General features: G+C 59.6%; 102 protein-coding genes, 3 tRNA genes, 4 pseudogenes and 2 riboswitches (1 of these 111 only partly in view). Of the genes and pseudogenes, 50 read left to right on the forward strand and 59 right to left on the reverse strand.

What is annotated here, in order from left to right:
• Window positions 1-77, forward strand: partial view of an NEL-type E3 ubiquitin ligase domain-containing protein gene (locus CAF90_RS02370; RefSeq protein ID WP_085603235.1) — the end only. The gene continues 4,801 nt to the left of window position 1, outside the view; the window shows 77 of its 4,878 coding nt (coding positions 4,802-4,878); the start codon falls outside the window, past its left edge; it ends in the stop codon at window positions 75-77.
• Window positions 78-119: 42 nt separating this feature from the next.
• On the opposite strand, the gene CAF90_RS02375 is transcribed toward CAF90_RS02370, so the two are convergent.
• On the reverse strand, window positions 120-614 hold the full coding sequence (locus CAF90_RS02375) for a DUF934 domain-containing protein (protein ID WP_007959510.1): 495 nt from the start codon (window positions 612-614) through the stop codon (window positions 120-122).
• Window positions 598-2,256 carry a nitrite/sulfite reductase gene (locus CAF90_RS02380; protein WP_085603238.1) on the reverse strand — a complete coding sequence of 553 codons (1,659 nt, stop codon included), beginning with the start codon at window positions 2,254-2,256 and terminating at the stop codon, window positions 598-600. The genes CAF90_RS02375 and CAF90_RS02380 overlap by 17 nt, the downstream gene beginning before the upstream one ends.
• A 524-nt stretch (window positions 2,257-2,780) precedes the next feature.
• Here CAF90_RS02380 and CAF90_RS02385 point away from each other — a divergent pair.
• The gene (locus CAF90_RS02385; protein ID WP_085603240.1) at window positions 2,781-3,854 is read left to right on the forward strand and encodes an ABC transporter substrate-binding protein; all 1,074 of its coding nucleotides are present in this window, start codon (window positions 2,781-2,783) and stop codon (window positions 3,852-3,854) included.
• A 5-nt stretch (window positions 3,855-3,859) separates the two neighbouring features.
• Here CAF90_RS02385 and CAF90_RS02390 read toward each other — a convergent pair whose 3' ends face one another.
• Both CAF90_RS02390 and metH read right to left on the reverse strand, forming a co-directional pair.
• Complete coding sequence (locus tag CAF90_RS02390) at window positions 3,860-4,078, reverse strand: DUF2970 domain-containing protein (RefSeq protein ID WP_007959515.1); 219 nt, start codon at window positions 4,076-4,078, stop codon at window positions 3,860-3,862.
• 193 nt (window positions 4,079-4,271) lie between these two features.
• Window positions 4,272-7,982 (reverse strand): methionine synthase, encoded by a 3,711-nt coding sequence (gene metH / locus CAF90_RS02395; RefSeq protein WP_085603243.1) that lies wholly within the window; start codon window positions 7,980-7,982, stop codon window positions 4,272-4,274.
• 158 nt (window positions 7,983-8,140) lie between these two features.
• Here metH and CAF90_RS02400 point away from each other — a divergent pair, with 158 nt between their 5' ends.
• From CAF90_RS02400 to nfuA, 3 genes are all read left to right on the forward strand, one after another.
• The gene (locus tag CAF90_RS02400) at window positions 8,141-10,435 is read left to right on the forward strand and encodes a fatty acid cis/trans isomerase (protein WP_085603245.1); all 2,295 of its coding nucleotides are present in this window, start codon (window positions 8,141-8,143) and stop codon (window positions 10,433-10,435) included.
• 59 nt (window positions 10,436-10,494) lie between these two features.
• Entirely contained in the window at window positions 10,495-11,496 is a 1,002-nt protein-coding gene (locus tag CAF90_RS02405) for an acyltransferase (protein WP_085603247.1), read from the forward strand.
• Between the two features lie 91 nt (window positions 11,497-11,587).
• Window positions 11,588-12,172 (forward strand): Fe-S biogenesis protein NfuA, encoded by a 585-nt coding sequence (gene nfuA, locus CAF90_RS02410; protein WP_007959519.1) that lies wholly within the window; start codon window positions 11,588-11,590, stop codon window positions 12,170-12,172.
• 143 nt (window positions 12,173-12,315) lie between these two features.
• Here the strand turns inward: nfuA and cobM are convergent, their stop codons facing one another.
• The 4 genes from cobM to CAF90_RS02430 form a co-directional block, all read right to left on the reverse strand.
• Window positions 12,316-13,062 carry a precorrin-4 C(11)-methyltransferase gene (cobM, locus tag CAF90_RS02415; RefSeq protein WP_085603249.1) on the reverse strand — a complete coding sequence of 249 codons (747 nt, stop codon included), beginning with the start codon at window positions 13,060-13,062 and terminating at the stop codon, window positions 12,316-12,318.
• Between the two features lie 91 nt (window positions 13,063-13,153).
• Complete coding sequence (locus CAF90_RS02420; protein ID WP_007959522.1) at window positions 13,154-13,567, reverse strand: cobalamin biosynthesis protein; 414 nt, start codon at window positions 13,565-13,567, stop codon at window positions 13,154-13,156.
• A complete protein-coding gene (locus CAF90_RS02425; RefSeq protein ID WP_085603251.1) occupies window positions 13,564-14,265 on the reverse strand; it encodes a CbtA family protein in 702 nt (233 codons plus the stop codon). The genes CAF90_RS02420 and CAF90_RS02425 overlap by 4 nt, the downstream gene beginning before the upstream one ends.
• Before the next feature lie 11 nt (window positions 14,266-14,276).
• Window positions 14,277-14,474, reverse strand: coding sequence for a CbtB domain-containing protein (locus CAF90_RS02430; RefSeq protein WP_007959524.1), 198 nt, complete (start codon window positions 14,472-14,474; stop codon window positions 14,277-14,279).
• Window positions 14,475-14,595: 121 nt separating this feature from the next.
• Window positions 14,596-14,818: riboswitch (cobalamin riboswitch) on the reverse strand.
• Window positions 14,819-15,507: 689 nt separating this feature from the next.
• Window positions 15,508-15,718, forward strand: a riboswitch (cobalamin riboswitch).
• A 98-nt stretch (window positions 15,719-15,816) separates the two neighbouring features.
• On the opposite strand from CAF90_RS02430, the gene cobW reads away from it, so the two are divergent.
• From cobW to CAF90_RS02455, 5 genes are read left to right on the forward strand one after another with little or no spacing between them, the layout of a single operon-like run.
• On the forward strand, window positions 15,817-16,890 hold the full coding sequence (gene cobW / locus CAF90_RS02435; RefSeq protein WP_064381326.1) for a cobalamin biosynthesis protein CobW: 1,074 nt from the start codon (window positions 15,817-15,819) through the stop codon (window positions 16,888-16,890).
• Between the two features lie 3 nt (window positions 16,891-16,893).
• Window positions 16,894-20,742 (forward strand): cobaltochelatase subunit CobN, encoded by a 3,849-nt coding sequence (gene cobN / locus CAF90_RS02440; RefSeq protein WP_085603253.1) that lies wholly within the window; start codon window positions 16,894-16,896, stop codon window positions 20,740-20,742.
• Between the two features lie 8 nt (window positions 20,743-20,750).
• The gene (locus tag CAF90_RS02445) at window positions 20,751-21,752 is read left to right on the forward strand and encodes an ATP-binding protein (RefSeq protein WP_085603255.1); all 1,002 of its coding nucleotides are present in this window, start codon (window positions 20,751-20,753) and stop codon (window positions 21,750-21,752) included.
• Window positions 21,753-21,754: 2 nt separating this feature from the next.
• Entirely contained in the window at window positions 21,755-22,417 is a 663-nt protein-coding gene (locus CAF90_RS02450) for a VWA domain-containing protein (RefSeq protein ID WP_256578424.1), read from the forward strand.
• A gap of 40 nt (window positions 22,418-22,457) precedes the next feature.
• Complete coding sequence (locus tag CAF90_RS02455; protein ID WP_085603259.1) at window positions 22,458-24,104, forward strand: phospholipase D-like domain-containing protein; 1,647 nt, start codon at window positions 22,458-22,460, stop codon at window positions 24,102-24,104.
• Here CAF90_RS02455 and CAF90_RS02460 read toward each other — a convergent pair.
• Complete coding sequence (locus tag CAF90_RS02460; protein WP_085603261.1) at window positions 24,101-25,324, reverse strand: NADH:flavin oxidoreductase/NADH oxidase family protein; 1,224 nt, start codon at window positions 25,322-25,324, stop codon at window positions 24,101-24,103. The two genes, CAF90_RS02455 and CAF90_RS02460, sit on opposite strands and share 4 nt — an antisense overlap.
• A 79-nt stretch (window positions 25,325-25,403) precedes the next feature.
• Between CAF90_RS02460 and CAF90_RS02465 the strand changes: the two genes are divergently transcribed.
• Both CAF90_RS02465 and CAF90_RS02470 read left to right on the forward strand, forming a co-directional pair.
• A complete protein-coding gene (locus CAF90_RS02465) occupies window positions 25,404-25,808 on the forward strand; it encodes a MerR family transcriptional regulator (protein ID WP_007960263.1) in 405 nt (134 codons plus the stop codon).
• Between the two features lie 301 nt (window positions 25,809-26,109).
• Complete coding sequence (locus CAF90_RS02470) at window positions 26,110-27,666, forward strand: TerC family protein (protein ID WP_085603263.1); 1,557 nt, start codon at window positions 26,110-26,112, stop codon at window positions 27,664-27,666.
• A gap of 5 nt (window positions 27,667-27,671) precedes the next feature.
• Here CAF90_RS02470 and CAF90_RS02475 read toward each other — a convergent pair whose 3' ends face one another.
• The 6 genes from CAF90_RS02475 to CAF90_RS02500 all read right to left on the reverse strand — a co-directional run bounded on the left by CAF90_RS02475 (window position 27,672) and on the right by CAF90_RS02500 (window position 36,697).
• On the reverse strand, window positions 27,672-28,748 hold the full coding sequence (locus CAF90_RS02475; protein ID WP_085603265.1) for a diguanylate cyclase: 1,077 nt from the start codon (window positions 28,746-28,748) through the stop codon (window positions 27,672-27,674).
• Window positions 28,732-29,610, reverse strand: coding sequence for a DUF4434 family protein (locus CAF90_RS02480; RefSeq protein ID WP_085603267.1), 879 nt, complete (start codon window positions 29,608-29,610; stop codon window positions 28,732-28,734). Before CAF90_RS02480 ends, CAF90_RS02475 begins: the two co-directional genes overlap by 17 nt.
• Window positions 29,610-32,768 carry a hypothetical protein gene (locus CAF90_RS02485; RefSeq protein WP_085603269.1) on the reverse strand — a complete coding sequence of 1,053 codons (3,159 nt, stop codon included), beginning with the start codon at window positions 32,766-32,768 and terminating at the stop codon, window positions 29,610-29,612. Before CAF90_RS02485 ends, CAF90_RS02480 begins: the two co-directional genes overlap by 1 nt.
• Window positions 32,765-34,939 carry a cyclic di-3',5'-guanylate-activated glycosyltransferase NrfB gene (gene nrfB, locus CAF90_RS02490; protein WP_085603271.1) on the reverse strand — a complete coding sequence of 725 codons (2,175 nt, stop codon included), beginning with the start codon at window positions 34,937-34,939 and terminating at the stop codon, window positions 32,765-32,767. The genes CAF90_RS02485 and nrfB overlap by 4 nt, the downstream gene beginning before the upstream one ends.
• Entirely contained in the window at window positions 34,936-36,090 is a 1,155-nt protein-coding gene (wecB, locus tag CAF90_RS02495; protein WP_085603273.1) for a non-hydrolyzing UDP-N-acetylglucosamine 2-epimerase, read from the reverse strand. The genes nrfB and wecB overlap by 4 nt, the downstream gene beginning before the upstream one ends.
• Window positions 36,091-36,265: 175 nt before the next feature.
• Window positions 36,266-36,697, reverse strand: a complete 432-nt coding sequence (locus CAF90_RS02500) for a co-chaperone YbbN (protein ID WP_085603275.1) — start codon at window positions 36,695-36,697, stop codon at window positions 36,266-36,268.
• Window positions 36,698-37,035: 338 nt separating this feature from the next.
• Between CAF90_RS02500 and CAF90_RS02505 the strand changes: the two genes are divergently transcribed.
• From CAF90_RS02505 to CAF90_RS02540, 8 genes are all read left to right on the forward strand, one after another.
• Window positions 37,036-37,884: a transporter substrate-binding domain-containing protein gene (locus tag CAF90_RS02505; RefSeq protein WP_085603277.1), complete on the forward strand. Its 849-nt coding sequence runs from the start codon at window positions 37,036-37,038 to the stop codon at window positions 37,882-37,884.
• A 51-nt stretch (window positions 37,885-37,935) separates the two neighbouring features.
• On the forward strand, window positions 37,936-38,598 hold the full coding sequence (locus tag CAF90_RS02510; protein WP_007960243.1) for an amino acid ABC transporter permease: 663 nt from the start codon (window positions 37,936-37,938) through the stop codon (window positions 38,596-38,598).
• Window positions 38,599-38,607: 9 nt separating this feature from the next.
• Window positions 38,608-39,270 carry an amino acid ABC transporter permease gene (locus tag CAF90_RS02515; protein ID WP_007960241.1) on the forward strand — a complete coding sequence of 221 codons (663 nt, stop codon included), beginning with the start codon at window positions 38,608-38,610 and terminating at the stop codon, window positions 39,268-39,270.
• A complete protein-coding gene (locus CAF90_RS02520) occupies window positions 39,267-40,064 on the forward strand; it encodes an amino acid ABC transporter ATP-binding protein (RefSeq protein ID WP_007960239.1) in 798 nt (265 codons plus the stop codon). The genes CAF90_RS02515 and CAF90_RS02520 overlap by 4 nt, the downstream gene beginning before the upstream one ends.
• Window positions 40,065-40,095: 31 nt before the next feature.
• Window positions 40,096-40,485, forward strand: coding sequence for a RidA family protein (locus CAF90_RS02525; protein ID WP_039768794.1), 390 nt, complete (start codon window positions 40,096-40,098; stop codon window positions 40,483-40,485).
• Window positions 40,486-40,712: 227 nt separating this feature from the next.
• Window positions 40,713-41,477 carry an IclR family transcriptional regulator gene (locus CAF90_RS02530; protein ID WP_085603279.1) on the forward strand — a complete coding sequence of 255 codons (765 nt, stop codon included), beginning with the start codon at window positions 40,713-40,715 and terminating at the stop codon, window positions 41,475-41,477.
• Window positions 41,478-41,516: 39 nt separating this feature from the next.
• Window positions 41,517-42,737 (forward strand): amino acid deaminase, encoded by a 1,221-nt coding sequence (locus tag CAF90_RS02535; RefSeq protein ID WP_085603281.1) that lies wholly within the window; start codon window positions 41,517-41,519, stop codon window positions 42,735-42,737.
• Window positions 42,737-43,669, forward strand: a complete 933-nt coding sequence (locus CAF90_RS02540; RefSeq protein ID WP_085603283.1) for a sugar kinase — start codon at window positions 42,737-42,739, stop codon at window positions 43,667-43,669. Before CAF90_RS02535 ends, CAF90_RS02540 begins: the two co-directional genes overlap by 1 nt.
• A 142-nt stretch (window positions 43,670-43,811) precedes the next feature.
• On the opposite strand, the gene CAF90_RS02545 is transcribed toward CAF90_RS02540, so the two are convergent.
• The gene (locus CAF90_RS02545; RefSeq protein ID WP_007952044.1) at window positions 43,812-44,087 is read right to left on the reverse strand and encodes a peptidylprolyl isomerase; all 276 of its coding nucleotides are present in this window, start codon (window positions 44,085-44,087) and stop codon (window positions 43,812-43,814) included.
• 50 nt (window positions 44,088-44,137) lie between these two features.
• Complete coding sequence (locus tag CAF90_RS02550; protein WP_085603285.1) at window positions 44,138-46,675, reverse strand: PAS domain-containing protein; 2,538 nt, start codon at window positions 46,673-46,675, stop codon at window positions 44,138-44,140.
• Between the two features lie 127 nt (window positions 46,676-46,802).
• On the opposite strand from CAF90_RS02550, the gene CAF90_RS02555 reads away from it, so the two are divergent.
• The gene (locus tag CAF90_RS02555; protein WP_085603287.1) at window positions 46,803-47,912 is read left to right on the forward strand and encodes a PilT/PilU family type 4a pilus ATPase; all 1,110 of its coding nucleotides are present in this window, start codon (window positions 46,803-46,805) and stop codon (window positions 47,910-47,912) included.
• A 6-nt stretch (window positions 47,913-47,918) separates the two neighbouring features.
• On the opposite strand, the gene CAF90_RS02560 is transcribed toward CAF90_RS02555, so the two are convergent.
• From CAF90_RS02560 to CAF90_RS02605, 10 genes are all read right to left on the reverse strand, one after another.
• Window positions 47,919-49,874 (reverse strand): acetoacetate--CoA ligase, encoded by a 1,956-nt coding sequence (locus tag CAF90_RS02560; RefSeq protein WP_085603290.1) that lies wholly within the window; start codon window positions 49,872-49,874, stop codon window positions 47,919-47,921.
• A 63-nt stretch (window positions 49,875-49,937) separates the two neighbouring features.
• Complete coding sequence (gene hbdH / locus CAF90_RS02565; RefSeq protein WP_085603292.1) at window positions 49,938-50,711, reverse strand: 3-hydroxybutyrate dehydrogenase; 774 nt, start codon at window positions 50,709-50,711, stop codon at window positions 49,938-49,940.
• 7 nt (window positions 50,712-50,718) lie between these two features.
• Window positions 50,719-52,110: a GntP family permease gene (locus CAF90_RS02570; protein WP_085603294.1), complete on the reverse strand. Its 1,392-nt coding sequence runs from the start codon at window positions 52,108-52,110 to the stop codon at window positions 50,719-50,721.
• A 272-nt stretch (window positions 52,111-52,382) separates the two neighbouring features.
• Window positions 52,383-53,798 (reverse strand): sigma-54-dependent Fis family transcriptional regulator, encoded by a 1,416-nt coding sequence (locus tag CAF90_RS02575; protein WP_085603296.1) that lies wholly within the window; start codon window positions 53,796-53,798, stop codon window positions 52,383-52,385.
• Window positions 53,799-53,838: 40 nt separating this feature from the next.
• The gene (locus CAF90_RS02580; protein WP_085603298.1) at window positions 53,839-55,413 is read right to left on the reverse strand and encodes an ABC transporter ATP-binding protein; all 1,575 of its coding nucleotides are present in this window, start codon (window positions 55,411-55,413) and stop codon (window positions 53,839-53,841) included.
• A gap of 13 nt (window positions 55,414-55,426) precedes the next feature.
• The gene (locus CAF90_RS02585) at window positions 55,427-56,449 is read right to left on the reverse strand and encodes an ABC transporter permease (RefSeq protein WP_007952058.1); all 1,023 of its coding nucleotides are present in this window, start codon (window positions 56,447-56,449) and stop codon (window positions 55,427-55,429) included.
• Complete coding sequence (locus CAF90_RS02590) at window positions 56,449-57,510, reverse strand: microcin C ABC transporter permease YejB (RefSeq protein ID WP_085603299.1); 1,062 nt, start codon at window positions 57,508-57,510, stop codon at window positions 56,449-56,451. The genes CAF90_RS02585 and CAF90_RS02590 overlap by 1 nt, the downstream gene beginning before the upstream one ends.
• Window positions 57,510-59,378, reverse strand: a complete 1,869-nt coding sequence (locus CAF90_RS02595; RefSeq protein WP_085603301.1) for an extracellular solute-binding protein — start codon at window positions 59,376-59,378, stop codon at window positions 57,510-57,512. Before CAF90_RS02595 ends, CAF90_RS02590 begins: the two co-directional genes overlap by 1 nt.
• A 135-nt stretch (window positions 59,379-59,513) precedes the next feature.
• Window positions 59,514-59,795 carry a peptidylprolyl isomerase gene (locus CAF90_RS02600; RefSeq protein ID WP_007952068.1) on the reverse strand — a complete coding sequence of 94 codons (282 nt, stop codon included), beginning with the start codon at window positions 59,793-59,795 and terminating at the stop codon, window positions 59,514-59,516.
• 97 nt (window positions 59,796-59,892) lie between these two features.
• Window positions 59,893-60,762 carry a triacylglycerol lipase gene (locus CAF90_RS02605; RefSeq protein WP_085603303.1) on the reverse strand — a complete coding sequence of 290 codons (870 nt, stop codon included), beginning with the start codon at window positions 60,760-60,762 and terminating at the stop codon, window positions 59,893-59,895.
• Between the two features lie 334 nt (window positions 60,763-61,096).
• Here CAF90_RS02605 and CAF90_RS02610 point away from each other — a divergent pair, with 334 nt between their 5' ends.
• A complete protein-coding gene (locus CAF90_RS02610) occupies window positions 61,097-62,218 on the forward strand; it encodes a hypothetical protein (protein ID WP_085603305.1) in 1,122 nt (373 codons plus the stop codon).
• 68 nt (window positions 62,219-62,286) lie between these two features.
• Here CAF90_RS02610 and CAF90_RS02615 read toward each other — a convergent pair whose 3' ends face one another.
• On the reverse strand, window positions 62,287-63,357 hold the full coding sequence (locus CAF90_RS02615) for a 3-deoxy-7-phosphoheptulonate synthase (protein WP_085603308.1): 1,071 nt from the start codon (window positions 63,355-63,357) through the stop codon (window positions 62,287-62,289).
• Between the two features lie 649 nt (window positions 63,358-64,006).
• Between CAF90_RS02615 and CAF90_RS02620 the strand changes: the two genes are divergently transcribed.
• From CAF90_RS02620 to CAF90_RS02650, 7 genes are all read left to right on the forward strand, one after another.
• Window positions 64,007-64,450 carry an N-acetyltransferase gene (locus CAF90_RS02620; protein ID WP_085605134.1) on the forward strand — a complete coding sequence of 148 codons (444 nt, stop codon included), beginning with the start codon at window positions 64,007-64,009 and terminating at the stop codon, window positions 64,448-64,450.
• A 127-nt stretch (window positions 64,451-64,577) separates the two neighbouring features.
• Window positions 64,578-65,219 (forward strand): UvrY/SirA/GacA family response regulator transcription factor, encoded by a 642-nt coding sequence (uvrY, locus tag CAF90_RS02625; protein ID WP_032829778.1) that lies wholly within the window; start codon window positions 64,578-64,580, stop codon window positions 65,217-65,219.
• A 2-nt stretch (window positions 65,220-65,221) separates the two neighbouring features.
• Window positions 65,222-67,045, forward strand: a complete 1,824-nt coding sequence (gene uvrC / locus CAF90_RS02630; RefSeq protein WP_085603310.1) for an excinuclease ABC subunit UvrC — start codon at window positions 65,222-65,224, stop codon at window positions 67,043-67,045.
• A 32-nt stretch (window positions 67,046-67,077) separates the two neighbouring features.
• On the forward strand, window positions 67,078-67,638 hold the full coding sequence (pgsA, locus tag CAF90_RS02635; RefSeq protein WP_085603312.1) for a CDP-diacylglycerol--glycerol-3-phosphate 3-phosphatidyltransferase: 561 nt from the start codon (window positions 67,078-67,080) through the stop codon (window positions 67,636-67,638).
• Window positions 67,639-67,698: 60 nt separating this feature from the next.
• Window positions 67,699-67,774: transfer RNA gene (locus CAF90_RS02640), tRNA-Gly, on the forward strand.
• A gap of 47 nt (window positions 67,775-67,821) precedes the next feature.
• Window positions 67,822-67,895, forward strand: a tRNA-Cys gene (locus tag CAF90_RS02645).
• A gap of 238 nt (window positions 67,896-68,133) precedes the next feature.
• Window positions 68,134-68,952, forward strand: a complete 819-nt coding sequence (locus CAF90_RS02650) for a toll/interleukin-1 receptor domain-containing protein (protein ID WP_085603314.1) — start codon at window positions 68,134-68,136, stop codon at window positions 68,950-68,952.
• Window positions 68,953-68,997: 45 nt separating this feature from the next.
• Here the strand turns inward: CAF90_RS02650 and CAF90_RS02655 are convergent.
• Window positions 68,998-69,577 (reverse strand): annotated as a pseudogene (locus CAF90_RS02655) (tyrosine-type recombinase/integrase); the annotation flags it as partial.
• A gap of 376 nt (window positions 69,578-69,953) precedes the next feature.
• Between CAF90_RS02655 and CAF90_RS02660 the strand changes: the two are divergent.
• On the forward strand, window positions 69,954-70,676 hold the full coding sequence (locus tag CAF90_RS02660; RefSeq protein ID WP_085603316.1) for an acyltransferase: 723 nt from the start codon (window positions 69,954-69,956) through the stop codon (window positions 70,674-70,676).
• A gap of 126 nt (window positions 70,677-70,802) precedes the next feature.
• Here CAF90_RS02660 and CAF90_RS29650 read toward each other — a convergent pair whose 3' ends face one another.
• Entirely contained in the window at window positions 70,803-71,189 is a 387-nt protein-coding gene (locus CAF90_RS29650) for a hypothetical protein (RefSeq protein WP_256578426.1), read from the reverse strand.
• Here CAF90_RS29650 and CAF90_RS02665 point away from each other — a divergent pair.
• A pseudogene (locus CAF90_RS02665) lies at window positions 71,070-71,561 on the forward strand (glycoside hydrolase family 19 protein). The gene CAF90_RS29650 and the pseudogene CAF90_RS02665 sit on opposite strands and share 120 nt — an antisense overlap.
• On the opposite strand, the gene CAF90_RS02670 reads toward CAF90_RS02665, so the two are convergent.
• Window positions 71,562-71,864, reverse strand: coding sequence for a hypothetical protein (locus tag CAF90_RS02670; RefSeq protein WP_085603319.1), 303 nt, complete (start codon window positions 71,862-71,864; stop codon window positions 71,562-71,564).
• Window positions 71,865-71,931: 67 nt separating this feature from the next.
• On the opposite strand from CAF90_RS02670, the pseudogene CAF90_RS02675 reads away from it, so the two are divergent.
• From CAF90_RS02675 to CAF90_RS02690, 3 genes and pseudogenes are all read left to right on the forward strand, one after another.
• Window positions 71,932-72,480, forward strand: a pseudogene (locus tag CAF90_RS02675) (lysis system i-spanin subunit Rz).
• A 580-nt stretch (window positions 72,481-73,060) separates the two neighbouring features.
• Window positions 73,061-73,147 (forward strand) — tRNA-Leu (locus CAF90_RS02685).
• Window positions 73,148-73,338: 191 nt separating this feature from the next.
• A complete protein-coding gene (locus CAF90_RS02690; RefSeq protein WP_085605137.1) occupies window positions 73,339-73,632 on the forward strand; it encodes a hypothetical protein in 294 nt (97 codons plus the stop codon).
• Window positions 73,633-74,000: 368 nt separating this feature from the next.
• Here CAF90_RS02690 and CAF90_RS02695 read toward each other — a convergent pair.
• Window positions 74,001-74,144 (reverse strand): annotated as a pseudogene (locus tag CAF90_RS02695) (IS4 family transposase); the annotation flags it as partial.
• Between the two features lie 153 nt (window positions 74,145-74,297).
• Here CAF90_RS02695 and CAF90_RS02700 point away from each other — a divergent pair.
• The gene (locus CAF90_RS02700; RefSeq protein WP_139834455.1) at window positions 74,298-75,467 is read left to right on the forward strand and encodes an acyltransferase; all 1,170 of its coding nucleotides are present in this window, start codon (window positions 74,298-74,300) and stop codon (window positions 75,465-75,467) included.
• Window positions 75,468-75,857: 390 nt separating this feature from the next.
• Here CAF90_RS02700 and CAF90_RS02705 read toward each other — a convergent pair whose 3' ends face one another.
• From CAF90_RS02705 to CAF90_RS02755, 11 genes are all read right to left on the reverse strand, one after another.
• Window positions 75,858-77,027 (reverse strand): acyltransferase, encoded by a 1,170-nt coding sequence (locus tag CAF90_RS02705; protein WP_170929347.1) that lies wholly within the window; start codon window positions 77,025-77,027, stop codon window positions 75,858-75,860.
• Between the two features lie 162 nt (window positions 77,028-77,189).
• Window positions 77,190-78,320 (reverse strand): acyltransferase, encoded by a 1,131-nt coding sequence (locus CAF90_RS02710; RefSeq protein ID WP_170929348.1) that lies wholly within the window; start codon window positions 78,318-78,320, stop codon window positions 77,190-77,192.
• A 231-nt stretch (window positions 78,321-78,551) separates the two neighbouring features.
• Window positions 78,552-78,836 carry a hypothetical protein gene (locus tag CAF90_RS02715; protein WP_085603328.1) on the reverse strand — a complete coding sequence of 95 codons (285 nt, stop codon included), beginning with the start codon at window positions 78,834-78,836 and terminating at the stop codon, window positions 78,552-78,554.
• An 83-nt stretch (window positions 78,837-78,919) separates the two neighbouring features.
• Window positions 78,920-79,150: a hypothetical protein gene (locus CAF90_RS02720; protein WP_007958902.1), complete on the reverse strand. Its 231-nt coding sequence runs from the start codon at window positions 79,148-79,150 to the stop codon at window positions 78,920-78,922.
• Between the two features lie 120 nt (window positions 79,151-79,270).
• Window positions 79,271-79,501: a hypothetical protein gene (locus tag CAF90_RS02725; protein ID WP_007958903.1), complete on the reverse strand. Its 231-nt coding sequence runs from the start codon at window positions 79,499-79,501 to the stop codon at window positions 79,271-79,273.
• A gap of 71 nt (window positions 79,502-79,572) precedes the next feature.
• Window positions 79,573-81,198, reverse strand: coding sequence for an ABC-F family ATP-binding cassette domain-containing protein (locus CAF90_RS02730; RefSeq protein WP_085603330.1), 1,626 nt, complete (start codon window positions 81,196-81,198; stop codon window positions 79,573-79,575).
• Between the two features lie 143 nt (window positions 81,199-81,341).
• A complete protein-coding gene (locus CAF90_RS02735; protein ID WP_085603332.1) occupies window positions 81,342-82,379 on the reverse strand; it encodes a DNA topoisomerase IB in 1,038 nt (345 codons plus the stop codon).
• A gap of 73 nt (window positions 82,380-82,452) precedes the next feature.
• Window positions 82,453-83,532, reverse strand: a complete 1,080-nt coding sequence (gene modC / locus CAF90_RS02740) for a molybdenum ABC transporter ATP-binding protein (RefSeq protein WP_085603334.1) — start codon at window positions 83,530-83,532, stop codon at window positions 82,453-82,455.
• 3 nt (window positions 83,533-83,535) lie between these two features.
• Window positions 83,536-84,216, reverse strand: a complete 681-nt coding sequence (gene modB, locus CAF90_RS02745) for a molybdate ABC transporter permease subunit (protein ID WP_007958914.1) — start codon at window positions 84,214-84,216, stop codon at window positions 83,536-83,538.
• A complete protein-coding gene (gene modA, locus CAF90_RS02750) occupies window positions 84,217-84,972 on the reverse strand; it encodes a molybdate ABC transporter substrate-binding protein (protein ID WP_085603337.1) in 756 nt (251 codons plus the stop codon).
• Window positions 84,973-85,145: 173 nt separating this feature from the next.
• Entirely contained in the window at window positions 85,146-86,207 is a 1,062-nt protein-coding gene (locus CAF90_RS02755) for a nitronate monooxygenase family protein (RefSeq protein WP_085603340.1), read from the reverse strand.
• Between the two features lie 214 nt (window positions 86,208-86,421).
• On the opposite strand from CAF90_RS02755, the gene CAF90_RS02760 reads away from it, so the two are divergent.
• Together CAF90_RS02760 and CAF90_RS02765 are read left to right on the forward strand one after the other, a co-directional pair.
• Window positions 86,422-87,405 (forward strand): MDR family oxidoreductase, encoded by a 984-nt coding sequence (locus tag CAF90_RS02760; RefSeq protein WP_085603342.1) that lies wholly within the window; start codon window positions 86,422-86,424, stop codon window positions 87,403-87,405.
• Window positions 87,406-87,466: 61 nt separating this feature from the next.
• Entirely contained in the window at window positions 87,467-87,925 is a 459-nt protein-coding gene (locus CAF90_RS02765; protein WP_085603344.1) for a GyrI-like domain-containing protein, read from the forward strand.
• Here CAF90_RS02765 and ada read toward each other — a convergent pair.
• From ada to CAF90_RS02785, 5 genes are all read right to left on the reverse strand, one after another.
• Window positions 87,922-88,989, reverse strand: coding sequence for a bifunctional DNA-binding transcriptional regulator/O6-methylguanine-DNA methyltransferase Ada (gene ada / locus CAF90_RS02770; RefSeq protein WP_085603346.1), 1,068 nt, complete (start codon window positions 88,987-88,989; stop codon window positions 87,922-87,924). The two genes, CAF90_RS02765 and ada, sit on opposite strands and share 4 nt — an antisense overlap.
• A gap of 88 nt (window positions 88,990-89,077) precedes the next feature.
• Window positions 89,078-89,740, reverse strand: a complete 663-nt coding sequence (gene alkB / locus CAF90_RS02775) for a DNA oxidative demethylase AlkB (RefSeq protein ID WP_045121885.1) — start codon at window positions 89,738-89,740, stop codon at window positions 89,078-89,080.
• A gap of 5 nt (window positions 89,741-89,745) precedes the next feature.
• Window positions 89,746-90,459, reverse strand: a complete 714-nt coding sequence (locus tag CAF90_RS02780; RefSeq protein ID WP_085603348.1) for a 2OG-Fe(II) oxygenase — start codon at window positions 90,457-90,459, stop codon at window positions 89,746-89,748.
• 90 nt (window positions 90,460-90,549) lie between these two features.
• Window positions 90,550-90,720 (reverse strand): hypothetical protein, encoded by a 171-nt coding sequence (locus tag CAF90_RS29505; RefSeq protein ID WP_007958927.1) that lies wholly within the window; start codon window positions 90,718-90,720, stop codon window positions 90,550-90,552.
• 34 nt (window positions 90,721-90,754) lie between these two features.
• On the reverse strand, window positions 90,755-91,057 hold the full coding sequence (locus tag CAF90_RS02785; protein WP_085603351.1) for a DUF1883 domain-containing protein: 303 nt from the start codon (window positions 91,055-91,057) through the stop codon (window positions 90,755-90,757).
• Between the two features lie 211 nt (window positions 91,058-91,268).
• Here CAF90_RS02785 and CAF90_RS02790 point away from each other — a divergent pair, with 211 nt between their 5' ends.
• A complete protein-coding gene (locus tag CAF90_RS02790; protein WP_007958931.1) occupies window positions 91,269-91,625 on the forward strand; it encodes a hypothetical protein in 357 nt (118 codons plus the stop codon).
• 73 nt (window positions 91,626-91,698) lie between these two features.
• Window positions 91,699-91,929, forward strand: coding sequence for a hypothetical protein (locus CAF90_RS02795; RefSeq protein ID WP_011334337.1), 231 nt, complete (start codon window positions 91,699-91,701; stop codon window positions 91,927-91,929).
• Between the two features lie 2 nt (window positions 91,930-91,931).
• Here the strand turns inward: CAF90_RS02795 and CAF90_RS02800 are convergent, their stop codons facing one another.
• Together CAF90_RS02800 and CAF90_RS02805 are read right to left on the reverse strand one after the other, a co-directional pair.
• Window positions 91,932-92,228: a hypothetical protein gene (locus CAF90_RS02800; RefSeq protein WP_085603353.1), complete on the reverse strand. Its 297-nt coding sequence runs from the start codon at window positions 92,226-92,228 to the stop codon at window positions 91,932-91,934.
• A gap of 140 nt (window positions 92,229-92,368) precedes the next feature.
• Window positions 92,369-92,557: a hypothetical protein gene (locus CAF90_RS02805; protein ID WP_007958936.1), complete on the reverse strand. Its 189-nt coding sequence runs from the start codon at window positions 92,555-92,557 to the stop codon at window positions 92,369-92,371.
• Between the two features lie 247 nt (window positions 92,558-92,804).
• Between CAF90_RS02805 and galU the strand changes: the two genes are divergently transcribed.
• Together galU and gorA are read left to right on the forward strand one after the other, a co-directional pair.
• Window positions 92,805-93,644: a UTP--glucose-1-phosphate uridylyltransferase GalU gene (galU, locus tag CAF90_RS02810; protein ID WP_007958937.1), complete on the forward strand. Its 840-nt coding sequence runs from the start codon at window positions 92,805-92,807 to the stop codon at window positions 93,642-93,644.
• Window positions 93,645-93,773: 129 nt separating this feature from the next.
• Window positions 93,774-95,132, forward strand: a complete 1,359-nt coding sequence (gene gorA / locus CAF90_RS02815; protein ID WP_085603355.1) for a glutathione-disulfide reductase — start codon at window positions 93,774-93,776, stop codon at window positions 95,130-95,132.
• Here gorA and CAF90_RS02820 read toward each other — a convergent pair.
• The gene (locus CAF90_RS02820) at window positions 95,129-96,133 is read right to left on the reverse strand and encodes a DNA-binding protein (protein WP_085603357.1); all 1,005 of its coding nucleotides are present in this window, start codon (window positions 96,131-96,133) and stop codon (window positions 95,129-95,131) included. The two genes, gorA and CAF90_RS02820, sit on opposite strands and share 4 nt — an antisense overlap.
• 177 nt (window positions 96,134-96,310) lie before the next feature.
• On the opposite strand from CAF90_RS02820, the gene CAF90_RS02825 reads away from it, so the two are divergent.
• The 3 genes from CAF90_RS02825 (at window position 96,311) to ahpF (ending at window position 99,640) form a co-directional block, all read left to right on the forward strand.
• On the forward strand, window positions 96,311-97,249 hold the full coding sequence (locus CAF90_RS02825; protein ID WP_139834456.1) for a site-specific integrase: 939 nt from the start codon (window positions 96,311-96,313) through the stop codon (window positions 97,247-97,249).
• Window positions 97,250-97,385: 136 nt separating this feature from the next.
• Entirely contained in the window at window positions 97,386-97,949 is a 564-nt protein-coding gene (ahpC, locus tag CAF90_RS02830) for an alkyl hydroperoxide reductase subunit C (RefSeq protein WP_007958941.1), read from the forward strand.
• A 128-nt stretch (window positions 97,950-98,077) separates the two neighbouring features.
• Window positions 98,078-99,640, forward strand: a complete 1,563-nt coding sequence (gene ahpF / locus CAF90_RS02835; RefSeq protein WP_085603361.1) for an alkyl hydroperoxide reductase subunit F — start codon at window positions 98,078-98,080, stop codon at window positions 99,638-99,640.
• A gap of 82 nt (window positions 99,641-99,722) precedes the next feature.
• Here the strand turns inward: ahpF and gloA are convergent, their stop codons facing one another.
• Window positions 99,723-100,244, reverse strand: coding sequence for a lactoylglutathione lyase (gene gloA, locus CAF90_RS02840; RefSeq protein ID WP_065260490.1), 522 nt, complete (start codon window positions 100,242-100,244; stop codon window positions 99,723-99,725).
• Window positions 100,245-100,386: 142 nt separating this feature from the next.
• Here gloA and CAF90_RS02845 point away from each other — a divergent pair, with 142 nt between their 5' ends.
• A complete protein-coding gene (locus tag CAF90_RS02845) occupies window positions 100,387-100,905 on the forward strand; it encodes a DUF4946 domain-containing protein (protein WP_085603363.1) in 519 nt (172 codons plus the stop codon).
• 207 nt (window positions 100,906-101,112) lie between these two features.
• Here the strand turns inward: CAF90_RS02845 and CAF90_RS02850 are convergent, their stop codons facing one another.
• The 3 genes from CAF90_RS02850 to CAF90_RS02860 all read right to left on the reverse strand — a co-directional run bounded on the left by CAF90_RS02850 (window position 101,113) and on the right by CAF90_RS02860 (window position 104,227).
• Window positions 101,113-101,478 (reverse strand): histone-like nucleoid-structuring protein, MvaT/MvaU family, encoded by a 366-nt coding sequence (locus tag CAF90_RS02850; RefSeq protein ID WP_011334329.1) that lies wholly within the window; start codon window positions 101,476-101,478, stop codon window positions 101,113-101,115.
• A gap of 234 nt (window positions 101,479-101,712) precedes the next feature.
• Entirely contained in the window at window positions 101,713-103,248 is a 1,536-nt protein-coding gene (locus CAF90_RS02855) for an EAL domain-containing protein (RefSeq protein WP_085603365.1), read from the reverse strand.
• A 106-nt stretch (window positions 103,249-103,354) separates the two neighbouring features.
• Entirely contained in the window at window positions 103,355-104,227 is an 873-nt protein-coding gene (locus CAF90_RS02860; protein WP_085603367.1) for a LysR family transcriptional regulator, read from the reverse strand.
• Between the two features lie 77 nt (window positions 104,228-104,304).
• On the opposite strand from CAF90_RS02860, the gene CAF90_RS02865 reads away from it, so the two are divergent.
• Together CAF90_RS02865 and hppD are read left to right on the forward strand one after the other, a co-directional pair.
• Complete coding sequence (locus tag CAF90_RS02865) at window positions 104,305-105,252, forward strand: DMT family transporter (RefSeq protein WP_085603369.1); 948 nt, start codon at window positions 104,305-104,307, stop codon at window positions 105,250-105,252.
• A 246-nt stretch (window positions 105,253-105,498) separates the two neighbouring features.
• Entirely contained in the window at window positions 105,499-106,575 is a 1,077-nt protein-coding gene (hppD, locus tag CAF90_RS02870) for a 4-hydroxyphenylpyruvate dioxygenase (RefSeq protein WP_007958955.1), read from the forward strand.
• 63 nt (window positions 106,576-106,638) lie between these two features.
• Here the strand turns inward: hppD and rarD are convergent, their stop codons facing one another.
• The 3 genes from rarD to CAF90_RS02885 form a co-directional block, all read right to left on the reverse strand.
• Window positions 106,639-107,520 carry an EamA family transporter RarD gene (rarD, locus tag CAF90_RS02875; RefSeq protein ID WP_085603371.1) on the reverse strand — a complete coding sequence of 294 codons (882 nt, stop codon included), beginning with the start codon at window positions 107,518-107,520 and terminating at the stop codon, window positions 106,639-106,641.
• 302 nt (window positions 107,521-107,822) lie between these two features.
• On the reverse strand, window positions 107,823-108,836 hold the full coding sequence (locus CAF90_RS02880; protein ID WP_085603373.1) for an aldo/keto reductase: 1,014 nt from the start codon (window positions 108,834-108,836) through the stop codon (window positions 107,823-107,825).
• Between the two features lie 69 nt (window positions 108,837-108,905).
• The gene (locus CAF90_RS02885) at window positions 108,906-109,805 is read right to left on the reverse strand and encodes a LysR family transcriptional regulator (protein WP_085603375.1); all 900 of its coding nucleotides are present in this window, start codon (window positions 109,803-109,805) and stop codon (window positions 108,906-108,908) included.
• A gap of 97 nt (window positions 109,806-109,902) precedes the next feature.
• Here CAF90_RS02885 and CAF90_RS02890 point away from each other — a divergent pair, with 97 nt between their 5' ends.
• Both CAF90_RS02890 and CAF90_RS02895 read left to right on the forward strand, forming a co-directional pair.
• A complete protein-coding gene (locus CAF90_RS02890) occupies window positions 109,903-110,265 on the forward strand; it encodes a hypothetical protein (protein WP_085603376.1) in 363 nt (120 codons plus the stop codon).
• A gap of 478 nt (window positions 110,266-110,743) precedes the next feature.
• Window positions 110,744-111,115 carry a DUF6124 family protein gene (locus CAF90_RS02895; RefSeq protein ID WP_085603378.1) on the forward strand — a complete coding sequence of 124 codons (372 nt, stop codon included), beginning with the start codon at window positions 110,744-110,746 and terminating at the stop codon, window positions 111,113-111,115.
• A gap of 110 nt (window positions 111,116-111,225) precedes the next feature.
• Here the strand turns inward: CAF90_RS02895 and CAF90_RS02900 are convergent, their stop codons facing one another.
• Window positions 111,226-112,536: an MFS transporter gene (locus CAF90_RS02900; protein ID WP_085603380.1), complete on the reverse strand. Its 1,311-nt coding sequence runs from the start codon at window positions 112,534-112,536 to the stop codon at window positions 111,226-111,228.
• Window positions 112,537-112,707: 171 nt separating this feature from the next.
• Between CAF90_RS02900 and CAF90_RS02905 the strand changes: the two genes are divergently transcribed.
• Window positions 112,708-113,832, forward strand: a complete 1,125-nt coding sequence (locus tag CAF90_RS02905; protein WP_085603382.1) for a sugar diacid recognition domain-containing protein — start codon at window positions 112,708-112,710, stop codon at window positions 113,830-113,832.
• The last annotated feature ends 80 nt before the right edge of the window (window positions 113,833-113,912 follow it).

The following is a 113,912-nucleotide window of genomic DNA, read 5'->3' on the forward strand; positions in this document are numbered from 1 at the left end:
CGGCGCTGGCGAGGCATCCAGGGCTGAGCTTGCCGGTCACGCCGGGCCCGAACAGATTGGGAACAAGAGAGGGATAAACGGCAATACCCGAGCCTGCGAATGCAGGCTCGGGTACACGATCAGCGGCGACGGAACAGCGGCAGCGGTTCGTCAGTGGCGGCCTGATAGGTCACCGAGAAGTCCTTGAGGCTTTCCAGTGCGTCGTACGGGTCTTTGTCTGCGCGCAGGGCGAAGGCATCGAAACCGCAACGGCGCATGTAGAACAGCTGGTCGCGCAGCACGTCGCCAATCGCCCGCAATTCGCCTTTGAAACCGTAACGGTCACGCAGCAGGCGGGCGTTGGAGTAGTTGCGGCCATCGGTGAACGCCGGGAAGTTCAGGGCAATCACCTGGAACTCATTGACGTCGTCACCGATTTCTTCGGCTTCTTCATCGGCGTCCAGCCACACACCCAGACCGCCATCGCGCGCCTTGAGCATGCGCGCGTGTTCACGCCACAGCTGCAGCGGGACGATCAGGTCGTCGCAGTTGCTGATTTCGTCGATGTTGAAATCCTTGGGCAGCAGGTGCCAGGTTTCGTCGACGACCTCGTTGTTCTTAATGATTCGCTGCATAGACGCGTTCCTTGAAGAGGTCGATGCCAATACGCTGGTAGGTGTCGATAAAGCGCTCGTCTTCGGTGCGCTGTTCTACGTACACGTCGATCAGCTTGGAGATCACGTCCGGCATGTCGTCCTGGGCGAACGACGGGCCGAGGATCTTGCCCAGGCTGGCGTCACGGCTGGCGCTGCCGCCGAGCGAGACCTGGTAGAACTCTTCACCTTTCTTGTCCACACCCAGAATGCCGATGTGGCCGACGTGGTGGTGACCGCAGGCGTTCATGCAACCGGAGATGTTCAGGTCCAGTTCACCGATGTCGAACAGGTAGTCCAGGTCGTCGAAACGGCGCTGGATCGATTCGGCGATCGGGATCGACTTGGCGTTGGCCAGGGAGCAGAAATCACCGCCAGGGCAGCAGATGATGTCGGTCAACAGGCCGATGTTCGGCGTGGCGAAGCCACCTTCACGCAGTTCGCCCCAAAGGGTGAACAGCTGGCTCTGCTCTACGTCGGCCAGAATGATGTTCTGCTCGTGGGAGGTGCGCAGTTGACCGAAGCTGTAGCGGTCAGCCAGGTCGGCGACGGCGTCGAGCTGCTTGTCGGTAATGTCGCCCGGCGCAACGCCGGTCGGCTTCAGGGACAGGGTCACGGCCACATAACCCGGCTTCTTGTGCGCCAGGGTATTGCGGGTGCGCCAGCGGGCGAAGCCCGGATGCTCTTTGTCGAGGGCGGCCAGCTCAGCGTCCTGACTGCTCAGTGCCTTGTAGTCCGGATCGACGAAGTGTTTGGCGACGCGATGCACTTCGGCTTCGGTCAGCGTGGTCTGGCCGCCACGCAGGTGTTCCATTTCGGCATCGACTTTTTGGGCGAAGACTTCCGGGGTCAGCGCCTTGACGAGGATCTTGATCCGCGCCTTGTATTTGTTGTCACGACGGCCGTAGCGGTTGTAGACCCGCAGGATGGCATCGAGGTAGCTCAACAGGTCCTGCCATGGCAGGAATTCGTTGATGAACGCGCCGACCACCGGGGTACGGCCCAGACCACCGCCGACCAGCACGCGGAAACCGAGTTCGCCAGCAGCGTTGTGCACCGGCTCAAGGCCGATGTCGTGGACTTCGATGGCCGCGCGGTCGGAGGTCGAACCGTTGACGGCGATCTTGAACTTGCGCGGCAAGTAAGCGAATTCCGGGTGGAAGGTCGTCCACTGACGAACGATTTCGCACCAAGGACGCGGGTCGATCAGCTCATCGAACGCAACACCGGCGAACTGGTCGGTGGTGACGTTGCGCAGGCAGTTGCCGCTGGTCTGGATCGCGTGCATCTGCACGGTGGCCAGCTCGGCGAGAATCTCCGGGATGTCTTCCAGCGCCGGCCAGTTGAACTGCACGTTCTGCCGCGTGCTGATGTGGGCGTAGCCCTTGTCATAGTCGCGGGCGATTTTTGCCATCATGCGCGTCTGACGCGAAGTCAGCTGGCCGTAAGGCACCGCCACGCGCAACATCGGCGCGAAACGCTGGATGTACAGGCCATTTTGCAGGCGCAGAGGGCGGAATTCTTCTTCGCTCAGCTCACCTGCCAGATAGCGTCGGGTCTGATCACGGAACTGCTTGACGCGGTCCTCGATGATCCGCTGATCGTACTCGTCGTATACGTACATATAAGTCCTGTTCTCAGGCTTTGGCCACTCGGAAAACGCTGCGTTTTCGCTTGCTGGAGTCCGATGGTTCCTCTGCAATTCTGCGCGCACGGCCGCGCACTCCATGACGGAGCCGGGGCAATATACCCGTTTGCAGTTATGCGCAAAAGTGATGTTTGAGTATATGGAAAGAACCAAATCGCCTAACGAGAATCACTGTCAACTAACCCACATTTGTAGTGCGGACAATCATCGTCTTAACTGTGGTCGAGTCTTTCTGCAATCACCGATAAAACCGACAAGAGGCGATGCAATGAGCAACCCAACCAAGGCAAGGAAAAGCGATAGCAGCGTCGATGCATGGGCCATTCTGTTCCTGATCATTCTGGTCGTTGGAACGGCGGTGTTTTGGGTCAGCCATCAGTAAAACGACTCGTCCGGGCCCGCCTCCGACGATTGTCGGACAAAAAGCGGGATCAGGCGCTAATGGCCGGCGATTGAATGGCTATAATGCGCGGCCATTTTTCTCTGGGCCCGGATGTTTCATGTTCAAGTTTCTCCACATCAGTCTGCTTTTGCTGGGCATGGCCTTCGGGACCAGTGCGCGGGCAGAGTCGGTGTTGTTTCTGAATCCGGGCGCCACCGACGAAGCGTTCTGGGTCAGCTACTCGCAATTCATGCAGGCTGCCGCCCGGGATCTGGGCATCGATCTGCGCATCCTCTATTCCCAGCGCCAGCCCGAAATGACTCTGGCCCAGGCCCGGGTGGCCTTGCAGGGCCCTGATCGCCCCGACTATCTGATGTTCGCCAACGAGCAATACATCGCGCCGCAGATTCTGCGCATGGCCAATCAGAGCGGGGTGAAGCTGTTTATCGTCAACGCCGCACTGACCCCCAATCAGCAAGCGCTGGTCGGGGACCGGGCCGACCGGATCGGCAGCCTCGTGCCCAATGACGAGGAGGGCGGTTACCTGCTGATGAAGGAGTTGATCCGCCTGCATCCACCGGTGGCCCCCGGCGCCAGCATCGAATTGCTGGCGTTTTCTGGCCTGAAGATCACGCCGTCGTCGCAGTTGCGCGAGCAAGGCATGCAGCGGGCGCTGGCCGAACATCCTGAGGTCCGTTTGCGGCAACTGGTCTATGGCGGCTGGACACAGCAGCGTGCTTACGAGCAGGCCCGGCAGTTGCTGGTTCGTTACCCGAAGGTATCACTGGTGTGGGCGGCCAACGACGAAATGGCTTTTGGTGCGATGCGAGCGGTTTCAGAGATCGGGAAAGTGCCGGGCAAAGACGTGCTGTTCAGCGCGGTCAACACCTCGCCTGCGGCGTTGCAGGCCATGATCGACGGACGCTTGAGTGCATTGCTCGGCGGTCATTTCACCCTGGGGGGCTGGGCGCTGGTGGAAGTGCACGATCATGCGCAGGGCGTCGACTTGAACCGCTACGGTGGCCGCGACCGGCAGATTTCCTTGCTGCAATTGATCGACAAGGATCATGCCCGCCGAATGCTGGCCATGGGCACCTCACCGGACTACGGCGTGCACTTTCGCAAGCTCTCGGCGAAGGGCCGTCCGGTTTCGTATCGCTATCCGTTCAATCTGCAGACGTTGATGCGCTGAGCGGATCAGACGCCCGCCAGATGCACCACCAGTTGCACGATGCCGAACAGCGTCAGGGCGAACACCGCCGTGAACGCAATGCCCAAAAAGATGAAATGGCTGGGCTTGCCGTGGGTGAAGTCCCTTGCCCGGTTCTTGCCGCTCTGCACCCCGAACGCCGCCGCCATGACGCTGTGCAGCATCTGCCAGAAGGTCGGTGGCTTGTTGTCGACTGGATCGTCCATAAATCCCCCGTCTGTCGTGTGTGTCAGACAAGCATAGCCAACCATCTGGAGAACACCGCAAAACGAACTGTGGGAGCGACGGTGCGACGATCCGACTTGCTCGCGATGGCGGCGCGCCATTCAACATTAATGCTGAATGATCGACCGTTTTCGCGAGCAAGCTCGCTCCCACAGGGTATTTCGTGAAGCTGTATTAGTTGTCGTAACCCAGATTAGGCGCCAGCCAGCGTTCGGTCAGGCTCAGTTCCTGGCCTTTGCGCGAGGTGTAGCTCTGCACCTGATCCTTGTCGACCTTGCCCACGGCAAAATACTGCGCCTGCGGATGGGCGAAGTACCAGCCGCTGACCGCTGCCGCCGGGAACATCGCGTAGTGCTCGGTCAGGAACACGCCGCTGCGGCCGGCGCGCATTTCCTGGGCTTCAGGGTCGAGCAGGGCGAACAGGGTGGCCTTCTCGGTGTGATCCGGGCACGCCGGGTAGCCCGGGGCAGGGCGGATGCCGGAATACTGCTCTTTGATCAGCGCTTCGTTGTCGAGGGCTTCATCCTTGGCGTAACCCCAATGCTCTTTACGCACCTGCTGGTGCAGCCACTCGGCGCAGGCTTCGGCCAGACGGTCGGCCAGGGCCTTGACCATGATCGAGTTGTAATCGTCGCCAGCGTCCTGATAGGCCTTGGCCACTTCTTCGGCGCCGATGCCGGCGGTGGTGATGAAACCACCGACATAGTCGGTCACTTCACTGTCCTTCGGCGCGACGAAGTCGGCCAGGGAGAAGTTCGGTTTGCCGTCGGTCTTGATGATCTGCTGGCGCAGGTGATGCAGGCGGGCCATCGGCTTGCCGTCATCGCCGTACAGCTCGATATCGTCGTCATGGACCTGATTGGCCGGCCAGAAGCCGAACACCGCACGGGCGCTGATCAGCTTCTCGTCGATCAGCTTGGTCAGCATCTCGCGGGCGTCCTTGTACAGCGAGGTCGCCGCTTCACCGACCACTTCGTCTTCGAGGATGCGCGGGAATTTGCCGGCCAGGTCCCAGGAGATGAAGAACGGCGTCCAGTCGATGTACTCGGCCAGCACGTTGAGGTCGATGTTGTCCAGCACGCGGGTGCCGGTGAAGGTCGGTTTGACCGGGGTGTAGGAGGCCCAGTCGAACTGCGGTTTCTTGGCGATCGAGGCCGCGTAGCTCAGGCGTTCGGTACGGGCGCTGCGGTTGGCAGTGCGCTCACGGACGTCGATGTACTCTTCACGGGTCTTCTGAACGAAACCGGCTTTCAGTTCCTTGGACAGCAACTGTGTCGCCACGCCCACGGCGCGGGAGGCGTCGGTCACGTAGACCACCGCGTCGTTGCTGTACTTCGGCTCGATCTTCACCGCCGTGTGCGCCTTGGAGGTGGTCGCGCCGCCAATCATCAGCGGCAGGTGGAAGTCCTGGCGCTGCATCTCGCGGGCCACGTGGACCATTTCATCCAGCGACGGAGTGATCAGACCGGACAGGCCGATGATGTCGCACTTCTGCTCCTTGGCCACCTGCAGGATTTTCTCGGCCGGGACCATTACGCCGAGGTCGACGATGTCATAGCCGTTGCAACCCAGTACCACGCCGACGATGTTCTTGCCGATGTCGTGTACGTCGCCTTTCACGGTGGCCATGAGGATCTTGCCCTTGGCTTCCGGCTTGTCGCCTTTTTCCAGTTCGATGAACGGAATCAGGTGAGCCACAGCCTGCTTCATCACACGGGCGGATTTCACCACCTGCGGCAGGAACATTTTGCCGGCGCCAAACAGGTCACCGACGATGTTCATGCCGGACATCAGCGGGCCTTCGATCACTTCGATCGGGCGCGCAAAGGACTGACGCGATTCTTCGGTGTCTTCGACGATGTGAGTGGTGATGCCTTTGACCAGCGCATGCTCCAGACGCTTGTTGACGTCCCAGCTGCGCCATTCTTCGGTCTCGGCTTCCTTGACGCTGCCGTCGCCCTTGTACTTGTCGGCGATGGCGAGGAGGGCGTCGGTGCCTTCCGGGGTGCGGTTGAGGATCACGTCTTCAACGGCGTCGCGCAGTTCTTGCGGGATCTGGTCGTAGATCTCCAGCTGACCGGCGTTGACGATACCCATGGTCAGGCCGGCGCGGATCGCGTACAGCAGGAACACCGAGTGGATCGCCTCGCGCACCGGGTTGTTGCCGCGGAACGAGAACGACACGTTGGACACGCCGCCGGAGCTCAGGGCGTACGGCAGTTCGTCGCGGATGTAGGCACAGGCGTTGATGAAGTCCACAGCGTAGTTGTTGTGTTCTTCGATACCGGTGGCCACGGCGAAGATGTTCGGGTCGAAGATGATGTCTTCCGGCGGGAAGCCGACTTCGTTGACCAGAATGTCGTAGGAGCGTTTGCAGATTTCTTTCTTGCGCGCTTCGGTGTCGGCCTGACCGGCTTCGTCGAACGCCATCACTACCACGGCGGCGCCGTAGCGCTTGCACAGCTTGGCGTGGTGGATGAACTGCTCGACGCCTTCTTTCATGCTGATCGAGTTGACGATGCCCTTGCCCTGAATGCACTTGAGGCCGGCTTCGATCACTTCCCACTTCGAGGAGTCGATCATGATCGGTACGCGGGAGATGTCCGGCTCGCCAGCAATAAGATTGAGGAAGGTCACCATGGCCTTCTTCGAATCGAGCATCCCTTCGTCCATGTTGATGTCAATCACCTGGGCGCCGGCCTCGACCTGCTGCAGGGCGACTTCCAGGGCTTCGGTGTAGTTGTCTTCACGGATCAGGCGGGCGAATTTCGCGGAACCGGTGATGTTGGTCCGCTCGCCGACGTTGACGAACAGCGAGCTGCGATCAATGGTGAACGGCTCCAGGCCCGACAGGCGGCAGGCCTTTGGAATGTCCGGAATCTGCCGTGGCGCGTAACCAGCGACGGCTTTCGCGATGGCTTCGATGTGGCCCGGCGTGGTGCCGCAGCAACCGCCGACGATGTTGAGGAAACCGCTCTGGGCGAATTCTTCGATGACTTTGGCGGTGTCCACCGGCAGCTCGTCGTACTCGCCGAATTCGTTCGGCAGACCGGCGTTCGGGTGCGCCGATACGTGGGTGCTGGCCTTGTCCGACAGTTCTTCCAGGTACGGACGCAGTTCGCGGGCGCCGAGGGCGCAGTTCAGACCCACCGAAATCGGTTTGGCGTGGGCCACGGAGTTCCAGAACGCTTCGGTGGTCTGGCCCGACAGGGTACGGCCGGAGGCGTCGGTGATGGTGCCGGAAATCATGATCGGCAACTCGAAGCCCAGTTCTTCGAACACACCTTGCACGGCGAAGATCGCGGCTTTGGCGTTGAGGGTGTCGAAGATGGTTTCGATCAGGATCAGGTCGGCGCCGCCCTCGATCAGACCTTTGGTGGCTTCGGTGTAGTTCTCCACCAGCTCGTCAAAGGTGACGTTGCGATAGCCCGGGTTGTTGACGTCCGGCGACAGCGAGCAGGTGCGACTCGTAGGACCGAGCACGCCGGCGACGAAGCGCGGCTTGTCGGGGTTCTCGGCAGTCTTGGCATCAGCGACCTTGCGCGCCAGTCGTGCGCCTTCTACGTTGAGTTCGTAGGCCAGTTCTTCCATGCCGTAGTCGGCCATGGAAATCCGGGTGGCGTTGAAGGTGTTGGTTTCCAGGATGTCGGCACCGGCATCCAGATAAGCTTTTTCGATACCGCCGATAACATCAGGGCGGGTGATGACCAACAGGTCGTTGTTGCCCTTGACGTCGCTCGGCCAGTCGGCGAAGCGTTTGCCGCGATAATCCTGCTCTTCGAGCTTGTAGCTCTGGATCATCGTGCCCATGCCGCCGTCGAGAATCAGGATGCGCTCTTTGAGAGCTTGCTTGAGAGCTTGAAGGCGGACGCTGCGATCGGACATTGGGACTACTCGAAAAAGACCATGACGAAGGAGCGGGATCATAACAAACCTGTGCCGATTTAGAGCATGTGGCGCTTTTGCATGAATATCGCTCATGTTGGTACGGGCGTCATAACGGTAGAATCGCGGCGTTTTTCTTCAGGATCAGGATCAGGGATATGTCGTACCGCGTCATCAGCATTGCATTGCTGTTTTTAAGCTTTGGCGCGGCGGCGCAGAGTCCCGCTATTTCTTCTCCTATCTCCTACACCCGAGACATCCAGCCGATCTTCACCGAGAAGTGCGTGGCCTGCCATGCGTGTTACGACTCTGCCTGTCAGTTGAACCTTGGCAGCGGCGAAGGCGCGGCCCGTGGCGCGAGCAAGATGCCGGTCTACGATGGCGAACGCACCCAGGCGGCACCGACCACGCGGCTGTTCTATGACGCCTTCGGCAAACGTGCCTGGCAGCAGAAAGACTTCTATTCGGTGCTCGACGCCCAAGGCAGCCAGGCCGCGCTGATGGCGCGCATGCTGGAGCTGGGACACAAAACACCACTGACCCCCAACGCCAAGCTGCCGGAAGACATCGTGCTGGGCCTCAACCGCGAGAACCTGTGCGCGATGCCCGCCGAATTCGACGGCTATGCCGGCGCCCACCCGAAAGAGGGCATGCCGCTGGCGGTGACTGGCCTGACCGATCAGCAATATCAGACGCTGCAACGCTGGCTGGCGTCCGGCGCGCCGATCGATGAGCAAGGCCTGGCGCCGAGCACCAAGGAAGCGCTGCAAATCGTCCAGTGGGAAAACCTGCTCAACCAGCCCGGCGCGCGGGAAAGTCTGGTCGGGCGCTGGCTGTACGAGCACTGGTTCCTGGCGCACATCTATTTCAAGGACGGCGAGCCGGGGCATTACTTCCAGTGGGTGCGTTCGCGCACACCGACGGGGAAGCCGATCGATCTGATCGCCACGCGTCGCCCGAACGACGATCCGGGCACTCAGGTGTATTACCGCCTGTGGCCGGTGCAGGGCGTGATCGTGCACAAGACCCACATCACCTATCCGCTGAGCGCGGCGAAGATGGCGCGGGTCAAAAGCCTGTTCTACAACGGCAACTGGCAGGTCAACGCCTTGCCGGGCTACGGGCCGCAGAGCCGGGCCAACCCGTTCGCGACCTTCGAGGCGATCCCGGCGCAGGCGCGTTACCAGTTCATGCTTGATAACGCCGAATACTTCGTGCGCACCTTCATTCGCGGCCCGGTGTGCCGTGGGCAGATCGCGACCGACGTGATCCGCGACAACTTCTGGGCGCTGTTCCAGGCACCGGAACACGATCTGTACATCACCGACCCGAACTATCGCGGCCAGGCCACGCCATTGCTGGCCATGCCGGGGCAGAACGACGATGTCGGCAGTGTCCTGAGCCTGTGGCACAACTACCGCAACAAGCGAAACAAGTACGAAGCCCTGCGCCGTGACAGCTACGCCGACCTGCCGGCGCCGAGTTGGTCGACCCTGTGGGCAGGCAACGACAACGCCTTGCTCAGCATCTTCCGCCACTTCGACAGCGCTTCTGTGACCAAAGGCCTGATCGGCGAAGTGCCGCAGACCATGTGGCTGTTCGACTATCCGCTGCTGGAGCGCACCTATTACCAGTTGGCGGTGAATTTCGATGTGTTCGGCAACGTTTCCCATCAGGCGCAAACGCGCTTGTATTTCGACCTGATCCGCAACGGTGCCGAACAGAACTTCCTGCGCCTGATGCCCGCCGACTCCCGCGAGGGTTACCTCGACGATTGGTACCAGAGCAGCGGCCAGTTCAAGATGTGGCTCGATTACGAAGCCATCGATGACGATAAGCCAACCGCGCTGAAACTCGACGAGAAAGACCCGAAGCACGATTTCGCCATGCAATTGCTGGCGCGCTACGGCGATCTCAATGCGCGTCCGGATCCGATCAACCGCTGCGAAGACGCTTATTGCTCGCGCCCGAACATTGATCCGGCGTTGCAGAACGCCGAGCAGGCCCTCAGTCGCCTGACTTCGCGCCCGGCAGCCGGCCTGAAAGTGATCGATCAATTGCCGGAAGCGACCATGCTTCGGGTTGAAACCCGCAGCGGCAAGCGCGAGGTCTACAGCCTGCTGCGCAACCGTGCGCACAGCAACGTGGCGTTCCTGCTCGGTGAATCGCTGCGCTATCAACCGGGGCTGGACACGCTGACGATCTATCCGGGTGTGCTAAGCAGCTACCCGAATTTCATGTTCAACATCCCGGCGGATCAGGTGCCGGCGTTTGTCGATGCCATGGAGAGTGCGAAGGACGCCGCGCAGTTCGAGAAAATCGTCGAACGTTGGGGTATCCGCCGCAGCCATCCGCAGTTCTGGTTCTATTTCCATGATTTGAGCCAGTACATCCACGAAACCGACCCGGTGGAAGAGGGTGTGCTGGACATGAACCGGTACGAGAATCTTTGATCGTTTGAGCGATGGCGGTTGTCCCAATCCTGTGAAGTACGGGATCGGGAGCACCATCGATGTTGATTTCAGTGCAGGCCCTGCGAGCGCTCGCCGCGTGGGCGGTGGTCTGCCATCACTTCATGCAGATTTTCTTCGACTTCGAGGCGCGCGGGCCGATAGGCCAGCTGTTCATCGACAAGGGCGCCGTGGGCGTCGATATCTTTTTCGTGATCAGCGGGCTGGTGATTTTCCTGTCCACCGAAGGCAAGGCACTGCCGCCGGCGCGGTTTCTGTTGTATCGACTGTTTCGCATTGTCCCGGCGTATTGGCTCTACACGGTGCTGATGGCGTTGCTGGTGGTGTTCGCCCGGCCGTTGCTGCCGGATCAGACGGTGGACTGGAATCATTTGCTGCTGTCGTTGCTGTTTATCCCGACCGAAAACCCCGGCGGCTATGGGATCTATCCGACCCTGAATGTCGGCTGGACCCTGAATTACGAAATGTTGTTCTACGTGCTGTTCGCCTGGGCGCTGTTGTTCCGGCTGCAAGTCCGCTTGCTGGTGGTTGCGGCGCTGCTGTTTGCGGTGTGCCAGGCCTGGACCGGGTTTGGCTGGGTCAGCGAGTTTTATCGCTCGGACATCGTTTATGAGTTCCTGCTGGGGATCGGTATCGGCATGCTTTACCGTCGGGGATGGATCGGGCCGGCGCTCTGGCTGCCCTTATTGGGGATCGGCGCGGCGTTGCTGGCGATCTATCATCTGCCGCCGGAACCCCGATTGCTGACCTGGGGCGTGCCCAGTGCGGTGCTGGTCATGGCCAGCATGGCGCTGGAGCGGCATGTCGAGCGCAACAGGCTGCTCAAGCTGCTGGGTGACTGTTCTTACTCGGTGTATCTGATGCATGTGCTGGTGCTGTCGGCCGGCGGTTATCTGGCCCGACGCTACGGGATCAACCCGTATTTGATGTTTGTCGTCTGTGCGCTGGCCATCGCTATCGGTTCGTGGCTGAGCTACGAATGGGTCGAAAAACGCAGTTATCAATGGCTTAAAGCGCGGATTGACGGTGAACCTGGCGCTTAGCCGATTTGCGAACTATTCCTACGTAAATACTAGGACTTTGTGCCGCGCGCCGATTGGCGTAAACTCCGCCTCAAGCCTGCGAGGAGTCTCCATGACCGCTATTACCATTACCGACGCCGCCCATGATTACCTGGCCGATCTGCTCTCCAAGCAGAACACCCCGGGCATCGGCATCCGCGTTTTCATCACCCAGCCTGGCACCCAGTACGCCGAAACCTGCATTGCCTACTGCAAGCCGGGCGAAGAGAAACCTGAAGACACGGCGCTGGGGCTGAAAAGCTTCACCGCGTACATCGACTCGTTCAGCGAAGCGTTTCTCGATGATGCCGTCGTCGACTACGCCACCGACCGCATGGGCGGCCAACTGACCATCAAGGCGCCAAACGCCAAAGTCCCGATGGTCAACGCTGACAGCCCGATCAACGAGCGCATCAACTATTACCTGCAAACCGAAATCAACCCGGGGCTGGCCAGCCACGGCGGTCAGGTCAGCCTGATCGATGTGGTTGAAGACGGCATTGCCGTGCTGCAGTTCGGCGGCGGTTGCCAGGGCTGCGGCCAGGCGGACGTAACCCTGAAGGAAGGCATCGAGCGCACCCTGCTCGAACGCATTCCGGAGCTCAAGGGCGTTCGCGACGTGACCGACCACACGCAGAAAGAAAACGCCTACTACTAAGGTGTTCGCTGCGGCATGAAAAACGGCGCCCCGTGAGCGCCGTTTTTTTATGCGTGAGATTCAATGACGCCTTCGCGAGCAAGCCCGCTCTCACATTTGGAATGCGATCAAATGTGGGAGCGGGCTTGCTCGCGAAAGGGCTGTCATGGGCGGTAAAGATGTGCATGCCCGGCGCGATACAGCGACGACTCACTGAAATGATCGCTGCCCAACACCCGCCCGACCAGAATCAACGCCGTACGCCGAAACCCCTTGGCCGCCACCTTCCCGGCAATATCCTCCAGCGTCCCGACCACCCAGTCCTGATCCGGCCACGTCGCCCTATGAATCACCGCGATCGGGCAATCCGCGCCGTAATGCGGCAGCAGCTCAGCCAGGATCTTCTCCAGATGACTGACCCCCAGATGAATCGCCATGGTCGCCCCGTGCTGCGCCAGATTGCCGAGCTCTTCGCCAACCGGCATCGCGGTCTTGTCCGCATATCGGGTAAGAATCACGCTTTGCGAGATGTCCGGCAGGGTCAGTTCGGCGCCCAACAGCGCGGCGCACGCGGCGGTGGCGGTCACACCGGGAATGATCTCGAACGGAATACCCAGCTCGCGCAAATAACGAATCTGCTCGCCAATGGCGCCATACAGGCTCGGATCCCCCGAATGTACCCGCGCCACATCCTGGCCCTTGGCGTGGGCGGTCTTGATCAGGTCGATGATCTGCTCCAGGTGCAGCTCGGCGCTGTTGACCACGGTTTCAGCGCAATGACCTTCCAGCACCGCCGTCGGCACTAGCGAACCTGCGTAGATGATCACCGGGCAGCTGCGGATCAGCCGCTGGCCTTTGACAGTGATCAATTCCGGGTCGCCGGGGCCGGCGCCGATGAAGTAAACGGTCATCGTTGGATCCTGTAAAAAAGGGGCAGGGCAGTGCTTCACAAGCCCTTCAGATGAAGAATGCTCATGATCGAAAGCGGGGATTATCGGGAATTTACGCCGCGCCGGCCAATGCCAGAGTTGCCTGAGCGTACTTTTGCCGGGAAATCAGCAGTTTTGCAGGGCCGCTGATCAGCTGTTCGGCGAGCGCCAGCGCGGCACTTTCCGCCACACCGTAGCAACCGGTGCGTTCGAAGGCGATTTGCGAATGGTGACTCAAACGTTGCTGATAACTGGCCAGTTCCTCGCTGCTGAAGTACAGCAATGGCAGCGCCAGTTGGGTGGCGAGTTCCTGCAAACCGGGTTCGTCGCGCTTGAGGTCGATACTGGCGAGCGCCTTGACCTTCTCAAGATCAATTCGATGCGCCTGCAACGCCTGATCAAGTAATGCACGCAGCGTGCTGGCCGGGCAGCCGCGCTGGCAGCCCAGGCCGACCACGAAGGTCGGCGCTGCGCTGTCATCGGTCATGCGTGGTACTGACCTTCGCTTTTGCGGCGGAACAACCAGGCGCTGATCAGGCCCAGGGCCAGCCAGAACGCGACGTTGGTCAGCTGCGAAGCGATTTTGAACTGAGCTTCCAGGGCTTCCGGAGCGAGCATCGAATGCACTTCCGGTTGTGGCGCGCCGATCACGTGCGGCACGGCAAGGATCGCCACGCCGAGGATCTTCATCAGCCAGTTACGGCTGAACGCGATCAAGGACAGGCCGACAGCGGTGGAGGCCGCAGTGCCGATCCACCACATCTGCCGCGAGGCCAGATCCGCAGCGGCAGTGCCTGGCAGTTCAGGTGGCAGACCCATGGTCGGCGCGAGCACGAAGGTCGCATAACCGGCCAGCCCCCAGAGCAGGCCTTGCGAGGTTTTGGTCGGGGCGCGCAGGGTGTACAGACCCGCCAGCATCAGGGCGAAACCCACGGCAACCACCAGATTGCCGCCGGTGGTGGAGACCACGCGCTGCCAGCCATCTTCCGGCTCCCAGGCTTCGGCATCGTGGGTGTGGGCGGCGGTGCCGGCGGCGTGTTCGTGAACTTCGGCCACCGGCTCGGCTTTCTCGAAGGTTTCGGCCTGCAGAATCAGCGGCGAAACCCAGAAGCTTTGCAGCAACGTCAGGAGCAGGGCGGCCAGAAGGCCGGTGAAACCTGCGGTCTGCGCAATACGCTTGATCATGTCGTCAGGTCTCAGTGGCACGGGAACGCGGCGCTGTGGCGGGTATCGTGGGCGGCGTTGTGCACCGCTTCGATGTGCGAGAAACCGGCGAAATACACAAGGCACGCACCGAGGATCGACGCGCAGACGGCGGCGGTCAGGCGTTGGCTCAGGGTGGTGGTGCTGGAGATCTTGTCCGAATTGCTGCCGGTGCTGCTGATGATCGACATGGCGCTTCCCTCTGGAGTGTCAGCGGGTGAATAGAGCGCATGAAAACCCCTGCGGCCGGGCACGCAGAGGTTCGAACAGCGCCCGCCCACCGCGGGTTTGTTATGTTCAGTGACGCAAGGATGCGCACTGTGTGTTGCGGGCCGGTCTCCGGGCTCACGAGGGGTTGGCGTCTGGCCGACCTGCAAGCGTCACCTTCCCATGCCCGTGGGCACAGTGGATCTGACGCTTCGCTCGCTTACCGTTGCGGGGGCAGCACCGGACTGACATGGCTTTAGAGTAAAGCACATGATTCACCGGTTTCCCGTTTCACCCTGTGAGGGGCACCCGTAACAAGTTGTGTAGGAGACCATGGGCGGGGGATTTGAGTCAATTGGGATTGGGATTGGGGGCAGATCCGTTGCTGCGGTTATGGCTGCTTAGGGTTCCGCCCTTACGGCGGGTCACTTTTGGCAAACGCCCCAAAAGTAACCAAAAGGTCTCTAACCCTGACGTACGGCCCCTCGCTGAGGCTCGGGGTTCCTTCGCTCCGGGATCGATCCGGGGGCATCGCCTACGGTTTGCTTCGCTGCACCTCCTCTCGATGCATGCGGCTGCGCCGCACGGTCGCTGCGCTCCCACCCCCGGATCAATCCCTCCACTCAGCCTGCCGACGGGCCCTGCGATCAAAAGCGGTACTCGAGCTAACGCTCATCGTGTTGCGTGGTGAGGAGCGGGGGCTCTTGATCTGGCTTTTGCTTTGGCTTTTGATTTTGATTTTTTGCCCCTTCGGCAGGCCGTGCGGCGCAGCCGCATACATCGAGAGGAGGTGCAGCGAAGCAAACCGTAGGCGATGCCCCCTGATGGACACCGTAGCGAGGGAACACTGAGCCTAAGCGAAGTGCCGTACGCCGGGGCAAAAGCCTTTTGGTTCCTTTTTGGCGTTTGAAAAAGGGACTCGCTGTAAGAGCGAAACCATAAGAAGCCGTTACCGCAGCAACGGATATGCCCACAAAACCAAAAAGCACCAACCATTGACCCATCCCCACACCCTGCGTAGCCTTGCGCTTTCGAGGTTCTTCGGCCCACGCCGAAGCTAAGAAGGGAACGCGGTCCAAGCCGCGGCTGCCCCCGCAACTGTGAACGGTGCTGTTCGCTGCCACGCCACTGCCAACTCAATCCAGAGCCAGCGGGAAGGCGCAGCGAATACCGGGCCAAGGCCCGAACACCGTCAGCCAGGAGACCTGCCTCGGCACAGATTCTCACTTTCAACCGGGCGGGGTGATCCGGTGGCGAACTCTCCAGGCACGCACCCGCGTTGCCGGTCTCGTCCCGTATGCCCGCCACCTTGCCAAAGGGCATCCGATGAAAACACTGGCCAAACTCCCCGTCACCATCGTCACCGGCTTCCTCGGCTCGGGCAAAACCACCTTGCTGCGGCACATGCTCGACAACGCCCAGGGCCGCCGCATCGCGGTGATCGTCAACGAGTTCGGCGAGCTGGGTATCGACGGTGAAATCCTCAAGCAATGCACCATCGGTTGCACCGAAGAAGAAGCCACCGGCCGCGTCTACGAATTGGCCAACGGCTGCCTGTGCTGCACGGTTCAGGAAGAGTTCTTCCCGGTGATGCGCGAACTGGTGGCCCGTCGCGGCGACCTCGACCATATCCTGATCGAAACCTCGGGCCTGGCCCTGCCAAAACCGCTGGTGCAAGCCTTCCAGTGGCCGGAAATCCGCAGCGCCTGCACCGTTGACGCGGTCATTACTGTGGTCGACAGCCCGGCCGTGGCCGCCGGCACCTTCGCCGCGTTCCCGGATCAGGTTGATGCCCAGCGCAAACTCGATCCGAACCTGGACCACGAATCGCCGCTGCACGAACTGTTCGCCGACCAACTGGCCAGCGCCGACCTGGTGATCCTCAACAAGGCCGACCAGACCAGCCCTGAAGACCTCGCGCGCGTCCGTCTGGAAGTCGCCGAAGAACTGCCGCCAGCGGTAAAAATCATCGAAGCCAGCAACGGTCGCCTGCCGCTGGACGTGCTGATCGGCCTCGGTGCCGGTTCCGAAGAACACATCGACAGCCGCCACAGCCATCACGATCACCACCACGGTGAAGGCGATGACGATCACGATGACCACGATCACGACGCCTTCGACTCGATCTCCATCGAGCTGCCGCAAGCCGACGAAAGCCTGCTGCTCGACGCACTGACGCAACTGGTGGTCCAGCACGGCATCCTGCGGGTCAAAGGCTTCGCGGCGATCCCGAACAAGCCGATGCGTCTGCTGATTCAGGGCGTCGGTACGCGTTTCGACAAGCACTTCGACCGTCAGTGGGGCGCCGATGAGGTGCGCGTGACGCGTCTGGTGTTGATCGGTCAGGAGCTGGACGCAGCCCAGCTCGAAGCGCAACTGCGCGCCGCGCTCAGCGTTTAAGCCATGCACCTGCTCAGGACCCAGCCCGGCGGTTTCGTGTCGGATGACAACATTGCCGACCTTGGACAAACCCCCGCCGAGCTGGTGATCCTGTGCAGCGGTGATTCCAGCCTCGCGCTGCTCGCCGAAGCGGCGCAGCAACTGCCCGAGGATTACCCGAGCGTGCGGCTGGCCAACCCGATGCAGGTGCAGAACCATGCGTCGGTCGACCTGTACGTCGATGAAGTGCTGCGTCACGCCAAGGTCATTCTGATTTCGCTGCACGGCGGCATCGCGTATTGGCGTTATGGCGTCGAGCGGCTGGTCGAGCTGTCCGAGCGTGGCGTGCAGGTGATTCTGGTGCCGGGCGATGACCGGCCCGACCCGGAACTCAGTGACTTGAGCACCGTGGGCGTCGAGGATCGCGACCGGCTCTGGCAGTTCTTACGTCAGGGTGGCATGGGCAATGCGCTGGACTTTTTCCGTTGCCTGGCCAATCGCTGGCTGGCGCGGGATTACGTGTGGGGCGAGCCGCAGACGCTGCCGCGCACGGCGATTTACCACCCGAATAAAAACACCGCCGCACTGAGTGACTGGCAAGCCGACTGGCTGCCCGGTCAACCGGTCGCGGCGGTGTTGTTTTATCGCTCGCATTTGCAAGCGGCGAACACGGCGTTTATCGACGTGTTCTGCCAACGGCTTCAGGCTGCCGGACTCAATCCGCTGCCGATCGCCGTGGCCAGTTTGAAAGAGCCCGGCTGCCTGTCGGTGGTCGAGGACTGGCTGGATGAGGTCGAGGCCTCGGTGATTCTGAACACCACCGGTTTCGCCCAGTCCAGCCCCGAAGCGCCACATCTGCGGCCGTTCCGTCGCAATATTCCGGTGATCCAGGCGATCTGCGCCCAGGACAACGAACCCGGCTGGCGCGAGAGCGAGCAGGGCCTCGGTCCGCGGGATCTGGCGATGCACATCGCCTTGCCTGAGCTGGACGGACGAATCATCAGCCGGCCGATCAGCTTCAAGGATCTGGCCTGGCGCAGCGAGCGCAGTCAGTCCGACGTGGTGTGTTATCGGGCCCAGCCCGAGCGCATGGATTTCGTCGCCGAACTGGCGCGGCGCTGGGTCGATCTGGCGCGGGTGCCGAACGCTGAAAAGCGCATCGCGTTGATCCTCGCCAACTACCCCACCCGGGACGGGCGCATCGGCAACGGCGTCGGCCTCGACACGCCGGCTGCCGCGCTGAATATCCTGCGAGCGTTGCAGGCTGAAGGTTATCCGTTGCCGGCCGAACTGCCGGACAGCGGCACCGAACTGATCCAGCAATTGCTCGGCGGTGTCAGCAACGATCTCGATACGCTCGATCAGCGCCCGTGCCAGCAGAGCCTGGCGATGGACGATTACCTGACGATGTTCAATGCGCTGTCAGAAGCCAATCGCGCAGCGGTGCTGGAGCGCTGGGGTTCGCCGCAAAACGATCCGATGTGCCGTGACGGGCGAATGATGATCGCCGGCCTGCGGTTTGGCCTGACCTTCGTCGGGATTCAACCGGCGCGGGGTTATCAGGTCGATCCGAGCGCGGTGTATCACGACCCCGATCTGGTGCCGCCGCACGCGTACCTCGCGTTCTATTTCTGGCTGCGCCAGACCTACGGCGCCCACGGCGTGATCCACGTCGGCAAGCACGGCAATCTCGAATGGCTGCCGGGCAAAGGTGTGGGTCTGTCGGAGAACTGCTGGCCGGACGCGCTGCTCGGGCCGCTGCCGAACATCTACCCGTTTATCGTCAACGATCCGGGTGAGGGCGCTCAGGCCAAACGTCGCACCCAGGCGGTGATCATCGACCACCTGATGCCGCCGCTGACCCGCGCCGAGACCTATGGTCCGCTGCGCAATCTGGAACTGTTGGCGGACGAGTATTACGAAGCTCAGTTGCTCGATCCGCGCCGCGCCCGGGAGTTGCAGCGCGACATCCTCCAGTTAGTGCGTGACACGCAGATCGATCGCGAATTGCAGCTGGATGCCGCCCTCGACAGCGATGCCGATGCGGCGATCTGGTTGCCGCGTCTGGATACTTATCTGTGTGATCTGAAGGAATCGCAGATCCGCGATGGCCTGCACATCTTTGGAGAGTCGCCGAGTGGTCGGCTGCGCATCGACACCTTGCTGGCGTTGCTGCGGATTCCGCGTGGCGACGGCAAAGGTGCGCAGTCGAGTTTGTTGCGGGCGTTGGCGAAAGCGTTTCAGTTGGGATTCGATCCATTGGATTGCGCATTGGCTGATCCTTGGACTGGCCCGCGTCCCGAAGAGCTGCAGACGGTTAGCGGAGAAGTCTGGCGCACCGCAGGGGATACGCGTGAACGTCTGGAGCTGTTCGCCACCCAACTGATCTCCCAGTCACTGCCATCCCCCTGTGGGAGCGAGCCTGCTCGCGATAGCGGTGTGTCATTCAAAACGGAATGGCCTGACCTGACGCCATCGCGAGCAGGCTCGCTCCCACAGGAGCCGCGCTGGGTTGAAGTCAGTGCAATCCTCGACAACCTGCGAGAAGTAATCGCCCCACGCCTCGACGCCTGCGGCCCGGCCGAAATGCGCGGCTTGCTCGACGCGTTGGGCGGCCGTTTCGTACCGGCCGGCCCGAGCGGCGCTCCAAGTCGCGGCCGCCTCGACGTGCTACCCACCGGGCGCAATTTCTATTCGGTCGACGTGCGCAATCTGCCGACCACCACGGCATGGCGCATCGGCTTCCAGTCGGCAACCCTGATTCTCGAGCGACACCTGCAGGATCACGGCGATCACCTGCGCCAGCTCGGCCTGTCGGTCTGGGGCACCGCGACCATGCGCACCGGCGGCGATGACATCGCCCAGGCCATGGCGCTGATGGGCGTGCGTCCGGTGTGGGCCACCGGCAGTCAGCGGGTCGATGATTTCGAGATTCTGCCGCTGAGCCTGCTCGACCGGCCTCGGGTGGATGTCACGCTGCGGGTCTCCGGATTTTTCCGCGATGCGTTCGCCAATCTGATCCGCCTGTTCGACGCCGCCGTACAAGCCGTGGCGGAGCTCGACGAGCCGGACGATCTGAATCCACTGGCCGCCAAAGTGCGTGCCGAGCGTGAGGCGCTGCGCCAGTCCGGGCTGGATGAAGAGGCTGCCCGACGTCAGGCTGGCTGGCGGATTTTCGGCGCCAAGCCCGGTGCCTATGGCGCGGGCGTGCAGGGCGCCATCGATGGTCGCCTGTGGCAATCCCGAGAAGATCTGGCCGAGGTCTACCTGAACTGGGGCGCCTACGCTTACGGCGGTTCCGATGAGGGCACCGCCGCCCGCGAGCAATTCGTCCAGCGCCTGAGCCAGGTGCAGGCGGTGCTGCAAAACCAGGACAACCGCGAGCATGACCTGCTCGATTCCAACGATTATTACCAGTTCCAGGGCGGCATGCTCGCCGCCGTGGAAAGCCTGCGCGGCGAAGCAGCGGCCAGTTACCACGGCGATCACAGTCAGCCGGATTTGCCGAAAATCCGCACCTTGAAGGAAGAGCTGAACCGTGTCATCCGCTCAAGGGCGGCGAATCCGAAATGGATCGACGGGGTCAAGCGCCACGGCTATAAAGGCGCGTTCGAACTGGCGGCGACAGTCGATAACCTGTTTGCCTTCGACGCCACCACGCAACTGATCGACGATCACCAGTACGCCTTGCTGGCCGATGCGTATCTGCTGGACCCGGCGACCCGCGACTTTGTGCGCGAGCATAATCCCCACGCCTTGCGCGACATGACCGAACGCATGCTCGAAGCGCAGCAGCGCGGGATGTGGCAGGAACCGGGCGCCTACAAAGAAGCCCTGGAAAACCTGCTGCTGGACATAGAAGAAGAGAGCTGAGACTGAACATGACCGACACCCCGCATTTCCCGCTCTCCGCCGTGGTCGGCGCCGATGACCTGAAACTGGCGCTGTACCTGACGGCCATTGATCCGAAGATCGGCGGCGTGCTGATCGAGGGCCCGCGCGGTATGGCCAAGTCGACGCTGGCCCGGGGTCTGGCGGATCTGTTGGCCAGCGGTCAGTTCGTCACCTTGCCGTTGGGCGCGACTGAAGAACGGCTGGTCGGCACGCTGGATCTGGACGCGGCATTGAGCGATGGGCGCGCGCAGTTTTCTCCGGGTGTGCTGGCCAAGGCTGACGGCGGCGTGTTGTACGTCGATGAAGTGAATCTGTTGCCGGATCATCTGGTGGATCTGCTGCTGGATGTGGCTGCCAGTGGCACCAACCTGATCGAGCGTGACGGGATTTCCCATCGGCATTCGGCGAAGTTCGTATTGATCGGCACGATGAACCCGGAAGAGGGTGAGTTGCGTCCGCAATTGCTGGATCGGTTCGGCCTCAACGTCGCCCTGAGCGGTCATACGGCGCCGGCCGAGCGCGGGCAGATCATTCGTCGTCGGCTGGATTTCGACAGCGATCCGCAGGCGTTCTGTGCGCAGTGGGAGGCTGAGCAGCAAGCTCTGCGTCAGCGCTGCGAGAACGCCCGCAAGGTTTTACCGGGTATCCCGCTGGATGACGCGGCGTTGGCGCAGATCACCGAGCGCTGCTTCGCGGCAGGCGTCGACGGTTTGCGCGCCGATCTGGTCTGGCTGCGTGCGGCGCGGGCTCATGCGGCGTGGCGTGGCGCGGAAGCCATCGCCGAGCAGGACATCGATGCTGTGGCTGAGTTTGCACTGCGCCATCGTCGCCGCGAACAGTCTTCGACCAGCTCGCAGCCACCGGCGCAATCGCCGTCCGGCACTAACGCCGAACCGAGCGAAGGGCAGGGGCAGTGGGGTGAAATGCCGGCGCCGGCACTCGCCACCGGTGTCCGCCGCGAAGTGCCCGTCTGGCCAAAAAAGCCTTAGGCATTCGCCCCCGATCCGACGCGGGGGCGAATGCCAGACCCCGCGCCGGACGCCTCGATAACGGCCGCCAGGGCAAGCGTCACGCGGCTCGCAGTGGCTCGGTGAACTGGCCCGGAACCTTGCTCAATGGCCGTCCGAAAACCCGGGCGGATCTACTGTTTCAACTGCGTACCCGCACGCCCCATGAACTGTGGCTGGTGATCGTCGACGCCTCCGCTTCGACCCGTCGCCATCAGGCATTGAGCGATGCCAAGGGCGTGCTCGCGCAACTGTTCGACGACGCTTACCGGCAGCGCGCGCGCCTGGCGTTGTTGACTGCGAGCGGCGCGGCGCCGAAATGGCAGGTGCAAGGGTTGAAGGCCTCCAGCGGTTTGCGCGCGTGGCTCGATGGATTGGGCGCGGGGGGCGGCACGCCGCTGTTGGCAGCGCTGACGGAGGCCGGGCATTGGCTGGCGGTGCGGCGCAAGCGTTTCCCCGCCGAACAGCAACGGTTGCTGGTGATCACCGATGGCCGTTTGAAAGACAGTCCGGAACTGCCAGCGCTGGCGTGTCCCGGCCTGTTGATCGATATCGAGCGCGGGCCGATTCGCCTGGGCCGCGCGAAACAATTGGCGACAGCACTGGACGCCGATTACCGGCATATCGACGAGTTGTTGTCGGTCTGAGAGCTATGCTGCAGTAAGGCTAAATCACAGGGAGTGAATCATGCGCGTACTGGTCGCCAATCCGCAGGACGATTTTCGCGTCAAGGCCTACGCCGGCACCAACGGCGTGCTGCTCGCCATGGACCTCGCCGAATCCCGCCGCAAAGGCCTGCTGGGGTTTGCCATCGAAAAGCAGCAGGGCGACAAGCCGTGGCTGTTCCTGTTCAACAGCCTGACCTTTCCCGGCAAGGTGCACACCTTCCCGCAGTTCCACGCCACGCCGAGCGACAAGGCACCGCTGCAGAAATTTCGCTGGGCCGATTACGCGGTCAATCCGGGCATGACGATCCACTATCGCGTGCACCTGGCCTATGGCACGCCGGATGCGCCGCAACTCGGTGAAGCGCTGGAACTGACAATCCGCTCCGACGACGGTCATCCCGCCAATCAGGGCCTGATCTTCAACCGTGCCGTGGCCGCCAGTCAGGCGTTTCAGCGCAAATTTCCCGATCTCGACGCACAGATCAGCGCCAACAAAAACATGCCCATCGAAGCCTGGCCCGATGCAGCGCGTCAGTGGCTGGAGAACGGTCTGCTCGGGCGCCTGCAAGGGTTTATCGAGCGTGCAGTCGACAGCCAGTGGGCGCTGGACATCGCGATCTACGAATACCAGTTGCAAGCCATCATCGACACGGTGAACGCGGCGTTCGATCGAGGTGTTCAGGTGCGTGTGCTGTATCACGCCCGGCCCGACGACGAAGACACGACGATCAACGAAGCAAGCCTTGCGAAACTGCCCGCGACCAGCAAGCGCGGGCGGGTCACTCACAACATTTTCCATAACAAGTTCATCGTCCTGAGCCACCTCGACGGAGGCGGCGAGCGCCAGCCAGAAGCCGTACTGTGCGGCAGCACCAACTTCACCGCCAACGGCGTGTACCGCCAGGCCAACGTGGTGCATGTGCTGGACGATTCGGCGGTCAGCGCGAGTTACCTGAAAACCTTCGAGCAGATCTGGGCGGAGCCGGCGGACGTCGGCGCCACGCGCGACTGGATCACCCAACACAACCCGATTAACCCGGCGCAGGCCTTGTTCGCCGGGTTTTCACCGCGTACCGGCGGCGCCGATCTGCGGGAGTTCGTCGATATCATCGAGGGGGCGAAGAAAGACCTGCTGTTCGTCACCGCATTCGCCTTGCCCGACGCGATTCTCAACGCGTTGCTCGGCCAGCCCCACGACGACATCCTGCGTTACGGCCTGCAAAACACGGTCAGCCGCATCACCGGGTTTCACGCTGACCGAACTGCCGAATTCGCCGCCACCGCGTTGCTCAACACCGGGCTGGAAGGCTGGCTGCGGGAGAACATGAAGGGCCAGAAAGGCAACCTGCTGGTGCACACCAAAGCGGTGGTCACCGACTTCACCAGCGACAGCCCGACCCTCATCAGCGGCAGCCACAACCTCAGTACCTCGGCCAGCAACGGAAATGACGAGAACTACCTGATCATTCGCGGCGACACCGATCTGGCGGACCGTTATGGCCTGGAACTGCTGCGGTTCTACGAGCATTACCGTTTTCGCTACTTCGCGAAGAAACTGGCGTTGAAGCAGGTACAGCCGTTGGCGGCGGATGACAGCTGGACCAACGACTACTACGTCGAGGACGACCTGCGCCAGTTGTCTCGCCTGCGGTTTGCCGGGCGTTAGACTTCCATCGCCTGACGGTACTGACGGGTCCGGCGGCTGAGGTACAAGCGGTCGCGGATCAGCGCCCAGAGTGCCGACACCTCGGGTTTGGGCTGGCGGCCACGGCTCAGGCGGGCCATCTGGAAGCGCACCACGGCCATGTTCGCCAGCGCGGCCAGCGGTTTGCGTTTCCAGCGGATCGGCGGCAGTTGCGGCTCACTGTTGCGGCCTTCGCGCCAGTGTTTGACCAGGTTCGGCTCGATGGCCAGCGCTGTGGCGATGCCGGCCATGGCGATGCCGCTGTCCAGCACTTGTTCGACCACGGGCAAGCGGCGGATACCGCCGGTGACCATCACCGGCATGCGCGCGACGCTGGCCAGTTCCGTGGCCATTTCCAGAAAGAACGCCTCACGGGCAAGGGTGCGTCCGTCACGCGCTTCGCCTTGCATCGCTGGCGCTTCGTAGCTGCCGCCGGACAGTTCCAGCAGGTCGATGGGTTGCTCGTTGAGCCATTCGATCACCTGACGCGCGTCGTCGGTGTCGAAGCCGCCGCGCTGGAAGTCCGCCGAATTGAGCTTTACCGCCACGCAGAACTGCGGCGACACCGCCTGGCGGATGGCCTCGATCACCGACAGCAGCAGGCGCGCGCGGTTTTCCAGCGAACCACCCCAGCGGTCGGTGCGGCGATTGGTCAGCGGCGAGAGAAACTGGCTCAGCAGATAGCCGTGGGCAGCGTGAATCTGCACGCCGGTGAATCCGGCCTTTTCGGCGAGCGCGGCGCTTTTGGCGAAACGTTGAATGACTTCTTCGATATCGTCTTCGGTCATTGGCTTGGGCTCGGCGAACAGTTTCGAGAACGAGCCCATTTCCAGTGCCACCGCCGACGGCGCCAGCGCTTGCTGGCCCATGTTGGCGAAGGTCTGACGACCGGGGTGATTGAGTTGGACCCAGACCTGCGCGCCGCCGCTGCGGGCGATTTCGGCCCATTGGTGGAAACGCTCCAGATGCCGCTCGTCTTCGAGTACCACGCCACCGGGGCCGGTCATGGCGCGGCGGTCGATCATCACGTTACCGGTCAGCAGCAACCCGGCGCCGCCGTCGGCCCAGGCCTGATACAAACGGAACAGTTCGCGCGAAGGTGCCTGGTCACGGTCCGCGAGGTTTTCTTCCATGGCGGCTTTGGCGATACGGTTGCCGACGGTCTGACCGTTGGGCAGATTCAAAATCTGGAAGGGCGACATTGCTTGACTCCTCATCAGTGATGGAGAGAGGCTAAGCTTAAAGTTAACTTTAATGTCAAGCGGGCGAATCGAGGCTGAAATGAAAATCGGTGAATTGGCGCAGCAGAGCGGGTTGAGCGCTTCGAGTATTCGTTTTTATGAGGCCCAGGGTCTGATTCCCAAAGTGGAGCGCCAGGGCAATGGCTACCGACGTTACCCGCCACAAGTGTTGCAAACCCTGAATATCATCCGCAGCGCCCAGCAGGCCGGATTTTCCCTTGAAGAGCTCAAACAGTTGTTGCCGGCCGCCGGAACCGGTGAGTTCAAGCACGATGAACTGGTGGCAGGCCTGACGCGCAAGGTCGAGCAGATCGAAGTCATGCAGCAGCATCTGGCCCAGAGCAAGGCGCGGTTGCTGGAGGTGATCGACAACATTCAATCCAAGCCCGAAGGCATGAGCTGCGGTGCAAATGCCGACCGCGTGTTGTCGACGCTTTACCCGTAAAAGTCCGGAGATGTGTGCGGCGTACAGATTTTGAAATGATTTCCAGCTGTAGGAAAAGTCATCTGAGCCTGTACGCTTCAAGGCCTTTTTTCATTCAGGATTTGCATGAACACCCTCTCGGAGCCTCCCAGTTCTATTCCAGAAACCCCGTTCCCCTCGCGCCACGGCGCGGTCTTGACGCACTCGCAACATCCAGTCTTCCGACTACCGACTATCGTTGATGGCGCAGCCTTCGAGCTTTCGCGCCGCACTTTGCCGTGTCCGGCAGCTTGAATTCACTGACGAGAGATAGAGACAGATTATGGAATGGTTAGCGGATCCCACGGCATGGCTGGGCTTGTTGACACTGATCGTGCTGGAACTGGTACTGGGTATCGACAACCTGGTGTTCATCGCGATCCTGGCGGACAAACTGCCGCCGCATCAGCGCGACCGCGCACGCATCATCGGCTTGAGCCTGGCGCTGATCATGCGTCTTGGCCTGCTGGCGAGTATTTCCTGGCTGGTTACCCTCACGGCACCGTTGTTCGAAGTGTTCGGCAAGAGCTTCTCCGGCCGTGACCTGATCATGCTGTTCGGTGGTGTGTTCCTGTTGTTCAAGGCGACCATGGAGTTGCACGAACGGCTGGAAGGCCATATCGGCGAGCGCTCGACCAACACCGCTTATGCGCTGTTCTGGCCGATCGTGGCGCAGATCGTCGTGCTCGACGCGGTGTTCTCCCTGGACGCGGTGATTACGGCCGTGGGCATGGTCGATGAACTGGCGGTGATGATGATCGCGGTGGTCGTGTCCATCGGTGTGATGATCGTTGCCAGCAAGCCGCTGACCCGCTTCGTCAACGCCCACCCTACGGTGATCATGCTGTGTCTGGGCTTCCTGATGATGATCGGTTTTGCCCTGACGGCCGAAGGCCTGGGCTTCCACATTCCGAAAGGTTATCTGTACGCCGCCATTGGTTTCTCGATCCTGATCGAAATCTTCAACCAGATCGCCCGCGCTCGTCGCAAGCGCTCGATGCAGGGCTTGCGCCCGATGCGCGAGCGCACGGCCCATGCGGTGATGCGTCTGTTGGGTGGTCGCAAACTGGCGGTGGAAGAGGTCGGCGAGGAAATTTCCGACTTGCTGGATAACGGTGAAGCGCCGAGCGCGGAGCTGTTCGACCGTCGCGAACGGGTGATGATCAGCGGTGTGCTGCAATTGGCCGAGCGACCGATCCGCGCCTTGATGACGGTACGTGCCGATGTCGATCACATTGATCTGGCCGACGACGCCGAGGCTATTCGTACGCGATTGATGCATTCGTCCTACTCGCGCTTGCCGTTGATTCGTAACGGCGCGGTGGATGAGCCACTGGGCTTTGTGCACAAGAAGGAACTGCTCAAGGAATACCTGGCCGGCAACGAGCCGAACCTTGAACACCTGGCGCGCAAGACCGTCAATCTGCTGGACAGTTATTCGATTCTCAACGCACTAGAACAAATGCGTGCGGCCTCGACCCACATTGCCTTTGTGGTCAATGAATTCGGTGATTTTGTTGGTGTATTGACCATGACCGACATTCTCGAATCGATTGCGGGTGAACTGCCGGACGCCAGCGAAATCGCCGGCCCCGACGTGGTCGAGGAGCAGGGCGGGTTCATCGTCAACGGTGCATTGAACCTGACCCGCATCCGCGAGCACACCGGTTTTCGCGCCGAGCCGACCGAGGATTACCAGACCCTCGCCGGGCTGGTGATGAGCCTGCTGGATCGCCTGCCGATGAAGGGCGATCGACTGGAACATGAAGGTTGGGGCATGACCGTGATGGCGGTCGAAGAACGTCGCGTGACGCGGGTGCTGCTGGTGCGTGAGACCTGACGGCCTCACTGATGAAAAGTGTACCGGTCCTTGCCGGTATGCTTTGACTCGTACAACGCTTCATCGGCCTTGATCAGCGCCTGATTGAGGGTGTCGCCATCTTCGACCCGGGCCAGACCGATGCTGATGGTCACCGGGTGCCGGGTCGGTTGCTCACGCACCACCCGGCACAATTCCCCGGCCAGCGCCTCGACATCCTCGCGGCGCACACCAGCCAGGTAGATCGCAAACTCCTCACCGCCCAATCGTGCGTATTCGAAGCGTGACATCACGGTTTTGATGTCCGCCGCGATGCGCTTGAGCACCTCATCGCCGATGTCGTGGCCGTACACATCATTCACTTTCTTGAAGTTGTCGATGTCGATCATCGCCAGGTAATGGTCATGCACGCGCGGCACGGCTTGCAGGGTTTTTCCGGCGCGGGTCATGAACGAGCGGCGGTTGGGGATTTCAGTGAGGGTGTCGTTGTAGGCCTGGTCCAGCAACAGCTTGGACATGATGTAGTTGTAGAGCTTGGCCTCGCGCAGCTTCAAAAACGTATAGATCGTCAACCCGCAGAGAAACACGGCGTACGCGATGGTCATCACGCCTTTGAGTTCGAACAGCCCGACTTCGGTACCAAAAAACGGATTGAGCACCAGCCAGATTACCCCTTGCGAGGTGTAGAACGACCAGCGGCTGATGGGCAGAACCGAAATGCTGTAGAGCATGCTCGAGGCGCCCAGCACCAGCCACGCGGGTTGAAAGCTCGCGGGCAGGCCGTCGATCAGCAGTCGCACGCCAAGGGTCATGGCAACGACGAACAGGATGTTCAGGATATCGAAATGGGCGGCCTTTCGCGTGAACAGCAGAATGACCGCCTGAATCGAAAACACCGTCAGAAACACCATCGATCGCCAGGTAAAACCTTGCCCGCCCAGAAAACTGACGATCAGATCGAAGACAATCCAGACACTGATGCTTGCCAGATAAATCAGCAGGCAGAATGTGTGCAGCCGCTCGAATTCATGCTGGATGAACTCGCTCCACAGCTCGGCAGGCGCGGTCTTCTTCAGGACTTCGTCTTCAATGGTTTTGTACATTGCTGCCCGGATGCCTGCGTTGGTTATCGAGGATTACCGAGCCCCACGGCCGATAGCGCAGGGAAAACACCGCGTTCTGATGGCAGCCGGTCGAGGTCGCATCCGGGTTGGCCGGTTCGGCACGGAATGGCTCGCCCTCGCGGCTGACCTGCCGGAAGGCCTCGCGCACGATCCCCACGGAGCAGGGCAGTGCACTGGCGTAACCGTTGCGCACCAGTGGTGACAAACGACCGGTGCCTGCGCCGTCCTGCCACCAGACCTGCGCACCGGCCGCCGTCAATTCGCCCAGCCATTGACCGTTGACCGCCGGGGCTAGCTTGCCGGCACTGAAGGCGCTGACATGCAGCGGTGCATCCAGCTTCGCGGCGAAGTCCTTCAACTGACGCTCAAGCGTGGCCCGTCGATCTGCTGCCAGAAAGTGCAGGTCGTCCAGTTCCAGCGGCAGATACCAGCCGCTGACCGGCAGCTTCCAGTCCTGGCGCAGCTTCTGCTGCTGAGCCAGTGACTGACCCAGTTGTGCCTGCCAGTAAGCGCCGAGGCCGGCGCTGTCCAGTTCATCGATGCGCTTGTAGTAGGCCGGGTCCATCGCCAGGCCGAGCACCAGTTGCAGACCTTGTCGTTGAGCGAGTTTCAGGCTGTTGGCGAGCCAGCCATTGGCGCCGCCGAAGTCCGAGTCGCCATAGGCCGTCCACTGCACGATCACGGTTCGCGTGCCTTGTTTCGCGGTGTCTTGCCAGACTTTCTGCCACTGCGCCTGAGTCAGGCCGGCATCGACATTCAGCGGCTGATAGAAGACATGCTCATCGGCCTTGGCGACAGTGGCACTCATCAGTAGGCACAAACACAACATCCATCGAGCCATCAGAAATTCCACTCCACGCCCAGCAGTACACCGTTGCCGCCTTCATACAGATTGCCGCCCAGCGACTGTTGATATTCGGTGCGAACCGTCAGTTTCGAGCGGTAGGCGTTGTAGCGATCCTCGTCGTACCACCATTGCCAGCGCAGACCGACACCGGTGCGCAGGTCCTGGCGCCAGTCGTTGCTCGGGTCCTGGCTGGCAAACTCGAGGAAGCCGTAAGGCATGATCGTCTGGGCTCCGCTGAACGGCAGTTTCCAGGCGTGACCTTGCTGGAAGCGCGACAGCCACTGGTGATCGCCGGCCTTGGTCCACCATGCGGCGTCGAGGTAAAGGAAACGCTCGTCCCATTCGTTTTCGTCGACCCGCCAGTCATTGCGGTATTTGCCCTGATCAAGGAACGAAGCGGTGGCGCGCAGCAGGTAGTCGGTGCTGGTGCGACCGAAGCGATCGTAGTCGTGACCCTGATCCCAGACTTTCACCGGGCTGAACAACTGTCCCAGGCGCATGCCGCCGCTGCCATCGTCGCTGACACCGGTTTGCTTGTAGATTTCCGCATACAGGTTGACGTTGGCCGTGCCCCACGGTTTGTAGCGCAGGCCGACGCCGGTAGCGAAGGTTTCGCCATAGCTGGAGCGACCTTGGCCACCGAACAACAGCCGGCCGTAAACCGACAGCGTACTGCCGGCCCGACTCGGTTCTTCACCCAGCGCGTGATCCCACATCGCGACCTGAACGTTCTGCGAGCGGGTCACCCGTTTGCTGCCTTCGCTGTCATCCGGGCGCAGAAAGTCGTTGGTTGAGACCCCGGCCGGTGACCAGGTGCTGGCAACGGTAAAGCTGTCACGTCGGGACAAGGTTTCATGGGCGCGGCGCTGGCGATAACGGCGGGCCTCCATGCTGCCGTCTTCGTCATCGGCCGCCACCGGGTTCTGCTCCAGATCGATCACCCGGCGCAGTTCCTTGCGTGCGGAGGCGCTGTCTTCGGTTTCGTCGTAGCGCCAGGCCAGGGTTTCGCCGAGGCGGTAATCCTCGGGGAAATCCCGGGTCGCCTGTTGCAGATACGGAATCGCCGTGGCGCGCTCTTCGCGGGTTTCGGCGCCGGCCAGACGCATGCCGTAGTCGGCGCGATAACGCGGATTGTTCGGCTCGCGGCGTACCGCTTCGGCCAGCCACGCGGTGCTTTGTGGCAAGTCCCCGGCCTTTTGCGCAGTGACCGATGCGGCGTAGAAGTGCCCGGCATCCGGTGCCTGTTGCAGGGCCTGCCGCTGACGTTGCAGTGCCTGGGCGTGATCACCCCGCGCGTCGGCGATGGCTGCGCCGAGGGCCCACTCATTGGCGCCGCGAGTGGTGCTTTGTTGCCAGTAGGTTTCTGCGGTCTGGCTGTCACCAACATTCAGGGCGCTGCGACTGGCTGTCAGACGCGCGTTGTCGCTGAGTTCGGCGGTCGGGATGCTGCGCCAGATCGTCAGTGCACCGGCAGAATCACCGGCCGCTTCCAGGGCATAGGCCAGCGGCAGACGACTGCCGCGATCACCGAGTTTTTCAGCCTGCTGGTAATAGACGACGGCTTCACCCGGGCGATCAGGCATGGCGCAGCGACCAAGCGCGCGGAAATGGCCCGCCGCTTGCGGGTCGCTGCCGATGGCTTGCTGCACGGCGTCGCACTGGCCGGTCTCCGCGAGTTGCGCGAGCAGTTGGCCGCGCGTGGCGCCGTCCACCCGGTTGAGCAGCAGCGCCATGCGCCGCTGTTGCTCTGGTGTCGTTGATGACGCAGCGGCATACAAACCGGCGAGGCGCTGCAACGCCGTCGCTGGCAAACGCCCGTCATGGCGATCGAACGCAGATTCCAGCAACTGTTGAGCGTGCGCGTGATCGCCGGCATTTACCGCCAGGTAAGTGGCCTGATTCAGCGAGGAAAGATTGCCTGTTTGCCGGTAATGCAGTTCCCACAGGGTTTGCGCTTCAATCATCCGTCCCATGCGCTGCGTCAGCTCCGCCCGGCGCTTGACGATATCGGGCGTCTGCTTCTGACCGGCCAGCCAGGCGTTGACCTCGGCGCTGCGACCTTGCTTTTGCCAGATGTCGAGCACCTGCGTTTGCCGACGGCTATCCCAAGGCTCCGGTAGACGGGTGCTTTGCAATAGATCCGTGGCTTGCAGGCGCTGGGCGAGTACCAGCCAGGTCTGAGGATCGTCCGTCGGTGTACAGTTGCGCAGTTGCTTGAGCGCCGCTTCCGGATCCTGGCGTGATAGCCATTCGGCGGTTTCCAGGCACGGACGTTGCAGGTCGTTGCTCAGACGCTGCACGGTGGGCACGTCTTCGGTCTTGCGTGCCAGTTCCCACAGCCGCTGACGCTGCGCCGGATCGGCGAGATCGCTGGCCGGCAGCGACTGCATCCAGCGTTGGGCCTGCTGCTCGTGGCCCATGGCGATGGCGCGATCGACCATCGCCAGGCGAATGTTGCGCGCGGCCTCGGGACTCGGCGCCTGTTGCAGCAGTTGCTGCAGCGGCTTTTCATCGAGGCGTTGCACATACGCGTTGGCCAGCCGTTGCCAGCCTTCGGCGTCCAGTTGTTTGCGTGCGGCCAGCGGCGCCAGTTGGTCGATGCTGCCGCTCCAGTCGCGCAGTTGCTCCGACCAGTTGGCGCGGGCCAGGCGCAGGATATTGTCGTCACCCTTGGGCGCCAGTTGTGCCAGCCAGTCATGGGCCTTGGCCGCGCCGCCGAACTTGGCCAGGCTCAGGCTGTAGGCCTGCCAAAGGCGCACGCGGTCATTCAGACTGCTGGTGGCCATCCAGCTTTCAACTTGTGTGCTGGTCGGCGGGTCCTGTTCGATCCAGGTCAGGCGCAGGTCGAGCAGGGCGTCGCTGTTGTCCGGCAACGCTTGCAGCGCTTCCTTGTAACGGCGTTGCTTGGCCAGGGACTCCACCAGCAATGCCCGGGCCTCGTCGTTCTTAGGAACCTTTTCCAGCAAGTGGCGCATCAGTCGTTCGACTTCCTTCCAGTTGCCCTTTTTCGCCTCGCGATAGCTGCGGTCCATGTAGGGATAGCTGCGGAACTGTTCAAAGTCGCTCAGCGGTGCCGCTTGCAGCGGATACGCGGTGCTCAGGCCCAGCAACAGGCTGCCCATCAGCAGGGTTTGACGATGCACAGGCTTCATGCGACCTCCCGGACGATGCGGTAGGCGGCTTGCTGTTCGCTGGCCTGATCGGCGAGCGCCTGTTCCAGTACTTCCTGGGTGATCATCCCCCGGGAAATCAAATGCTCGCCGAGTGACATGTTCTCGGCATCGAAGTCGATCAGCGCCTGATTGAACAGGGTTGGCGGCACCATGCCGCGCACCTGCAACAGATTGCCCAGCAGCACCTGATGGCGGCTGACCCGTTCCAGCAAGGCTTCATCGTCCTGATGGCGCTCAAGCACTTCGAGCATATGACGCACTTCCTCATTCTGGCGGGGGCTGGCGTACCAGTAACGAATCCCCAATGTGACGCGGCCCTGAGGTGCGAGACGGCTGCGCACCGGGCGTTTCAATTGACGGCTGATGGCGCCCAGCGAGACCTGGCTGACCGGGCCTTCGGAGGCCAGAATCAGGGTGTCGCCTTCTTCGGCCACCGGCAAAATGCCGTAGTGGGAGGCGACCCGGCGCGGTACGGCATCGATCAGGCGTTTGTCGAGCTTGAACGGATTGAGCGGCGCCCATTCCAGATCCAGTTGCTCGGCGAGGGTTTGAACCAGCTGAGTGCTGTCGATGTACTCACGCAGCAACAGTTCGCGGCCGAGTCGACGGCGCACGGGGCTGGTGATCGCCGCTTCCAGCTGTTCTTCGGTAAGCAGGCCTTTTTCCACCAGTCGATGGCCGAGCGGAGTACGTTGCGCCTTGGTCAGCGCCGGGAATTCGTGGGTAGTCTTGTCCCAGGCCACGCGTCGTGAATCGCCCATTTCCATGACCTGACGCAGGGCACGCAGGTTGGCGAAGAAGTTGACGAAGTTGCTCCACATCATGCGCGGCGCCGACAGTAGACCTTCAACCAATCCGTAGTAACGAGTGACGAACCAGCCGCGCTGGAACAGGCGATTGAGCAGCATCAGGCCGTTGAGCCACAGCAGCACCGAGAGCAGCGAGCTGTCGGCGAGGATCGAGGGATAGCGCCACGAGTCCGGGGAAATGATCGTCACCGCCCACATCGCCAGCAGCACCAGGAACAGCAGGTTCACCAGAAAGCTCAGCAGGTAGGCGATCAGCCCGCGACGGTCGCGCCACAGGAAGTAGTTGAGCAGACCCTTGCGGCTCCAGCCGAGGTTCTTGGTGCCCTGGAACACGATGCCGACAATCCACCGCGATTTCTGCCGAATTGCGTGTTGCAAGTCGCGGGGAAAGTGCTCGCGCACGCAGATCACCTGGGAGAATTCGCGGTTCATGCCGAACACCCAGGGTTGCTCCAGCGCCAGTTTCGGATCGCTGACCGAATAACGGGCGAAGATGCATTTCATGCCTTTCTGCTTGAGGCGGAAACCGATGTCGTAGTCCTCGGTGAGACTCTGCACATCGAAGGCAATGCCGTCGCCGTCTTCCAGCAGGGCGCTGATGGCTTTACGGCTGAAGCAAGTGCCAACGCCGGCGCTGGGCACCTGGCCGGTGAGGGCTTCGCGGACGATGACGTCCTTGCCGTGGTTCTCGGCGAACTCGTCGACGTAGTGCCCGGCGGTGAAGCCTTTCCACTCCGGCGCGTAGGGGTAGACCGGAATCTGGATCAGGTCCTTGTTGGGCAACAGGTAGTTGTAGAGGCGCAATTCCATCGGCGAAATCACGTCTTCGGCGTCGTGCAGGATGAACCCGGCGAACTGGATTTTCGCCTCGCTCTCGAAGCGCAGGATCGCGTCGATGATGTTGTTCAGGCAGTCGGCCTTGCTGGTCGGGCCAGGGCGGGCGCACACCACTTTGTGCACGTTGGGGTAGTGCTGGCAAACCGCGTCGACATCAGCTTGGGTTTCGGCGTCGTTGGGGTAGGTGCCGACGAAAATCTGATAGTTCTCGTAGTCGATGGTCGAGGCGGCCAGACGCGCCATTTCGCCAACCACGCCGACCTCGTTCCACGCCGGCACCATGATTGCCAGCGGCTTCTCGGGAATCGAATACAGACGCTCCTCGTCGGCACGCTTGAATTTCTCGTAGATCCGCCAGCGCCGGATGAACTTGCGGCTCCAGTAGACGAGGTCGATGAACAGGTCATCGAGCCCGAGGATGAACATCAGCAGGGCGAGGGCAATCGCCACATATTTGAGACCGAACAGCACATACGCGAAGAAATCGACCCAACCCAGACTCATACCCCTTTACCCGCCGCCGAGCGTGCGCTCAGCCAGGCGTGGAGGCGGGTGGCGATCAGTTCGCTGGCGTGACCGTCGCCATAGGGGAAGTGCACGCGGCTCATGCGCGCGTAGGTGTCCGGGTCGTCCAGCAGTTGGCGGGCTTCCTTGACGATGCGCGCCTTGTCGGTGCCCACCAGCAGCATGGTGCCGCTCTCGAGCACGGAAGGCCGTTCGGTGACGTCGCGCAGTACCAGCAGCGGTTTGCCGATCGCCGGGGCTTCCTCCTGGACGCCGCCGGAGTCAGTCAGGATGAAGTGCGCGCGGCCCATCAGCCAGACGAAATTCGGATAGTCCTGCGGTGGCACCAGATAGATGTTCGGTTTGTCGGCCAGCATGCCGTACACCACCTCCTGCACCAGCGGATTGAGGTGCACCGGATAAACGAATTGCACGTCCGGGTATTGCTCGGCAAGTTCGGCCAGGGCCTGGCAGATATTGCGGAAACCGTCGCCGAGGTTTTCCCGTCGATGGCTGGTGACCAGAATCATCCGGCGCTGGTCATCCAGCGCCGCGAGGGGCGAATCGGCAGGCGGATGCCAATCGATCTCCTGCTGGTGCTTGCGCATCCACAGCAAGGCATCGATCACGGTGTTGCCGGTGATTTCAATGTTGTCTTCGGGTACGCCTTCGCGCAGCAGATTGGCGGCGGACTTGGAGGTCGGCGGGAAATGCAGGTCGGTAATCACGCCGGTCAGGCGTCGATTTGCTTCCTCGGGCCAGGGCGCCCGCAGGTTGCCGGTACGCAAACCGGCTTCGACATGACCAATGGGCAACTGGCGATTGAAGGCGGCGAGGGCGGCGATGAAACTGGTGGTGGTATCGCCGTGAACCAGCACGATGTCCGGTTTGACCCGCTCGTAGGCCTGATCGAGCTGGGCGAGCAGATGCTGCGACAGACCGTTCAGGGTCTGGCCCTGGGTCATGACTTGCAGGTCTTCGTCGACCGTCAGTTCGAATGCATCCAGCACCTGGGTGAGCATCTCGCGATGCTGGCCGGTGGAGCAGATGTTGAGTGTGATGTCGGGCCACTGACGCAGAACCCGGGCCAGCGGGGCCATTTTGATGGCCTCCGGGCGAGTACCGAAAACCATCATGACATTAAAGGACATTGACCCCTCCTGGGACGAAGCAAGGCTGCGACCAGAGGGCCGGCAGCACTTGTCTCTTTCTGAGAAACAAAGAAAAGCAGCCGGATGGGAGCTTGTCCAATCCGGCCTCGAGGCTAGTTGTTACAGATCAATTGGAACGACGGTGCCATTACCTGATGGCTCTTAGGTGGCACTTTCAGGAAAAGTTCAATCGTTTTGCGCGGGGGATGGTGCAGAGGGTGCTGAGGGTGTGGCGAAGCCAGTTCAGGTCATGGGTCGGTTTGCGCGGTGCAACACAGTGTCTGGTTTTGCCAAGGAATTGGGTGAAGTCCTGCAGGAGGGATTCTTCCGAACCGATGCCTTTCAGTTTTTTAACCAGAACGCCTTCCTTGTAGAACAACACCGTCGGCGTGCCCGAGACCTCCGGATTCCGACAACACTGTGCTGTATCGAGCATGAAGATATCCATCCAGGGCCGAAAGGGCTTGGCTATCTCGAGAAAAACGGGGCTGGAAAACACGCAGGCACCGCAGTGCTCGTTGAAGAAATACAGGACGACAAGACGCCTGGCTTTCAAGACTTTCCGGTACGTCGGGGGCAACGCTGAATATCGAGTCGGTGTCGTCATTGGAGCCTCCTTTATTCGATGTGCGGGACAGTGCGACGTTAGGGGCGCTGCGACCGTTACCGCAACTGTCAGAGTTGACAGGTGCAGCCCGCGCCCAATCGTGCATCGCGCACCAGAATGTGGCCCGGCTACCCGCCATGTGTGGCGCAAAGTAGCGAGGCGCGGAATCACTTTTGGTTACACCGATCCGCGGGTTACCTCCATCTCTTTGATTCAAAACAAATTTCAATCCATTGCAGATTCCCCGCGAATCCTGTGGCACACTTTCTGCTGTCTATTCCGTAGTAACAAACCGTGTTCCGGTATAGCGGAATAAACAATCCTCTGGAGTGCTTGCCATGCATCGCCGACCTTCCTTGTTCAAAGCGTGTGTTTTTGTTCTCGCGGCTTCGTCCGCTGTCATGGGTATGGCCCAGGCGGCCGACAGCAAGCTCGACAGCGTCCTGGCTCGTGGAAAGCTGATTGTGGGCACCGGCAGCACCAATGCGCCGTGGCACTTCCAGGGCGCGGACGGCAAGTTGCAGGGCTTTGATATCGACATCGCGCGGATCGTGGCCAAAGGTCTGTTCAATGATCCGAGCAAGGTCGAGTTCGTGGTGCAGTCGTCCGATGCGCGGATTCCCAACCTGCTGACCGACAAGGTCGACATGAGCTGCCAGTTCATCACCGTCACCGCCAGCCGTGCACAGCAAGTGGCGTTCACCCTGCCGTACTACCGCGAAGGCGTCGGCCTGCTGCTGCCGAACAACAGCAAGTACAAGGAAATCGAAGACCTGCAGGCCGGTGGTGACGGCGTGACCGTCGCGGTGCTGCAGAACGTGTACGCCGAGGAGCTGGTGCATCAGGCGCTGCCCAAGGCCAAGGTCGATCAGTACGACAGCGTCGATCTGATGTATCAGGCCGTGAACTCGGGCCGTGCCGACGCCGCCGCCACCGACCAGTCTTCGGTCAAATACCTGATGGTGCAGAACCCTGGCCGCTATCGCAGCCCGACGTACGCCTGGAGCCCGCAGACCTACGCGTGCGCCGTCAAACGTGGCGATCAGGACTGGCTGAACTTCGTCAACACTGCGCTGCATGAGGCCATGACCGGCGTGGAGTTCCCGACCTACGCCGCGTCGTTCAAGCAATGGTTCGGTGTCGATCTGCCATCGCCCGCCATCGGTTTCCCTGTCGAATTCAAATGATCCCGTGAGAGTGGGGCGCCTTGATGCGCCCCGCTCAAGGTACTGCCGACCATGAACTATCAGTTGAACTTTGCCGCCGTGTGGCGCGATTTCGACACCTTGCTGGCGGGGCTCGGTCTGGGCCTCGAACTGGCGCTGGTGTCGATCGCCATCGGCTGCGTGATCGGCCTGCTGATGGCGTTTGCCTTGCTGTCCAGGCATCGCGCCTTGCGGGTGCTGGCATCGGTGTATGTGACGGTGATCCGTAACACGCCGATTCTGGTGTTGATTCTGTTGATCTACTTTGCGTTGCCGAGCCTGGGGATCCGGCTGGACAAGATCCCGTCGTTCATCATCACCCTGTCGCTGTATGCCGGGGCGTACCTGACCGAAGTGTTCCGCGGCGGCTTGTTGAGCATCCCCAAAGGCCAGCGTGAAGCGGGGCTGGCCATTGGTCTCGGCGAGTGGCAGGTGAAAGCCTACGTCACCGTGCCGGTGATGTTGCGCAACGTGCTGCCGGCGCTGTCGAACAACTTCATTTCGCTGTTCAAGGACACCTCGCTGGCCGCCGCGATCGCGGTGCCGGAGCTGACCTATTACGCGCGCAAGATCAACGTCGAAAGCTACCGGGTGATCGAAACCTGGCTGGTGACCACGGCGTTGTATGTCGCGGCCTGTTACCTCATTGCCATGCTGCTGCGTTACCTCGAGCAGCGTCTGGCGATCCGCCGATAGGAGGCTGCGATGTACGAATCCCCCAGTTGGTTGCATGAGTTGTGGATTGCCCGCGAAGCCTTGTGGCAAGGCTTTCTGACCAGCGTGCAGGTGTCGGCGCTGGCGATTCTGTTCGGCACGGTCATCGGCGTATTCGCCGGGCTGGTGCTGACCTACGGCAAGTTCTGGATGCGCGCGCCGTTCCGCTTTTATGTCGACCTGATTCGCGGCACGCCGGTGTTCGTGCTGGTGCTGGCGTGCTTCTACATGGCACCGGCGCTCGGTTGGCAGATCAGCGCGTTTCAGGCAGGCGCCTTGGGGCTGACGCTGTTTTGCGGCTCGCACGTGGCCGAGATCGTGCGCGGTGCGTTGCAGGCGTTGCCACGCGGACAGATGGAAGCGGGCAAGGCCATCGGCCTGACGTTCTATCAATCCCTCGGTTACGTGCTGTTGCCTCAGGCGCTGCGGCAGATCCTGCCGACCTGGGTCAATTCATCCACGGAAATCGTCAAGGCCTCGACCTTGCTGTCGGTGATCGGCGTGGCCGAGCTGTTGCTCAGCACCCAGCAGATCATCGCCCGGACGTTCATGACCCTGGAGTTTTACCTGTTCGCCGGTTTTCTGTTCTTCGTCATCAACTACGGCATCGAATTACTCGGCCGGCACATTGAAAAGCGGGTGGCCCTGCCATGACTCAAGCTCAAGTTTCCAACGTCCAGAACGGTCAGCCCCTGCTGGACATCCGTGGCCTGCACAAACAATACGGCGCGGTCGAAGTGCTCAAGGGCGTCGACCTGAGCATGCAGCGCGGCAACGTGGTGACCCTCATCGGCTCCAGCGGCTCGGGCAAGACCACGCTGCTGCGCTGCGTGAACATGCTGGAGGAATTCCAGGGCGGGCAGATCCTGCTCGACGGCGAATCCATCGGCTATGACGAACTCAACGGCAAGCGCGTGCGCCACCCGGAAAAAGTCATTGCACGGCATCGTGCGATGACCGGCATGGCGTTCCAGCAATTCAACCTGTTCCCGCACCTCACCGCATTGCAGAACGTCACGCTCGGCTTGCTGAAAGTCAAAAAGATGCACAAGGACGAAGCCGTGGTCCTGGCCGAGAAATGGCTGGAGCGAGTCGGCCTGCTGGAGCGGCGCAATCACTTTCCCGGTCAGTTGTCCGGCGGTCAGCAGCAGCGCGTGGCGATTGCCCGGGCGATTGCGATGAACCCGAGCCTGATGCTGTTCGACGAAGTCACCTCGGCCCTCGATCCGGAACTGGTTGGCGAAGTGCTGAACGTGATCAAGGGCCTGGCCGAGGATGGCATGACCATGTTGCTGGTGACCCACGAAATGCGTTTTGCGTTCGAGGTCTCGGACAAGATCGTTTTCATGAATCAGGGACGCATCGAAGAGCAGGGGCCTCCCAAGGAACTGTTCGAGCGTCCTCAATCGCCGCGGCTGGCGGAATTTCTCAAAAGCACGCGGTTCTGACTTTTCACTTTTTCAATCAGGAGAAACACCCATGAGCATTACTCGTTACGGCACCGGCAGCACCGCCGCTGGCGGCCAGCCTCGTCCATTCGCCCGCGCCGTTGAAGCCGATGGCTGGCTGCACGTTTCCGGGCAGGTGCCGGCGGTGGATGGCGAGATCATTGTGGGCGGCATCGTCGAGCAGACGCACCAGACCATGAAGAACCTGATCGCGATTCTCGAAGAGGCCGGTTATGGCCTGGAAGACGTGGTACGCGCTGGCGTGTGGCTGGACGATCCGCGGGATTTCACCAGTTTCAACAAGGTCTTCGGCGAGTACTTCAAGCCCGAACACGCACCGGCCCGGGCCTGTGTGCAGGCGAGCATGATGGTCGACTGCAAGGTCGAGATCGACTGCATTGCCTACAAGAAGAAGGCTTGAGAGATGTGGCGTCGCTGAGGCCGTAGCCCCCTCACCCTAGCCCTCTCCCCCAGGAGAGGGGACTGATCTCTATCGATGCAGAGTCCAGCGTTTGTCAGCTAGTCATGTATCGATACGGTCAGGCTCCCTCTCCCTCCGGGAGAGGGCGGGGGGTGAGGGCTGCGATCCAACTGACACAACGCCAAGGGCCAGTTACCATCCCGGCATCTTTTATGGGAACAACAGAAATGACCGAAGACACCATCAAGCGCCGGGCACGCGGTCTGGACCGGGCGTTCGATATCCTCGATTTCCTCAAGGAGATCGGCCAGCCACTGCGCCCGAACGACATCGCCAACGGCATCGGCAGCCCGAAATCAACGGTCTACGAACTGGTGGCCTCGTTGCTCGAACGGCGGATTCTGGAGCCGGTGGGCAAGGACGGTCACGTCTATCTCGGTCGTCAGTTGTACTTCCTCGGGCAGGCGCATTTGCGGCATTTCGACCTCAGTCGCGAGGCCGATCACGCCTTGCAGGAGATCGTCAGCCAGACCCGGGAAACCGCGCAGATGTGCCTGCTTAACGGGCGCAAATACACAGTGGCGCTGATGAAGGAGGGCGAGCGGCATTTCCGCATTTCTTCCGATATCGGAGAAAACGCGCCTATCCCGTGGACCGCCTCCGGTCGCCTGCTACTGGCGCACTTGAGCGATCAGCAGATCAGCGACCTGATCGACCCTGACGACTTCATCCTGCCGGGTGGCGAACGCCTGCCGATGGAGACGTTTCTGGCGGAAATCCGTCAGGCCGGCATCGACGGTTTCTTCTCCTTCGACAGTGTCGCCGACACCTTCACCCATTGCTTCGCCGCCCCGGTCAAAGACCCTCAAGGCGTTGCCATCTGCACCCTGTGCATCGTCGCCCCGCGCGCTGATGCCAAAAACAATTACAACGACTATCGCCGGGTCTTGATCGAGAGCGCCAACAGCCTCGCCCGGCGAATCAACGAATAACCGCGCCCGCGAGCGGGCGCGACTGTGAGGAGTTCGACCATGACGACTGCCAACAACACTGCTGCCGTGGAAAAGGGCGATGCTGCCCTCGGCGCGCAACTGGTGCGTGACATCAGCCTGCCGGCGCTGGTGCTGCATCGCGAAGCGCTGGAACACAACATCCGCTGGATGCAGAAATTCGTCAGCGACAGCGGCGCCGAACTCGCGCCCCACGGCAAGACCAGCATGACCCCGGCGCTGTTTCGTCGTCAGCTCGACGCCGGCGCGTGGGGCATCACCCTGGCCAGCGCCACCCAGACCCGCGCCGCTTACGCCCACGGCGTGCGCCGAGTGTTGATGGCCAACCAACTGGTCGGCACGCCGAACATGGCGCTGATTGCCGATCTGCTGGCGGCCGATTCCGGCTTCGATTTCTATTGCATGGTCGATCACCCGGACAACGTCGCCGATCTGGGTGCTTACTTTGCGTCCCGTGGCGTGCGTCTGAATGTAATGATCGAATACGGCGTGGTCGGCGGCCGTTGCGGTTGCCGCAGCGAGCAGGAAGTCATCGAGCTGGCCAAGGCCATCGGCGCACAACCGGCGCTGGCCCTGACCGGCATCGAAGGTTACGAAGGCGTGATTCATGGCGATCACGCCGTCACCGGTATCCGTGAATTCGCCGCCTCGCTGGTGCGCCTGGCGGTGCAGTTGCAGGACAGTGGCGCGTTCGCCATTGCCAAGCCGATCATCACCGCGTCGGGTTCGGCCTGGTACGACCTGATCGCCGAATCGTTCGAGGCACAGAATGCGGGCGGGCGTTTCCTCAGCGTGCTGCGTCCCGGCAGTTACGTGGCTCACGACCATGGCATCTATAAAGAGGCGCAGTGCTGCGTACTCGACCGTCGCAGCGATCTGCACGAAGGCCTGCGTCCGGCACTGGAAGTCTGGGCCCACGTGCAGTCGATGCCGGAGCCGGGCTTTGCCGTGATTGCCCTGGGCAAGCGTGACGTGGCGTTCGATGCCGGGATGCCGGTGCCGCTGCTGCGTTACAAGGCCGGTGTTCTTCCGGCGGTGGGCGACGATGTCGGCGCCTGCAAGGTGACGGCGGTGATGGACCAGCACGCGTTCATGACCGTGGCGCCGGGCGTGGAATTGCGCGTTGGCGACATCATTTCCTTTGGCACTTCGCACCCGTGCCTGACCTTCGACAAGTGGCGCGTAGGGCTGCTGGTGGACGAGCAGCTGTCGGTGATCGAAACCATGGAAACCTGCTTCTGATGAACACGCTCAGTCCATTGGGTCCGAACACCCCGCGTATCGCCCTGATCGGCGAATGCATGATCGAACTCCAGCAACGTGCCGATGGCAGCCTGCAACAGAGCTTTGGCGGTGACACGCTGAATACGGCGGTCTATCTGTCCCGCGCCATGGGCGACAAGGCGCAGGTCGATTACGTCACGGCGCTGGGTGACGACAGCTTCAGTGACGCGATGTGCCGCATTTGGGCCGACGAAGGCATTGGTCTGGATCTGGTCCAGCGCTTGCCCGGTCGTTTGCCGGGCCTGTATTGCATCCAGACCGATGCTGCCGGGGAGCGCCGCTTCCTTTACTGGCGCAACGAAGCCGCAGTGCGCGACTGCTTCACTACGCCAGCCGCCGCACCGATTCTGGCGGCGTTGCCGGATTACGACGTGCTGTATTTCAGCGGTATCACGCTGGCGGTACTCGGCGCTCAGGGGCGGAAGAAACTGATTCAGACCTTGATTGAGGCCCGCCAGCGTGATGCGCGGATCGTCTTCGACAACAACTATCGGCCACGCCTGTGGGCTTCAGTGGAGGAGGCGCGGGCCGCTTATCGCAGCGTGTTGCCCCATGTCGATCTGGCGTTGCTGACGGTTGACGACGAGCAGGCGCTGTTCCATTTCGAAGACTGTGACGCGGTGTTTGAAGCGTACGCGCAGATCGGCACGCCGGAAGTGGTGCTCAAGCGCGGGGCGGAAGCGTGTCTGATCCGTTGCGACGGGGAAGCGTTCGAAGTGCCGGCGCAGAAGGTCGAGAAGGTGGTGGACACCACGGCGGCGGGGGATTCGTTCAGTGCGGCGTATCTGGCGAGTCGCTTGTCCGGCGCAAGCCCGACGGAAGCGGCGCAGGCCGGCCATCTGCTAGCGAGCCAGGTTATTCAAGTACCCGGAGCTCTGATTCCGAAGTAATCGGTGAATGGCCGATTGCTGCGCAATCGGTTCGCGGGCAAGCCCGCTCCCACAAGGATGACTGTTGTGAATGCTATCGATGCCACACAGCAGAATCTTGTGGGAGCGGGCTTGCCCGCGAAGAGGCCCTGAAGCCAAACACTTAATCTCGGTAAAACACCTGCACCAGGTGATACCCGAATTTGCTCTTGATCGGCCCGTGCACGGTGCGCAGCGGTTTCTTGAAGATCACCGCGTCGATCGCACCGACCATCTGCCCCGGCCGCACTTCACCCAGATCGCCGCCACGCTTGCCGGACGGGCAGGTCGAAAATTTCTTCGCCAGCACATCGAACGCTTCACCGTTGGCGATGCGTTGCTTGAGTTTTTCAGCCTCTTCGGCGGTCTTCACCAGAATGTGGCGGGCTTGGGCTTTCATCGTGCAATACCTGTAGCGGGGTGACGGCGGGGCGCGGATTATGCCTCAAGTCACGGGTTTTGGCTGATCATCGTGCGGATCTTGCCGGCCAGCTGCTCGATGGAAAACGGTTTGGCGACCATGTCCATGCCGTCCTCGAGGAAGCCCTGACGCTCGGCGGCTTTCTGCGCGTAACCGGTCATGAACAACACCTTGAGGCCCGGACGATGCTGCCGGGCGATCTCCGCCATTTGCCGGCCGTTCATGCCCGGCAGGCCGACGTCGGTCACCAGCAGGTCAACCCGCAGATCCGATTCGAGCAACGGCAGGGCGCCCTTGGCGTCTTCGGCTTCATGGGCGCGATAACCCAGCTCCTTGAGCAGGTCCATGACCAGCATGCGCACCGCCGGATCGTCCTCGACCACCACCACGGTTTCGCCGGTTGCCACGGCGGGAGCCTCGGTGACCGTTTCGATGACCGGCCGCTCCGGTTCCAGTGCATACAAACGCGGCAAGTACAGGCGCACGCAGGTGCCCTGACCCGGCAGGCTGTCGAGGCTGACGTGTCCGCCGGATTGCTGGGCAAAGCCATAAATCATCGACAACCCGAGCCCGGTGCCCTGGCCGATCGGCTTGGTGGTAAAGAACGGATCGAACGCTTTGGAGCGTACCGAAGGCGTCATGCCGGTACCGTTGTCACTCACCGCCAGCATCAGGTAATCCCCGGCCTTGACCGGTTCGAGGGTGGTGATGTCGTTGCCGTCGAGGTAGACGTTGGCGGTTTCGATCAACAGCTCACCACCGTCGGGCATGGCATCGCGGGCGTTGATCACTAGGTTGAGCAGGGCGTTTTCCAGTTGGCTGACATCGGTGCTGACCGACCATACGTTGTCGGCCAGGCGCAACTTGAGCTCGATCGGATCACCCTTGGTGCGGCGGATCAGGTCTTCCAGCGAGTGGATCAGTTCATTGACGTTGATGGTTTTGCGATCCAGCGACTGACGCCGGGAGAACGCCAGCAGACGGTGGGTCAGTGCCGCCGCGCGGTTGGCCGAGGACACCGCCGCGTCGGTGAAACGACCGATTTCATCGGCGCGGCCACTGGCGATGTAGCGCTGCATCAGATCGAGGCTGCCGATGATGCCGGTCAGCATGTTGTTGAAGTCGTGGGCGATGCCGCCAGTGAGCTGGCCGACCGCTTCCATTTTCTGCGCGTGGCGCAGGGCGTCTTCGGCGCGCTCGCGTTCGAACATCTCGTTCTGCAAACGCTGGTTGGCCTGGGCCAACTGCTCGGTACGTGCGCTGACACGTTCCTCAAGGGTTTCATTGAGGTTGCGCAGCGCTTCTTCGGTCTTTTTGCGTTCGGTTTCGTCGATCACGAAGATGTAGAAACCGTTCACCGCACCGTCCGCACCGTGGCGCGGCAGGTAGTTCATCAGGGCATGCCGCTGGCTGCCGTCGCGGTGCGGCGTGTACAGGCTGAACGAGCAGGGACGACCGGCCAGGGCTTCGGCGATGTACGGCGCCCGCAGGAAATAGGCCTCTTCGCCGATGACCTCGCGGATCGTGCGACCGTACAGCTCCTGCGGCGTGAGCCCGTACCAGTCGAGGTACGCGGCGTTGTTCAGGCGAAAACGTTCTTCGTGGTCGACATAGCTGATCAGGATCGGCATGGCGTTGATGATCAGTTGCAGCTCGGTCTGGCTTTGCCGCAGTGCCTGTTCGGTGTGCTTGCGCTCGGTCAGATCCAGCGCGGCGCCGAGGAAACGCATCGGCCGGCCATGATGATCCTTGTAGCAGCGCCCGCGCGCGAACACCCAGCGCAGCTCGCCATTGGCTTGCAGCAGGCGGTATTCCTCGGCGTATTCGGTGCCGTGGGTGATGCAATGCTTGATGCTGCGGGCAATCAGCGCGCGGTCTTCGGGGTGCACGCCGTGCAGGTATTCGCTGATCGGCAACTGCCCGGCCAGCGCCGGATCGATACCGTGCAACTGGGCGAAGTGCGCATCGGCGATGAAGCGATCTTCGCCGATGTCCCAATCCCAGGTGCCGACCGCATCGGTGGCCGCCAGCGCCAGTTGCAGGCGTTCTTCGCTTTCACGCTGGGCCTTGAGGCTGTCTTCGGAGCGCTGCTGCAATTCCAGGGCGATGCGCCGGCGTTCGTTGGTTTCGATGGCGGTGACCAGAATGCCAGCCACTTGCGCGCTTTCGTCGCGGATCGGGCTGTAGGTCAGGTCCAGCCAGAAATCGGAATCCTGGCCGTCCCGTTGCAGGGTAAAACGCCGTTCGCTGTAGGTTCGCACCTGGCCTTGTAGGACCGCGCTGTAAATCGGGTCGGTAAAGTCTCGAAGTTCCGGCCATATCTGGTGCGCCGGTTGTCCGAAAGCGTGCGGATGCTTGCTCCCGGCGAGCAACGCGAAGCCGTCGTTGTAGATCTGGGTCAGGTGCGGGCCCCACAACAGCAGCATCGGCATCGGCGAGTGAATCACGATGTCCACCGCGGTGCGCAGGCTCTGTGGCCAGGTGCCAGCGGCGCCCAGCGGGCTGCGGCTCCAGTCGGTGCGGGCAATCAATGCCTGGGCGTCGTTGGTGTTCGGTACAGCGTTCATCACATCAATCCTGGGCGTCGGTCGGTGAGGCGGCGTCTACTATCCTAGTGCGGTAGACGCTGTAAGGCCCGTCGCGTCACGACGCACGGTCTTAAGTTCATTGAAAGCTTCGCAGGTGCTTTTGGCCATGGAAATCGATGCATTGCTCAAACAACTGGCGAGCCGCCACGGTTCGGATCTGTTCCTGTCCACGGGCGCACCGCCCAGTGCGCGGTTCGACGGGGTGCTGACGCCGCTGAGCGATCAGCCCTTCAAGCCCGGCGAAGTGGCGACTGTCGCTGCCTCCCTGATGGACGCCGAGCAGCGCCGGGAGTTCGACCGGGATCTGGAAATGAACCTGGCGATTTCCCGCACGGGCATCGGTCGCTTCCGGGTCAACATCTTCAAACAGCGCAACGACGTGTCGATCGTGATCCGTAACGTCAAACTCGACATTCCGCGATTCGAAGACTTGAAACTGCCGTCGGTATTGCTCGAATCGGTGATGCTCAAGCAAGGCCTGATCCTGTTCGTCGGCGCCACCGACTCCGGCAAATCCACGTCGCTGGCGGCGCTGATCGACCATCGCAATCGCCATAGCAGCGGGCACATCATCACCATCGAGGATCCGGTGGAATACATCCATCGCCACAAAAAATCGATCATCAACCAGCGCGAAGTCGGTGTCGATACCCGCAGCTTTCACGCCGCGCTGAAAAACACACTGCGCCAAGCCCCGGACGTGGTGCTGATCGGCGAAATCCGTGACCGCGAGACCATGGAGCATGCGCTGGCCTTCGCCGAAACCGGGCATCTGGTGCTGTCGACATTGCACGCCAACAACGCCAATCAGGCGCTGGACCGGATCATCAATTTCTTTCCCGAAGAGCGCCGGCCGCAGCTATTGCATGCCTTGGGCAATCACCTCAAGGCGTTCGTCTCCCAGCGTCTGGTGCGAACCCGGGACGGTCAGCGACGGGCCGCCGCCGAGGTGATGCTCGGTACGCCGACGATTGCCGATCTGATCCGGCGCAATGACTTTGGCGAGCTGAAAACCATCATGGAAAAATCGGCGGAACTGGGCATGCAGACCTTTGACGGTGCACTGTTCGCGCTGGTGGCGGAAGGAGTGATCGATGAAGACGAGGCCCTGAAAAACGCAGACTCGGTGAACAACCTGCGTCTGCGCCTGAAGCTGCACGCCGACACCATGCCGTCCCCACCGCCCTCGACCGGCGAGTGGGGACTGATGGACTGACAGGCTTCAGTCGCGAAGTTCGACCCGATTGCGAAACTGCTCAAGCGCTTCAGGATTGGCCAGCGCATCGGTGTTTTTCACCGATTCACCGTGCACCACATTGCGCACGGCCAGTTCCACCACTTTGCCGCTGATGGTGCGCGGAATGTCGGTGACCGCGACGATCTTCGCCGGCACATGGCGCGGTGTGGTGTTGGCGCGGATCACCTGGCGGATCTGCTGTTGCAGTGCGTCATCCAGCGCTACGCCTTCCTTGAGGCGCACGAACAGCACCACCCGGACGTCGTCCTGCCACTGTTGGCCGATGGCGACGCTGTCCAGCACTTGCGGGACTTTCTCCACCTGACGGTAGATTTCCGCCGTGCCGATGCGCACGCCGCAGGGGTTGAGCACGGCGTCGGAGCGGCCGTGAATCAGCATTCCGCCATGGGGCAGTTGCTCGGCGTAGTCACCCTGGGCCCAGACGCCGGGGAACTGGCTGAAATAGGATTTGCGCAACTTCTCGCCATCAGGATCGTTCCAGAGTCCGATGGGCATCGCCGGGAATGGTCGAGTGCATACCAACTCACCTTTTTCGCCGATCACCGGTTGCCCGGCGTCATTCCACACTTCCACCGCCATGGCCAGGCTCTTGCCCATGATCTCGCCCCGGCGAACCGCCGACATCGGGTTACCGTTGACGAAGCAGGACACGATGTCCGTACCACCGGACATCGAGGACAGGCACACATCCGGTTTGAAGTCGCGATAGACGAAGTCATAACTCTGCGGCGACAGCGCGGAGCCGGTGCAAAGCAGGGTTTTCAGGTGGCTCAGGTCGTAGCTTTCGCGCGGCTTGATGCCGCTGCTTTCCAGGGTCGCGAGGAATTTCGGGCTGGTGCCGAACACGCTGACCTGCTCGTCGTCGAGCAGCTCCAGCAATCGCTCGTTGTCCGGATAAAACGGTGAGCCGTCATACAGCACCACCGCGCTGCCGACCGCCAGTGCCGAGACCAGCCAGTTCCACATCATCCAGCCGCAGGTGGTGTAGTAGAACAGACGGTCGCCGGGGCCCAGGTCGACATGCAGCCCGTGCTCCTTGGCGTGTTGCAGCAACACGCCGCCGGTGCTGTGAACGATGCATTTCGGCACGCCGGTGGTGCCGCTGGAATACAGCACGTACAGCGGATGATCGAACGGCACCGGGACGAATTGCGGCTCATCACCCGGTTCATAGAAGTCGTCCCACAACGTGACGTTGGCGGGTGTCCGGTAATCCGTGGCATGGGCGTGGGGGCGCGCGTAAGGCACGATGATCAGCTGTTGCAGAGACGGCAGCTGTTCGAGGATTTCGTTGATCTTGACGGTCTGGTCGATCTCTTTGCCGGCGTAACGGTAACCGGCACAGGTGATGAGTACTTTCGGTTCGATCTGGCCGAAGCGGTCGATCACGCCGTGGGTGCCGAAGTCCGGCGATGAGCACGACCAGATCGCCCCGAGACTGGTGGTCGCGAGCATCGCCACCAGGGTTTGCCAAGTGTTGGGCATGCACGCTGCAACCCGGTCGCCAACGACGACGCCGGCCGCTTGCAGGCTGGCCTGGAAGCCGGCGACCTGTTGGGCCAGTTCGGCCCAGGTCAGCAGTTCACGCTGGCCGTTTTCGCCGATAGCGATCACGGCGATGGCATCGTCGCGGCGACTCAGCAGGTGTTCGGCAAAATTCAGGGTAGCGCCGGGAAACCACTCGGCGCCCGGCATTTTCAGGCCGCCACGCAGAACGGCGTCCGGTTGGGTGTGAAAACTGATGCCGAAGAAATCCACGATTGCTTGCCAGAACGCTTCACGCTGGTCGATGGACCATTGATGCAGGGCCGGGTAGTCGTCGAGCTTCAGGTGGTGGCGCTGATTGATGAAGCGCCGAAAGCCGTCCATGCGGGACCGGGCAATGCGTTTGGCATCGGGCTGCCAGAGAATGTCGGACATGGTTTGCCTCTTATTGTTGGTCAGAAAGCTCCCACTGTGGCGTGGGAGCGATCAGTTACGAACTTACTGCGCCAGCCACCCACCATCGATATTCCACGCCGCGCCACGCACCTGGCTGCCGGCCTCGCTGCACAGAAACAGCACCAGTTCACCCAGATGCGCCGGGGTGACGAACTCCAGCGACGGCTGCTTCTCGGCCAGCAGATCGTGTTGCGCCTGCTGCGGGTCGACACCTTTGGCCGCTCGATCATCAATCTGTTTCTGCACCAGCGGCGTCAGCACCCAGCCCGGGCAGATCGCGTTGCAAGTGACATTGCTGGCGGCGGTTTCCAGGCCGACCACCTTGGTCAGGCCGATCACGCCATGCTTGGCCGCCACATACGCGGCTTTGCCGGTGGAACCGACCAGACCGTGCACCGAAGCGATGTTGATGATCCGCCCCCAACCCTTGGCGCGCATGCCCGGCAAACTCAGGCGAGTGCTGTGAAACACCGATGACAGGTTGATCGCAATGATCGAGTCCCAGCGCTCCACCGGAAACTCTTCCACCGTCGCGACGTGCTGGATGCCCGCGTTGTTGACCAGAATGTCCACGCCGCCGAACTCGCGTTCGGCGTAGGCGATCATGTCGGCGATCTGCGCCGGGTCGCTGACGTCTGCCGGGTGATGGCCGACCTTGCCGCCGAACTGCTCGACTTCGGCGATCACCTTCGACGCATCGCCAAAACCGTTGAGGATCAGGTTGGCGCCGGCCTTGGCCAGCGTCAGGGCGATGCCCAGCCCGATGCCGCTGGTGGAGCCGGTAACCAGTGCGGTCTTGCCAGAAAGAGTCGTCATCTATACCTCACACAATGCCAGTGGCGTAGAAAGTGCCGATCACCACGAAAACCGCCAGGGTCTTGATCAGCGTAATACAGAAAATGTCCTTGTAGGCCTCACGGTGAGTCAGGCCGGTGACGGCGAGCAGGGTAATCACCGCGCCGTTGTGCGGCAGCGTGTCCATGCCGCCGCTGGCCATCGCGGCCACCCGGTGCAGCACCTCCAGCGGAATGTTGGCGGCGTGGGCGGCGCTGATGAATTGTTCGGACATCGCCGCGAGCGCGATGCTCATGCCACCCGAAGCGGAACCGGTGATACCGGCCAGCAGGGTCACGGTGATTGCTTCGTTGACCAGCGGATTGGGAATGTTTTTGAGCCAGTCGGCCAGCACCAGGAAACCCGGCAACGAGGCGATGACCGCACCGAAACCATATTCCGACGCAGTGTTCATCGCCGCCAGCAGCGCACCGCTGACTGCGCTTTTGCTGCCTTCGGCGAGCTTGCTTTTGATCGCTTTAAAACCGAACGCCAGCACCATCAGGATGCCGACCAACAAAGCCGCTTGCACCGCCCAGATTGCGGTGAGTTTGGCGATTTCGGTGGTGACCGGTGCGGCCATGCCCGGCAGCGCGAGGCTGTGGGTCTTGCCGTACCACTGCGGAATCCACTGGGTGAACAGCAGGTTCATGATGCCCACCGCCAGCAGCGGCGACAGGGCGATCCACGGGTTCGGCAGTTTCAGGTCTTCGGCGGTTTCCGGTTCGTTGCGCAGTTCGGTGCCGTAGCCTTCACCGGCACGCTGCGCCTTGTTGCGCTGGCGCTGCAGGAACAGCATGCCGGCGCAGAACACGAAAATCGTGCCGATCACGCCCAGCCACGGCGCGGCCCACGCGGTGGTGTTGAAGAAGGTGCTGGGGATGATGTTCTGGATTTGCGGTGTGCCGGGCAGGGCGTCCATGGTGAACGAAAACGCGCCGAGGGCGATGGTTGCCGGGATCAGGCGCTTGGGGATGTTGCTCTGGCGGAACATTTCCGCTGCGAACGGGTAGACCGCAAATACCACCACGAACAGAGAAACGCCGCCATAGGTGAGCAGGGCGCAGACCAGCACGATCACCAGCATCGCCTGGCGGGTGCCGAGCAAGCGAATCGCTGCCGCGACGATCGAGCGGGAGAAACCCGACAGCTCGATGAGCTTGCCGAACACGGCGCCGAGCAGGAACACGGGAAAGTAAAGTTTGATGAAACCGACCATCTTCTCCATGAACACCCCGGTGAAAGCAGGGGCAACGGCGGACGGGTCGGTGAGCAGGACGGCGCCGAGGGCGGCGATCGGTGCAAAAAGGATAACGCTGTAGCCACGGTAGGCCGCGAGCATCAGCAGCGCGAGGGCTGCCAAGGCGATGATCACACTCATGGTGTGCTCCTTCGATTGTTATTTTTGTGGGTGGAACGGGTGTGGGGAGGGCTATAGCGAGATCTGTGCCAGATGGTTAAGTTATTGAAATAAAAGGAATTAATTTGATGTTTGGCGGTAGTATTCGGGGTTTTGTCTCTGTTTAGAGACTTCTATGGCTGTGAGGACGCTTTCGCGGGCAAGCCCGCTCCCACATTCTTATGCATTTCCCTGTGGGAGCGAGCTTGCTCGCGAAGCTTTGATCTTGTCCCTTTATGGAGAATTGAGTCTCTTTATTGAGACTCTACGATCCCGAGCGCAATCATCTTCTTGTATAGCGTCGAACGACCCAGTCCAAGCCGCTCAGCCGCCTCGATCACCTTGCCCCCGCATTGCGCGAGGGTGAATTGAATCAACTGCCGGTCAAACCGCTCGCGGGCCTGACTGAAGGTCTCGTGGGTTGCCGGCTCTGACAGAGGCGCCAGTGCTCGCTCAACCGGTGTAAACGTGCCAATTGCCGCCCGAATGTCATCCGCCGTCAGCATCAAGTCATCACTGAGCAACGCCGCCCGCTCCAGTACATTGCGCAGCTCGCGGATATTCCCCGGCCAGGCGTGCTGGCCCAGCAGCTCCAGCGCTTCGCGGTTCAACTCGTGCTGACTGCGCAACTCCTCAAGAATCGCTTCACTGAGCGCCGGCAGATCGTCCAGCCGTTCCCGCAGCGGCGGCACCTGAATCGGCAGCACGTTGAGCCGGTAGTACAAATCCGCGCGAAACTCTCCGCGCTTGATCGCCGCCTCCAGATCCGTCGAGGTGGCTGCAATCACCCGCACATCGCTCTGGATCACGTCGTTGGAGCCTACGGGCTCGAATTCCTTTTCCTGCAACACTCGCAGCAATTTGCTTTGCAGCGGCAGCGGCATGTCGCCAATCTCGTCGAGAAACAGCGTCCCGCCCTGGGCAATCTGCAACTTGCCGGTGCGACCCTTGCGATCGGCACCGGTGAAGGCGCCGGGGGCAGTGCCGAAGAACTCGGCTTCAAGCAACGCCTCTGGAATCGCCGCGCTGTTGATGCTGACGAACGCCTTGTGCGCCCGGGGCGATGCACCGTGGATGGCCTGCGCCAGTAACTCCTTGCCGCTGCCGGTCTCGCCCAGCAACAGAACCGGCGACGCGGCACTCGCGCTGCGGCGGGCACGGCGTTTGACTTCCAGGCTGGCAGCGCTGGTGCCGATGAAATGGGCGAAGTTGTATTTGGTCTGGCGGGCGCGCAGCAGCGAACGGGTCGAGGCCAACTCCTCCTGCATGCTCAGGTAGCGCTTGAGCATCGGCGACAGCGTGCGCAATTCGTCGAACAGCGCAAAGCCGATGGCGCCGATCACCGCCCCGGCGTCGTCATGGATCGGCAGGCGCATCACCACCAGCGGTTCTTTCGGGGTGTCCTGCATGTCCAGCAGAATCGGCCGCCCGGTGCGCACCACTTCGCGCAGCAGGCTGCCGGGGATCACGCTTTCGCAGGGTTTACCAATGGCCCCGGCGGCGGAGTCGAGCCCGAAGCGCCGGGCATAGCGCTCGTTCATCCAGACGATGTTCGCGTCGCGGTCGACAATCACCGTGCCTTCACTGGATTGCTCGATGATCTCGAACAACGAACGGATCGCCAGCGTGCGGACCCGTTGGTAATCCTTGAGGCTTTCGGTGGTGTTCATGGCGGCGTCCATTGGCGGAAGTCAGGTGGCGCGATTATGCCTATCCCGGATGCGCCGCCGCCAACAGCTCTTTGGTATAGGGATGCTGCGGTGAGTCGAACACGTCATGACTGGCGCCGCTTTCGACCACCTTGCCGTCCTTGATCACGATCATGTCGTGGGCCAGCGCCCGCACCACGGCCAGGTCGTGGCTGATGAACAGGTACGTCAGGCCATGTTTTTCCTGAAGCTGGCGGAGCAGGGCGACCACTTGTTTCTGCACGGTGCGATCAAGGGCCGAAGTCGGCTCGTCGAGCAGGATCAGCGCCGGTTTGAGCACCAGTGCCCGGGCGATGGCAATGCGCTGACGCTGGCCGCCGGAGAATTCATGGGGATAGCGATGACGGCTTTCAGGGTCGAGCCCGACTTCCTTGAGCACGCGGATCACCTGGTCGTCGCACTCGTCAGCTGTGGACTGGCAATGCACCTCCAGCCCTTCACTGATGATCTGCGCCACCGACATGCGCGGGCTGAGGCTGCCGAACGGGTCCTGGAACACCACCTGCATCTGTCGGCGCCACGGCCGCATCTGCTTCTGGTCGAGACCGTCGAGTGCCGTGCCCTGGAAGCGAATGCTGCCCTTGGAGTCGAGCAGCCGCAGGATCGCCTGACCGAGGGTCGACTTGCCCGAGCCGGATTCGCCGACGATGCCTAGCGTCTTGCCGCGCTGGATGTTCAGGCTGATGCCGTCCACCGCGCGCAGGTATTGCTTGCGCTGGAACAGCCCGCCGCCGACGGTGAAATCAACCCGCAGGTCATCGACTTCCAGCACGTTCTCGCGTTCGTCCCGGGGCAGTGCTTCGCCTTCCGGTTCAGCGTTGAGCAACACGCAGCTGTAAGGGTGTTTCGGCTCGGTGAACAGGGTTTCGCACGGCGCCTGCTCGACGATCTCACCGGCCTTCATCACGCACACTCGTTGGGCGATGCTGCGCACCAGATTGAGGTCATGGCTGATCAGCAGCAGCGACATGCCGAGGCGCCGTTGCAGGGACTTGAGCAGCAACAGGATCTTGCGCTGCACGGTCACATCAAGGGCTGTGGTTGGCTCGTCGGCGATCAGCAGTTCGGGCTCGCAGGCCAGGGCCATCGCGATCATCACCCGCTGGCGTTGACCGCCGGACAGTTGATGTGGATAAGCCCTCAGCCGTTCTTTCGGTTTCTGGATGCCCACCAGTTCCAGCAGTTCGAGGATTCGTGCCTGAGCCTCTTTACCGCCGAGGCCACGGTGCAGCAACAGGGTTTCGCCGATCTGCTTTTCAATCGTGTGCAACGGATTGAGCGAGGTCATCGGCTCCTGGAAAATCATGGCGATGCGGTTACCTCGCAGGTCGCGCAGGGTCTTGGGATCGGCGCCGACCAGTTCCTGCCCACGATAGCGGATGCTGCCGGTGGTCCGGGCATCGCATTCGGGGAGCAGTTGCAGGATCGAGTGGGCCGTCACCGATTTGCCCGAGCCCGACTCGCCGACCAGTGCCAGGCACTCGCCGGGGCGGATGTCCAGGCACAGGTTGCGCACCACGGTCTGGCCATGGAAGGCGACGCTGAGGTCACGGATTTCGATCAGATTGTCAGTCATATCAAGGTTCCGTTCATGAGCGCGGGTCAAAGGCATCGCGCAGCGCTTCGCCGATGAATACCAAAAGGGAAAGAATCAGCGCCAGGGTGAAAAACGCGGTCAACCCGAGCCACGGCGCTTGCAGGTTCTGTTTGCCCTGACCGATCAACTCGCCCAGCGATGCGCTGCCGGCGGGCATGCCGAAACCGAGGAAGTCCAGCGCAGTCAGGGTAGAAATCGCTCCGGTCAGAATGAAGGGCAGGTAGCTCAGAGTTGCGTTCATCGCGTTGGGCAGGATGTGCCGGACAATAACCTTGCGATCGCTCAAGCCCAGCGCCCGGGCAGCCTTGACGTACTCCAGGTTGCGACCGCGCAGGAACTCGGCGCGCACCACGTCCACCAGCGCCAGCCAGGAAAACAGCGCCATGATCCCCAGCAGCCACCAGAAGTTCGGCTCGACGAATCCCGAAAGGATGATCAGAAGGTAAAGCACCGGCAGCCCCGACCAGACCTCCAGCAAACGCTGGCCGAGCAGATCGACCCAGCCGCCGTAATAACCCTGCAGGGCACCGGCTGCGATACCGATCAGGGCGCTGACGAAGGTCAGCATCAGGGCGAACAGGATCGACACCCGCGCGCCGAAGATCACCCGAGCCAGTACGTCGCGCGCCTGATCGTCGGTGCCCAGCCAGTTGACCGAAGTCGGCGGGCTCGGCGCCGGTTTGTTGAGGTCGTAGTTCGGGGTGTCGTCACTGAACGGAATCGGCGGAAACAGCAGCCAGCCACCGTCCTTGCGGATCAGCTTCTGCACGTAATCGCTGCGGTAGTCGGCCTGAAACGGCAGTTGTCCGCCGAACTCCTGTTCGGTGTGGCGCTTGAATACCGGGAAGTACCATTGACCCTGATAACTGACGACCAAAGGCTTGTCGTTGGCGATCAGTTCGCCGCCGAGGCTGAGCAGGAACAGGCCGATAAACAGCCACAGCGACCACCAGCCCCGGCGGTTTTTCTTGAAACGTTCGAAACGGCGACGGCCCAGAGGCGAGAGCTTGAACATCAGGCGTTCCTCGCGGCGAAGTCGATGCGCGGGTCGACCAGCGTGTAGCACAGGTCGCCGATCAGTTTTATCAGGAGGCCGAACAGCGTGAAGATGAACAGCGACCCGAACACCACCGGATAGTCACGGGACACGGCCGCTTCGTAACTCATGCGCCCAAGGCCGTCGAGGGAGAAGATCACTTCGATCAGCAATGAGCCGGCAAAGAATACGCTGATGAACGCCTGGGGAATGCCCGACACCACCAGCAGCATTGCGTTGCGGAACACGTGTCCGTAGAGCACCCGGTTTTCGCTCAGGCCTTTGGCACGCGCGGTGACCACGTATTGGCGAGTGATTTCATTGAGGAACGAGTTTTTGGTGAGGATGGTCAGGGTGGCGAAACCGCCGATCACCAGCGCCGTGACCGGCAATACCAGGTGCCAGAAATAGTCGGTGATCTTGCCCAGCGTCGACAGGGATTCGAAGTTGTCGGACACCAGCCCGCGCACCGGAAACCAGTTCAGCGACGTGCCGCCAGCGAACACCACGATCAGAAACATTGCGAACAGGAATGCCGGCATGGCGTAGCCGATGATGATCGCCGTGCTGCTCCAGATATCGAAGTGACTGCCGTGGTGCACGGCTTTGCGGATGCCCAGCGGGATCGACACCAGATAAGTGATCAACGTCGCCCACAGCCCTAGGGAAATGGTCACGGGCATTTTCTGCAGGATCAGGTCGGTGACCGTGGCGCCGCGGAAGAAGCTTTTGCCGAAATCCAGCTGCGCGTAATTCTTGAGCATCAGCCACAGGCGTTCATGGGCGAGTTTATCGAAGCCGTACTGTTTTTCGATGTCCTTGATCAGTTGCGGATCGAGGCCACGGCTGGCGCGGGACGTGCCGCTCATGGTCTCGCTCGCACCGCCGCCGACACTGGCGCCGCCGATGCCTTGCAAGTGGGCGATGGCCTGTTCCACCGGACCACCCGGCGCGGCCTGGATGATCACGAAGTTGACCAGCAGAATGATCACCAGCGTCGGGATGATCAGCAGCAGGCGCCGCAGTATGTAAGCCCACATCAGTGCGGCCCTCCGGGTCTGCCACGGCTGATTTTCTCGGCCGTCATCTGCTGGTTGGTCAGCGGCGTGCTGCTGATTTCCCACCAGCTCTCGATCGCCTCGTCATTGCTCGCCTGCACGGTGGGAATGCCGAAACGGTTCCACCACACGGTCGACGTGCCCGGCGGGTAATAGTTGGGAATCCAGTAGTAGTTCCATTGCAGCACCCGGTCCAGCGCATGGGCGTAACGCAGCATGTCGGCCTGGGTCGAGGCGCGGATCAGGCCGTTGATCAAGGTGTCGACCGCCGGGTTCTTCAGCACCATGTAATTGTTGGCGCCCGGGTCGTTGGCCGATGCCGAACCGAAGTAGTTCAACAGTTCGCCGCCGGGGGAGGTGGTGACCGGGTAGCCGGTGACGATCATGTCGTAGTCACGACTCATCAGGCGATTGACGTACTGCGAGGAGTCGATGCGACGGATGTCGAGGTTGATGCCGATCTGCTTCAGCGTGCGCTTGTACGGCAGCAGCAGGCGGTCCATGCCGTTCTGGCTGACCAGGAAGGTGAAGCTCAACGGCTCGCCACGGTCGTTGACCAACTGGTCGCCATCGGGTTTCCAGCCGGCCTGTTCCAGCAGCTCCAGCGCTTGCAGTTGTTTGTCGCGGATGATGCCGCTGCCATCAGTCTTCGGTGCTTCGAACACCTGGGTGAATACCTCGTCGGGAATCTGTCCGCGCAAGGGTTCGAGAATCTTCAGTTCGGCGGCGTCCGGCAGTTTGCGGGCGGCCAGATCAGTGTTGGAAAAGTAACTCTGCTGGCGGATGTACATGTTGCGCATCATCTGCCGGTTGCTCCATTCGAAATCCCAGAGCATGGCCAGTGCCTGACGAACGCGGCGATCCTGGAATATCGGCTTTTGCAGATTGAACACGAAGCCCTGGGCCGACTGCGGCGCTTCGGTGGCCAGGTGAGCCTTTTGCAGACGACCGTCGCTCAGGGCCGGGCTCTCGTAACCGATGGAGTAGCCGGTGGCGGAGAATTCACGGTTGTAGTCATAGGCGCCGCCGCGCAGGACCTGGCGGGCGACGTCGGTGTCGCCGAAGTACTCGATACTGAAGTGATCGAAGTTGTACAGGCCACGGCTGACCGGCAGGTCCTTGCCCCACCAGTCGGGATTGCGTTCAAAGGTGATGCTGCGTCCGGAGTCGACCTTGCCGACTCGATACGGGCCGCTGCCCAGCGGCGGTTCATAGCCGCCACCACCGGCGAAATCACGGGTCTTCCACCAATGCTCGGGAAACACCGGCAGCGTGGCGATGTCCAGCGGCAGGGTGCGGTTTTCGTTGCTCTTGAAATCGAAACGCACGGTGAGCGGGGCTTCGACTTCGACGCCTTTGACGTCGGCGAACTGGGTGCGATAACGCAGGCTGCCCTGGGTCATCAGCAAGTCATAGGTGTAGCGAACGTCTTCGGCGGTGATTGGCTTGCCATCGGCAAAGCGGGCCTTGGGGTTGATAAAGAAGCGCAACGACAGGCCGTCCTCCGATCGCTCCATTTTCTGCGCCACGAGGCCGTATACGGTGTAGGGCTCGTCGAGCGAGCGCTGGGCCAGCGGGGAGTACAGCAGGCCGTCGATCTGGCTGACGCCGATGCCTTTGTCGATGTACGGCAGGACATGGTCGAAGTGGCCGATCTCGATGGCCGAGCGGCGCATCGTCCCGCCCTTGGGCGCCCGGACGTTGGTGTAATCGAAGTGACTGAAGCCGGGCGGGTACTTTGCCGGTTCGCCATAGACGGTCATCGCATGCTGCGGTGCGGCGTCCACACCGGTGATCCCAAGCAGCAGGGTCACGGCAGTGAACATCAATGTCGGGAAAGCCAGTCGCATTGTCAGCCTTAAAGCCGGGTAATCGATAAGCGCAATTTGTACGCGAGCGGCGCGCCGTTCGCCAGCGGTGTGGTGTAACCAAAACAAAACGGCCCGCCATCAGGCGGGCCGTTGCACAGCAGGTCGGGCTGAATATCAGTCCTGACGGCTGGTGACTTCCAGCAGGTGGTAGCCGAACTGGGTCTTCACCGGGCCTTGCACGACGTTGATCGGCGCGCTGAATACCACGGTGTCGAATTCCTTGACCATCTGGCCAGGACCGAACGAACCCAGGTCGCCGCCCTGACGGCTGGACGGGCAGGTGGAGTTGGCCTTGGCCACTTCGGCGAAATCAGCGCCACCTTCGATCTGGGCCTTGAGTTCGTTGCACTTGGCTTCGCTGGAAACCAGGATGTGGCGGGCAGTGGCTTTAGCCATGGGGAAACTCTCCAATCAAATCAGTAAAGGGGGGAGCCTACCGGATTCAGTGGCCGATTTCTCGGCAAAGTTCCATTCGCTCGTCTGATACCGGTCGCTACAGATTAGCTGCTTGCAGGCGCAACGCGTGTTCGACATAGAGCTCGACAGGATCGTTTTCCGTGGTGCGCTGACCGATGCCCCGACGCAGGCTGCGCAAATGGTCGAGCGGATAATCGGAGCGGATCACGGTGCCGAGGTGAGAACTGAAGCGGCCGACAAAACCGTCGTTCTGCGCGGGTTCTGTAATGAAATATTCCGACAGGGCGAGGCAGATGCCCTGTACCGGGTCGAGGGCCTGCACGGTCAGCTCCGGCACAACACCACTCCACGAATAATAGCGAACGCCATCGACCCGCTCGGCACCTTGGCCACCCCAGGTTTCGGGAAGACCCTGCGGGTATTTGTCATTGAATTGGCCGACACCTTCCGTCGTCAGCGCATTAAGTGCTGCCAGTGCATGGCGAGGCAGTGTTTTGTGCCCGCTGAGCAGAGATAAAAAGTTGGAAAACAACGTAGCTACGTTCTGGGCCACGGTCTCCGGCAGCCGTCCGGGGATCAATGCCTTGCGCAGGAAGTCAGCCAGCTCGGAACCGTGATTGGGACCGCTGACCGAGGTCACGGAAGCGACCTTGTGTGGCGCAAGCGCCGCAGCATACCGAGCCGTCAGTGCGCCCTGGCTGTGTCCGATCAGGTTGACTTTTGTCGCGCCTGTGCCTCGGAGCACGGAGTCGATCTGCGAAAGCAATTGCTCGCCTCGCACTTCGTTGTCATGAACAGCCGACAAGTGCGGCACGAATACCTGCACGCCGGCGGCCTTGAGTGCCTGTTTGACGTCATGAAACAGTTCGAAAGGGCCAATGCGCTCGAATCCGAACAGACCATGCACCAACAGTACGGGATAGAGAGTTGTGGCATTTCGTTGCATTTTTCGTCCTTGATCGCAGAGATTCATCGATGTTGTCTGCGTGCCACTCTAAAACAGTCGATGCGCAGGCGATGCCTGAAGAGTCTTTCTAGTGGGGTGGAAACTGGATCAGTGTGCGTATGAAATTTCACTTTTGAATGAAATCCGGTTCTGAATATTTGGAGGGGTCTAGCCTCGGCGAATGTATTTTTCCCATTTTTGCCTACTCGACCCAGTGCCTTTAGCTCTGTCTCGCCGGGTGCCCGGCTGACATCGTGGAGGCGATGAAGCGCGTTAAATAAAGGCTCTTTGACGCAGCCCGCCGGCGTGTCATTTCCAGGGAATGGAGCAGCGAATGAACATGACGGATGAACGGGTAACGGCTTCGCAAGTGCGAGGCATGGGGATGGATGCTGAACGGGTCGGGGTCTTCGGACATTGTCGGACACGCGAACACGCTTTATCGCTGCCCGAACCCGCAATCGATTCGCTGGAGGGTGCAGTTCTTGATCCCTCTCTGAATCGGGTAGTCGTGCGGATCGCCCCCTATCCAGGAATGGCCTGTGGGGACAGGATCGTGTTGAGCTGGTGCGGCCACGATATCGAAGGTATGCCGTATCAACATGAAATCACGCGATTTGTCAGCGAAGCCCAGTTGGGCAGGGAGATCGTTCTGGTCGTTCGGGGCAATCACATCGCGGCGCTGGACGGAGGTTCGCTGGAGGTGTTCTGGACATTGACCAGTGCCTCGCATCCGGAGCCACTGATTTCCTTGCGCAGGCAACTGGATGTCGGAGATGTTCGTTACAGCCTCATGCCGGTCACCCTCGAGGACGCTGTCGGGGGCAGTCTCGACCCCGCACGCATCATCGACGGGACCTCGGTCACGCTTCAGCCCTATGCCGGAATGTGTGTCGGCGACCGGGTGCGGTTGATCTGGGAGGGGGGCGCGCATGAGGCATCACTTCGAGACACGCTGATCGTCGAGTCCTTTGCTGTCGGTCGGCCTCTGGTGCTGGGGATCGCACCCGAGTTCATCACGCCGCATCTCGGCGGGGAAGTGGTGATTCGATACAGTGTCGAACAGCAAAGCGGCGCGATTCGCGAATCAGGTGTGACGCGAATCAGCATTGCTCCTCTTGAAAGGGATGTATTGGCGGCACCCCAGGTGCTCGAAGCCGATGACGGGGTACTCGATGTGCAGGATGCAATCGACGGCGTCAGTGTATTGATCAGTGATGCGCGGGTAGAGGAGGGGGAGCTGGTTTATCTCAAGTGCGACGGCGAGTCATTCTTTCACCGCGATGACCGCGAAATAATCAGCGGAATGGCCATGCAACCTTTGGTCTTCATCGTGCCGTATCGATTCTGGCGCGAACATGTGGACACCCTTGTGCAAGTGTCCTATTCGGTCGAGAGGCTTGATGATGTGAGTCAGATGTCCAGCGTGACCCTGCTGCGAGTAGTGCAGGGCTGATGTGTCGACGTTGAGCATTGGCTGGCCCTCCGGGTGAATGACACACACACCGGAGGGCGGTTTGACTGTCAGGCCTGTTGTCGAATGCGGTGTGCGGCATCCAGCAGCAGGCGTTCTGTTGCATCGAATCCGAGACAGCCATCGGTCACCGAAACGCCATAACGCAGCGACTCGCTCAGGGGCTGGCATCCCTCGAACAGATGCGACTCGAGCATCATGCCGATCAATGAACGATTGCCTTGCAGTCGTTGTTCCAGCACCTCGTTGAACACGCCCGGCTGGCGGAGCGGGTCCTTGCCACTGTTGGCATGGCTGCAATCGACCATGATCCGGCTCGGAATTTTCAGGCGGTTCAACTCGGTGTTGATGACGGCAACGCTTTCGCGGTCGTAGTTTGGCCCTTGGTGGCCACCACGCAGCACCAGGTGGGTGTCCGGATTACCCGGGGTCTGGATGATCGCCGGGTGGCCCTGGCTGTCAACGCCGAAGTGGCGATGGGCATGGGCTGCCGAACGCATTGCGTCAACCGCGACGGTCACACCGCCATCGGTGCCGTTCTTGAAGCCGACCGGCATGCTCAGCCCGCTGGCCATTTCCCGGTGGATCTGTGATTCGGTCGTACGGGCGCCGATGGCGACCCAGCTCAGCAAGTCATCGAAGTACCCGGCAGCCATGGGCTGCAGCAGTTCGGTGGCAATCGGGAGCCCGAGGCGGATCATTTCCAGCATCAGTTCGCGCGACAGCGTGAGGCCGGCAGCCATGTCGTCGCTGCCATTCAGATGCGGATCGTAGGCGAGGCCTTTCCAGCCGACGGTGGTGCGAGGTTTTTCGACGTAGGCACGCATCACGAGCAGCATGTCATCACGGACTTCTTCAGCCAGGCGCGAAAGTTTGCTGGCGTATTCAAGCGCGGACTCGGGGTCGTGAATCGAGCAGGGGCCGACAATCACCAGCAAGCGCGGGTCATGGCCATCGAGAATCGCGCGGACCGCCTGGCGGTGGGCGACGACTTGCTGGTTCAGCGCATTGCTCAGGGGCAATTGCTGTTTGAGTTGCAGCGAACTTGGCAGACGCAGGGTCAATGCTTCGTTGGCAGGGTTCAGGGTGGACAGTGGCAGAGCAGAAACGGACGAGTTCATATTCGGTCTTCCTGGGCGGATGGCGGGGGCTTCCCGCTCACTCGGCCCTACTGGGGTGTTCGACAATTGGCCGGATTGGCTACGTGTGTTGGCTTGCCACCTGTGGGTGACCGATCGGAGGCGGCAGGCTGTCCCGAGCGGAGGCTGGTAAATCGCCAGGCGGTAAAACTGTCGTGACGGTAATAAGTGGCGTAGTTCATTGGTTAAATCCTCAAAATGTCTGGTGTGTTGCTGAAAAAATCAGGGCCTGAAAAAACAAAACCCCCGGTCGGGAGGCCGACCGGGGGTTGAGAAATCTCTGGTAGGCGACCCGTTCAAATGGGCGCCGTGTGGGTATCAGGCGCGCCAGTGGCTAAACCAATACCCAAAATAAAAGCTTGCAGGAGCAGCGCAGACGCCGTTCACCCGGGCAGCCGCAACCGAGCGCGAGGCGCTGGCGGTACGAAGCTGTGAGAGGGTGTTGAACATGAGCTGTCTCCAAATAATGCGCCGAGCTTACTAGAGGCGGCTGCGCGTCAGCAATCAGAAATTGCTATCGGAGGCACAAGAGGGCTTCTATGGGTTGAGCGCCCGCCAAGGTGTGACACACTCTGCTTTCTGAACGTGTGCTCAAGGAAGGGGCATGCACTTGAAGAAGATCGAGGCAGGAATGAGTTTTGAGTTGCGCCAGGCAACGTCCGCCGACCTGTCGTTTGTACGAGAGCTGACTTGCCGAAACATGCTCCGCTACTACATTCACTATGACTTGTTGTGGCAGGACGAGGCATTTGATGTCGCCTGGGCCGGGCGCGAAAACTGGTTGATCCTTCGCGAAGGCGAATTGATGGGCTATTTCAGTCTGAGTCGTGATGCTCGGGCCGTGTATATCCGCGAATTGCAGATCGTCGAAAGCGCTCAAGGCCAGGGCGCGGGATCCTGGGCGATCGATCAGGTTGTTGCGATGGCTCGGCTGGAGCGTCGCCCGGCGTTGCGCCTGACGGTGTTCAAAAACAATCCAGCGCAAAACCTGTATCGAAGAAAAGGAATGTTTGTGCAGGGCGAGGACGAGTGTTTCCTGCGAATGCAGCTCGATTTCAGTACACCTGTGCTCTGAAACCCACGGCTGGCAAGCCCTCGATGAAGAATTGAAACTTTTTATATGTCGCTTGCCGCTAGGTCTGCCCGGCACTTTTTGCTAAGGTGTCCGGCATCCCAATAAGACCATATCGCGAGGTGTCTGCTTGATTAGGGTGCTAGTGGTCGACGACCATGATCTCGTTCGTACAGGCATTACACGGATGCTGGCCGATATCGATGGCCTGCAGGTGGTAGGCCAGGCCGAGTCCGGGGAAGAATCCCTCATCAAGGCTCGTGAGTTGAAGCCCGACGTGGTGCTGATGGACGTCAAGATGCCAGGCATCGGCGGCCTCGAAGCCACGCGCAAACTGTTGCGAAGTCATCCTGACATCAAAGTGGTCGCGGTCACCGTGTGTGAGGAAGATCCGTTTCCTACACGGTTGTTGCAGGCCGGTGCGGCGGGGTATCTGACCAAGGGCGCAGGGTTGCCGGAAATGGTTCAGGCCATTCGCCTGGTGTTTGCCGGCCAGCGCTATATCAGCCCGCAGATTGCCCAGCAGCTGGCCATCAAATCCTTTCAGCCGACCAATGATTCGCCGTTCGATGCGTTGTCGGAGCGGGAAATCCAGATTGCGTTGATGATTGTCGGCTGTCAGAAGGTTCAGATCATTTCCGACAAATTGTGCCTGTCGCCGAAAACCGTTAACACCTACCGCTACCGCATTTTCGAGAAGCTATCGATCAGCAGCGATGTCGAGCTGACGCTGCTGGCGGTTCGACACGGCATGGTTGATGCCAGCCTCTGACCATGACTGAAGCATTCGATTCGGGCGCCTTTCTCTCGACCGTCAGCGGGCGCCCCGGCGTGTATCGCATGTTCGACAGCGATGCGCGTCTGCTGTACGTCGGCAAGGCCAAGAACCTCAAGAAGCGTCTGGCCAGCTACTTCCGCAAGACAGGCCTGGCACCGAAAACCGCGGCTCTGGTCGGGCGTATCGCCCAGGTCGAAACCACCATCACCTCCAACGAGACAGAGGCGTTGCTGCTCGAGCAAACCCTGATCAAGGAGTGGCGGCCGCCGTACAACATCCTGTTGCGCGACGATAAATCCTATCCCTATGTCTTTTTGTCTGACGGGCAATTCCCGCGCCTGAGCATTCATCGCGGGGCCAAGAAGGCCAAGGGCAAGTATTTCGGTCCCTATCCGAGTGCCGGGGCGATTCGCGAAAGCCTCAGCCTTCTGCAGAAGACGTTCTTCGTGCGTCAGTGCGAGGACAGCTACTACAAGAACCGGACCCGGCCGTGCCTGCAATATCAGATCAAGCGTTGCAAGGCGCCTTGTGTCGGGCTGGTCGAGCCTGAGGTTTACGCCGAGGATGTGCGTCACTCGGTGATGTTCCTCGAAGGACGCAGCCACGCGTTGACCAATGAGCTGTCGACGGCGATGGAAGAGGCTGCAATCAACCTCGAATTCGAACGCGCCGCCGAACTGCGCGACCAGATTGCCTTGCTGCGCCGGGTGCAGGATCAGCAGAGCATGGAAGGCGGAACGGGTGATATCGATGTGATCGCCGCGTTCGTCAATCCGGGCGGTGCCTGTGTCCACCTGATCAGCGTGCGGGGAGGGCGGGTGCTTGGCAGCAAGAACTTCTTCCCACAAGTCGGGATTGAAGAGGAAGTGGCCGAGGTCATGGCCGCTTTCCTCGGGCAATACTTCATCAGTAGCCCTGAACGCGATTTGCCGAGCGAACTGATCGTCAACGTCGTGCACGAAGACTTCCCTGCGCTGATCGAGGCCATTCAGGCGCTGCGCGGACGTGAGCTGACCATCAGCCATCGGGTACGCGGTACACGGGCGCGCTGGCAGCAACTGGCAGTGACCAATGCCGAACAGGCGCTGGGTGCGCGGCTGGCCAACCGTCAGCACGTTGCCGCGCGTTTCGAGGCACTGGCAGAAGTGTTGAACCTCGATGAGCCGCCGCAACGGCTGGAGTGCTATGACATCAGCCACTCCAGCGGTGAAGCCACGGTGGCTTCCTGCGTGGTGTTCGGCCCGGAAGGGGCGATCAAGTCGGATTACCGTCGTTACAACATCGAAGGCGTGACCGCTGGCGACGATTACGCCGCCATGCACCAGGCCCTGACCCGACGCTTCAGCAAGCTGAAGGAAGGCGAGGGCAAGTTGCCCGACATCCTGTTGGTGGACGGCGGCAAAGGGCAGCTGTCGATGGCGCGTGATGTGCTCAACGAACTGGCTGTTCCGGATCTGATCTTGCTGGGGGTCGCCAAGGGGGCCACGCGCAAGGCGGGATTCGAGACTTTGTATCTGAATGATGCGGCAAACGAGTTCACCTTGCGGGGTGATTCGCCGGCGCTGCATCTGATCCAGCAGATTCGTGACGAAGCCCACCGCTTTGCGATTACCGGCCACCGTGCACGGCGCGGCAAGACCCGCCGCACGTCGACGCTGGAAGGCGTTGCGGGCGTCGGGCCGACCCGGCGTCGGGACTTGTTGAAACATTTTGGTGGATTGCAGGAGCTGTCTCGTGCAAGCATCGAAGAGATCGCCAAAGCACCGGGGATCAGCAAAAAGCTAGCAGAGTCGATTTATGCAAACCTGCATAGTGAGTAGAATGCCCATTCACCTCGTAGCCAGTTGTGCCGATGAATATCCCTAATCTGATTACCGTTCTCCGCGTCCTGCTTATCCCGATCTTCATTCTGTTGTTCTATCTGCCTTACCAATGGAGCTATCTGGCCTCAAGTTCGGTATTCGCCTTTGCGGCGGCAACGGACTGGCTGGACGGCTATCTCGCGCGACGACTGGAGCAAAGCACGCCGTTTGGTGCGTTCCTGGATCCTGTCGCTGACAAACTGATGGTCGCTGTTGCCTTGGTGTTGCTGGTGCAAGAGCATGGCAATCTTTGGCTCACTCTCCCGGCTGCTGTCATCATCGGTCGCGAGATCGTTGTCTCGGCATTGCGTGAGTGGATGGCCGAACTTGGTGCCCGGGCCCATGTGGCCGTGTCGAATCTGGGCAAGTGGAAAACTGCTGCGCAGATGCTTGCACTGGTGATCCTCCTGGCTAACCCCAAGGTTTTCAGTTTCTGGGTTTTCATCGGTTATGCGTTGCTGATGGTGTCGGCAGGCCTGACCCTGTGGTCGATGGTTCAATACCTTCGCGCTGCCTGGCCGCATCTGAAGACCGATGTTGAAAAGAAATAAAACTTTTTTGAATCAAAGGGTTGACGGCGCTTCTGATTTCTATAGAATGCGCCACACCAAGCGGGAATAGCTCAGTTGGTAGAGCACGACCTTGCCAAGGTCGGGGTCGCGAGTTCGAGTCTCGTTTCCCGCTCCAAGTTTGTACAGCGTTTGTTGTTGCGCTACTGACAGCAAATGTTTTGAGGCCGAGTAGCAAAATGGTTATGCAGCGGATTGCAAATCCGCCTACGCCGGTTCGATTCCGACCTCGGCCTCCACTCTTAAAAACCCCGTAGATTAATGATCTACGGGGTTTTTTATTGCCTGCAAAAAAGTGGGGTGTTCCGCAATTATTCACGGGTGTTCCGCAACCCGCGCGTCATTTAGGGAATCTAGGTTTGCTTGCTGATAGCTGCAACGACGAGCTGAGCCCTGTGGTACGACTTCCGCGACAGGTGTTTTTCTGCTGGCGTCGTGCCATATTGATGCTTTAGGTGAGAGGAGCAGGCACGGATCATGAAAGTATTTGTTAGCTGGTCTGGCCGTCGGAGCAAGGTTGTGGCCGAGCTTCTAAGTGACTGGATCAAATGCGTCCTACAGGCGTCACAGCCGTGGATTTCGACGCGCGATATTGATAAGGGCGCAATATGGTTTTCTGAGATCTCTGATCAGCTTAGGGAAACGGCAGCCGGTATTGTGTGTTTGACTCAGGAAAATAAAAACAAGCCATGGATTCTTTTTGAGACGGGTGCTTTGGCGAAGGGGCTGAGCACCAATCGAGTCTGCACGTTTCTAATTGATTTATCTCCCTCCGACATTGAAGACCCCTTGGCCCAGTTCAATCACACTATGCCTGATCGCACCTCAATGTGGGGTTTAATCAGTTCGTTGAATGGTTGCCTTGAGGGTGCGCGCTTAGACGAGCGGATATTAAGACAAGTATTCGATACTTACTGGCCAAATTTCGAAAAAACATTCGCAGAAGCTTTGGTTAAAACTCCACAGGAAGTTGATGTGGAACCGAGATCTGGAGACAGCATCCTAAGTGAAATTCTCGCGAATACCAGGATGCTGTCGAGTAGAGTGAGAGAATTGGAAAGCCGGGTCTCTATAAGCCCTGAACCAGTGATTGAAACTGGTCCCATGAACAATAAGTTGTACATTCATCACTTGGTAAAAAATACCAGTGTTCCGATACAACAGGTCATTGAAGTCGCCAAGACATTGGGCGTGCCCTACGCAGAAGTTGAAGAGTGGTTGAATATTTACCGAGTTGTTAAGCTTGATGGCAAGGGTAAGATAGTAGTCGAGCGTCCCCCTAAGTCAGGTACGTAGTTAGGTTCTACTCTGAAACTAAAAAACAAGAAATAAAAGTGAGCCCTATTTAGTAGGGTTCACGATCTCTCCAACGCGACGATAAACTTTCTTCGTAATCTTCTGTTGAATGCCCGAGCAATCGGCTTGCGGCCTTGATATCCTCAATTTCGCTGCCGGCCTTTGGGCGTATATCCCTGAACTGAAACTTCCTAATTGTGATGGTTAGCTCGGAGTTACCTTCGGTCGCGGCTTTTATCGCAGCCTGCTCTCGGGCTTCGTCCCAGCGGTTGCGCAGCATGTTGTAGCTCATGCGCAGACCCGCTTGGTTGGTGATTAATATCGAGGTCTTGATGCCAGCCTGAACCCGGCGATCGAGAAGACCGTTGATGAAGACACACAGGTCGGTTTCATTGGCTCCATTGTACAGGCGAATCCGCAGGCGCTTTTCTGTCTTGCCCTGACCAACCATCAGGTAATCATTGTTGAGATCGTTGATCGAAGCTTTGAGCACGTCGGCGGCTCGCTGGCCTGTCAGATATGCCAAATCCATTGCGTCTCTGAGATCTTGCCCCGCTTGTTCGTACACCGCTTTCCAAACGATATCCCCGGCATAAAAATCCCTGGGCGTTTCCTTGTTCCGGCGCCTGACGGCTCAGTAAAGATTAACAATGATGAATGCCAAGAGTTGTTGTTGCTAGTGGAGGCTGGTAAGAAAATATCTGTTGACGATAATGGGGTTGTTTTGGCAAGGACTAAGTATCGCCATCGCTTATAACGAGAGAAGAGGTTGAGACTCTGCGCCTCCTTGCGTACGCTGACCCTATAACTGGTTCTGATCGTTATTTTTCTGAGGCAACCAGAATGCAGTTGATGGGGGATGCTGGATGGGAGCAGATCCGTGAACAAGGGATTTTTCGGTACAACGAAATTCAAAAAGAATTCGCATGGCCGATATAGATCCACGTGACAAATTCTGTCTACGTCGATAGGATGTGCGGAAAAAATCTGAAGGACTAGGAATGACAATTCAAAAGAGGGATTTTTCAGTAGGAATTGACTTCGCAAGAGCGCTTGCGTGCCTTCTAGTAGTTGTGGTTCACATCTCTGCTACGGATTTTTACGCCTTTGGGCCGAGATGGTGGCCCGCTAATTTCTACGACTCAATCGCCAGAATCGCCGTGCCAGTATTTTTCCTTATATCGGGTGCGCTAGTTCTCATACGTGATGAACCAATCTGTACATTCTATAAAAAGCGAATCGGCAGGGTACTCCCACCATTGATTGTTTGGTCTGTAGTATACGCAGCTGCGTATCCAGCGCCAGATGTTGCTGCGGCTGATTCTATTCTAAATATTATCAAAGGGGTTTCTTCAGGGCATCTGTGGTATTTTTACGCCATCATCGGTTTATACTTGAGTGCCCCCTTTCTTGGTAAGATTTACAGGGCCTCGAGTCTTTTTGAGAAGCGAATATTTTTATTGTTTTGGATATTTGCTAATTGTGTTATTCCGTTGTTTCGACCGCTGCTTGATTTTTACTATGATCCGCGAGCAATTTACCATCTTGAAATGTTTGTAGGGTATTTCGGATTTTTATTTATGGGGGCATACATATTCGAAAGATCATCCATTAAATCGTCGGCTGTAGAAGCTATTGTCTGTTTTATTGTTTTCGTATTGGGTTGCGCCATGACGATGTGGCTTACTTATCGGTTTTCATTTAAGGCAGGTCAGCCTGTTTAGACGTTTTATGGGTATCTATCATTTTTCGTTGTGGTTGCGGCGGCAGCATTTTTTAAGCTATCTCTAATGATAACGGCTGTTCCAAGAGGTATTGGGGGAGTTATAGCGTTGGTCTCGAGTTGTTCGTTAGGGGTATACTGTATCCACCCGCTTGTAATTGATGGTGCTGAGTATTTGTTCTCCCTGGAAAGTAATGTAGGGTCTACCTGGTTCAAGATACCCGTCATTGCATCGGTTGTTTTTATAATTTCTGTTATTTTGGTGCATCTCGCTCGGAAAATAAGGTTCATGCAGCGAATTATTTAATATCGAATAAATTTTAAAGCCCTGGAAATCCGGGGTTTTTTTTGCCTGGAGAAAAGCATGCCTATCACCGCGCAGCAGCTTCTGCTGATCCTCCCAAACGCCCGCAGCCAAGCGGGCGTTTTTGTTTTCGCACTGAACACCGCCATGCAGCATTACCAAATCGTCGGAACAAAGCGGATCGCTGCGTTCATAGCCCAGATTGGCCATGAGTCTGGCCAATTGCGCTATGTGCGGCACAGCGCGCCTACGAAGGTCGGAAAGACCTCGGCAATACGCAGCCAGGCGACGGCTCCAAGTTTCGCGGCAGGGGATTGATCCAGATTACCGGTCGGGCGAATTACGCGGCGTGCGGTGAGGCGCTGGGTCTCGACCTGATCAATCGGCCGGAACTGCTGGAGCTGCCTCAGCACGCCACCGGCAGCCTGGTGGTGGACAACGCACGGACTCAACACTCTGGCGGATTCTGGTGACAATGCAAGTATCGGCAGCATCATCAATACGGGCCGACGCGGACGCACTCCAAACGGCGCTGATGAGCGACAAGCTTTGTACGAGAAAGCGCTGAATGTTCTCGTCTGATCATGCCGTCTTTGGCATGAAACCGACGACATGGTAGTCGCTCCAACCTGCCTCACCTTTCTCACTGGGTTTCACACCTGGTTCAGCTACAAGCACATACCCCCAGGCTGAAGCGTCGATATGCGGCCGGTAAATTCTCAGTGCGAATTGGTCGAGGCCTTTCTCGTTCAGGATGATGCTGATACCCCGGTTATCGATCTTGATATTTGTATTGCCGATGGTGAATTCAGCAGGCGCTTGTTTGGCATTGGCACCGAGCGCCGCGCCGATCCCTGCGATAGTAATTTCCCTTTCTGTAGGCATTTCCAACTCCATTGGTTATCGGTTCCGGATCTCTTGTATAGCAGAGGATTAGCGTGTGTTCAGTTACATGAAGCTTTTAGGCGTCATCGCAATGATCAGTCTCGGCTTCGGCAGTGCCTGGCAGTTTCAGGACTGGCGTTACGGCAAGCAGTTGGCGGAGCAGTCCCAGCTGCACACTGAAACCCTGAATCAGCTGACCTTGGCGGCGGCCACCGCGCAGCAGGCCGAGTAGGACAAGCGGCTGGCCCTCGAGCAGCGGCTGTCGGCCAGTGACAGAACCCACTCCGAGAAAATGACCAATGCCCAAAAAGACCAGGCTCTTCTGCGCGATCGTCTTGCCACTTCTGATCTGCGGTTGTCAGTCCTCCTCGACGCAGGTTCAACTGGTGGCTGTTCAGTGCCTTCCACCGCCAGCGCCGGCGGCGTGGATCATGCAACCGTACGAGTCGAACTTGACCCAGCGCATGCTCAACGAATTGTCGCCATCACCGACCAGGGTGACCGGGCATTGATCGCTTTGCAGGCGTGCCAGGATTACGTGCGGTCGCGGCGGCCAGTTCAGTGCGTAGCTGATCGCGCGCCGTCGCCGCAGCGGCGTGCATTTCAACCAGTTTGAATATCTGCTCCCTAGCCTGGCGAAGCTGCAGGTTGAGTTCCTCGAATTCATTTTCGTAGAGCGCGAGCTGATGGCGGCAGGTTTCGAGCGGCGTCGGACAGCCGAGCCAATCGTCGGTGTCTTCGATAAATGGGAGGGTCATGGATTCGCCTTTTTGCTGTATGTACATACAGCAATCTGGGTGGGATGCTTCACGCGAGTGGCACCCGACGAGCAGCGATTTTAGTTCCGCAACCTATAACCGGGCCCTTGAGCCGCGCGGGTTGCAGCGCGTTAAAAATCAGTAGCTTGCGGAACACAAATAGTGCTAACCTATTGAAATACGTAGCTTTATAGCTGGATTGCAAATCCGCCTACGCCGGTTCGATTCCGACTTCGGCCTCCACTATAAACAAGCTCCGTAGATCCATGATTTACGGAGCTTTTTTATTTGCGTTGCACTGAAAGATTTAGTCTTTGAAACGGCAACTGCAAACTTGCTTCACCGGGAAGTGATGTATATATTTCCCCCTCTGCCGCCGACGCTCAGTGCCTGTCAGGACTGTGAATCGCCATCAGAGCCAAGCAACACCGCGCTACCGCCCGAATGGCGAAACTGGTAGACGCATGGGACTTAAAATCCCCCGCTCGTAAGGGCGTGCCGGTTCGATTCCGGCTTCGGGCACCATGAATATCAAAGGCCTGCATGAGATACCTCATGAAGGCCTTTCTGTTTTTTCCGCAATGAAAAATTCCTTTCCGCCAATCATTTAGCGGTATCACCTGCTTTTCCTTTCGATTTCAGACGTGTTGTCAGGTCATTGCGAGCGAAGTGAGCTAGTGTTTATTTCTCGCTAAACCTGACACAGGGCAATGATGATGAAGCGACTGCTAATGGGCGTTTTGCTGATATTTTCCGGCCTTGCTCAAGCAGGAATTCCACTGCTGAACGCGACATGCCCTGGAAATATCGAGGTCCACGCTGACAAGGGCGGCCCCATCTACATCAACGGTAAAGAAGGGAAACTGAAGAAATTCAACGAAAACGCCTTCGAAGCGAAAGGCGGCGGGGTGACCATCTCGCTGACGATCATGTCCGACGGCTCACCTGATGTCTCGTATACGGGCAAGAACAAAGCCAATGGGGTTTGCCAAGTGAAGAAAACGAAGTAATCCGGGTGTTCCATTAACCGGGCTTTGATCGCCCGGGCGTTGAGTGAACAGAAAAAAGGCCGATTCGATCTTGATTCTGTTCACTTAAGGGGAGAAGCCTTATGGTTCACTGGAGACCGTGTCTTTGAAATCTTCAGCGTCCTTGGCCTCGAAGGCCTTGGGTGGTGATAACGCTCCAATACCTCCCTTAACTCTGATAATCGTTGAGTCTGCCTTGACCTTCATAGCGGACTTCACGCGCCTCCCGGTGCGTCGGGAGCGTCAGGTTTCGTGTCCTGGCCTGCGGAGAGACTTTCATGCGCACCAAGCGGTCGTGCTGGCTGTAACGGGTCACCTCCTCACTATTCGTGCTTGTTTTTGGCCGGGATCAGCCAATGGCGGTGAATGGTGGCCTGACTGGAAAGGTTTACCGCCGACGCCACCCATTCAACGGGGATGTTTTGGGTGAAGGTGCTCAGGTCACAGAAGTAAAAAAAGTCGCCAAGTTCGAGCAATTCCTGTTGAACAGACATAAAAAATCCGAAGACAGAGATCTGGCAACGGGTTTTCGGGGAAGCCCTGCTGAGACTCGAATGCTTAAGTGAACAGCATTAGCCCAACGGCGGCCTTTATTCGAACATTACAGATGGTATAGTTCCGCGCCTATAGACCAAGGATCACCAGGTGTGAACAGCTCAACTATTGAAAGAAAAAGATGGACTTCTGTACAGATAATGCGTGGTCTGGCAGCGTTATTGGTCGCGGCCTACCATTTTGAGGATCAACTATTGGCCGTTCTAGGGATTGCCGCTCCCGGCCCATTGAGCTGGTTCGGTTTTTTTGGAGTAGATCTGTTCTTCGTTACAAGCGGGTTTGTACTCTGGCCTATGATCGCCAAAGAAAAATTAACATCTACTGACAGAGTTGGTTTTTTACTTGGTAGAACTGCCCGAATTTATATTCCATATTTAGCTGTGGTGTTTGTTATTTTATTTTTTGGACTTGGTAGCGGAAATGCCGATGTTGCAAAATCCATAATGCTCTACCCGCAGCGGATTTCAACGCAGCTATTGCCGGTAGCCTGGACTCTGGTATATGAGGTTTTGTTTTATTGGCTGGCGTTTGCGCTCATGTTTATTTATTCCAGTCGTAAAAGGTATTGCGCGCTAAGCATTGTTGTAGGGCTATTTGTATTGAAGGCAGTTGTAGTAATCAGCTCCGGGGCAGCGACTTTCTACGATTACAATGCCTTCATGGCGGACGTGTCTTGGAATCGTTGGGTAGATGGTCTATTGCCTGGCTACCTCACATCACTATGGTTCGTCGAATTTTTCTGCGGTGTCACATTGGCCTATTTGTTGTCATTAGGATGGGAATCGCGATTGGCAAAAATGTCAATTGTACTATGGATGGCCGCGGCCCTTGTTCTTTCGTTGGCAATCTATCTTTCGATTAATGTCTATGGGGTCTCTATGACCCGTGGAGACATGTTTTTACCTAGGATAATTTTGTTTGGTGGTGCTGCGGTGTTGATCTTTGCGGCAGCGATCGGCACGGAAATCAAGGATGTTGACTTGGGTATTTCAGAAAAAATAACTCGGGTTTTCGTTTGGCTGGGAGATGGGTCGTACTCGATTTATTTGATTCATACGGTAGCATTCGGCATAGCCTACGGAAATGGTCTTCGAACATGGTGCTCAAGTAATGGTTTTTCCGGATCGATTGTATTTGTTGGTTATTTCTTTCTGGTAATTATTGTTTCCGGTGCCATAGGAAACTATGTTGAGTTACCTGTTCACAGGAAAATAATGTTGGCGATAAGGAGAAAATCCTTTTTTCGGGTGGCTACCTATTAGTAGATGTTGATTATTCAAACCGCCTAAGCGCCGCTAATGAGATGTCACCCTGGCACCCTGCGAGGGCTGCGCGTTCGCAGGGTGTTTTTATTCCGGAGGCGTTCATCATAAATCCGCAGCCGCAACAGGGTTGGGCGTATGACGGGACAGATTTTTATGCGTCAGTCCCCCTTATGTGAATCCTTGATCACCAAATCCGGGAGGGCTCGAGCGGATTGATCACAACAGTGCTCGGCCACTTCAGGTATTGATCTTGTCTAATCCTGACATCGGTGCCTGTGCCGCTGAATGGACGGAACTTGAAGAATTTTAATTGTGCGCCGCTCATATTCGCACTGAGCTGGGGCGCTGCCCCAGCGCGGATGTGGCCCGGTAACCCGGTTGGGCGCCTTAATCAGGGGGATGAGCGCGATATGCGGGTGAGGGCTGTGTGTTAATCGAGCCGCCATGCGCGCCACCCTTTTCACGACCGTATACCAATCTAATCAACCATCTCCTACAAGGTTTTTCAACGGATAAATGTAGTCCGATGGACATCGTAATAATCAATCCAAGAAACATAAACTCAAATGCTATCGCTGCGGCGAATGACCTCTGTGTGCTCAGGTCGAATAAAGGCAGTGCGATGACGTGTATTAAGTAAAAGGCAAATGAGGCCTCGCCGAGCAATACAGCTTTTTTTGTAGATAGAAACATGCTGAGCATGCTTTGTTGGCTTTCGGCAATTGAAAGTATGAGCAGGGCAAAAAGCCAGGCATATGACGCGTCCCAACTGAAGGATGATAAATAGTTCAGTTTTGATGCCATGAGTAAAATAATGGCAGCGGCTATCGCGTAACTTGCGTAACCCCACTGTTTTGAATTTGTGCGATTCTCTTCTCGCCTTAAATAGTAAGCGGCGGTCAAGATTCCGAGTGTGAAATCAAATATCCTTGGCAGAGGGAAATTGTAAAGCATCCGATGCGCAGAATTGGGGTCGCCGAGAGTCAAAGAGTCATGCGGTGGTGTCCCGAAGTATACGGCTAAAGACAGTTGCGCAATTATGACGATCAGCGCAGCTGCAAACATATTGAAGCCCGGTCGTAGAATTCCAAGAGATGAAAATGCTGGAATTAGTAACGGGAAGCATAAATATAAAAAAAACTCGACACTAACACTCCATGCAGGACTGTTAAGTCCTGCGATTATGGATGTGTCTGAATGCCAGGCTTGTGCCGCAAAAATATATATGGCGATGGGGGTGTTGGCGTCTTTTTGCAGCCACACAAAAGCCATGCTCAATATATAAAGGGGGTAAACGCGGCTGAATCTAGCCCACAAATATTTGGGTGTGCTGCGCAGTGGATTTGTCTCGAATTGTTCAATATAGTTGTAAGCGATGATGAAGCCAGAAAGGACAAAGAAAAATGTGACCCCTGAATATCCAGATGCCATAATCCGCTCAGGCACTTCGCCAAGACCGGAAATAGGATAGTGAGAGAAGAATACCATCAGCGCTGCCACAAACCGAAGTCCGGTTAGCGCTGGGATCGCTCCCGTCCTATTTGAAAATTTTGGCATCATGCCGCTCCTCAATTTCACATAACTCTAAAGCAATAGCACCCAGCGAAGTGAAGGATGCGATCGAATTTCGTGGTTCACTAAAATCTCTGGTTTCCATCCTGGGTTTCACTGTACAAGTCTATTGTTGAGTTTCTTTCTACCGAGGCTGATCTGCCGACTTTAAGAGAGTTCGTGTTGTATTTCTTTTGTGTGTTTTTTCGTAAAAAAAGATTTTAGTGATTTTTGTGCAGGTTTTTCTATCGCAAGGTGCAGACCTATTGACATAACAATTACTACTGCCAGGAAAAATCCGTGCTGCATCAGCGTATACGCAAACGACTCGTTTGGTTGTGATGGGTACATACCCCTCATCAGAGTATGTATCAAATAGAGTGCGAAGGAAGCTTCTCCAAGCAGTATGGCGGCTCTGGTTGACAAGGCCCTGGATATAAAGGATTGCCGTGCCTGGGAGACGCCGATAATCAGCAAGGTAAAGGGGATAACATAGATAACGTCCCAGCTGAATACCGATCTGTAGTTCTCTTTCCATAGCATCATGGCAAATACAGCCATTAACGAAATATAAGTAAGTCTGCTCCATGTCACGTCTGATTGACGCGAGTTCTGCATGAATTGCTTGTAATAAATAGCGGCGGATATACCAATGCAGAAATCGAACAATCTTGTTGCGGGTGTGCGGTATAGCCACCGGTGGGCGGAGTCAGGGTCGAACGGTGATAAGTCCGCTTTGCCTGAAAGCCAAAAATACATAGCCAAAGCTAGCTGGCAGCTGAACATTAGTGTTGCAAAGCCAATTAATCGATTTTTCGATTTTGTGATGCCGAGATAGTGCATTACTGGCAGCACGAGAGGGAACATCAGGTATAAGAATGCTTCAACACTAATGCTCCATCCAGGCCCGTTGAAACCCATGGCCAATAACGTGTCTCCGCTCCATGCTTGAACCGCCAGCAGGTGTGGCCATAATGGAATTGTTTCGGATGAGTTCGCCCAGGCGTAAAGAGTGCAAAACGCATACAAGGGGTAAATTCGGTAAAACCTGGCAGCATAAAATGAAGATATTGATGCTCCGCTTCGTTTCTCAAATTTATCCAGGTAGTTATACGTGATTATAAAACCTGAAAGGATGAAAAAGAACGTAACTCCTGAGTAGCCGGCGACTTGAAATCTTTTCAGAATTTCGCCGGATCCAATAATTGGATAGTGCGAAAAAAAAACCATTAACGCAGCAAAGAAACGAATGCCGGTAAGTGCTGGAATGCTCCCAGCCTTGTCCATTGAGTCTCGCATGGAGCCTTCCTCTAAATTTGCGCGCGATTGTACAGCATCAGCGTAGTCATTCGTAAGTTGGTAGAAATCCCGTCGTTCAGCGAGATTTTTTCCCGGAGAAAAGTATGACTATCGGCGAAAGTGATCGGGGAGTTCGCGCGCGAACGCTGTAGGGGAGGCCCAATTTTGGTTTTCGGTACCACGAATAATCAAAGGCTTGCATGATATATCTCATGCAAGCCTTTTTTGTTTTCAGACAAACGCCTGCCCGTTGAATCCCCTAGGCAAGCGCTGAAGGCCAGCTATTGCAGTCAACCGCTCGATCCACTCGGAACGCCAGTCGGACGCCGTGTGCGCATCCTTTGAATGGCGAGCCGCGCGCCGCGCCGCATTGCGCTGGTCTTTGCGCGCATCCTTGTATGCGTCGGTGTTGCGGCAGCTGCGGCACTTCACACGATTGAGTTCGCTGCTGGAAGAGAGGTTGTTGCCCTTGTGCCCGCAGGCCAGGTGCCCGTCGACTTTGAAATGAATGACCATAAGACGTCTCCTTGGTGACGTGTAAAGGTATTGACCTCTCACCACCAAGGACGTTCTTTATTCGCGCACCGTGAATCGATGGCCTACCTGAAGCGTGGCAGTGGCCGGTCGATCGGTTTGAGCGATGACAGGGTGCTGCGAATCAGCGGGGTATCCTTTTCGATATCGTTCAGCCGGTCGCGGATGCGCAGGGCGGTGGGGTGCCCGCCCTGATGGTCGACCCAGTCGGCGATCTCTTTGCAGGCCGCGGCCAGACGTGCTTCGCGGGCATCGAGCAAGGTGAGGAGAGTGGTGATGGACTCTCTTTCGGACATGGAACACCTCCGTTCATTAATCCGCTCGGTGGCAGCAAAAAGCCCGCGAAGGGCGAGCTTTCTGCCGTTGGGGCGCTGCTCCTTCAGCTGGTTTGAGTATAGACCCGTAAATGACAGCTATCAGCCCGACGACTCGGGGGCGGTCACTCGCGAGCTGGCGGCGTTGAGCCGGTGACATTCCTTGCGGGCGTCTTCTTCCCGGTCGTAGCCATCGCCGATGAACCCGCCGGTTCGCGTGTCGCAGATGCGATACCAGCCCAAGGCTTCGGCGGGCTCATGGAGAGTCTCTCCGGCGCGCCGGCCGTGGATGACGATCTTGTTGCAGCGCTTCACGACGAATATGTCTTCCATGGCGTCACCGCGGCTGATTCGTACCAGATCAACTATAGAAGCCCTGAGCAATCGTGCAAAAAATAGCCAAGTCAGTTCGTCGGGTGCAGTTGCCAGCCCAATGGGTGCCAGCGCAAGTGGTGAGTCGGATTCAACGCCTCAAGGAAGTTCTGATCGTGGGAAACGGCGACGATTGCGCCCGGAAATGTCTGTAATGACCGCTCGAACGCTTCCACCGAAGGTAGATCCAGATGATTGGTCGGTTCATCCAGCAGCAACAGCTGCGCAGGATCCACTCGCCACAAGGCCAGCGCCAGTGCGGCTTTCAGGCGCTCGCCACCGCTCAACGAAGCGCAAGGGGCCGTGGCGCGGCTCGCATCCAGCTGCAAGTGAGCGAGATAGCTGCGCAGGGTGCCCTCGGTCAGCGCCGCCCCTTGCATCATCAGCTGTTCGGTGATGGAACGCTGATCGTCCAGTTGCGCCAGTTGCTGATCCAGGAATGCGAAGGGCACGTGAGTCGTGGCGGCTCCAGCGACGGGTGCCAGTTCCCCGGCGAGAACTTTCAACAGGGTTGATTTGCCGCAGGCGTTGGGTCCGCTGACAGCGATGCGCATCGGGCCGTGGATCGTAAGGCTCAGTGCGCCGTTTGACAGCCAGGGCAGCTGAGCGTCGATCAGCGTGCAGATCTGGCGGTTGTTCGGCACCGCGCTCCCGGGCAGGTTGATCAGCACGCTGCCTTCGGGCTGCACCTTGGCGTAAGCCTCGCGCACCTGGGCATCCAGTTCGGACTTGCGGGCCTGATGACCCTGACGGACATGCCCCATGATCTCTCGCGCGGCGCCCTTGATCGCCACGTATTCGAAACTGGCAATGTTGGCGGTTTCGGCGTTGCGTCGCGAGTTGGCAGCGTGCCGCTGTATTGTGTCGTGCTCGCGTCGTAAGCGAATCCGCTCGCGCTGGCGTTCGCTTCTGGCGTGGTCGAGACGTGCCTGCGCCGCCGCTTGATGGATTCGTTGATGCTCGCGGAATGCCGAGTAATTGCCACCGAATTCGATAGCCCCCGATGCGCTCAACTCGACGATCCGCTGCATCCGGTCGAGTAGTTGTCGATCATGGCTGATGACGATCAGGCCGGTGTGCCAGCGTTCCAGCGAGTTCATCAGCCATTGCCGTCCCGATGCATCCAGATGGTTGGTCGGCTCATCGAGAACCAGCAACGGAGCCTGACTCAAAAACGCGCCAATCAGGGCGATGCGCGCTTGCTGGCCGCCACTGAGGTTCCCGGTGTAATCGGTGAAGGCAACTTCCGTCAGGCCGGCGTCATCAAGCAAGCGCCGCAAACGGTCCGCCAGATCCCATTGTTCACCAATGAGGTCGAAATCCTCGACTGATCCGCAGCCCCGGTTCATTCGCTCCAGCGCCTGAAGAATCGCGGCGCTACCGGTGGTCTCGGCGACCGTCTCGCCGGGTGCTGCGACAAAGGTTTGCGCCACGTAGGTTGCTGCCACGGCACGCGTCACGCTGCCGCTGGTGGGTTGCCAATGTCCGGCGATCAGGCGCGCCAGTACGCTTTTGCCCACGCCATTGCGCCCAACGATAGCGGTCGGGGTGTGATCGAATTTCAGATTGAGTGCAGTGAAAATCGTCTCGCCATTGGCGAACTGAAAACCCAGTTGATTCAGGGAGACGAAAGCAGGCGTACGCGAGACGTGAGTCATCGGCACCTCCAGAAAATGTCGTGAACACTGACACGCGCCATGAATGGCGTGTCGCGATTACATTTTTGAAGGCTTAGTTGTTCACTTCTGCGGTCGACCCGGGGAGGTAGGAGGGCGTAGCCTAGTCGAGACGGCCGAAGGCTTCAAGGCGTGCCTGCCTGCTCGACCATCCGCTCAAGGAATAGCGCCAATGCGACTTCTTCCTTGCGCAGGCCTTTGCGGATGCGCGGCTTCGGCAGCTCGGCCAAGGCGCCGAGCATGAAATGCTCGACCACCGCCGGGTGGATGTAGCACTTGCGACAGACCGCCGGCGTGTTGCCCAGTTGGCGGGCGACGCCTTTCACCATCTCGACCACATGCCGCTTGGCCTCGGTCTCGGACTCCCATTGCAGCTCCCGCAGAACCGCCAATGCCAGGGCGCTACCGGCCCAGGTCCGGTAATCCTTGGCGGTGAAGTCCGCACCGGTCAGGGTCTGCAGGTAGGTGTTGACGTCAGAGGAGCTGACGGTATGCCGCTCGCCGTTCTCATCCAGATACTGAAACAGGTTCTGCCCCGGAATTTCCAGACAGCGCTTGATGATCCGCGCCAGGCGCCGGTCCTTCACCGTGATCTGATGTTCGATGCCGCTCTTGCCGCGAAACTGGAACAGGATCGCACTGCCGTTGACCTCGACATGCCGGCTGCGCAGGGTGGTCAGGCCGTAGGAGCGATTGTCCCGCGCGTATTGCGTGTTGCCGACGCGAATCAGGGTGGCGTCAAGCAGCGTGATGACGGTCGCCATGACTTTGTCGCGACTGAAGCCCGGCGATGCCAGCAGCGCCTCCAGCTGTTTGCGCAGTTTGGGCAGCGCCAGACCGAACTCGCGAAGACGCGAATACTTGTCCGCGTCACGCACTTCGCGCCAGCGAGCGTGATAGCGATATTGCTTGCGTCCACGGGCATCGCGGCCGGTGGCTTGCAGATGGCCGCGCGGGTCGGCGCAGATCCACACGTCGACGTAGGCTGGTGGAACGGCCAGCGCGTTGATGCGTTTGATCTCGTCAGGATCGGTGATGCGCTGGCCTGCGGGATCGAAGTAAACGAATTTTCCGCGCAGTTTTTTGCGGGTGATACCGGGCTGCGTGTCATCGACGTAATGCAGATCCGAAGGCAACACCTCGGTGAGCGCAGTATCGGGCATGGCGGACTTCCTTCGCGGCAAATCAGGCTGTTAAAGCCATTGACCGCGCGTCATGACGGTCGTGCCCGCAGATTTACGCCAGTACCGCAACAGCCTTGATCTGGGCCCACAACGACTGGCCCGGATGCACGCCAAGCTGATCCCGTGAATAGCGAGTGATGCGCGCCAGCAACGGCGTCCCGCCGGCATCGAGGCGAATGAGCACATGCGCGGCGTTATCGGCCGGTTGCTCGCTGACGACCGTGACCGGCAGGCGATTGAGGATGCTGCTGAATTCGCTGTTTTGCTGGGTCAGGCTGATATCGCGCGCGTGAACCTTGCAGCGCAGTCTCTGGCCCGTCGTCATCGGCGCGTGGGTCACGCGAATGTTAAGTGACGAGTCCGGCAGTTGCAGGGTGAGCAATTGATAGTCGGCATCGTAGTCGCTGACCTGGCCTTCGATGATCACGCCGGCGTCGTTGTCCATGGCCAGGGGCAGGTCGAGCCGCGCCAGGGTTTCGCCAATCGGACCGCTGGCAAGCGCTTTGCCGTCGCTGAGCAGCACCAGATGATCGGCGAGCCTGGCCACTTCGTCCTGCGCGTGGCTGACATACAGCACCGGGATTTCCAGTTCGTCGTGCAGGCGTTGCAGGTAGGGCAGAATTTCGCTTTTGCGCTGACTGTCGAGGGCCGCCAAAGGCTCGTCCATCAGCAGCAGTCTGGGGCTGGTCAACAGCGCGCGGGCGATGCCGACACGCTGGCGCTCACCGCCGGACAAGTGCTGCGGGTGACGATCGAGCAAGTGGCCGATCCCTAGCAGTTCTGTGGCTTGGGTCATGTCGACCCGGCGCTGCGCCTTGGCAATGCGCTTGAGGCCGAATTGCAGATTGGCCAGCACCGACAGATGCGGAAACAGGCTGGCCTCCTGAAAGACATAGCCGAGCGCGCGTTTGTGCGGCGGCACGAAAATGCCTTTCTCGCTGTCCTGCCAGACCTCGTCATTGATGCGGATAAACGCCTGCGGCGCGCGTTCGAGCCCGGCTATGCAGCGCAGGCAGGTGGTCTTGCCCGATCCGGACTGACCGAACAGCGCTGTTACGCCGCGACCGGGCATCTGCAGATCAACATCGAGGCTGAAGCCCGACCAGGCCAGTTTCAGACGTGCATCAATCATCGATCAGCTCCAGCCCGCACGAGTCTTGCGGCTGGAATACAGCGCCAGCAACACCAGAAACGAAAACACCAGCATCGCCCCGGCCAGCCAGTGCGCCTGCGCGTACTCCATGGCTTCGACGTGGTCGTAGATTTGTACGGAAACCACCCGGGTCTTGTCGGGAATATTCCCGCCGATCATCAGTACCACACCGAATTCGCCGACGGTGTGGGCGAAGCCGAGGATTGCTGCAGTGATGAAACCGGGGCGGGCCAGGGGCAGAATCACGCTGAAAAAAGTGTCCCAAGGATTGGCGCGCAAGGTCGCGGCCACTTCCAGTGGGCGAGTGCCGATCGCGGAGAAGGCGTTTTGCAACGGCTGCACCACGAACGGCATGGAATAGAGCACCGAACCGATCACCAGGCCGGTGAAGCTGAAGGTCAAGGTGCCAAGCCCCAGCCATTGGGTGAAATGGCCAATGAAGCCATTGGGGCCGAGCGCCAGCAACAGATAGAAGCCAATGACCGTCGGTGGCAGCACCAACGGCAGGGCAACGATCGCGCCGATGGGGCCGCGCAGCCAGGAACGGCTGCGCGACAACCACAGGGCAATCGGAGTGCCGACGACCAGCAGGATTGCGGTGGTCAGGGACGCCAGTTTCAGGGTCAGCCAGATCGCCGCGAAATCGGCACTGGTCAGCGACATTTACAGCTGATAACCGTAGGACTTGATAACCGCAGCGGCTTTCGGGCCTTTGAGGTAATCAACCAGCGCCTTGGCAGCGGCGTTGTCCTTGCCCTTGTTGAGGATCACTGCGTCTTGCTTGATCGGGTCGTGCATGCTCGCCGGAACGATCCACGCCGAACCGCTGCTGACCTTGCCGTCCTTGTAGATCTGCGACAGGGCGACGAAGCCCAGCTCGGCATTGCCGGTGGACACGAACTGATAGGCCTGGGTGATATTCTGGCCTTCGACGATCTTGGCTTTGGTGGCCTCAGTCAGTTTCAGCTTTTCCAGCACCTGAGTGGCGGCCAGACCATAAGGGGCGGCTTTCGGGTTGGCGATGGACAGATGCTGGTACTCGTTTTTCTTCAGGACGTCGCCTTTGGCATCGACGTAACCTTCCTTGGCCGACCACAGCGCCAGGGTGCCGATGGCGTAGGTGAAGCGCGAACCCTTGACGGTATCGCCTTCTTTTTCGAGTTTTTCCGGGGTGGTGTCGTCAGCCGAGAGGAACACTTCGAACGGCGCGCCGTTTTTGATCTGGGTGTAGAACTGGCCGGTAGCGCCGTACGCCGCGACCAGTTTGTGCCCGGTGTCTTTTTCGAAATCGGCGGCAATCGCCTGGATTGGCGCGGTGAAGTTGGCCGCGACAGCGACTTTCACTTCGTCGGCCTGAGCGGCGCCGATGGCGAATATCGCGAGCAGGGCAGGGGCAAAACGTGAGGCACGATTGATCATGTAACGGCTCCGTGGGTGGCAAGTGCAGTGGGCAGTTGTTATTGGAAGGAAGACTGCGCCGATGCGAGGGGGTGAAGCGCTATATAGCGAAATATATAGCGAAATGCCGCCAAACGGGAAGCACTGCTTTTAAACCGGGCGAGGGCGCCACGCTCCTCACCCGTTCGGGGTCATCATCGCGTCAGTTTTGCCAGTGCGCCTTCAGCCAGTTGCCGGGTCAGTTCAGCGGTGCCGAGATCTTTGCCGAGCGTGAACGCCTGGCCGGCCCAGAGGTTGCTGAACTCCGCTTCACCCTTCGCGCGCAACGGCATCAAGGCACCGCCCGCCAGCGGAAAGGCAGGGGCCTTGTCCGACATCGGGCCCAGCTCCCGCATCACCCGATTGAGAATCCCCCGCGCCGGGCGCCCGGTAAACAGATTGGTCACCGCCGTCTCGCTTTCCTTGGCGGTGCGCAAGGCCTTATGGTGCGACGCACTGACTTTCGCTTCCGGAGTAAAAAGATACGCCGTGCCGACCTGAACCGCTGAAGCGCCGAGCAGGAACGCTGCCGCCACGCCACGCGCATCGGCAATCGCACCGGCAGCGATCACCGGCACATTCACCGCGTCGACCACTTGCGGCACCAGGGCAAACGTCCCGACCTGACTGCTCAGGTCAGCGCTGAGGAACATCCCGCGATGGCCACCGGCCTCGTAACCCATGGCGATGATCGCGTCGCAACCGTTCTGCTCCAGCCAGATAGCTTCGTCGACGGTGGTCGCCGACGAGATGATTTTCGCGCCGGTGGCCTTGACCCGATCCAGCAAGGATTTTTCCGGCAGGCCGAAGTGGAAGCTCACCACTTCGGGGCGAAATTCTTCCAGCACTTCGCAGGCGGCCGCATCGAAGGGCGCGCGGTTGGACACCGGCGTCGGCGCATCGAAATCGACGCCCAGTTCGCGATAGTAGGGTTCCAGCAGGTTTTTCCAGTCGCGGGCCTTTTGTTCATCGGCGGCCGGAGGCTGATGGCAGAAGAAGTTGACGTTGAACGGCTTGTTCGTGCCCTGGCGAATGGTTTTCAGCTCTTCGCGCAGTTGCTCGATGGTCAGCATCGCGGCCGGCATCGAACCCAGGCCACCGGCGTTGCACGCTGCGATGACCATGGATGAATGGGTGGCACCGGCCATGGGGCCCTGGATGATCGGCAGTTCGATGCCGAACAGGTCAAGAATGCGGGTATCAGGCCATTGGCTCATGGAATAGCTTCTCCGACGACAAAACAGGGCAGTGACGGTAGCAGCCGGTTTTTTAACGCAAAGCCACCCCCGTGACCAGCACAGATTTGTAGCTTGAACAGCCGGCGCCGGCTCGGCGTCCGGGCCCGATTGGCTAAAGGTCGAGTGGGGCAAAATGTTGCAGTGTGCTATTCCAATCCCTCGACATCCTGAATTCCACCCGTGAGAGGCAGTCATGTTCAAAGGCATTTTGATCGACAAAGACGACAGCGGTTATCGCGCCAACCTGCAGGAGATCAACGACGAGCAGTTGCCGGAAGGCGATTTGACGGTACGCGTCGCGTACAGCACGCTGAACTTCAAGGACGGCCTGGCGATCACCGGCAGCAGCCCGGTGGTGCGCAAGTTTCCGATGGTGCCGGGGATCGATCTGGCGGGCACCGTCGAAGTCAGCTCGCACCCGGACTACAAGGTCGGCGATGCGGTGCTGCTCAATGGCTGGGGCGTCGGTGAAAACCACTGGGGCGGCCTGGCGCAGAAGGCACGACTCAACGGTGACTGGCTGATTCCGCTGCCCAAGGGATTCACCGCTGCGCAAGCGATGGCCATCGGCACGGCCGGTTATACGGCGATGTTGTGCGTCATGGCGCTGGAGCGCAACGGCGTGACCCCGCAACAGGGTGAAGTGCTGGTGACTGGCGCAAACGGCGGCGTCGGCAGTTTTGCCATCGCGTTGCTGAGCAAGCTGGGCTACCGCGTGGTCGCTTCGACCGGTCGGGTGTCGGAACACGAATACCTGAAACAACTGGGTGCCGGCGAAATCATTGATCGCGCCACTCTGTCGGAACCCGGAAAACCGCTGGCCAAAGAGCGCTGGGCGGGCGTCATCGATTCAGTCGGCAGTCACACGCTGGCCAATGCCTGCGCCAGCACCCGGGCCGAAGGTACGGTGGCCGCGTGCGGTCTGGCTCAGGGCATGGACTTTCCGGCGTCTGTGGCGCCGTTCATTCTGCGCGGCGTGACGCTGGCCGGGATCAACAGCGTGACCCAGCCCAAGGCGCGCCGCATCGAGGCCTGGGATCGTCTGGCGAAGGATCTGGATTTCAGCCTGCTGCCGCTGATCAGCCATGAAATCGGCCTCGGCGAAGCACTCGAAGCAGCCCCGAAGTTGCTCGCCGGGCAGTTGCGCGGGCGGGTTGTGGTCGACGTCAATCGCTGACACATTAGCGCCACCGCGGCCCGCACGGGCCGCACTTCGAGCTAATGGAGTGGCGTTTTCGATGGACTTACAACAGCAATACGTCGATGCATTCACGGTTTCCGGCCTGCGCGTACGCACCACCAACGCAGCCGAATACAATCCTGAAACCGCGCAGATCGGTCCGATGTGGGGGCAGTTTTTTGCCAAGGGGCTGGCCGAGGTGATTTCCGGCAAACTGACCGAGTCGTCAGTGTATGGCGTGTATTCGGCTTACGAGTCGGATGCCTCCGGGGAATTCGATGTCATCGCCGGGGTGGCGGTGACCGAACCGTCAGCAGACTTCGAGACGATCCGGATCGAAAGCGGCAATTATCTGATGTTCGAAGGGCGCGGCCCGTTGCCGGGAGCGGTCATCGAGACCTGGGGTCGAATCTGGCAGCACTTTGAAGCCAATCCGCAGATCGAGCGTCGATTCGCCACCGATTTCGAGGCCTATACCGGCCCCGAATCGGTGGCGATTTACATCGGCCTGCGTTAAGCCGGCGTTTCGCGCAGCAACAGCTCACGCTTGCGCTCCACGCCCCAGCGGTAGCCGCTGAGATTGCCGTCGCTGCGCACCACACGGTGGCACGGAATGGCTACCGCGAGGCTGTTGGCGCCGCAAGCCTGGGCCACTGCGCGCACGGCTTTTGGCGAGCCGATACGCAAGGCGATATCCGCATAGCTGGCGGTGCTGCCGACCGGTATTTCGCCCAGCGCCTGCCACACCCGTTCCTGAAACGCCGTGCCGCGCACATCCAGCGGCAAATCCAGCCCGATGGCAGGCGCTTCGATGAAGCCAACGACGCGGGCGATCAGTTGTTCGAACTCGGCATCGGCGCCGATCAGGTTGGCCCGGCGAAACTGGTCCTGCAGGTCGCACACCAATTGGTGCGGATCGTCCCCCAACAGAATCGCGCAGATCCCGCGCTCGCTCTGTGCCACCAGAATGGCGCCGAGCGAGCACTGGCCGACGGCGAAGCGGATGTCGTTGTTCTGGCCGGCGGCCCGGAAGTCGCCGGGTTTCATGCCCAGCACCTGATCGGCCGCCTCGTAGAAACGGCTGTTGGAATTGAAGCCAGCGTCATACAACGCCTCGGTCACCGAGCCGCCGTCTGCCAGACGCTGACGAACCCGGCGCGAACGATGCGCGGCGGCGTAGCCTTTAGGCGTCAGGCCCGTCGCAGCTTTAAACACGCGATGAAAATGAAAGGCGCTCAGGCCGGCGGTCTCGGCGAGATCGTTGAGCGCCGGCAGGTTTTCCGACGCCTCGATCTGTCGGCAGGCTGCGGCAACGGTGGCGGCGTGCTGTGCAGCGACTTCGGTCTGATCCTTGCTCGCCCGTTTGCTGGGGCGATAGCCCGCTGCCTCGGCGTCCTCGGCAGTGTCGAAAAACTCGACGTTCTGCGGTTTCGGCAAGCGCGCCAGGCTGCTGGGGCGGCAATAGATGCCGGTGGTTTTCACGGCATAGACAAATTGGCCGTCCGCCCGAGGGTCACGTGCCACGACAGCGGCCCAACGTGGATCGTCTTCAGTGTTCAGCGAGGTGGAAAGCGTTTTCATGATGGAGAGTCCGTTGACCTGTTGAATTTCAGGTTAACCAGTGCCACCGGCCGGAACACTCCGACCCTTGCGGTCAAACTTTGCAGGATTATCCAGCGGTGCGAAACGTCAGGTTGAAGCGCTGTTCGCCAAGGCGCGGGTGCCGACCAGGCTTGATCGGCAGGATGCCGTGATAGCGCAGCCGGTCGACACCGCCCCAGACCACCATGTCGCCGTGCAGCAGCGAAATCTTCTGGCTCCTGTCGCCGCGCGCGAAACCGCCGAACAGGAACGTTGCCGGCAAGCCCAATGACAGCGAAACGATCGGCGCCTCGTAGGCATTTTCGTCTTTGTCCTGATGCAACGACATCTTTGCGCCCGGGACATAACGATTGATCAGGCAGGAATCCGGTACGAAGTCGGCAAATCCGGCGCGTTTCGCTGCCGTCTGCGCCAACTCGCGAAACACCTCGGGCATGGCCGGCCAAGGGCGATGGCTCACGGGATCTTCAGATGAATAGCGATAGCCGCTCCGATCGGTGATCCAGCCCAGTGCACCGCAACTGCTGGTGGCCACCGACATGCTGAAACCTCCGGGTGTCATCATGTGGCGCAGCGGGGCGCAGGCGATGATCGATTCCAGGGCCGGCAACAACTGCTCGATTTGCGGCAGGGCAAAGCCGCGTAGCACCCAGGATTGCTCGCCGATCTGTTCGGCGCGCCGGGGCTGCTCGGATTCTGTGTCGGCGAACAGATCGAAGGTGGTTTGCATGATCGTCAGGTCGCGTCGTGGAAGATGATGCCCAGAGTATGCCGTTTTCCGCTGTGCAGTCGGCTGACACCGTGACGCATGGTCACCCGATAGTCGCCGCGCACGCCTTTGACCGGGCGCTGGTTGACGGCAAAGATCAGCGCGTCGCCTTTTCTCAGGTCCATCACCAGCGGACGGGACTGCATTCTCGGACGTTGTTCGGTCATGACGAACTCACCGCCGGTGAAGTCTTCGCCAGGTTCTGACAGAAGAATCGCCACTTGCAACGGAAACACATGTTCGCCGTACAGGTCCTGATGCAGACAGTTGTAGTCTTGCGGGCCGTATTGCAGCAAGAGCGGGGTAGGTCGCAATTGACCGGCGGCGTGACAGCGCTCGAGAAATTCGCTGTGTTGCTCTGGAAAGCGCGCTGGCAGGCCCATTCGTTCATGCCAGCGGTTGGCCAGAGGCACGAGTCGCGGGTAAAGCGCGCTGCGCAAGCGTTCCACCACGGGGGGAAGCGGATAGCGCAGGTATTTGTATTCCCCGCGCCCGAAACCGTGGCGGGTCATGATGACCTGGGATCGAAACGGTTCACTTTGTGGGTAAAGCGCACTCAACCGATCACAGGTGTCCGGGCGCAGCAGCGTGCGGATGACGGCACAACCGTCCTGATCCAGTTGCTGCTCCAGAGCAATCCAGTCGAGCGCATCGAGCGGGGAGGCGGGTGAGGGTGACATGCTGATTCCTTGGCTTACATTCAGGTATCAGTCTGGGCCGTCCACCCGGTCGCAACACTCCGCCGCTTGCGGTCGAATTTCGCCCGGGTCTTACAGGGCCTTGCTGACGCTGATGTCGCTGATCACATCATCGCTCTGGCCATGCAGGGCATCCAGTGCGGCCTTGGCTTCTTCCGGCGTGCCGTTTTCCAGCTGGGCGAACTCGAAGCGGCGTTCACCGTTGAGTTTGTACTTGATCACGTATTTGGTCGTTTGGGCCACGTTGATGCTTACCTGTCTGCGTTGGCGGAACTGCTCAGCTGAGTTTGGAGCTGGAGCGGCGAATGATCTTGATCGAGTGCGTCAGGATCGGCTTGCGGGTCACGCTGATCGCGCGGCGGTTGACGGTGTCGATGGTGATGTTCCAGAAACCGGTGCTCGGCGCGGTAATGCGGGCCGGGAATGTGTCGAAAGCACCGCCGTGATAGGTGTGACGGCCGCCATTCTTGAAGCTGCGGAAGTTGGCGTCGTTCATCAAGCGGATGTTGCAGGTTTGCGAGCATTGAATGACGACGATGTCGTCTTCGTTGAGGTGCTCGCGCTGGTGAATGAATTTCATGGGCGCCTCCAGAAGGGCTTTTTCTACAAAATCAAAACGATAGCATTGTCGATTGGCGCAGTTTATCAGCCCGGACAGGTTATTATCCGGCTGTCAGGCACCGCTTTGACAATTAAAAACAGATATTCACGATTCTATGTGAGTTAAATGCAGCAGGCCTCGGAGAAAAACGGCATTCGTGCTGTCGGAGGGTCTTTATCGGAGGTTTTGTATGAAGTGGGGTGTGGTGATTCTGCCGTTGGCATTGGCTATGGGTGGTTGCGCAAGCGTTTCGGAAATCAATGAAACGTTGCCGACCATGAACGTCATTTCCGGCAAGAAACCCCATGAATATGCTGAGTGCCTGGCCGAAAAGCTGTCAAGCAGCCGGGGTGCCCTGCAGGTAGAGCGGAGCAAGGACGAAGTACGGGTCATCGTTCCGGGCAAGCTGGGATCGGGTCCGGCCGCGGTGTTTGACATCGAGGATCGCTCCGGTGGCAGCAGCATCAAGCTGCACGAGCGGATGTCCAATGTGCCGCTGCGTCCATGGGATGTGCGCAAAGCCGCCACGGCCTGTATTTCCGGCTGATAGACTGTCAGCAGTCAGCATTGATGCCGTCACAGCGTTGCTGTGGCGGCATTGTCATTTCTGGGAGCGGTGAATGAAGAGAGAGCAGGTGCGTGAGCGACACAAGGAAGGGCTCATTGCGGCGACCCATGTGATCCAGAACCCGGCGAATCCGGGGGAGTGGATCGTGTTTTTCAAGAAGAGCGCCGGTCGCAGTTACTTCCTGGTCGACGATAACGACGAAGTCGAATCCTTCAACCGGCTCGACGACCTGATCGAGGTCGTGCGCGGGCTGGGTATCAAGTTCGCCGAAATTCACATGTAAGGCTATTTGCACACCACCACGACGCTGCGGGTTTTGTAGTTGCCGACGTCGACGCCCAGCGTCTTGTCGCTTTCCTTGGGCGCCGGTGTGCCGTCGGTCCCGACGATCCGATAACCCGTTCCGGCGCAGGATGCGTCCGCCTTTTCATAACAGGTGGCCCAGGAATTGGCTTCGCCGGAGCAGTCGATGCTCAACCCTTGTTCGCCGTTGTTCAGGTAGGTGGTCTGTGAGGTGGCGCAACCGGCCAGGGCCGCGAGCGCAATCAGGGGCAGGAAGCTGATGAGGGGGCGGTTGATCATGGCAATGTCGTCTTCGAGGAGGAGGGGGCTAGACGCTATGACAGCGCCGGCATGAAAAGGTTATAGCGATTGGCCACGTCTTTGTGCGCAGTCCAAAAAAAGCCCTGCGCGAAGGCAGGGCCGGGATTCGTCGTTGCGGATCAGTCTTGATCCTTGCCGCGACGTTTCGGTGCAGGAGGCGTGTAATCAAGCACCGCGGCTACTTCAATCGCCATCGCTTCAGTGGGCAACGGACCGGACACATCTTCGCCGTTGGCGGCGGTGATATGCCACTGGCCATCTTTCCCCTTGGCGACGGTGTACCCATTGATGATTTTTGCTGCGGACATCTAACGGCCTCGTTGGCTGGTTCAAAGGCGCCATGATAACGGTAAATGGCCAAACGGGCGCAGGTCGATGAGGTGTTCCGAGATCTTTGGGCTACGCTGATTGCGCAGCCTCTGTGTGCGGATGGAACTATCCGCCAGATTATTTCTCTATGTTGACATCGGTTAGCCAGTGCGGGGCATTGTAAGGTGCACGCCGCCTGATTAGACTGCGCCGAAACTCGTACACACAGCCCTTTCAAGGACTTATATGATCAAGAAATGCTTGTTCCCAGCAGCCGGTTACGGTACTCGCTTCCTCCCAGCGACTAAGGCCATGCCCAAAGAAATGCTGCCGGTGGTAAACAAGCCACTGATCCAGTACGGCGTCGAAGAAGCTCTGGATGCTGGCCTGAACGAAATCTCCATCGTGACCGGCCGTGGCAAGCGTGCCCTGGAAGACCACTTCGACATCAGCTATGAGCTGGAAAACCAGATCAAAGGCACCGACAAGGAAAAATACCTGGTCGGTATCCGCAAGCTGTTGGACGAGTGCTCGTTCTCCTACACCCGTCAGACCGAAATGAAAGGCCTGGGTCACGCAATCCTGACCGGTCGCCCGCTGATCGGTGACGAACCGTTCGCCGTGGTGCTGGCAGACGACCTGTGCGTCAACCTTGAAGGCGACGGCGTGCTGACCCAGATGGTCAAACTGTACAAGCAGTTCCGCTGCTCGATCATTGCCATCCAGGAAGTCGATCCGCAGGAAACCAGCAAGTACGGCGTGATCGCTGGCGAAATGATCCGCGACGACATCTACCGCGTACACAGCATGGTCGAGAAGCCAAAGCCGGAAGACGCACCGTCGAACCTGGCGATCATCGGCCGTTACATCCTGACCCCGGACATCTTCGACCTGATCGAACAGACCGAGCCAGGCAAAGGCGGTGAAATCCAGATCACCGACGCCCTGATGAAACAAGCCCAGAACGGCTGCGTGATGGCCTACAAGTTCAAGGGCAAGCGTTTCGACTGCGGTGGTGCTGAAGGCTACATCGAAGCAACCAACTTCTGCTTCGAGAACTTCTACAAGACTGGCAAGGCTTACTGATAGCGCCTGATCTGCCTGTACGAAAAAGCCACCTTCGGGTGGCTTTTTCATTTTCCGCCCCTATATCGGCAGGAGTGCTTGCCCAACGGACGACGGCGGGTATGCTGATCGCCTGCCGAGGAGATAGAAATGGCCTACGATTTTGACCTTTATGTGATTGGCGCCGGTTCCGGCGGTGTGCGGGCTGCGCGTTTTGCTGCCGGGTTCGGTGCGAAAGTGGCGGTGGCCGAGAGCCGTTATCTGGGCGGTACTTGCGTCAACGTCGGTTGCGTACCGAAAAAACTGTTGGTGTACGGCGCTCACTTTGCCGAAGACTTCGAACAATCCTCGGGTTTTGGCTGGAGCCTGGGTGAGGCGGATTTCGATTGGGCCACGCTGATTGCCAACAAGGATCGCGAGATCAATCGCCTGAACGGCATTTATCGCAATCTGCTGGTCAACAGCGGTGTGACGCTGCATGAAGCCCACGCGAAAATCGTTGGTCAGCACGAAGTTGAGGTCAACGGCGAGCGCTACACCGCGAAAAATATTCTGATCGCCACCGGTGGCTGGCCGCAGATCCCCGAGATTCCGGGGCATGAGCATGCGATCAGCTCGAACCAGGCGTTCTTCCTCAAAGAACTGCCCAAGCGTGTACTGGTCGTCGGTGGCGGTTACATTGCCGTCGAATTTGCCGGAATTTTCCATGGCTTGGGCGCCAACACGACATTGTTGTATCGCGGGGATCTGTTCCTGCGTGGTTTCGACGGTTCGGTTCGCAAGCATCTGCAGGAAGAACTGACCAAGCGCGGTCTGGATTTGCAATTCAATGCCGACATTGCCCGCATCGACAAGCAATCCGACGGCAGCCTGAAGGCGACCCTCAAGGATGGTCGCGTACTGGAAGCGGATTGTGTGTTCTATGCCACCGGCCGACGTCCGATGCTGGACAACCTGGGGCTGGAAAACACCGATGTGCAGCTCGACGACAAAGGCTTCATCAAAGTCGACGAGCAATATCAAACCACCGAGCCGTCAATTCTGGCGCTGGGCGATGTCATCGGTCGTGTGCAGTTGACGCCAGTGGCGCTGGCTGAAGGCATGGCAGTGGCACGGCGCCTGTTCAAACCTGAGCAATACCGTCCGGTGGATTACAAGATGATCCCGACGGCAGTGTTCAGCCTGCCGAACATCGGCACCGTCGGCCTGACCGAAGAAGAGGCGCGGGAAGCGGGTCACGACGTCGTGATCTACGAAAGCCGCTTCCGGCCGATGAAGCTGACCCTGACTGACTGCCAGGAGCGCACGCTGATGAAGCTGGTGGTCGATGGCAAGTCCGACAAGGTGCTGGGCTGTCACATGGTCGGGCCGGATGCTGGCGAGATCGTGCAAGGTCTGGCAATCGCGTTGAAGGCTGGCGCCACCAAGCGTGACTTCGACGACACCATCGGTGTGCACCCGACGGCGGCCGAAGAATTTGTCACCATGCGTACGCCGGTCGGCGCTTAAGTCTTTTTCGGTTCTGCTGCGTCTGGCGCTGCCGCAACGGTGGTGGCCAGGCGCAGACTGTCTTGCGCTTTGGTCAATTCCTTCTCCAATGACTGATTGAGCTGCGATTGCTCGTCGACGTTCTGCTTGAGCGTCTGACTTTCCAGCAGGGCCACGCGCAGGCGTTCCTGGAGGAGGGTGCGTTCGCTGTCGACGCGGGACGCTTGCTCCAACAGTTGATCCTGACGCTGATTGCTGTGCTTGAGCTGATCCTGCATCAGGCTCAGTTCGCGCACGGTGCCGCGATTTTCGGTCAGCAGGCGCTCGTTGTCGCGGTGCAGCTGGGTGATCTCGTCCTGACGTACCAGTGCGCTTTGCTGCGCCTGGCGCAACTCCATCTGCAACTGCTGCACCTGGGTTTCGTGACGACTTTGTTCCTGCTCGCGCTGTTCCTTGATGGCGTTGCGGTAGTGCTCAAGCGCATCACGGGCGTGCAGGTGCTTTTCTTCCAGCGAGCGGATCTGCTCGTCCTTGTCCTGCAAGCGCAATTCAAAATCGGCCAGCGCCTGATTCAGCCCGGCGTTGCGGGTCTGTTCGGTCTGCAGCATCGAGCGGGTATCGCTCAGGGCTTCTGATTCCTTGGCCAGTGCTGCGGCCTGAATGTCGTGCTTCTTCTCCAGTTGCGCGTGATCCTGACGAAGCTGATTCAGCTCGTCCTCCAGCGCCTGACGCTGTTGCTCGTACTGCTCGCGCGCCTGATCAATCGGCTCCTGAGCCTGTTCTTTCAAGCGTTGGGCAAGGCGCGTGACGAGCGCCAGCAGCTCGTCATCGATGGGCTCTGCCGAAGGATCGGCCGGTTCGCTGCCGTCATCCAGCTCCTTCAGATAACGATGAATCGTGGTTTTTGAACCCGTATTGCCCAGTTCGATGCGTACTGCGTCGATGCTGGGGTGTTCGCCACGGGCGAGGATCGCTGTGCGCGCGATCTGGACTACTGCTTTGTTAACGCCGCCACGGGCCATATCTGCTCCTACCATTTCGTACTGTGGTACATGCCACCAAAGTACGCAGTGTACCATGTTGAAAATAAAGTAAAACAAGCACCGATAAACGGGCGGGATATACTGGTATTACCCCATGTGAAACCCCTAAAATCGGTTTCCGCACAAACCCTCAGTACGCCGCGAGAAAATCAGCCCATGAGCGATATCGATCGCTATCTGCAAGCCGCCACCCGTGACAACACCCGCCGCAGCTATCGTTCGGCCGTCGAGCATTTCGAAACGGTCTGGGGTGGGTTCCTGCCCGCGACAGCGGACAGCATCGCGCGGTATCTGGTGGCGCATGCCGGCGTGCTGTCGGTCAACACGCTGAAGTTGCGTCTGTCGGCGCTGGCGCAGTGGCACAACAGTCAGGGCTTTGCCGATCCCACCAAGTCGCCGGTGGTGCGCAAAGTGTTCAAGGGCATTCGCGCCCTGCATCCCGCGCAGGAAAAACAAGCCGAGCCACTGCAACTGCACGATCTTGAGCAGACCGTCGCCTGGCTTGAGCAGGAAATGAAAGACGCCCGGGAACAACAGGACCGGCCGCTGCTGCTAAGAGCTTGTCGCGACCGCGCGTTGATCCTTCTGGGCTTCTGGCGCGGCTTTCGCAGCGATGAACTGTGTCGGGTGCAGATCGAGCATGTGCAGGCGCACGCCGGCAGCGGCATTACCCTGTACCTGCCGCGCAGCAAGGGCGATCGGGAAAACCTCGGGCAGACCTATCAGGCGCCGGCGCTGTTGAAGCTATGCCCGGTGCAGGCTTACATCGAATGGATCACCGAAGCGGCACTGGTGCGAGGTCCGGTATTTCGCGCCGTCGACCGCTGGGGCAATCTGAGCGAGGAGGGCTTGCACGCCAACAGCGTGATTCCGTTGCTGCGTCAGGCCCTGGAGCGCGCGGGAATCTCCGCCGAGCGCTACACCAGCCATTCCCTGCGGCGCGGCTTCGCAACCTGGGCCCATCAAAGCGGCTGGGATCTCAAATCGTTGATGAGTTACGTGGGCTGGAAGGATATGAAGTCCGCCATGCGCTATGTTGAAGCGAGCCCCTTTCACGGGATGGCCCGGATTACGGATAAGCCGCTGTCGCCGTAGATATCGTTTTCTTCTATTAATACCCTCAGCTAATAGCGAAAACAAATCAGCAGCATCAGGTTTGCCAATGAGCCATCCGTCGAGTGACTGGGTAGGATTCACCCATCGAATTCACAACCCTGACGGAGAGTCATCAATGCCTATCATCAACAGCCAAGTAAAACCGTTCAAAGCTACCGCGTTCAAAAACGGCGACTTCGTACAAGTCTCGGACGCTGACCTGAAAGGCAAATGGTCCGTAGTGTTCTTCTACCCGGCCGACTTCACTTTCGTTTGCCCAACCGAGCTCGAAGACCTGGCTGACAACTACGCCGCCTTCCAGAAACTGGGCGTAGAGATCTACAGCGTTTCGACCGACACCCACTTTGCCCACGCTGCCTGGCACAACACTTCGCCAGCCATCGGCAAAATCCAGTACACCATGATCGGCGACCCGACTCAGGTCATCTCCCGCAACTTCGACGTGCTGATCGAAGAAGCTGGTCTGGCGGATCGTGGCACCTTCGTGATCAACCCTGAAGGCCAGATCAAAATCGTTGAACTGAACGATGGCGGCGTTGGCCGTGACGCTTCCGAGCTGCTGCGCAAAATCAAGGCTGCTCAGTACGTTGCTGCTCACCCAGGCGAAGTTTGCCCGGCCAAATGGAAAGAAGGCGAGGCCACTCTGGCTCCGTCCCTGGACCTGGTCGGCAAGATCTAAGTCTGTGACACGCAATGCAGGGCGGGACTCCGCACCTACTTAAGTAAGCTGCACCGCCCAATAGAAAAGCCCGGGCGAGATTCGCTCGGGCTTTTTTTCGCCTCAAATAAAGTCAGGAGATCGCCCGTATGTTGGACGCCAATCTTAAAGCCCAGTTGAAATCGTACCTGGAACGGGTCACCCAGCCGATCGAGATCGTTGCTTCACTCGACGACGGTGCGAAATCCCGTGAAATGCTCGACCTGCTGAAAGACGTTGCCAGTCTTTCGCACCAGATTACCTTGATCGACAGCGGCGACGATGCACGCAAACCGTCGTTCTCGGTCAACCGCCCCGGTGCCGATATCAGCCTGCGTTTCGCCGGCATCCCGATGGGCCATGAATTCACTTCGCTGGTGCTGGCCTTGCTGCAAGTCGGCGGCCACCCTTCGAAGGCCAGTGTCGAAGTGATCGAGCAGATCCGCTCGCTCAAGGGCGAGTTCAACTTCGAGACTTATTTTTCGCTGTCCTGCCAGAACTGCCCGGACGTCGTTCAGGCACTGAACCTGATGGCCGTGCTGAACCCGAACATCCGCCATGTCGCCATCGACGGCGCGCTGTTCCAGGACGAAGTCAATGATCGCAAGATCATGGCCGTGCCGAGCATCTACCTGAACGGTGAAAACTTCGGTCAGGGCCGCATGGGCCTGGAAGAAATCCTCGCCAAGCTCGACGCCGGCGCCATCGAGCGTCAGGCCGAGAAAATCAGCGCCAAGCAAGCCTTTGATGTGCTGGTGGTCGGCGGTGGCCCGGCCGGTGCTTCGGCGGCGATCTACGCCGCACGTAAAGGCATTCGCACCGGTGTTGCAGCCGAGCGCTTCGGCGGTCAGGTGTTGGACACCATGGCCATCGAGAACTTCATTTCCGTGCAGGAAACCGAAGGCCCGAAACTGGCGACCGCGCTGGAAGAACACGTCAAGCAATACGACGTCGACATCATGAACCTGCAACGCGCCGACAAGCTGATCCCGGGCAAGAATGGCGAGCTGCATGAGGTTCACTTCGCCAGCGGCGCGACCCTCAAGGCCAAGAGTGTGATTCTGGCGACCGGCGCGCGGTGGCGTGAAATGAACGTGCCGGGCGAGCAGGAATACCGCAACAAAGGCGTGGCGTACTGCCCGCACTGCGACGGCCCGCTGTTCAAAGGCAAGCGTGTGGCGGTGATTGGCGGCGGTAACTCCGGCGTCGAAGCGGCTATCGATCTGGCCGGTATCGTCTCTCACGTCACCTTGCTGGAGTTCGACGTTCAGCTGCGCGCCGACGCCGTATTGCAACGCAAGCTGCACAGCCTGCCGAACGTCACCGTGATCACCAGTGCACTGACCACTGAAGTCACCGGCGATGGCCAGAAGGTCAATGGTCTGCGCTACAAGGATCGCAACACTGACGAGCTGCGCACGGTCGAGCTGGAAGGGATCTTTGTGCAGATCGGTCTGCTGCCCAACACCGATTGGCTCAAAGGTACTATCGAGCTGTCGCCGCGCGGCGAGATCATCGTCGACAACCGCGGTGAAACCTCGATCCCGGGTATCTTCGCTGCCGGCGACGTGACCACCGTGCCGTACAAGCAGATCGTGATTGCAGTGGGCGAGGGCGCCAAGGCTTCCCTCAGTGCTTTCGATCACCTGATCCGCACTTCGGCTCCGGCGTAAATCCCGGGCCTGAAAAAGAAAAACCCCCATCAGCGATGATGGGGGTTTTTCTTTGCGTGTTGCTTTTTACCCAGGTCCAGCTTTACAGCGGAGCTGGCTGAATGATCTCGACCCAGTAGCCATCCGGATCCTTGATGAACGCCAGGCTCTTCATGCGGCCATCGGTCAGGCGCTTCTGGAAGTCGCAGCCCAACTCTTCAAAGCGTGCGCAGGCAGCGACGATGTCCGGTACCGAAATGCAGATGTGGCCGAAACCGCGCGGGTCGGTGTTGCCGTTGTGGTAGGCGAAGTCTGCGTCGTTCTCGGTGCCGTGGTTGTGGGTCAGTTCCAGAATGCCGGGAATCGACTTCATCCACTCGGTGCGGGCAGCGGCGTCGGCCGGAATCTGCGATTTGTCGACCAGCGCGAGGAAGTACAGGCTGAATTCCGCTTCCGGGAAATCACGCTTCTCTACCAGCGAGAAACCCAGTACGCGGGTGTAGAAATCCAGCGACTTGGTGATGTCTTTGACGCGCAGCATGGTGTGGTTGAACACGAAGTTGCGGGTTGCGCTGTCCGGGGTGGCGGTGACGCCAGGGAAAGTGTTCAGTTCTTGCAGGCTCATGGGCCCTCCGTAACAAATTGGGGCGAGTGAATGGGCGCAATGATACGCATGCCTGGCAGCATCGCCAAACCGAAAGCGCGGGCTTGCCCTGCGGGCGGGCGGGCCTCAGACTTTACGGCTCAATCCGCGAGTGCCTCTGGTAATGATCCGACCGTTCAAATCGCTGTTCGTTTTCCTGGGTTTTTCCCTGCTTGCTCTGCCGGCATTTGCCGAGGCGCCGAGCATCACCTGGCCCGCCGGTTGGGAAGTCGAGGCGCTGCCCGAAACCTCCCCGGAAGTCTCCCGTCAGCGGGCAGTGAAGATTGACGCCGATGGCAATCAGGTGATGGTGATGGAGTTGACGATGACCCGCGTGGAAAGTGGTCATCAGGTCAACTTGCAGGGCGTGTTGCTGGAAATGCGCAAGTCGGTGCAGAAAGACTTTTTCCAGAGCGGTTATCAGAGTGTCTGCAACAAGGTTCACGCGAGTACGCTGGGCTCGATGACTGCGCTTGAAACCACTTGTACGGTGACTGAAAACGGCCGTCATGTGTTGTCGCAAACATTGGTTGCAGCGGTCGAGGCGGATAAGGCTTACGTACTTTCGTATGCCGGGCAGGCGGAGGTTTATAAGGCGAGCGGCGACGACATAATGGCTGCGCGAAACAGCTTGAAATTCTAGTCGTCTGTTCGTGGTCAGCCTGATGTTAGATACCGGAACTGATTAAACATAAAGTTAATCTCCGGCTAACGGGGCAACATTCGGAAGCATAGTTTCAGCGCGAGAACGGTTTGAGATTCAACTTGCCCGCCAGAAAAATCGTTGCATTTGTTAAATATTGTCCGAAAAAAAGCCCTGCATATGCAGGGCTTTCATGTTTGCGAGGGATTAACCGCGCAACCAGGAATCAACGGTGGCTGCACCGTATTGTTCCTTCCAGGCTTTCAGGCCACGGTGGTTGCCACCCTTGGTCTCGATCAGCTCGCCGGTGTGCGGGTTCTGATAGACCTTGACCACGCGAGCGCGGCGGGTTTTAGGTGCGGCGGTCGATTGCAGACCGGATTTCGCCGGGTTCGGATCGAGAATGGCGATGATGTCTTTCAGGCCTTTGCCGTAGGTTTTCATCAGCCCCTGGAGCTTTTCTTCGAATTCGATTTCTTTCTTGAGCCCGGCATCGTTCTTCAGCGATTCCAGCTGCTTGAGCTGTTCCTGAAGGGCCTTTTCAGCTGCACGAAATTCAGCGAGTCTGGACAATATCTTTACTCCAATAGTGTGTTTGGCTGATACCAACCGCAAACAAAGCTATAAGCCAAGAGCCTTGAAGCGACTCGGTGATAATGGCTCACCTGCCCATCTTGCAACAGGTAAGAAAAATTGTAGTAGTTAATGCGACAAGAGTAAATCCTGACTTTTTCTTCATGTAACAACAACGCTGTTTTGTATCAATTTGGTGCGAGCTGTCGGCGAGTCAGGATTTATCCCGCCAAGTTAATGATGAGTTAATGCTTCGATGAAGTCTGCAGCCGGCATCGGTTTGCCGAAAAGGTAGCCTTGCAGAAAGTTGACATGGTGGGCTGCCAGATAATCACACTGGGCTTGCGTCTCGACACCTTCGGCCACAATGCCCAGATCCAGTTTGGTGGAAAGCTCGATGATGCTGTCCAGAATGTGCCGGGACAGGGCGTCTTTATCGATCATGGCGACAAATGTCTGATCGATCTTGAGGAAGTCGACATTGAAAGTCCTCAAGTAGCCAAGGCTTGAATGGCCGGTACCAAAGTCGTCAATCGCGATCTTCACGCCCATTGCACGCAGTTGCGCGAACAGTTGATGGGTAATGTCGGACGGCTCGATCAGCTCGCGTTCGGTCAGTTCCAGAACCAGGCTGATGCTGCCGGGCTGGAACGCTGACAAAAATTCACGGCAATCCTCAATCAGCTCCAGATCGTGGCAGTGGCTGTCGGTGATGTTGATGCCGATGTGGAACGGCGCGGTAAAGGTCGCTGACAGCGGCCCCAGCACGACAGCAGTTTGCTGCATCAAGGCGCGGGTCATCGGCACGATCAACCCGGAGTGTTCTGCAAAGGGTATGAACAGGTCCGGACGCACCAGCCCCTCCTTGGGATGGTTCCAGCGCATCAGCACTTCCGCGCCCGACCAGCGTTTGCTGTCGCCGTGCACCACCGGTTGAAAGTACGGAATGAATTCTCCCGCCTCCAGCGCTCGCAGCATTTCATGGCTGGGCGAGGTGGAGCGCCTCTGCAAGATGTAGCCGATCGCTCCCGATACCGCACCGAAGAACATCAGCAGACTGAACAGCGGCGGGTACTCGTCTTTCATGTAGCGCCAGGTTTCGCCTGCCGGAAACGCGGCGCTGACCGAGAACGCATAGTGCGACGAGTGCAAGGTACTTTGCGCCACGGGTAACGCGGGCAGGGCGCCCTGATGCACTTTGCCGTCGGCGGAGAGCCAGTTGTTGCCGACTTGCAGCAATAACAACGTGTGCCGGCCGATCAGGCGCAGAATGTTGCTCAGGTGATAGCCGTCCAGCGTGGTCAGTGCGCCGCCGCGGCCCTCGCTCAGGCGATAGACCAGCAGCGCGGTGTCAGGCGTGACCGGGTTGCCGTTCATGAGCCACAACTTGCCCTGGGCGTAGTCGCCCGGATTCACCGCTTCCTTGAAGTCGCCGAACAGCGAACTGCAATAGAGATTGTCGTCCCACACCAGATTGGTCGAGCGCACGAACGGACGGCGAGTGACTTGTTCGCGCAACGCCAGTTTGACGGTCTCGCAGGTCTGGCCGGCCAAAGGCAACAGTTCGCGGGCGGCCTGGGCGGTGTTGTCGAGCATCAGTTCGAACTGCCGCAGGGCTTCATCGGCGGTGTGTTGCGAACTCTGCTGAAGGGCGCGTCCGGCCTGCATATAAAGAATCACGCTGCCGAGTACGATCGGCAGCAGGCCGCACAGTAATGTCACGATAATCCGGGTGCTGCGATTGCGGCGGGGCCTGACGGTCAGTGGCATTGGCGCATCCTGTCGCGGTGGAGTGGGGCTCTTGATGGCAGGCGAAGCGTGCGCGCAAAGCCCGAGGTCTGAGCCCATGATAGATGGCCAATGACAGCTGCGCCGATCAAAGATAATCCAGCCGAGTTGCTAGCTGAATGAATGCCAGCGTGGCGGGCGATGCCTGGCGCTGATCCAGCACCGCCAGACCGACTTGCCGGGTGACGGCGGGGGACAGCGGTCGCTTGACATAGCGCGGGTCGGGATCAAAAGGCAACGAACCTTCGGCCACCACGGTCATCGCATCGCCCCGGCCCACGGTGTCGAGGGTGCTGAGCAGTTGTGAGCAGCGATAGCGGATGTTCGGGCTCAACCGGGCGGCATTGAACAGGCGCGATACCAGCTCCGACGAACCGGCCTCGGTCAGCACGAACGGATCGTTGCATAAGTCTTTCAGCGTCACGGATTCGTGCGCCGCCAACGGGTGACCGAGCGGGAGCAGGGCGACCATCTGATCTTCGATCAAGGCAAAGGTGTCGAAGCGCTCCTCGGGCAACACCACAAAACCGATGTCGATCCGCCGCTCCTCCAGCCACTGAATCACTTGCCGATCCGGGCCTTCATCGATGTGCACTTCGATCCCCGGATGTGCCTGGCGATATTGCTGAAGAATCTTCGGCAACAATTTGATCGAGGACGTCGGCCCGAACGAGCCGATGCGCAAGGTTCCGCGTTTCATGCCGCGCGCATCCGCCGCCTCCTGGCGCAAGGTGTTTGCCAGCCCGAGCATCGCCCGCGCCCGCAACAGCAATTGCTCGCCGATGTCGCTCAGTTCCACTTGGGATTGATGGCGGCGCAGCAGTTCGACGCCCAGTTCCTGTTCCAGAGATTTCAAGGCGTGGGACACCGCCGACTGGGAAATCCCCAGACGATGGGCGGCGAGGGTGAAACCGCGCAGTTCGGCCACCAGCGAGAAGATTTCGAGTTGGGTCAGGGTCATGAGTAAAGACTCATTTTACGATGATGAGGAATCAATCGAATGATACGTCATCCGTCAGTCTCATCGTTGGGAGCGTTATGAGTTGTCATGAACCTGTCCGTCCGGCCGCCTCGGACATGCCCGTCTACCTGAACCTGGCCCTGGTCACCATGATCTGGGGCGGAACGTGGGTGGCCGGGCGGTTTCTTGCTGGCAGCCTGAGCCCGGTGTTCGCCGCCAGCCTGCGGTTTCTGCTGGCCAGTGTGGCGTTGGTCGTGTGTTTAAGGCTCGCTCGAATACGGTTGGCGCGGCCCACGTTCAGGCAATGGCTGCTACTGGCCCTGTTGGGGTTCTTCGGAATTTTCTTCTACAACCTGTGCTTCTTTTACGGGTTGCAGTACATCAACGCTTCCCGGGCCTCGTTGATCGTGGCGCTGAATCCAGCGGTCATTGGTCTGGCGTCATGGCTGCTGTTCAAGGAGCGGCTGAGTCGATTGAAGGTGATCGGCATCGCAATCTGCATCAGCGGGGCGGGTGTGGTGATCGTCAGTCGCAATCCGCAACTGCTGAGCGAAACGCCGGACGACTGGATTGGCGACCTGCTGATCCTCGGCTGCGTTTTGAGCTGGGGCGTCTATTCGCTGTTCTCCCGCAGCCTCAACCAGAGCATCGGCCCGGTGCAGACCGTGACCTTTTCGATTCTGCTGGGCACCCTGATGTTGTGGGCGCTGGCCCTGAGCCGTGGCGAAGTCGACGTTGCAGCGCTGGCCGCGCTTGGCACGCGCCAATGGCTGAGCCTGGCCTATCTGGGCGTGCTCGGCTCGGCGCTGGCCTACATCGGTTACTACGATGGCATCCGCAAGATCGGCGCCACGCGCTCCGGCGTGTTCATCGCGCTCAACCCGCTGACCGCCGTGCTGGCCGGTGCAATCCTGCTGGGCGAACAGCTGACGCTGGCCATGTGCCTGGGCGGCGTGCTGATTCTGGCGGGCATCTGGCTATGCAACAAACCCCTTGCACCGGCCGGAAAAAAGCGGATTTTATAGAGAGGGCAGACAACCCTATTTACGCTGTGTAGAATCGGGTTACGCATACAATAATAATCGTCTTCTGGCAGCAGAAGCCTCGCCCGCAAGAGCCTTGGGTCGACAATGAAGATATTCGGGTTTCAACTGATCTACGGTGACTTCCTCGCCCGCAGTGTGCGTGGCATCTCCTGTGCGCCACCCACCGGTCTCAGCATTACTGACAAATAACTCTGGTTAATTGATAAGAATGATGAGGCGCCAACCATGGCAGATTTATACGAAAACCCAATGGGCCTGATGGGCTTCGAGTTCATCGAGTTCGCATCGCCGACACCCGGCACCCTGGAGCCGATTTTCGAGATCATGGGCTTCACCAAGGTCGCGACCCACCGTTCCAAGAACGTGCACCTGTATCGTCAGGGCGCGATCAACCTGATCCTCAACAACGAACCCCACAGCGTTGCTTCGTACTTCGCGGCCGAACACGGCCCGTCGGTGTGCGGCATGGCGTTCCGGGTCAAGGATTCGCAGAAGGCCTACAACCGTGCACTGGAACTGGGCGCACAGCCGATCCACATCGAAACCGGTCCGATGGAACTGAACCTGCCGGCGATCAAAGGCATTGGCGGCGCGCCGCTTTACCTGATCGACCGTTTCGGCGAAGGCAGCTCGATCTATGACATCGACTTCGTGTTCCTCGAAGGCGTTGACCGCAACCCGGTCGGTGCCGGCCTGAAGATCATCGACCACCTGACCCACAACGTGTATCGCGGTCGCATGGCCTACTGGGCGAACTTCTACGAGAAGCTGTTCAACTTCCGTGAAATCCGCTACTTCGACATCAAGGGCGAATACACCGGCCTGACCTCGAAAGCGATGACCGCGCCGGACGGCATGATCCGCATCCCGCTCAACGAAGAATCGTCGAAGGGCGCCGGGCAGATCGAAGAGTTCCTGATGCAGTTCAACGGCGAGGGCATCCAGCACGTGGCGTTCCTCACCGACGACCTGGTCAAGACCTGGGATCAGTTGAAGAAGATCGGCATGCGCTTCATGACCGCGCCGCCGGACACCTACTACGAAATGCTCGAAGGCCGCCTGCCGAATCACGGCGAGCCGGTCGATCAACTGCAATCGCGCGGCATCCTGCTCGACGGTGCGTCGGACAAGGAAGACAAGCGTCTGCTGCTGCAGATCTTCTCGGAAACCCTGATGGGCCCGGTGTTCTTCGAATTCATCCAGCGCAAAGGCGACGATGGTTTCGGCGAAGGCAACTTCAAGGCACTGTTCGAATCGATCGAGCGTGACCAGGTGCGTCGTGGCGTGCTCGCTACCGAGTAATCCGCATCAGATGTAAAAAAGCCCGGCCTGCAGAAATGCAGGCCGGGCTTTTTACTGCGCGTCTTACGGTCGCCGTTGGCGCATCAGGTGCTTGAAGCCTTCAAACACCAGCACCACGACTGCGAGCCAGATCGGGATGTAGGTCAGCCATTCACCGGGTTTGATGCTTTCGCCGAGCAGCAGCGCCACACCCAGCAGCAACACCGGCTCAACGTAACTCAACAAACCGAACAGACTGAACGGCAGCAAGCGGCTGGCGATGATGTAGACCACCAGTGCCGAGGCACTGATCAGACCGAGCAACGGAATCAGCCACATCAACCCCGGGTACTGATCGAACACGCCGAAACCCTGTTCGCCGCCGCGCACAAACCAGTACGCCACCGGCAGCATCAAAGTCATGTCGACCCACAGGCCGCCGAGGTTGTCGGTCTTGAGGTATTTGCGCAGCACGAAGTACAGCGGGTAACCGACGACCACCACCAGCGTCGCCCAGGAAAACCCGCCGACCTGATACAACTCGTTCAACACGCCGAGGCTGGCAAAAAACACCGCGACTTTTTGCAGGTACGACAGGCTTTCGCCATAAGCGATGCGGCCGGTCAGGACCATGGCCAGCGGCAACAGGAAGTAGCCCAGCGACACATCAAGGCTGTAGCCATTGAGCGGCGCCCACATGAACAGCCACAACTGCACGCCCAGCAACGCGGACGAAACGATCAGGCCACCGATCAACTTCGGCAGCGCAGGGATCCGGCGCAGCAACTCCAGCACCCGCCGCCATTCGCCGGACAGCAACATGAACACGGTCATGCAGGGCACGGTCAGCAGCATCCGCCAACCGAAGATTTCCACGCCGCTCAACGGGGTGAGCAGCGAGGTGTAGTAATACATCACGGCAAACAGCGTCGATGCTGTTACCGATAGAGCAATGCCTTTAGACAAACTGTCCTCGCGGGGGTGATGGTGAAACGGGGCGCGCAGGATACGTGGTTTTTGTGGTGAATATTGGTCGGAGTGGTCAATATTTTCTACATGAGTTCAAAAGCCCCTCACCCTAACCCTCTCCCGGAGGGAGAGGGGACTGACCGAGGTGTCTCACGAGTTTCAGCGACGTGAAAGTCCGAATCGATTATGGATTCAACACAACAGCTTCAGGCAAAAGCTTAGCTTCAATATTCCCCAATCGGTTCCCTCTCCCTCCGGGAGAGGGTTAGGCGGGCGGCGTTCCGATGAGGGCAGCAATCTCAAGCCGAACGCGATTTCCGGCCCGACACAAAATGGCTCACATCATTAAACCCCGGCGTAGACGCATGCCCCGGCGTCACCAGCGAGTCGATAAACGCCTCATCCTCCGCCGTAATCTTCACCGCCTGCGCCTTGGTGTACGCATCCCACTGTTCCTCAGTACGCGGCCCGACAATCGCCGACGTCACCGCGCCGTTGTTCAGCACCCAGGCAATCGCAAACTCGACAATCCCGACCCCACGTTCCTGGGTGTATTGCTGAATCTGCTGGGCAATGCGCAGCGACTCCACCCGCCATTCAGTCTCCAGAATCCGCTTGTCCTGGCGCCCGGCGCGGCTGTTGGCGTCCGGTGTCACGTCCGGTGCGTACTTGCCGCTGAGCACGCCACGGGCCAGCGGGCTGTAAGGCACCACGCCGAGGCCGTAGGTCTGGGCAGCGGTGATCTGTTCGGTTTCGGCCTGACGGTTGACGATGTTGTACAGCGGCTGGCTGATTACCGGGCGATCGACGCCCAGTTTGTCCGCCACGCGAATCACCTCGGCAATCCGCCAGCCGCGATAGTTCGACAGGCCCCAATAACGGATCTTGCCCTGGCGAATCAGATCGCCAATCGCCGAGATCGTCACCTCCAGCGGGGTGTTGTGGTCTTCGCGGTGCAGGTAATAGATGTCGAGATAGTCGGTGCCGAGCCGGGTCAGGCTGGCCTCCAGACCATTGAAGATGTGCTTGCGGTTCAGACCGCTGCGATTCGGCACGCCATCGACCGGGCCGAAACCGACCTTGGTCGCCAGCACCCATTCATGCCGATGACGGGCGATGGCCTCACCGACGATCTCTTCCGAGCGGCCGTTGGTGTAGACATCCGCGGTGTCGATGAAGTTGATGCCCTGATCCCACGCCTTGTCGATGATGCGCAGCGAGTCTTCTGCGCTGGTCTGCTCGCCGAACATCATCGTGCCGAGGGTGAGGGTGGACACCTGCAACCCCGAGTGACCCAGTGTGCGATAGCTCATGCCGAAATCCTTTTGTCGGTGGGAAAGCTTCCATCAAATACCAGAAGCGCCCGACGCGGCAAAGTGAATTTATCGGCGCAACGCCTCGCAGCGCTCGCGTAAAAACGCCTGCAACACCTTGACCCGTTCCGACACCTGCACCCGATGCGGGCACAACAAATTGAATGGCACGCTCTCGCCATGCCAGTCATCGAACAGCGTTACAAGCTGCCCGGCGCGCACGTCTTCGGCCACGTCGAGCCAGGCCTTGTAGGCGATGCCGTGCCCGGCGAGCGCCCAGCGGCGAGCGACTTCACCGTCGTCGCTGAGGTAGTCGCCGCGTACTTCGACCTCGACGGTTTCGTCCTCGCGATGGAAGCGCCAGGTGTTATAGGGCCGGCCGTTGCGCAGGTAGAGCAGGGCGCTGTGCTCGCTCAATTCGGCAGGATTTTGCGGCGTGCCGTGGCGTTCCAGATACGCGGGGCTGGCGCAGGCCACACGACGATGCTCAGGCAGAATCGGCAAGGCCACCAGCGTCGAATCACTCGGCACGCCAAAACGCAGCGCCACATCCACCGTCTCGCGAAACAGATCCGCATGCCGGTCGTTGAGCAGCAATTGCAGTTGAATGTGCGGGTGCTCGCGCTTGAAATCATCCAGCCACGGCAGCAACACATTGCGCCCGAAGTCCGACGGCGCCGCCAGTTGCAGCACGCCGCTCAGGCCTTCGGTCTGCTGCTTCAGCGCCTGTTCGCCCTCGGCCAGGGTGGCCAGCGCCAGACGCACGCTTTCCAGATAACGCCGGCCTTCTTCGGTCAGGCGCATGCTGCGGGTCGAGCGGGCGAAGAGGCGGATGCCGAGGCGGGTTTCCAGGCGTTTCAATGCGATGCTGGCGGCGGCCGGCGTCAGCTCCAGCGCCCGGGCGGCGGCGGAGATGCTGCCGGAGTCGGCGGTGCGGACGAAGATTTCCAGATCGAGGATCGAGCTCATTAGTAAAAATCCGTTGAAGATCCTTGGCGTTTTGCGGGATTTTTCCGGGATTGGCAAGCGCAGATACTGAAATCCTGAATAACCGCAGGAGACAGACATGACGTGGACATTTGATCATCTGGCCTTCAACACTGGTGACGGTCAGGCGCTGCAGGACGCTTTTGGTGGGTTGTTGGGATTGACGCCGGGGCGGCGGCCGCCGTTTCCGTTTCCCGGGCGGTGGTTGTATCAGGATGGGGAGGCGTTGGTGCATGTGATTGAGCAGCCCGCGCTGGATGAGGCCGCGTTAAGTCATATTGCGTTTCGTACCGATGAAGATGCGGCGGTGGTTTTGAAGCGGGTGCAGGGCAGTGGGTTGCCGTATCAGGTGGCGCAGGTGCCGGAGGATGGGGTCTGGCAGATTTTTGTGCAGATGCCGGGCGGGTTGGTGCTTGAGCTGGATGCGAAAAGCAGTGCGTGATGCTCGTTCCCACGCTCTGTGTGGGAATGCCTCAAGGGACGCTCCGCGTTCCAGCTCTGGAAGGGACGCGGAGCGTCCCGGGCTGCATTCCCACGCGGAGCGTGGGAACGATCTGGAGTGGGGTGTTTAAGTGAAGTGTTTAAAGGACACGTTCGGACACGCACCCAGGCTACACAACCTTGCGCCGTTGCCTACGACTAAGCCAGAATCCGCCGGCTTGTGCGCTCAAGGGCCGGGTTTTATCGTTGTCCCGTCGCTGAAATACAGCGATCGGGTTTGGTAGCCCGGATCTGACTTGTTGCGCAATTCACCGTATTCGGACGCTTATCCGTCCGTGCTTTTATGGTGGCCATGCGTGGGGCGCTTTCGAGCGCGCCGGTTTTCCAAGTCACCGGTCTACCAACCCGTGTATGGCCACCACCTCTTCGTTTGGTAGCGAAGTTTGATGGCTCCATTTTTCTGATTTGGAGATTCAAACGTGATCAAACCAACACCCAACCCACCCGAAACCGACACCACCTCGCCCTACGAATCCCTCGACTCCAAGACCTTCCACGAAGCCGCCGAACGCGCCCTCGATCACTACCTCAATCCGCTGCTCCCCAGAAAACCGCTGCTAAAACCCAACACCCGCTACCTCATCGCCCCCGGTATCGACAGCGAAGAACTGCTGGCCGATGCCTCTGAAACCCTGACTTGCGCCAAAACCATGGCCACTAACTTCGCCGGGCTGGTGGACGGATCGCAGCGACACGTGCTGCTGGGCATTGCGCAATTGATCATGCTGAGTGAACTGGCGGTGAACCGGGCGCTGGATAATCTGGAGTTGAAGACAGAAACACCGCTCTAGCCAGATCCTTAGCCTGATCGTTCCCACGCGGACGGTTCGACGCCTCGACGTGGGAACGATCTAAATGAAAAACGGCCCGTAATGGGCCGTTTCTGTATTTCGACTAAGGCTTAAGCCCGCAACGTCCGCGTCATCCGCAACGCCAGCAAACTCCCGCCGACAATCACACCCGCCAGCAGATACAACGCCGCATCCGTCGACCCGGTGCTGTCCTTGACCCAACCCACAAGGTAAGGGCTGAGGAACCCGGCCATCTGCCCCATCGAGTTGATCAACGCTAGACCACCCGCCGCAGCGCCTGCGCTGAGCATGGCAGTCGGCACCGGCCAGAACATCGGCAAACCGGTCAACGCGCCCATGGTCGCGATGGTCAGACCGAGGATCGCAATCGCCGGATTCGCCGCAAAGTTCACCGCAATCAGCAGGCCGACAGCACCCATCAACATCGGCACCACCAAATGCCAGCGACGTTCTTTACGCAAGTCCGCCGAACGCCCGACCACCAGCATGAACACCGCCGCCAGCAAGTAAGGAATCGCACTCAACCAGCCAATCACCAGGTTGTCGCTGAAGCCGAGGTTCTTGATGATCGACGGCAGCCAGAAGTTGATCGCGTACACGCCGCTCTGGATGCAGAAGTAGATCAGGCCGAAGGCCCAGATCGCCGGGTTCTTGAACACGGCAATCAACGAATCGGAGGTGGTTTTCGGTTTGTTCGCCAGATCTTCGGCCTGATCGGCTTCCAGCACCGACCGCTCATGCGGGGTCAGCCATTTGGCGTTGGCGAAGTTGTCGCTGAGCAGGAAGTAGGCGAGTGCGCCCAGCACAACAGTCGGAATGCCTTGCAGCAGGAACATCCACTGCCAGCCCGCGAGGCCACCCTGGCCGGCGGCGAAGTGATTGAGGATCCAGCCGGAAAACGGGCTGCCGAGCAGGCCCGACACCGGGATCGCCGACATGAACAGCGCCATGATCCGGCCACGGCGGAAGGTCGGGAACCACTGCGAGAGGTAGAGCACAACGCCTGGGAAGAAGCCGGCTTCAGCCGCGCCGGTAAACAGGCGCAGGGTGTAGAACTCGGTCGGTGTGGTGACGAACAGCAGGCAGGTCGACAGCGTGCCCCAGGTGATCATCATCAGCGCGATCCAGCGCCGAGGGCCGAATTTGGTCAGGGCCAGGTTGCTCGGTACGCCGCACAGCACGTAGCCGATGAAGAAGATACCGGCACCGAGGCCGTACACGGTTTCGCTGAATTTCAGCGCGTCGAGCATCTGCAGTTTGGCGAATCCAACGTTGACCCGGTCGAGGTAGTTGAACAGGTAGCAGATGAAGATGAAGGGGATCAAACGCAGGGTGATGCGTTTGTAGACGGCATTTTTATCGTCATCGATGGTCTGGGCGGCAGCGGCGCTCTGCGACATGGCGGCTCTCTCTTTATTATGATTTTTTGCGATGCAAAGGGTAACGTTGATCGCCCTGAGAGTCTCGGCCACCTTTGGCCGGATTGTCTTTGTGCCTGAGCACAGGGTTTGCTGCCAGACCCTGTGCGGGTGAACAACCGTCCGCGCCTGTTTTCAAGGATTCCAGCCCTTATGTTCGAACTCGATCACGACCTCGCCCAGGACATCGTCGACCGGGCCATGGCCATTTTGCCGTACAACGTCAACGTCATGGACAGCCAGGGCCTGATCCTCGGCAGTGGCGAGCCGGAGCGGATCAACACCCGCCACGAAGGCGCGCAACTGGTGCTGGCCAACGGGCGAGTGGTGGAGATTGACGCGCAGACCGCCGTGCATTTGAAAGGCGTGCAGCCGGGGATCAATCTGCCGTTGCTGCTCGATCAGCGTTTGATCGGGGTGCTCGGGATCACGGGCGAGCCGGAGCAGCTGCGTACTTACGCCGAACTGGTGCGCATGACCGCCGAGATGCTGGTTGGCCAGCGCAATCAGCAATCCGAGCAGCAATGGCGGCGGCAGCGTTGCGATGACTTGCTCGCGCTGCTGTTGAGTGAAGCGGGGGATTCGCCACGGCTGGTCGACGAGGCCCAGCAACTCGGGTTGAAACCGCAACTGACGCGCGTGCCGTATCTGTTCGAGCTGGGCCTGGAACACGGGCCGGGGCAAACCGTCGAGGCGCTGAGTGCCTGGCTGATGACGCGCTATCCGGACAGTTGGTGCGTGAGTTCCGCCAAGTCATCACTGCTTTGGTGCCGGCCAGCGAGTCAGAACGTCGAGCATGATCGTCTGCTGGAAAAACTCGATGGCCTGGGCTGGAACATTCTGCGCATTGCGGTCGGCGGGCAGGCCGATGGGCTGGCCGGGTTGCGCCGTTGCTATCGAAGGGTGGGCGACTTGCTCGCCTATGGCCGCGAAGTGTTGCCGCGCTCACGGCTGCTGACCCTCAATCGCTATCGCTTGCCGGTGATGCTCTGGCGCCATCGCAACGACGATGCGCTGGATGAACTGCTCAAACCATTGCGCAAAGTCATCGCCAAGGACAGCAACGGCCAGTTGCTCGCGACCCTGCGCAGTTGGTGCGATCACGACGGGCAGAGCCAGGCCTGTGCCGATGCATTGGGGATTCACCGCAACAGCCTGCGTTATCGCATGGAGCGGATTGCCGAGTTGAGCGGAGTCGATCCGCTGAGACTCGACGGGATGCTGGCGCTGTATCTAGGTGTGCAATTGCTGCCACAGACCGACGATTTGTCGAAATGAACAATAAACGCCTGCACGACTTGTGCAGCGGACAGGCGTCAACGCGCAAGGCGACTGGCAGCATGAGGGGCATTGGAACT

This window comes from Pseudomonas sp. B37(2017) (genome assembly GCF_002112885.1).
Lineage (GTDB): Bacteria > Pseudomonadota > Gammaproteobacteria > Pseudomonadales > Pseudomonadaceae > Aquipseudomonas > Aquipseudomonas paraglycinae.

Bases quoted from the DNA above. Each gene is read 5' to 3' on its own strand.
- CAF90_RS02795 (WP_011334337.1), top strand. From the start codon at position 91,699: ATGAAGAGAGAGCAGGTGCGTGAGCGACACAAGGAAGGGCTCATTGCG.
- CAF90_RS02480 (WP_085603267.1), bottom strand. From the start codon at position 29,610: ATGGCTCGATGGATGTTGTGTTTGTGCCTACTGATGAGTGCCACTGTC.
- metH (WP_085603243.1), bottom strand. From the start codon at position 7,982: ATGTCCGATCGCAGCGTCCGCCTTCAAGCTCTCAAGCAAGCTCTCAAA.
- CAF90_RS02620 (WP_085605134.1), top strand. From the start codon at position 64,007: ATGAGTTTTGAGTTGCGCCAGGCAACGTCCGCCGACCTGTCGTTTGTA.
- nrfB (WP_085603271.1), bottom strand. From the start codon at position 34,939: ATGAGTCTGGGTTGGGTCGATTTCTTCGCGTATGTGCTGTTCGGTCTC.
- CAF90_RS02575 (WP_085603296.1), bottom strand. From the start codon at position 53,798: ATGAACACCACCGAAAGCCTCAAGGATTACCAACGGGTCCGCACGCTG.
- CAF90_RS02820 (WP_085603357.1), bottom strand. From the start codon at position 96,133: ATGGCCCGTGGCGGCGTTAACAAAGCAGTAGTCCAGATCGCGCGCACA.
- CAF90_RS02380 (WP_085603238.1), bottom strand. From the start codon at position 2,256: ATGTACGTATACGACGAGTACGATCAGCGGATCATCGAGGACCGCGTC.
- CAF90_RS02585 (WP_007952058.1), bottom strand. From the start codon at position 56,449: ATGTTCAAGCTCTCGCCTCTGGGCCGTCGCCGTTTCGAACGTTTCAAG.
- CAF90_RS02605 (WP_085603303.1), bottom strand. From the start codon at position 60,762: ATGCAACGAAATGCCACAACTCTCTATCCCGTACTGTTGGTGCATGGT.
- CAF90_RS02540 (WP_085603283.1), top strand. From the start codon at position 42,737: ATGAACACGCTCAGTCCATTGGGTCCGAACACCCCGCGTATCGCCCTG.
- CAF90_RS02530 (WP_085603279.1), top strand. From the start codon at position 40,713: ATGACCGAAGACACCATCAAGCGCCGGGCACGCGGTCTGGACCGGGCG.
- CAF90_RS02385 (WP_085603240.1), top strand. From the start codon at position 2,781: ATGTTCAAGTTTCTCCACATCAGTCTGCTTTTGCTGGGCATGGCCTTC.
- uvrC (WP_085603310.1), top strand. From the start codon at position 65,222: ATGACTGAAGCATTCGATTCGGGCGCCTTTCTCTCGACCGTCAGCGGG.
- CAF90_RS02900 (WP_085603380.1), bottom strand. From the start codon at position 112,536: ATGTCGCAGAGCGCCGCTGCCGCCCAGACCATCGATGACGATAAAAAT.
- wecB (WP_085603273.1), bottom strand. From the start codon at position 36,090: ATGTCCTTTAATGTCATGATGGTTTTCGGTACTCGCCCGGAGGCCATC.
- CAF90_RS02805 (WP_007958936.1), bottom strand. From the start codon at position 92,557: ATGTCCGCAGCAAAAATCATCAATGGGTACACCGTCGCCAAGGGGAAA.
- CAF90_RS02375 (WP_007959510.1), bottom strand. From the start codon at position 614: ATGCAGCGAATCATTAAGAACAACGAGGTCGTCGACGAAACCTGGCAC.
- CAF90_RS02650 (WP_085603314.1), top strand. From the start codon at position 68,134: ATGAAAGTATTTGTTAGCTGGTCTGGCCGTCGGAGCAAGGTTGTGGCC.
- CAF90_RS02845 (WP_085603363.1), top strand. From the start codon at position 100,387: ATGATCCGACCGTTCAAATCGCTGTTCGTTTTCCTGGGTTTTTCCCTG.
- ahpC (WP_007958941.1), top strand. From the start codon at position 97,386: ATGCCTATCATCAACAGCCAAGTAAAACCGTTCAAAGCTACCGCGTTC.
- hppD (WP_007958955.1), top strand. From the start codon at position 105,499: ATGGCAGATTTATACGAAAACCCAATGGGCCTGATGGGCTTCGAGTTC.
- CAF90_RS02610 (WP_085603305.1), top strand. From the start codon at position 61,097: ATGAACATGACGGATGAACGGGTAACGGCTTCGCAAGTGCGAGGCATG.
- ada (WP_085603346.1), bottom strand. From the start codon at position 88,989: ATGAAAACGCTTTCCACCTCGCTGAACACTGAAGACGATCCACGTTGG.
- gloA (WP_065260490.1), bottom strand. From the start codon at position 100,244: ATGAGCCTGCAAGAACTGAACACTTTCCCTGGCGTCACCGCCACCCCG.
- CAF90_RS02485 (WP_085603269.1), bottom strand. From the start codon at position 32,768: ATGAAGCCTGTGCATCGTCAAACCCTGCTGATGGGCAGCCTGTTGCTG.
- CAF90_RS02405 (WP_085603247.1), top strand. From the start codon at position 10,495: ATGTTGATTTCAGTGCAGGCCCTGCGAGCGCTCGCCGCGTGGGCGGTG.
- CAF90_RS02525 (WP_039768794.1), top strand. From the start codon at position 40,096: ATGAGCATTACTCGTTACGGCACCGGCAGCACCGCCGCTGGCGGCCAG.
- CAF90_RS02890 (WP_085603376.1), top strand. From the start codon at position 109,903: ATGACGTGGACATTTGATCATCTGGCCTTCAACACTGGTGACGGTCAG.
- CAF90_RS02470 (WP_085603263.1), top strand. From the start codon at position 26,110: ATGGAATGGTTAGCGGATCCCACGGCATGGCTGGGCTTGTTGACACTG.
- CAF90_RS02510 (WP_007960243.1), top strand. From the start codon at position 37,936: ATGAACTATCAGTTGAACTTTGCCGCCGTGTGGCGCGATTTCGACACC.
- CAF90_RS02860 (WP_085603367.1), bottom strand. From the start codon at position 104,227: ATGACCCTGACCCAACTCGAAATCTTCTCGCTGGTGGCCGAACTGCGC.
- CAF90_RS02455 (WP_085603259.1), top strand. From the start codon at position 22,458: ATGCGCGTACTGGTCGCCAATCCGCAGGACGATTTTCGCGTCAAGGCC.
- CAF90_RS02760 (WP_085603342.1), top strand. From the start codon at position 86,422: ATGTTCAAAGGCATTTTGATCGACAAAGACGACAGCGGTTATCGCGCC.
- CAF90_RS02515 (WP_007960241.1), top strand. From the start codon at position 38,608: ATGTACGAATCCCCCAGTTGGTTGCATGAGTTGTGGATTGCCCGCGAA.
- CAF90_RS02720 (WP_007958902.1), bottom strand. From the start codon at position 79,150: ATGTCCGAAAGAGAGTCCATCACCACTCTCCTCACCTTGCTCGATGCC.
- CAF90_RS02755 (WP_085603340.1), bottom strand. From the start codon at position 86,207: ATGAGCCAATGGCCTGATACCCGCATTCTTGACCTGTTCGGCATCGAA.
- CAF90_RS02710 (WP_170929348.1), bottom strand. From the start codon at position 78,320: ATGCGAGACTCAATGGACAAGGCTGGGAGCATTCCAGCACTTACCGGC.
- CAF90_RS02520 (WP_007960239.1), top strand. From the start codon at position 39,267: ATGACTCAAGCTCAAGTTTCCAACGTCCAGAACGGTCAGCCCCTGCTG.
- modA (WP_085603337.1), bottom strand. From the start codon at position 84,972: ATGATCAATCGTGCCTCACGTTTTGCCCCTGCCCTGCTCGCGATATTC.
- CAF90_RS02855 (WP_085603365.1), bottom strand. From the start codon at position 103,248: ATGCCACTGACCGTCAGGCCCCGCCGCAATCGCAGCACCCGGATTATC.
- CAF90_RS02555 (WP_085603287.1), top strand. From the start codon at position 46,803: ATGGAAATCGATGCATTGCTCAAACAACTGGCGAGCCGCCACGGTTCG.
- CAF90_RS02505 (WP_085603277.1), top strand. From the start codon at position 37,036: ATGCATCGCCGACCTTCCTTGTTCAAAGCGTGTGTTTTTGTTCTCGCG.
- CAF90_RS02400 (WP_085603245.1), top strand. From the start codon at position 8,141: ATGTCGTACCGCGTCATCAGCATTGCATTGCTGTTTTTAAGCTTTGGC.
- galU (WP_007958937.1), top strand. From the start codon at position 92,805: ATGATCAAGAAATGCTTGTTCCCAGCAGCCGGTTACGGTACTCGCTTC.
- CAF90_RS02790 (WP_007958931.1), top strand. From the start codon at position 91,269: ATGAAGTGGGGTGTGGTGATTCTGCCGTTGGCATTGGCTATGGGTGGT.
- CAF90_RS02880 (WP_085603373.1), bottom strand. From the start codon at position 108,836: ATGAGCTATCGCACACTGGGTCACTCGGGGTTGCAGGTGTCCACCCTC.
- CAF90_RS02715 (WP_085603328.1), bottom strand. From the start codon at position 78,836: ATGGTCATTCATTTCAAAGTCGACGGGCACCTGGCCTGCGGGCACAAG.
- CAF90_RS02800 (WP_085603353.1), bottom strand. From the start codon at position 92,228: ATGATCAACCGCCCCCTCATCAGCTTCCTGCCCCTGATTGCGCTCGCG.
- CAF90_RS02780 (WP_085603348.1), bottom strand. From the start codon at position 90,459: ATGTCACCCTCACCCGCCTCCCCGCTCGATGCGCTCGACTGGATTGCT.
- CAF90_RS02690 (WP_085605137.1), top strand. From the start codon at position 73,339: ATGAAGCGACTGCTAATGGGCGTTTTGCTGATATTTTCCGGCCTTGCT.
- cobN (WP_085603253.1), top strand. From the start codon at position 16,894: ATGCACCTGCTCAGGACCCAGCCCGGCGGTTTCGTGTCGGATGACAAC.
- CAF90_RS02535 (WP_085603281.1), top strand. From the start codon at position 41,517: ATGACGACTGCCAACAACACTGCTGCCGTGGAAAAGGGCGATGCTGCC.
- CAF90_RS02785 (WP_085603351.1), bottom strand. From the start codon at position 91,057: ATGAAATTCATTCACCAGCGCGAGCACCTCAACGAAGACGACATCGTC.
- CAF90_RS02660 (WP_085603316.1), top strand. From the start codon at position 69,954: ATGACAATTCAAAAGAGGGATTTTTCAGTAGGAATTGACTTCGCAAGA.
- alkB (WP_045121885.1), bottom strand. From the start codon at position 89,740: ATGCAAACCACCTTCGATCTGTTCGCCGACACAGAATCCGAGCAGCCC.
- CAF90_RS02580 (WP_085603298.1), bottom strand. From the start codon at position 55,413: ATGACTGACAATCTGATCGAAATCCGTGACCTCAGCGTCGCCTTCCAT.
- CAF90_RS02465 (WP_007960263.1), top strand. From the start codon at position 25,404: ATGAAAATCGGTGAATTGGCGCAGCAGAGCGGGTTGAGCGCTTCGAGT.
- CAF90_RS02730 (WP_085603330.1), bottom strand. From the start codon at position 81,198: ATGACTCACGTCTCGCGTACGCCTGCTTTCGTCTCCCTGAATCAACTG.
- CAF90_RS02765 (WP_085603344.1), top strand. From the start codon at position 87,467: ATGGACTTACAACAGCAATACGTCGATGCATTCACGGTTTCCGGCCTG.
- CAF90_RS02460 (WP_085603261.1), bottom strand. From the start codon at position 25,324: ATGTCGCCCTTCCAGATTTTGAATCTGCCCAACGGTCAGACCGTCGGC.
- CAF90_RS02550 (WP_085603285.1), bottom strand. From the start codon at position 46,675: ATGAACGCTGTACCGAACACCAACGACGCCCAGGCATTGATTGCCCGC.
- CAF90_RS02600 (WP_007952068.1), bottom strand. From the start codon at position 59,795: ATGGCTAAAGCCACTGCCCGCCACATCCTGGTTTCCAGCGAAGCCAAG.
- nfuA (WP_007959519.1), top strand. From the start codon at position 11,588: ATGACCGCTATTACCATTACCGACGCCGCCCATGATTACCTGGCCGAT.
- ahpF (WP_085603361.1), top strand. From the start codon at position 98,078: ATGTTGGACGCCAATCTTAAAGCCCAGTTGAAATCGTACCTGGAACGG.
- CAF90_RS02865 (WP_085603369.1), top strand. From the start codon at position 104,305: ATGAGTTGTCATGAACCTGTCCGTCCGGCCGCCTCGGACATGCCCGTC.
- CAF90_RS02430 (WP_007959524.1), bottom strand. From the start codon at position 14,474: ATGTCGATCATCAGCAGCACCGGCAGCAATTCGGACAAGATCTCCAGC.
- CAF90_RS02615 (WP_085603308.1), bottom strand. From the start codon at position 63,357: ATGAACTCGTCCGTTTCTGCTCTGCCACTGTCCACCCTGAACCCTGCC.
- CAF90_RS02735 (WP_085603332.1), bottom strand. From the start codon at position 82,379: ATGCCCGATACTGCGCTCACCGAGGTGTTGCCTTCGGATCTGCATTAC.
- CAF90_RS02705 (WP_170929347.1), bottom strand. From the start codon at position 77,027: ATGCCAAAATTTTCAAATAGGACGGGAGCGATCCCAGCGCTAACCGGA.
- CAF90_RS02590 (WP_085603299.1), bottom strand. From the start codon at position 57,510: ATGTGGGCTTACATACTGCGGCGCCTGCTGCTGATCATCCCGACGCTG.
- CAF90_RS02560 (WP_085603290.1), bottom strand. From the start codon at position 49,874: ATGTCCGACATTCTCTGGCAGCCCGATGCCAAACGCATTGCCCGGTCC.
- CAF90_RS02825 (WP_139834456.1), top strand. From the start codon at position 96,311: ATGAGCGATATCGATCGCTATCTGCAAGCCGCCACCCGTGACAACACC.
- CAF90_RS02475 (WP_085603265.1), bottom strand. From the start codon at position 28,748: ATGTACAAAACCATTGAAGACGAAGTCCTGAAGAAGACCGCGCCTGCC.
- modB (WP_007958914.1), bottom strand. From the start codon at position 84,216: ATGTCGCTGACCAGTGCCGATTTCGCGGCGATCTGGCTGACCCTGAAA.
- CAF90_RS02570 (WP_085603294.1), bottom strand. From the start codon at position 52,110: ATGAGTGTGATCATCGCCTTGGCAGCCCTCGCGCTGCTGATGCTCGCG.
- CAF90_RS29650 (WP_256578426.1), bottom strand. From the start codon at position 71,189: ATGGCCAATCTGGGCTATGAACGCAGCGATCCGCTTTGTTCCGACGAT.
- CAF90_RS02670 (WP_085603319.1), bottom strand. From the start codon at position 71,864: ATGCCTACAGAAAGGGAAATTACTATCGCAGGGATCGGCGCGGCGCTC.
- CAF90_RS02500 (WP_085603275.1), bottom strand. From the start codon at position 36,697: ATGACGACACCGACTCGATATTCAGCGTTGCCCCCGACGTACCGGAAA.
- pgsA (WP_085603312.1), top strand. From the start codon at position 67,078: ATGAATATCCCTAATCTGATTACCGTTCTCCGCGTCCTGCTTATCCCG.
- cobW (WP_064381326.1), top strand. From the start codon at position 15,817: ATGAAAACACTGGCCAAACTCCCCGTCACCATCGTCACCGGCTTCCTC.
- CAF90_RS02420 (WP_007959522.1), bottom strand. From the start codon at position 13,567: ATGACCGATGACAGCGCAGCGCCGACCTTCGTGGTCGGCCTGGGCTGC.
- CAF90_RS02545 (WP_007952044.1), bottom strand. From the start codon at position 44,087: ATGAAAGCCCAAGCCCGCCACATTCTGGTGAAGACCGCCGAAGAGGCT.
- gorA (WP_085603355.1), top strand. From the start codon at position 93,774: ATGGCCTACGATTTTGACCTTTATGTGATTGGCGCCGGTTCCGGCGGT.
- CAF90_RS02905 (WP_085603382.1), top strand. From the start codon at position 112,708: ATGTTCGAACTCGATCACGACCTCGCCCAGGACATCGTCGACCGGGCC.
- CAF90_RS02425 (WP_085603251.1), bottom strand. From the start codon at position 14,265: ATGATCAAGCGTATTGCGCAGACCGCAGGTTTCACCGGCCTTCTGGCC.
- hbdH (WP_085603292.1), bottom strand. From the start codon at position 50,711: ATGACGACTCTTTCTGGCAAGACCGCACTGGTTACCGGCTCCACCAGC.
- cobM (WP_085603249.1), bottom strand. From the start codon at position 13,062: ATGACCGTTTACTTCATCGGCGCCGGCCCCGGCGACCCGGAATTGATC.
- CAF90_RS02595 (WP_085603301.1), bottom strand. From the start codon at position 59,378: ATGCGACTGGCTTTCCCGACATTGATGTTCACTGCCGTGACCCTGCTG.
- CAF90_RS02445 (WP_085603255.1), top strand. From the start codon at position 20,751: ATGACCGACACCCCGCATTTCCCGCTCTCCGCCGTGGTCGGCGCCGAT.
- CAF90_RS02885 (WP_085603375.1), bottom strand. From the start codon at position 109,805: ATGAGCTCGATCCTCGATCTGGAAATCTTCGTCCGCACCGCCGACTCC.
- CAF90_RS02725 (WP_007958903.1), bottom strand. From the start codon at position 79,501: ATGGAAGACATATTCGTCGTGAAGCGCTGCAACAAGATCGTCATCCAC.
- CAF90_RS02390 (WP_007959515.1), bottom strand. From the start codon at position 4,078: ATGGACGATCCAGTCGACAACAAGCCACCGACCTTCTGGCAGATGCTG.
- modC (WP_085603334.1), bottom strand. From the start codon at position 83,532: ATGATTGATGCACGTCTGAAACTGGCCTGGTCGGGCTTCAGCCTCGAT.